The organism is Eubacteriaceae bacterium Marseille-Q4139 (assembly GCA_018223415.1).
Lineage (GTDB): Bacteria > Bacillota > Clostridia > Lachnospirales > Lachnospiraceae > CABSIM01.
This window is the reverse complement of the sequence record JAGTTQ010000001.1, coordinates 1,516,745-1,631,292: the sequence shown is the minus strand read 5'-3', so window position 1 is coordinate 1,631,292 and position 114,548 is coordinate 1,516,745. Positions and strand designations below refer to the sequence as shown.

The 114,548-nt window shown below is 49.6% G+C and carries 122 protein-coding genes, 2 pseudogenes and 1 other annotated feature (2 of these 125 running past the window's edge); of the genes and pseudogenes, 100 read left to right on the top strand and 24 right to left on the bottom strand.

Translation table 11 applies throughout. From position 1 onward, the window contains the following. The 32 genes from KE531_07920 to KE531_07765 all read left to right on the top strand — a co-directional run. Positions 1–594, top strand: partial view of an antirestriction protein ArdA gene (locus KE531_07920; protein MBR9953553.1) — the 3' portion only. 111 nt of this gene lie to the left of the window's left edge; only the last 594 of its 705 coding nucleotides appear in the window; its start codon lies beyond the left edge, outside the window; the stop codon is at positions 592–594. A 136-nt stretch (positions 595–730) separates the two neighbouring features. Further along, positions 731–1,129 (top strand): PcfB family protein, encoded by a 399-nt coding sequence (locus KE531_07915; GenBank protein MBR9953552.1) that lies wholly within the window; start codon positions 731–733, stop codon positions 1,127–1,129. After that, entirely contained in the window at positions 1,116–2,969 is a 1,854-nt protein-coding gene (locus KE531_07910; GenBank protein ID MBR9953551.1) for a type IV secretory system conjugative DNA transfer family protein, read from the top strand. The genes KE531_07915 and KE531_07910 overlap by 14 nt, the downstream gene beginning before the upstream one ends. A gap of 96 nt (positions 2,970–3,065) precedes the next feature. Further along, positions 3,066–3,206 carry a hypothetical protein gene (locus KE531_07905; protein MBR9953550.1) on the top strand — a complete coding sequence of 47 codons (141 nt, stop codon included), beginning with the start codon at positions 3,066–3,068 and terminating at the stop codon, positions 3,204–3,206. A 274-nt stretch (positions 3,207–3,480) separates the two neighbouring features. Next, complete coding sequence (locus tag KE531_07900; GenBank protein ID MBR9953549.1) at positions 3,481–3,888, top strand: helix-turn-helix transcriptional regulator; 408 nt, start codon at positions 3,481–3,483, stop codon at positions 3,886–3,888. Between the two features lie 12 nt (positions 3,889–3,900). Then, on the top strand, positions 3,901–4,224 hold the full coding sequence (locus KE531_07895) for a hypothetical protein (GenBank protein ID MBR9953548.1): 324 nt from the start codon (positions 3,901–3,903) through the stop codon (positions 4,222–4,224). A 222-nt stretch (positions 4,225–4,446) separates the two neighbouring features. Next, positions 4,447–4,893 (top strand): sigma-70 family RNA polymerase sigma factor, encoded by a 447-nt coding sequence (locus KE531_07890; GenBank protein ID MBR9953547.1) that lies wholly within the window; start codon positions 4,447–4,449, stop codon positions 4,891–4,893. After that, a complete protein-coding gene (locus tag KE531_07885) occupies positions 4,883–5,086 on the top strand; it encodes a helix-turn-helix domain-containing protein (protein ID MBR9953546.1) in 204 nt (67 codons plus the stop codon). The genes KE531_07890 and KE531_07885 overlap by 11 nt, the downstream gene beginning before the upstream one ends. Before the next feature lie 79 nt (positions 5,087–5,165). Beyond that, positions 5,166–5,690: a hypothetical protein gene (locus KE531_07880; GenBank protein MBR9953545.1), complete on the top strand. Its 525-nt coding sequence runs from the start codon at positions 5,166–5,168 to the stop codon at positions 5,688–5,690. Positions 5,691–5,744: 54 nt separating this feature from the next. After that, complete coding sequence (locus tag KE531_07875; protein ID MBR9953544.1) at positions 5,745–6,239, top strand: GNAT family N-acetyltransferase; 495 nt, start codon at positions 5,745–5,747, stop codon at positions 6,237–6,239. 743 nt (positions 6,240–6,982) lie between these two features. Next, positions 6,983–7,381, top strand: coding sequence for a plasmid mobilization relaxosome protein MobC (gene mobC / locus KE531_07870; GenBank protein MBR9953543.1), 399 nt, complete (start codon positions 6,983–6,985; stop codon positions 7,379–7,381). Next, positions 7,353–8,978, top strand: a complete 1,626-nt coding sequence (locus KE531_07865; GenBank protein ID MBR9953542.1) for a relaxase/mobilization nuclease domain-containing protein — start codon at positions 7,353–7,355, stop codon at positions 8,976–8,978. The genes mobC (KE531_07870) and KE531_07865 overlap by 29 nt, the downstream gene beginning before the upstream one ends. A 232-nt stretch (positions 8,979–9,210) precedes the next feature. Beyond that, a complete protein-coding gene (locus KE531_07860; protein MBR9953541.1) occupies positions 9,211–10,101 on the top strand; it encodes a replication initiator protein A in 891 nt (296 codons plus the stop codon). Beyond that, a complete protein-coding gene (locus KE531_07855) occupies positions 10,098–10,940 on the top strand; it encodes an ATP-binding protein (protein MBR9953540.1) in 843 nt (280 codons plus the stop codon). Before KE531_07860 ends, KE531_07855 begins: the two co-directional genes overlap by 4 nt. Further along, positions 10,937–11,116, top strand: a complete 180-nt coding sequence (locus tag KE531_07850) for a transposon-encoded TnpW family protein (protein ID MBR9953539.1) — start codon at positions 10,937–10,939, stop codon at positions 11,114–11,116. Before KE531_07855 ends, KE531_07850 begins: the two co-directional genes overlap by 4 nt. A 111-nt stretch (positions 11,117–11,227) precedes the next feature. Then, the gene (locus KE531_07845) at positions 11,228–12,856 is read left to right on the top strand and encodes a recombinase family protein (protein MBR9953538.1); all 1,629 of its coding nucleotides are present in this window, start codon (positions 11,228–11,230) and stop codon (positions 12,854–12,856) included. Between the two features lie 21 nt (positions 12,857–12,877). Then, positions 12,878–13,036 carry a hypothetical protein gene (locus tag KE531_07840; protein ID MBR9953537.1) on the top strand — a complete coding sequence of 53 codons (159 nt, stop codon included), beginning with the start codon at positions 12,878–12,880 and terminating at the stop codon, positions 13,034–13,036. Between the two features lie 11 nt (positions 13,037–13,047). After that, on the top strand, positions 13,048–13,914 hold the full coding sequence (locus tag KE531_07835) for a hypothetical protein (protein MBR9953536.1): 867 nt from the start codon (positions 13,048–13,050) through the stop codon (positions 13,912–13,914). Positions 13,915–13,931: 17 nt separating this feature from the next. Next, positions 13,932–14,495, top strand: a complete 564-nt coding sequence (locus KE531_07830) for a septation protein SpoVG family protein (protein MBR9953535.1) — start codon at positions 13,932–13,934, stop codon at positions 14,493–14,495. Beyond that, positions 14,485–15,279 carry a site-specific DNA-methyltransferase gene (locus tag KE531_07825; GenBank protein ID MBR9953534.1) on the top strand — a complete coding sequence of 265 codons (795 nt, stop codon included), beginning with the start codon at positions 14,485–14,487 and terminating at the stop codon, positions 15,277–15,279. Before KE531_07830 ends, KE531_07825 begins: the two co-directional genes overlap by 11 nt. Next, the gene (locus KE531_07820; protein ID MBR9953533.1) at positions 15,276–15,872 is read left to right on the top strand and encodes a DNA methyltransferase; all 597 of its coding nucleotides are present in this window, start codon (positions 15,276–15,278) and stop codon (positions 15,870–15,872) included. The genes KE531_07825 and KE531_07820 overlap by 4 nt, the downstream gene beginning before the upstream one ends. Further along, positions 15,860–16,255 carry a PrgI family protein gene (locus KE531_07815; protein MBR9953532.1) on the top strand — a complete coding sequence of 132 codons (396 nt, stop codon included), beginning with the start codon at positions 15,860–15,862 and terminating at the stop codon, positions 16,253–16,255. The genes KE531_07820 and KE531_07815 overlap by 13 nt, the downstream gene beginning before the upstream one ends. After that, positions 16,209–18,575, top strand: coding sequence for a DUF87 domain-containing protein (locus KE531_07810; protein ID MBR9953531.1), 2,367 nt, complete (start codon positions 16,209–16,211; stop codon positions 18,573–18,575). Before KE531_07815 ends, KE531_07810 begins: the two co-directional genes overlap by 47 nt. Then, positions 18,556–20,217 carry a C40 family peptidase gene (locus KE531_07805; protein ID MBR9953530.1) on the top strand — a complete coding sequence of 554 codons (1,662 nt, stop codon included), beginning with the start codon at positions 18,556–18,558 and terminating at the stop codon, positions 20,215–20,217. Before KE531_07810 ends, KE531_07805 begins: the two co-directional genes overlap by 20 nt. 13 nt (positions 20,218–20,230) lie before the next feature. After that, complete coding sequence (locus tag KE531_07800) at positions 20,231–20,485, top strand: DUF4315 family protein (GenBank protein MBR9953529.1); 255 nt, start codon at positions 20,231–20,233, stop codon at positions 20,483–20,485. Between the two features lie 2 nt (positions 20,486–20,487). Continuing rightward, positions 20,488–21,276, top strand: coding sequence for a DUF4366 domain-containing protein (locus KE531_07795; GenBank protein MBR9953528.1), 789 nt, complete (start codon positions 20,488–20,490; stop codon positions 21,274–21,276). Positions 21,277–21,453: 177 nt separating this feature from the next. Continuing rightward, positions 21,454–21,822: a cysteine-rich VLP domain-containing protein gene (locus KE531_07790; GenBank protein ID MBR9953527.1), complete on the top strand. Its 369-nt coding sequence runs from the start codon at positions 21,454–21,456 to the stop codon at positions 21,820–21,822. Between the two features lie 164 nt (positions 21,823–21,986). Beyond that, positions 21,987–22,595, top strand: a complete 609-nt coding sequence (locus KE531_07785; protein MBR9953526.1) for a hypothetical protein — start codon at positions 21,987–21,989, stop codon at positions 22,593–22,595. Between the two features lie 12 nt (positions 22,596–22,607). Beyond that, positions 22,608–22,772: a hypothetical protein gene (locus KE531_07780; GenBank protein MBR9953525.1), complete on the top strand. Its 165-nt coding sequence runs from the start codon at positions 22,608–22,610 to the stop codon at positions 22,770–22,772. After that, complete coding sequence (gene mobC / locus KE531_07775; GenBank protein MBR9953524.1) at positions 22,769–23,116, top strand: plasmid mobilization relaxosome protein MobC; 348 nt, start codon at positions 22,769–22,771, stop codon at positions 23,114–23,116. The genes KE531_07780 and mobC (KE531_07775) overlap by 4 nt, the downstream gene beginning before the upstream one ends. 155 nt (positions 23,117–23,271) lie before the next feature. Next, positions 23,272–24,198, top strand: coding sequence for a hypothetical protein (locus KE531_07770; protein ID MBR9953523.1), 927 nt, complete (start codon positions 23,272–23,274; stop codon positions 24,196–24,198). Positions 24,199–24,352: 154 nt separating this feature from the next. Beyond that, positions 24,353–25,699: a relaxase/mobilization nuclease domain-containing protein gene (locus KE531_07765; GenBank protein MBR9953522.1), complete on the top strand. Its 1,347-nt coding sequence runs from the start codon at positions 24,353–24,355 to the stop codon at positions 25,697–25,699. Positions 25,700–25,900: 201 nt separating this feature from the next. On the opposite strand, the gene KE531_07760 is transcribed toward KE531_07765, so the two are convergent. Beyond that, entirely contained in the window at positions 25,901–26,260 is a 360-nt protein-coding gene (locus KE531_07760) for a helix-turn-helix transcriptional regulator (GenBank protein ID MBR9953521.1), read from the bottom strand. 461 nt (positions 26,261–26,721) lie between these two features. On the opposite strand from KE531_07760, the gene KE531_07755 reads away from it, so the two are divergent. The 7 genes and pseudogenes from KE531_07755 to KE531_07725 all read left to right on the top strand — a co-directional run bounded on the left by KE531_07755 (position 26,722) and on the right by KE531_07725 (position 32,508). Beyond that, on the top strand, positions 26,722–28,101 hold the full coding sequence (locus KE531_07755) for an MATE family efflux transporter (protein MBR9953520.1): 1,380 nt from the start codon (positions 26,722–26,724) through the stop codon (positions 28,099–28,101). Further along, the gene (locus KE531_07750) at positions 28,101–28,298 is read left to right on the top strand and encodes a cysteine-rich KTR domain-containing protein (protein MBR9953519.1); all 198 of its coding nucleotides are present in this window, start codon (positions 28,101–28,103) and stop codon (positions 28,296–28,298) included. The genes KE531_07755 and KE531_07750 overlap by 1 nt, the downstream gene beginning before the upstream one ends. Next, positions 28,295–28,921, top strand: coding sequence for a CatB-related O-acetyltransferase (locus KE531_07745; GenBank protein ID MBR9953518.1), 627 nt, complete (start codon positions 28,295–28,297; stop codon positions 28,919–28,921). Before KE531_07750 ends, KE531_07745 begins: the two co-directional genes overlap by 4 nt. A gap of 443 nt (positions 28,922–29,364) precedes the next feature. Continuing rightward, positions 29,365–29,775 carry a sigma-70 family RNA polymerase sigma factor gene (locus KE531_07740; protein MBR9953517.1) on the top strand — a complete coding sequence of 137 codons (411 nt, stop codon included), beginning with the start codon at positions 29,365–29,367 and terminating at the stop codon, positions 29,773–29,775. Between the two features lie 345 nt (positions 29,776–30,120). Next, positions 30,121–30,321 carry a hypothetical protein gene (locus KE531_07735; GenBank protein MBR9953516.1) on the top strand — a complete coding sequence of 67 codons (201 nt, stop codon included), beginning with the start codon at positions 30,121–30,123 and terminating at the stop codon, positions 30,319–30,321. 125 nt (positions 30,322–30,446) lie between these two features. After that, positions 30,447–30,713 (top strand): hypothetical protein, encoded by a 267-nt coding sequence (locus KE531_07730; protein MBR9953515.1) that lies wholly within the window; start codon positions 30,447–30,449, stop codon positions 30,711–30,713. A 115-nt stretch (positions 30,714–30,828) separates the two neighbouring features. Beyond that, positions 30,829–32,508, top strand: a pseudogene (locus KE531_07725) (recombinase family protein). Between the two features lie 487 nt (positions 32,509–32,995). Here KE531_07725 and KE531_07720 read toward each other — a convergent pair. Both KE531_07720 and KE531_07715 read right to left on the bottom strand, forming a co-directional pair. Further along, a complete protein-coding gene (locus KE531_07720) occupies positions 32,996–33,787 on the bottom strand; it encodes a hypothetical protein (protein MBR9953514.1) in 792 nt (263 codons plus the stop codon). A gap of 83 nt (positions 33,788–33,870) precedes the next feature. Continuing rightward, positions 33,871–34,119, bottom strand: coding sequence for a helix-turn-helix transcriptional regulator (locus tag KE531_07715; GenBank protein ID MBR9953513.1), 249 nt, complete (start codon positions 34,117–34,119; stop codon positions 33,871–33,873). A 118-nt stretch (positions 34,120–34,237) separates the two neighbouring features. Here KE531_07715 and KE531_07710 point away from each other — a divergent pair, with 118 nt between their 5' ends. Continuing rightward, complete coding sequence (locus KE531_07710) at positions 34,238–34,522, top strand: hypothetical protein (protein ID MBR9953512.1); 285 nt, start codon at positions 34,238–34,240, stop codon at positions 34,520–34,522. A gap of 252 nt (positions 34,523–34,774) precedes the next feature. Here the strand turns inward: KE531_07710 and KE531_07705 are convergent, their stop codons facing one another. Continuing rightward, entirely contained in the window at positions 34,775–35,116 is a 342-nt protein-coding gene (locus KE531_07705) for a helix-turn-helix transcriptional regulator (GenBank protein MBR9953511.1), read from the bottom strand. A 238-nt stretch (positions 35,117–35,354) separates the two neighbouring features. Here KE531_07705 and KE531_07700 point away from each other — a divergent pair, with 238 nt between their 5' ends. Then, the gene (locus tag KE531_07700; protein ID MBR9953510.1) at positions 35,355–36,509 is read left to right on the top strand and encodes a DUF4428 domain-containing protein; all 1,155 of its coding nucleotides are present in this window, start codon (positions 35,355–35,357) and stop codon (positions 36,507–36,509) included. Between the two features lie 173 nt (positions 36,510–36,682). On the opposite strand, the gene KE531_07695 is transcribed toward KE531_07700, so the two are convergent. After that, positions 36,683–37,873 (bottom strand): IS256 family transposase, encoded by a 1,191-nt coding sequence (locus KE531_07695; GenBank protein MBR9953509.1) that lies wholly within the window; start codon positions 37,871–37,873, stop codon positions 36,683–36,685. A gap of 248 nt (positions 37,874–38,121) precedes the next feature. On the opposite strand from KE531_07695, the gene KE531_07690 reads away from it, so the two are divergent. The 4 genes from KE531_07690 to KE531_07675 all read left to right on the top strand — a co-directional run bounded on the left by KE531_07690 (position 38,122) and on the right by KE531_07675 (position 41,352). After that, complete coding sequence (locus tag KE531_07690) at positions 38,122–39,168, top strand: hypothetical protein (GenBank protein ID MBR9953508.1); 1,047 nt, start codon at positions 38,122–38,124, stop codon at positions 39,166–39,168. A gap of 29 nt (positions 39,169–39,197) precedes the next feature. Next, on the top strand, positions 39,198–39,617 hold the full coding sequence (locus KE531_07685) for a hypothetical protein (GenBank protein ID MBR9953507.1): 420 nt from the start codon (positions 39,198–39,200) through the stop codon (positions 39,615–39,617). A gap of 164 nt (positions 39,618–39,781) precedes the next feature. Next, positions 39,782–40,453, top strand: coding sequence for a transposase (locus tag KE531_07680; GenBank protein MBR9953506.1), 672 nt, complete (start codon positions 39,782–39,784; stop codon positions 40,451–40,453). Beyond that, complete coding sequence (locus KE531_07675; protein ID MBR9953505.1) at positions 40,423–41,352, top strand: IS3 family transposase; 930 nt, start codon at positions 40,423–40,425, stop codon at positions 41,350–41,352. The genes KE531_07680 and KE531_07675 overlap by 31 nt, the downstream gene beginning before the upstream one ends. A 96-nt stretch (positions 41,353–41,448) precedes the next feature. Here KE531_07675 and KE531_07670 read toward each other — a convergent pair whose 3' ends face one another. Beyond that, the gene (locus tag KE531_07670) at positions 41,449–41,625 is read right to left on the bottom strand and encodes a helix-turn-helix domain-containing protein (GenBank protein MBR9953504.1); all 177 of its coding nucleotides are present in this window, start codon (positions 41,623–41,625) and stop codon (positions 41,449–41,451) included. A 306-nt stretch (positions 41,626–41,931) separates the two neighbouring features. Between KE531_07670 and KE531_07665 the strand changes: the two genes are divergently transcribed. From KE531_07665 to KE531_07610, 12 genes are all read left to right on the top strand, one after another. Beyond that, positions 41,932–42,417, top strand: a complete 486-nt coding sequence (locus KE531_07665) for a DUF932 domain-containing protein (protein ID MBR9953503.1) — start codon at positions 41,932–41,934, stop codon at positions 42,415–42,417. Between the two features lie 125 nt (positions 42,418–42,542). Continuing rightward, positions 42,543–43,838 (top strand): IS30 family transposase, encoded by a 1,296-nt coding sequence (locus KE531_07660; protein ID MBR9953502.1) that lies wholly within the window; start codon positions 42,543–42,545, stop codon positions 43,836–43,838. Further along, on the top strand, positions 43,781–44,548 hold the full coding sequence (locus KE531_07655) for a hypothetical protein (protein MBR9953501.1): 768 nt from the start codon (positions 43,781–43,783) through the stop codon (positions 44,546–44,548). The genes KE531_07660 and KE531_07655 overlap by 58 nt, the downstream gene beginning before the upstream one ends. Beyond that, positions 44,545–45,036, top strand: a complete 492-nt coding sequence (locus KE531_07650) for a DUF932 domain-containing protein (GenBank protein MBR9953500.1) — start codon at positions 44,545–44,547, stop codon at positions 45,034–45,036. Before KE531_07655 ends, KE531_07650 begins: the two co-directional genes overlap by 4 nt. A gap of 74 nt (positions 45,037–45,110) precedes the next feature. Next, positions 45,111–45,563, top strand: coding sequence for a hypothetical protein (locus KE531_07645; GenBank protein ID MBR9953499.1), 453 nt, complete (start codon positions 45,111–45,113; stop codon positions 45,561–45,563). A gap of 147 nt (positions 45,564–45,710) precedes the next feature. Next, positions 45,711–46,637 (top strand): YqaJ viral recombinase family protein, encoded by a 927-nt coding sequence (locus KE531_07640; protein MBR9953498.1) that lies wholly within the window; start codon positions 45,711–45,713, stop codon positions 46,635–46,637. Positions 46,638–46,678: 41 nt separating this feature from the next. Then, positions 46,679–47,380 (top strand): hypothetical protein, encoded by a 702-nt coding sequence (locus KE531_07635; protein MBR9953497.1) that lies wholly within the window; start codon positions 46,679–46,681, stop codon positions 47,378–47,380. 36 nt (positions 47,381–47,416) lie between these two features. After that, positions 47,417–48,139, top strand: a complete 723-nt coding sequence (locus KE531_07630; protein ID MBR9953496.1) for a hypothetical protein — start codon at positions 47,417–47,419, stop codon at positions 48,137–48,139. A 179-nt stretch (positions 48,140–48,318) separates the two neighbouring features. Then, a complete protein-coding gene (locus KE531_07625) occupies positions 48,319–48,645 on the top strand; it encodes a nucleotidyltransferase domain-containing protein (protein MBR9953495.1) in 327 nt (108 codons plus the stop codon). Beyond that, positions 48,630–48,968, top strand: a complete 339-nt coding sequence (locus tag KE531_07620) for a HEPN domain-containing protein (protein MBR9953494.1) — start codon at positions 48,630–48,632, stop codon at positions 48,966–48,968. The genes KE531_07625 and KE531_07620 overlap by 16 nt, the downstream gene beginning before the upstream one ends. 239 nt (positions 48,969–49,207) lie before the next feature. Beyond that, entirely contained in the window at positions 49,208–49,459 is a 252-nt protein-coding gene (locus KE531_07615; protein ID MBR9953493.1) for a TnpV protein, read from the top strand. Between the two features lie 86 nt (positions 49,460–49,545). Continuing rightward, a complete protein-coding gene (locus tag KE531_07610; protein ID MBR9953492.1) occupies positions 49,546–51,150 on the top strand; it encodes an IS1182 family transposase in 1,605 nt (534 codons plus the stop codon). Between the two features lie 159 nt (positions 51,151–51,309). Here KE531_07610 and KE531_07605 read toward each other — a convergent pair whose 3' ends face one another. After that, positions 51,310–51,576, bottom strand: coding sequence for a hypothetical protein (locus KE531_07605; protein ID MBR9953491.1), 267 nt, complete (start codon positions 51,574–51,576; stop codon positions 51,310–51,312). 209 nt (positions 51,577–51,785) lie between these two features. On the opposite strand from KE531_07605, the pseudogene KE531_07600 reads away from it, so the two are divergent. The 11 genes and pseudogenes from KE531_07600 to cysK all read left to right on the top strand — a co-directional run bounded on the left by KE531_07600 (position 51,786) and on the right by cysK (position 65,052). Continuing rightward, positions 51,786–52,862, top strand: a pseudogene (locus KE531_07600) (hypothetical protein). Between the two features lie 537 nt (positions 52,863–53,399). After that, positions 53,400–54,371 (top strand): uroporphyrinogen III decarboxylase, encoded by a 972-nt coding sequence (locus KE531_07595; GenBank protein MBR9953490.1) that lies wholly within the window; start codon positions 53,400–53,402, stop codon positions 54,369–54,371. 82 nt (positions 54,372–54,453) lie between these two features. Next, complete coding sequence (gene yyaC / locus KE531_07590) at positions 54,454–55,059, top strand: spore protease YyaC (protein MBR9953489.1); 606 nt, start codon at positions 54,454–54,456, stop codon at positions 55,057–55,059. A gap of 89 nt (positions 55,060–55,148) precedes the next feature. After that, positions 55,149–56,531: a LysM peptidoglycan-binding domain-containing protein gene (locus KE531_07585; GenBank protein MBR9953488.1), complete on the top strand. Its 1,383-nt coding sequence runs from the start codon at positions 55,149–55,151 to the stop codon at positions 56,529–56,531. Positions 56,532–56,642: 111 nt separating this feature from the next. Then, positions 56,643–57,965, top strand: a complete 1,323-nt coding sequence (locus tag KE531_07580; GenBank protein MBR9953487.1) for a hypothetical protein — start codon at positions 56,643–56,645, stop codon at positions 57,963–57,965. Between the two features lie 41 nt (positions 57,966–58,006). Beyond that, positions 58,007–59,986: a transketolase gene (tkt, locus tag KE531_07575; GenBank protein MBR9953486.1), complete on the top strand. Its 1,980-nt coding sequence runs from the start codon at positions 58,007–58,009 to the stop codon at positions 59,984–59,986. A 27-nt stretch (positions 59,987–60,013) separates the two neighbouring features. Next, positions 60,014–60,961, top strand: coding sequence for an ROK family glucokinase (locus KE531_07570; protein ID MBR9953485.1), 948 nt, complete (start codon positions 60,014–60,016; stop codon positions 60,959–60,961). A gap of 276 nt (positions 60,962–61,237) precedes the next feature. Beyond that, entirely contained in the window at positions 61,238–62,911 is a 1,674-nt protein-coding gene (locus KE531_07565; protein MBR9953484.1) for a putative manganese-dependent inorganic diphosphatase, read from the top strand. A 99-nt stretch (positions 62,912–63,010) separates the two neighbouring features. Beyond that, positions 63,011–63,589 (top strand): flavin reductase family protein, encoded by a 579-nt coding sequence (locus tag KE531_07560; GenBank protein MBR9953483.1) that lies wholly within the window; start codon positions 63,011–63,013, stop codon positions 63,587–63,589. Positions 63,590–63,600: 11 nt separating this feature from the next. After that, entirely contained in the window at positions 63,601–64,113 is a 513-nt protein-coding gene (locus KE531_07555; protein MBR9953482.1) for a shikimate kinase, read from the top strand. Positions 64,114–64,119: 6 nt separating this feature from the next. Next, on the top strand, positions 64,120–65,052 hold the full coding sequence (gene cysK / locus KE531_07550) for a cysteine synthase A (GenBank protein ID MBR9953481.1): 933 nt from the start codon (positions 64,120–64,122) through the stop codon (positions 65,050–65,052). A gap of 281 nt (positions 65,053–65,333) precedes the next feature. On the opposite strand, the gene KE531_07545 is transcribed toward cysK, so the two are convergent. Continuing rightward, the gene (locus KE531_07545) at positions 65,334–66,695 is read right to left on the bottom strand and encodes an amidohydrolase (GenBank protein ID MBR9953480.1); all 1,362 of its coding nucleotides are present in this window, start codon (positions 66,693–66,695) and stop codon (positions 65,334–65,336) included. 446 nt (positions 66,696–67,141) lie between these two features. Beyond that, on the bottom strand, positions 67,142–68,776 hold the full coding sequence (locus tag KE531_07540; protein MBR9953479.1) for a polysaccharide biosynthesis protein: 1,635 nt from the start codon (positions 68,774–68,776) through the stop codon (positions 67,142–67,144). A gap of 253 nt (positions 68,777–69,029) precedes the next feature. On the opposite strand from KE531_07540, the gene KE531_07535 reads away from it, so the two are divergent. The 7 genes from KE531_07535 to KE531_07505 all read left to right on the top strand — a co-directional run bounded on the left by KE531_07535 (position 69,030) and on the right by KE531_07505 (position 78,426). Continuing rightward, the gene (locus KE531_07535) at positions 69,030–70,223 is read left to right on the top strand and encodes an amidohydrolase (protein MBR9953478.1); all 1,194 of its coding nucleotides are present in this window, start codon (positions 69,030–69,032) and stop codon (positions 70,221–70,223) included. A 99-nt stretch (positions 70,224–70,322) separates the two neighbouring features. Further along, a complete protein-coding gene (locus KE531_07530; GenBank protein MBR9953477.1) occupies positions 70,323–71,603 on the top strand; it encodes a DUF1576 domain-containing protein in 1,281 nt (426 codons plus the stop codon). A 359-nt stretch (positions 71,604–71,962) separates the two neighbouring features. Further along, positions 71,963–72,219: a binding site (T-box leader), on the top strand. 230 nt (positions 72,220–72,449) lie between these two features. Then, positions 72,450–74,165: a carbon starvation protein A gene (locus tag KE531_07525; GenBank protein ID MBR9953476.1), complete on the top strand. Its 1,716-nt coding sequence runs from the start codon at positions 72,450–72,452 to the stop codon at positions 74,163–74,165. Between the two features lie 198 nt (positions 74,166–74,363). Then, the gene (locus KE531_07520; GenBank protein MBR9953475.1) at positions 74,364–75,572 is read left to right on the top strand and encodes a glucose-1-phosphate adenylyltransferase; all 1,209 of its coding nucleotides are present in this window, start codon (positions 74,364–74,366) and stop codon (positions 75,570–75,572) included. Further along, complete coding sequence (gene glgD / locus KE531_07515; GenBank protein MBR9953474.1) at positions 75,566–76,708, top strand: glucose-1-phosphate adenylyltransferase subunit GlgD; 1,143 nt, start codon at positions 75,566–75,568, stop codon at positions 76,706–76,708. The genes KE531_07520 and glgD overlap by 7 nt, the downstream gene beginning before the upstream one ends. Before the next feature lie 147 nt (positions 76,709–76,855). Next, complete coding sequence (locus KE531_07510; protein ID MBR9953473.1) at positions 76,856–77,500, top strand: transposase; 645 nt, start codon at positions 76,856–76,858, stop codon at positions 77,498–77,500. Positions 77,501–77,523: 23 nt separating this feature from the next. Continuing rightward, positions 77,524–78,426, top strand: a complete 903-nt coding sequence (locus KE531_07505; GenBank protein ID MBR9953472.1) for an IS3 family transposase — start codon at positions 77,524–77,526, stop codon at positions 78,424–78,426. A 119-nt stretch (positions 78,427–78,545) separates the two neighbouring features. Here the strand turns inward: KE531_07505 and KE531_07500 are convergent, their stop codons facing one another. Next, positions 78,546–79,427: a LysR family transcriptional regulator gene (locus KE531_07500; protein MBR9953471.1), complete on the bottom strand. Its 882-nt coding sequence runs from the start codon at positions 79,425–79,427 to the stop codon at positions 78,546–78,548. A 147-nt stretch (positions 79,428–79,574) separates the two neighbouring features. Between KE531_07500 and KE531_07495 the strand changes: the two genes are divergently transcribed. After that, on the top strand, positions 79,575–80,603 hold the full coding sequence (locus KE531_07495) for a YeiH family putative sulfate export transporter (protein ID MBR9953470.1): 1,029 nt from the start codon (positions 79,575–79,577) through the stop codon (positions 80,601–80,603). A gap of 72 nt (positions 80,604–80,675) precedes the next feature. Next, a complete protein-coding gene (locus tag KE531_07490; GenBank protein MBR9953469.1) occupies positions 80,676–81,155 on the top strand; it encodes a VanZ family protein in 480 nt (159 codons plus the stop codon). A gap of 67 nt (positions 81,156–81,222) precedes the next feature. Here the strand turns inward: KE531_07490 and hcp are convergent, their stop codons facing one another. Further along, complete coding sequence (gene hcp / locus KE531_07485; protein ID MBR9953468.1) at positions 81,223–82,821, bottom strand: hydroxylamine reductase; 1,599 nt, start codon at positions 82,819–82,821, stop codon at positions 81,223–81,225. A 17-nt stretch (positions 82,822–82,838) separates the two neighbouring features. Next, positions 82,839–83,549: a 4Fe-4S dicluster domain-containing protein gene (locus tag KE531_07480; GenBank protein MBR9953467.1), complete on the bottom strand. Its 711-nt coding sequence runs from the start codon at positions 83,547–83,549 to the stop codon at positions 82,839–82,841. 90 nt (positions 83,550–83,639) lie between these two features. Here KE531_07480 and KE531_07475 point away from each other — a divergent pair, with 90 nt between their 5' ends. Beyond that, entirely contained in the window at positions 83,640–84,311 is a 672-nt protein-coding gene (locus KE531_07475) for a Crp/Fnr family transcriptional regulator (protein ID MBR9953466.1), read from the top strand. Positions 84,312–84,701: 390 nt separating this feature from the next. On the opposite strand, the gene KE531_07470 is transcribed toward KE531_07475, so the two are convergent. After that, complete coding sequence (locus KE531_07470) at positions 84,702–85,367, bottom strand: helix-turn-helix transcriptional regulator (GenBank protein ID MBR9953465.1); 666 nt, start codon at positions 85,365–85,367, stop codon at positions 84,702–84,704. A gap of 132 nt (positions 85,368–85,499) precedes the next feature. Here KE531_07470 and KE531_07465 point away from each other — a divergent pair, with 132 nt between their 5' ends. From KE531_07465 to KE531_07435, 7 genes are all read left to right on the top strand, one after another. Next, positions 85,500–85,688: a hypothetical protein gene (locus KE531_07465; GenBank protein MBR9953464.1), complete on the top strand. Its 189-nt coding sequence runs from the start codon at positions 85,500–85,502 to the stop codon at positions 85,686–85,688. Further along, positions 85,685–86,251, top strand: a complete 567-nt coding sequence (locus KE531_07460; protein MBR9953463.1) for a hypothetical protein — start codon at positions 85,685–85,687, stop codon at positions 86,249–86,251. Before KE531_07465 ends, KE531_07460 begins: the two co-directional genes overlap by 4 nt. Then, positions 86,239–87,714: a DNA primase gene (locus KE531_07455; GenBank protein ID MBR9953462.1), complete on the top strand. Its 1,476-nt coding sequence runs from the start codon at positions 86,239–86,241 to the stop codon at positions 87,712–87,714. Before KE531_07460 ends, KE531_07455 begins: the two co-directional genes overlap by 13 nt. Positions 87,715–87,920: 206 nt before the next feature. Then, positions 87,921–88,157 (top strand): hypothetical protein, encoded by a 237-nt coding sequence (locus tag KE531_07450; GenBank protein MBR9953461.1) that lies wholly within the window; start codon positions 87,921–87,923, stop codon positions 88,155–88,157. Further along, positions 88,154–88,681, top strand: coding sequence for an ERCC4 domain-containing protein (locus KE531_07445; GenBank protein MBR9953460.1), 528 nt, complete (start codon positions 88,154–88,156; stop codon positions 88,679–88,681). Before KE531_07450 ends, KE531_07445 begins: the two co-directional genes overlap by 4 nt. A gap of 88 nt (positions 88,682–88,769) precedes the next feature. Further along, positions 88,770–89,114 carry a hypothetical protein gene (locus KE531_07440; protein MBR9953459.1) on the top strand — a complete coding sequence of 115 codons (345 nt, stop codon included), beginning with the start codon at positions 88,770–88,772 and terminating at the stop codon, positions 89,112–89,114. Positions 89,115–89,554: 440 nt separating this feature from the next. Next, the gene (locus KE531_07435; GenBank protein ID MBR9953458.1) at positions 89,555–89,860 is read left to right on the top strand and encodes a hypothetical protein; all 306 of its coding nucleotides are present in this window, start codon (positions 89,555–89,557) and stop codon (positions 89,858–89,860) included. Between the two features lie 905 nt (positions 89,861–90,765). Here KE531_07435 and KE531_07430 read toward each other — a convergent pair. Beyond that, positions 90,766–90,978 (bottom strand): helix-turn-helix transcriptional regulator, encoded by a 213-nt coding sequence (locus KE531_07430; protein ID MBR9953457.1) that lies wholly within the window; start codon positions 90,976–90,978, stop codon positions 90,766–90,768. Positions 90,979–91,353: 375 nt separating this feature from the next. Between KE531_07430 and KE531_07425 the strand changes: the two genes are divergently transcribed. The 13 genes from KE531_07425 to KE531_07365 all read left to right on the top strand — a co-directional run bounded on the left by KE531_07425 (position 91,354) and on the right by KE531_07365 (position 104,050). Then, complete coding sequence (locus KE531_07425) at positions 91,354–91,686, top strand: hypothetical protein (GenBank protein ID MBR9953456.1); 333 nt, start codon at positions 91,354–91,356, stop codon at positions 91,684–91,686. Between the two features lie 152 nt (positions 91,687–91,838). Next, entirely contained in the window at positions 91,839–92,186 is a 348-nt protein-coding gene (locus KE531_07420; GenBank protein ID MBR9953455.1) for a hypothetical protein, read from the top strand. Further along, positions 92,176–92,613, top strand: coding sequence for a hypothetical protein (locus KE531_07415; GenBank protein ID MBR9953454.1), 438 nt, complete (start codon positions 92,176–92,178; stop codon positions 92,611–92,613). The genes KE531_07420 and KE531_07415 overlap by 11 nt, the downstream gene beginning before the upstream one ends. 220 nt (positions 92,614–92,833) lie before the next feature. Next, positions 92,834–93,019, top strand: a complete 186-nt coding sequence (locus KE531_07410) for a conjugal transfer protein (GenBank protein MBR9953453.1) — start codon at positions 92,834–92,836, stop codon at positions 93,017–93,019. A 14-nt stretch (positions 93,020–93,033) separates the two neighbouring features. Beyond that, positions 93,034–94,152 carry a site-specific integrase gene (locus tag KE531_07405; GenBank protein ID MBR9953452.1) on the top strand — a complete coding sequence of 373 codons (1,119 nt, stop codon included), beginning with the start codon at positions 93,034–93,036 and terminating at the stop codon, positions 94,150–94,152. Positions 94,153–94,378: 226 nt separating this feature from the next. After that, complete coding sequence (locus KE531_07400) at positions 94,379–94,891, top strand: QueT transporter family protein (GenBank protein ID MBR9953451.1); 513 nt, start codon at positions 94,379–94,381, stop codon at positions 94,889–94,891. 174 nt (positions 94,892–95,065) lie between these two features. Beyond that, complete coding sequence (locus tag KE531_07395; protein ID MBR9953450.1) at positions 95,066–96,031, top strand: LysR family transcriptional regulator; 966 nt, start codon at positions 95,066–95,068, stop codon at positions 96,029–96,031. A gap of 188 nt (positions 96,032–96,219) precedes the next feature. Next, complete coding sequence (locus KE531_07390; protein MBR9953449.1) at positions 96,220–97,617, top strand: YfcC family protein; 1,398 nt, start codon at positions 96,220–96,222, stop codon at positions 97,615–97,617. 12 nt (positions 97,618–97,629) lie between these two features. Then, complete coding sequence (locus tag KE531_07385; GenBank protein MBR9953448.1) at positions 97,630–98,829, top strand: amidohydrolase; 1,200 nt, start codon at positions 97,630–97,632, stop codon at positions 98,827–98,829. Positions 98,830–98,962: 133 nt separating this feature from the next. Next, complete coding sequence (locus tag KE531_07380) at positions 98,963–100,345, top strand: UDP-N-acetylmuramate--L-alanine ligase (GenBank protein ID MBR9953447.1); 1,383 nt, start codon at positions 98,963–98,965, stop codon at positions 100,343–100,345. 272 nt (positions 100,346–100,617) lie between these two features. Continuing rightward, positions 100,618–101,763, top strand: coding sequence for a DnaD domain protein (locus KE531_07375; GenBank protein MBR9953446.1), 1,146 nt, complete (start codon positions 100,618–100,620; stop codon positions 101,761–101,763). Continuing rightward, positions 101,750–102,745 carry an ATP-binding protein gene (locus KE531_07370; GenBank protein MBR9953445.1) on the top strand — a complete coding sequence of 332 codons (996 nt, stop codon included), beginning with the start codon at positions 101,750–101,752 and terminating at the stop codon, positions 102,743–102,745. The genes KE531_07375 and KE531_07370 overlap by 14 nt, the downstream gene beginning before the upstream one ends. Before the next feature lie 126 nt (positions 102,746–102,871). Next, on the top strand, positions 102,872–104,050 hold the full coding sequence (locus KE531_07365) for a ribose-phosphate pyrophosphokinase (GenBank protein MBR9953444.1): 1,179 nt from the start codon (positions 102,872–102,874) through the stop codon (positions 104,048–104,050). 82 nt (positions 104,051–104,132) lie between these two features. Here the strand turns inward: KE531_07365 and KE531_07360 are convergent, their stop codons facing one another. From KE531_07360 to KE531_07335, 6 genes are all read right to left on the bottom strand, one after another. Next, complete coding sequence (locus KE531_07360) at positions 104,133–104,348, bottom strand: DUF3791 domain-containing protein (GenBank protein ID MBR9953443.1); 216 nt, start codon at positions 104,346–104,348, stop codon at positions 104,133–104,135. Beyond that, positions 104,345–104,818 carry a DUF3990 domain-containing protein gene (locus KE531_07355; protein ID MBR9953442.1) on the bottom strand — a complete coding sequence of 158 codons (474 nt, stop codon included), beginning with the start codon at positions 104,816–104,818 and terminating at the stop codon, positions 104,345–104,347. The genes KE531_07360 and KE531_07355 overlap by 4 nt, the downstream gene beginning before the upstream one ends. Further along, positions 104,815–105,051, bottom strand: coding sequence for a DUF3791 domain-containing protein (locus tag KE531_07350; GenBank protein ID MBR9953441.1), 237 nt, complete (start codon positions 105,049–105,051; stop codon positions 104,815–104,817). Before KE531_07350 ends, KE531_07355 begins: the two co-directional genes overlap by 4 nt. Before the next feature lie 117 nt (positions 105,052–105,168). Continuing rightward, on the bottom strand, positions 105,169–106,335 hold the full coding sequence (locus tag KE531_07345) for a hypothetical protein (GenBank protein ID MBR9953440.1): 1,167 nt from the start codon (positions 106,333–106,335) through the stop codon (positions 105,169–105,171). 15 nt (positions 106,336–106,350) lie between these two features. Next, positions 106,351–107,850 carry an MBOAT family protein gene (locus KE531_07340; GenBank protein MBR9953439.1) on the bottom strand — a complete coding sequence of 500 codons (1,500 nt, stop codon included), beginning with the start codon at positions 107,848–107,850 and terminating at the stop codon, positions 106,351–106,353. A 2-nt stretch (positions 107,851–107,852) separates the two neighbouring features. Continuing rightward, positions 107,853–108,503 carry a DUF4358 domain-containing protein gene (locus tag KE531_07335; GenBank protein MBR9953438.1) on the bottom strand — a complete coding sequence of 217 codons (651 nt, stop codon included), beginning with the start codon at positions 108,501–108,503 and terminating at the stop codon, positions 107,853–107,855. Between the two features lie 119 nt (positions 108,504–108,622). On the opposite strand from KE531_07335, the gene KE531_07330 reads away from it, so the two are divergent. Further along, the gene (locus KE531_07330; GenBank protein MBR9953437.1) at positions 108,623–109,654 is read left to right on the top strand and encodes a 3-deoxy-7-phosphoheptulonate synthase; all 1,032 of its coding nucleotides are present in this window, start codon (positions 108,623–108,625) and stop codon (positions 109,652–109,654) included. A 66-nt stretch (positions 109,655–109,720) separates the two neighbouring features. On the opposite strand, the gene KE531_07325 is transcribed toward KE531_07330, so the two are convergent. After that, on the bottom strand, positions 109,721–110,218 hold the full coding sequence (locus tag KE531_07325; GenBank protein ID MBR9953436.1) for a nitroreductase family protein: 498 nt from the start codon (positions 110,216–110,218) through the stop codon (positions 109,721–109,723). Between the two features lie 16 nt (positions 110,219–110,234). Next, the gene (locus KE531_07320; GenBank protein ID MBR9953435.1) at positions 110,235–110,873 is read right to left on the bottom strand and encodes a YcxB family protein; all 639 of its coding nucleotides are present in this window, start codon (positions 110,871–110,873) and stop codon (positions 110,235–110,237) included. Between the two features lie 393 nt (positions 110,874–111,266). Between KE531_07320 and KE531_07315 the strand changes: the two genes are divergently transcribed. After that, positions 111,267–112,796 (top strand): ABC-F family ATP-binding cassette domain-containing protein, encoded by a 1,530-nt coding sequence (locus KE531_07315; protein ID MBR9953434.1) that lies wholly within the window; start codon positions 111,267–111,269, stop codon positions 112,794–112,796. Here KE531_07315 and KE531_07310 read toward each other — a convergent pair. Beyond that, positions 112,793–114,205 carry a HAMP domain-containing histidine kinase gene (locus KE531_07310; GenBank protein ID MBR9953433.1) on the bottom strand — a complete coding sequence of 471 codons (1,413 nt, stop codon included), beginning with the start codon at positions 114,203–114,205 and terminating at the stop codon, positions 112,793–112,795. The two genes, KE531_07315 and KE531_07310, sit on opposite strands and share 4 nt — an antisense overlap. Further along, positions 114,202–114,548 carry the 3' end of a response regulator transcription factor gene (locus KE531_07305; GenBank protein ID MBR9953432.1) on the bottom strand. Its footprint extends 370 nt past the window's final position, so only the last 347 of its 717 coding nucleotides appear in the window; the start codon falls outside the window, past its right edge; it ends in the stop codon at positions 114,202–114,204. Before KE531_07305 ends, KE531_07310 begins: the two co-directional genes overlap by 4 nt.

Genomic DNA, 114,548 nt, shown 5'->3' with positions numbered 1-114,548 from the left:
CTAAAGCGCATCGGCGTGGACGGGGTGCGGTATGAGGAGTTTTTCATTACCAGCTTTGATGGCGATGTGCTGGGGCTCTATGACTATCTGACGGAATACGAAAATCTGGACGAGCTCAACCATCTTGCCTGCCTGCTCTCCGAACTGGATCAGAGCGACTTGGAAAAATTCGAGGCTGTGATTGACTGTGGCAGTCATACTTCCAGCGTGGCAGACCTGATCAACCTTACGCAAAATCTGGACTGCTACGAGTTTTATCCCGATATTGAAAACGAGGAGGATTTGGGCCGCTATTTTTCGGAGGACTTGCCGATCCCGGACGAGCTGAAAGATTATTTTGATTATGAGGCATACGGGCGGGATATTTCCATCAACAAGAGCGGCCACTTTGCCCCCGGCGGCTATATTGTCCAGACCAGCGGGGACTTTAAGGAGTTTTACCGCGATACGAAGGACATTCCCGCCGAACACCGGGTTTTCTCCTATCCGAAACTTTCCATCCGGGAGCAGATGGCGGCCTACAAAGAGATTATTGACGGCTCCTCCCTGGAGGGCTATCGGAAACTTTCTAATAAGGAGCGTGAGGAACGATAGGCGGCACTTCGAGACACTTTGTCCCGAGGTAGCCGCCGGAAAGGAGGCGGTGTAACTGATTGATGAAGATGTTTCCCGGCGCACGATTGCCGTATCTGTCCGCGCCAGCAAGCTGACGGCCCGGGGCCTTGCCTATGTGGTGGGAGCTGTGGGCCGGAAGATCCGAAAGGCCCACCGGGAGCACCAGACGCCCCACGGCAGGCAGAGCGTGAAAAAGCTCATGGCCCACGGCGCGGCCACAAACAGCATTGAGCTATCCGGGGACACGAAGGCGTTTGACCGGGTGGCCCGGAAGTGGAATGTGGACTATGCCTTTTATAAAACCGGGCCGGACAAATATCTGTTGTTTTTCAAGGCTGGGCAGGCGGATGCGATTACCGCCTGCTTTTCTGAATACTCGCGGAAGGTGCTGAATAAATCCAAGTCCCGCCGTGTTCCCATCCGGGAACAGCTTAAACAGGCGGCGGATCAGCTTGCGAAGGAGAAACCGCGCAAGCGGGAACGGGTAAAGGAGGCGGTTCGTGAGGACAGATAAAATCAAGAAATATGTACTTCCCAATATCCCCTATCTGTTCGTGCTGTGGGCCTGCCTAAAGCTGGGGACGGCCTACCGGCTGGCCGGGGGCGCGGATTTGCCCCATAAGCTCATGGGCCTGGGCCAGACCATCAGCCCGGCCTTTGCCGACTTTGCGCCGGGGCTTAATCCCCTTGACTGGCTCATCGGCATCGTGGGCGCGGCGGGCTTTCGGCTCTTGATTTACTTCAAAAGCAAGAACGCCAAAAAATACAGACGGGATGAAGAATACGGATCGGCGCGGTGGGGCGGCCCCAAAGACATCGCCCCTTTCGTCGATCCAAAGTTTGAAAACAACATCATTCTGACCGGGACGGAGTTCCTTACCATGAACACCCGCCCCAAAAATCCAGCCAACGCCCGCAACCTAAACGCCTGCGTCATCGGTTCGTCCGGCTCGGGAAAAACCCGCTTTTGGCTTACTCCCCAGCTGCTCCAGGCCAGCGCGGACAAAAAGGACGGGTGCAGCTTTGTCTGTGTCGATCCGAAAGGCGGGGTGCTCTCCCAGGTGGGAGCTTTCCTGCAACGGCGTGGGTATCGGATTAAGGTTTTCAATTCCATTGATTTCTCAAAATCCATGCACTACAATCCGCTGGCCTATATCAAGAATGAGGCGGACATCCTCAAATTTGTGGATGCGCTGATTTCCAACACCAAAGGCGAGGGCAAGGAGGGCGATCCGTTCTGGACAAAGGCGGAGACGCTCTTATACTGCGCTCTGATTGCCTATATCATTTTTGAGGGGCCCGCCGAGGATCGAAACATAAACACGCTGGTCGATATGATTTCCGGCATGGAGGTAAAGGAGGACGATGAAAATTTCCTAAACGCTGTGGACTATATGTTCAAGGGGCTGGAGAAACGCAAGCCGGACTGCTTTGCGGTCAAGCAATACCGCAAATATAAGTTAAGTAGCGGCAAAACTGCCAAGTCGATCTTGATTTCCTGCGGTGCGCGTCTGGCCCCCTTTGACATCCCCCAACTCCGGGAGATTATGAGCTATGACGAGATGGAGCTTGACCGCATCGGGGATCGGAAAACGGCGGTGTTCTTTATCATTTCGGACACCACGCAGACCTATAACTTTCTTGTGGCCCTGGCCTTTTCGCAGATGTTCAATCTGCTGTGCGAAAGGGCCGACAATGTTCACGGGGGCCGCCTGCCCCACCATGTACGGGTGCTGTGGGACGAGGCGGCAAACACGGGACAAGTGCCCCAGCTCGAAAAAATCTGCGCCGTGATCCGCTCCCGCGAGGTATCGCTGACACTCTTTTACCAGCAGTTGGCGCAGTGCAAGGCCATTTACGATAAACACGCGGAGACAATCCTCGGAAATATGGACAGCGTGGTATTCCTGGGAGGCCGCGAGGCCAGCACCATCAAGGAAATATCGGAAAACTGGCTGGGGAAGGCAACCATCTATATGCAGACCGATGGCCGTTCGAAGGGGCAGTCGGAAAGCTACAATCTGAACACCCAGCGGCTGGGCCGGGAGCTGATGACGCCCAGCGAGCTGGCAACCATGCCCGGGGACAAGTGCATTTTACAGCTTAGGGGCCTGCCCCCGTTCTACTCCCCGAAGTATGACCTAAAAAAGCACCCGAATTATAAATACACGGCTGAGGCCGACAAAATCAAAAACGCTTTTGACCTCGATAAGCTCATTAACCGCCGCAGGCGGCCCGGGCTTAACGAGGCGTGTGAGATGTATGAGGTGGCTGTGCCGGACGATGCGCTCACGGAAGAGGACGAGGACATCCTCAACTATGACGACATCGACGATCCAGACGCCTTTGCATAAATGGACTTTGGGACAAAGTGTCCCGAAGTTGTAACCTGCCGCCAGTAATGGCGGCTTTTTTCATGGCCGGGGAACACCCGGAGAAATGGAGGCTCTATGCAGTTCTTTTCTTCCGCTATTGATACTTTACAGACCCTTGTTGTGGCTCTCGGCGCTGGCCTGGGCGTGTGGGGCGTAGTCAATCTCCTGGAGGGCTACGGATCGGACAACCCTGGCTCCAATGCTCATGTGCCATAAAGTAACATAAAAAATTAAAAGATAGACAACCCACTATTCCAAAATACAAAAACAACAATAGATAAAACCGTATCTTTAATGTATAATAAATAGCAAATTCGCTGATATCGTTAATGGTAAATACTTCCTAAATGTATATGGGGTGTTCCACCTTTAACTACTATATATTGTATGTAAAAGAATTTTGACAAGAATATTTAGTTGATGTAAAGCAATTTTGATAGACAATCAATTCAAAAAATGTGATAGTGTTTACGAAAGGAGGAAAAGTGTTATGGAGATAGGCGTCAAGCTAAAACAGGCAAGAGTAAAGGCGGGATTAACTCAAGAGTGTGTGGCGGAGAAAATACAAGTTTCCCGTCAAACCATATCAAACTGGGAAAACGAAAAATCATTTCCTGATATTGTGAGTGTAATCAAACTGAGTAACTTGTATGATATTAGCCTTGACAGACTTTTGAAGGAGGATACAGAAATGATAGAACATTTGGAGAAAAGCACAAACACTGTAAAGAGTAATCAAAAACTGATTTTAGCAATCGCCATAAATATTTTGATTCTCATTTTGTTTACATTGTTTAATGGACTAATAGTAAAAAATAACTATTTGATTATGGGAGGTTCATCTCTCAGTATTATCTCGACTTGTATGGTATTTTATCAGATAATAAAAAAACTTTAGGAGGAATTAGTAATGATAGTTTTAGCAACTACTTTTGTATTTATGGTTTTATTAGGTGCATTTACTTTTATTTATCAACTTTTCAGATTAGTAGCTCTTGATGCAGAAAGCAGAGGATTGAAACACCCTAATTTTTGGGGCATTTTTTCACTTAGTGGAAATGGCGGTGGTGGTCTTTTATTATACCTAATCGGTAGAAATAAGTATCCCTCTAATATGACGGATAGTTCAAGAAGAGAATTTGACTCTCGAAAAAAAAGAGTCGGTTTGGCGTTAAGTTTCATTGCCATAGGAACAATCGGATTGATTTATATTTCCCTATTTGGTAATCTTTAAAATCAAATTGCGCGGAAAAGATTAGTGAATATTATATAGCAAAGCCAGCCGAGCCAGCCAACGGTCAAGATGAACGCCGCGTACCGCGCCGCCGTTGACAGCCCCGCCCGTCTTTGCAGGAGGGTAATCAAGGGGCGACAGCAAAGAGTGCTGCCGCCCCCTGTTTATCATAAATGCAGCCCGTCAACCATGCACAAGCCTTTGAGGAAAGGGGGAATTTCCATGACCTGTACGGAAGAATACAAAGAGCATATCGAGTACACGTTCCACGCTTTTTGTAAAGTCGTTATCCGCAACGCTATGTGTACTGCTGTCAGAACAAGGAACCGCAAATACAAAAGAGAAATATCCCTTGAATACCTCACAGAAGAAAAATATCACCCTTTAGGCACGAACGATAAATGTTTTCAAGCCCCGGAGCCGGACGAGGAATACATACTGAACCTTTGCGGCGATACGGTTATCTTGAACAACGGCCTGCTGGTACAAGCTCTCTCCCGTCTGCCGGTAGAAGAACAGGAAATGCTTTACCTATCCTTTTACCGCCGCATTTCACAGGAGAAAATCGGCAAGCTGTACGGGCGCAGCCGCAGCGCGACCGGCCGCCATATCCGCAAGTCCATACGGCGGCTTTATGAGGAAATGGAGGGAATGGCGCATGAGGAATAACCGACTTCTCCCATACGAAATAATCATCAAAGCCACCAGCGGCGAGCCGGAGGCGGTCAACACTGTTTTACAGCATTACCGGGGACTTATCTGTTATTACTCTCTTGTTGATGGACGGGTAGACCAGGACACAGAGGACTACATCACAGAAAAGCTATTGACCGCAATTTTTAAATATGAGTTTGGCAGATAACGCCGCATACAGCTATACTTATGTGACGAAATAGAGTATAATAAAGCCAGTGACAAATTGGAAGTTGTGGAGGAAATATATGAATACTTTAATTATATATGGCAGTCAGTATGGCACAACAAAGCGATATGCAGAAAAATTTGCAGAAATGACGGATTTTCCAGTTATCAGCTATGAGGATATAAAAACCTTAACTGATTATGAGCGAATAATCTATTTTGGTGGTTTATATGCAGGTGGCATTAAAGGGTTAAAGAATACAGTTAAAAAATTATCTTCAAATACAAAGCTGGTTATCGTGACAGTTGGATTAGCAGATGTGTGTGATAAGGCAAATATAAGCAATATCAGAAATTCCATAAGAAAACAAGTGCCAGAGCATTTATTAAAAGATTCATCTGTTTTTCATTTAAGAGGTGGGATTGATTACCAAAAGTTGACTTTTAAGCATAAAACAATGATGACACTTTTATATAACAAGGCAAAAAAATTGCCAGAAGAAAAGAAAACTGCTGAGATTAAAGCTATGATAGAAACTTTTAACTCAAAAGTTGACTTTGTTGATTTCAATTCCTTAAACCATATAGCAGAAATTATCTCATAAAATCCCAGTTTATAGAGCTGAAAAAATTAGCAGTCAAGTTAGAGGAACAAATTTATGATACGACCTTTAGCAGAGAAAGATTATAATATAGCGATTGATATAGTGAATACAAATTGGAAAAAGACATATTCAGATTATGTAAATCCACTTTTGCTAAATGAAGATGGTTGTAAAAAACGCGCAGAGGAACTAAGGCATGACTTCCAATCAAGACGGCTATTGGAATATGTTTGGGAAGAACAAGGCCAGATATTAGCGCTATTATCAATAGGCGATACAGCAGATATGGATAAAAAAGGAGCTTTTGAGATTTGGCGTATTTATGTAAGACCGGAAGCACAAGGACATAATATCGGCAGCCAATGTATTTCTTTTTCTGAACGAGAAGCTAAAAAGCGAGGTTATCAAGAAATCGTTATATGGGCATTTCAGGAAAATACGGCCGCTATATCGTTTTATCAAAAGAATGGCTATGTAATTGAAGAAAACGAATATTTGGGTGAGCCGTATTTAACCATTGGAACACGTTTAACAAAAACCCTGGTTTAACTTTTACATTATCAAGAAATGAGCGCAACAGAAAAAATCAACAAATCCCAGTTTGTAAAACTAATTGAATAATCTACCGCCACCGGCGGCAGCGAAAAGCAGTAAGTCTGAAAAGATTTGCTGCTTTTTTTGTCGTCCATTTGGCATTTTGAAAAGTTGTCCGTCTTTAGGTACAAAGAGAAAAATTTTATGAAATCTCCGTCATTTTCCCTTTTTCATGGTTTGTAGGGAATAGGGAGAACTTTTCATTCCATTTGGCATTTTTCATCTTTTTTGGGGAGTTGGGATTGAGCGGAGGAAATCTGCCCCACCTTTGGCATTTCCCACGCCGCCGGAACTATAAGAAACGAGAGAAAATTTGTAAAAATTCCCGAACAGCGGGCAGAAAAGCCCTCTCCAAGTGTATCTTTAGCGGAAAGGAAGAACAGCGGGTAAAAACCGCCGTCCCATTCGCTTTATGAGCGGCAAAAGGAAACGGCACACCGCAGCCCCATCCCCGCCGCAACTGGATATTTCCCGCCGGTATCAGCTTTCCCCACCCCCGCGCCGGGGGCTATGTGCCGGATAGGGGGAAGTCTGCGGCTTACTAAGAGCAAGTTTCTACCACAGTACCAAAATTCGCTTACCGCTCATTTTGCCCCTGCGGGAAACTTGTTGGGGAGTGCCTTCCCCAAACCCTGCTATGGCGGCTTGCGCCGCTTATCCCCGCCGCGCTCATGCGGCAAAGAAAGGAGGTCACGACCATGCGAAAGAAATACAACACGCCCCACCGCAGCCGCGTTGTGAAAACCCGGCTGTCCGAGGAAGAATACGCCGACTTCACAGAGCGGCTTGCCCCTTACGGTATCAGCCAGTCCGAATTTCTCCGGCAGGCCATACGGCGGGCAACCATACGCCCCGTTGTCCATGTGTCGGCGGTCAATGATGAATTGCTGGCCGCTGTCGGGAAGTTAGCCGCCGAGTACGGGCGGATCGGCGGCAACCTAAACCAGATAGCCCGGTATCTCAACGAGTACGGCGCACCCTACAACGCCCTGTCCGGCGAGGTACGCGCCGCCGTTTCCGACCTTGCCGCCCTCAAATACGAGGTCTTACAGAAAGTAGGTGACGCTGTTGGCAACACTCAAGCATATCAACTCTAAAAACGCCGACTACGGAGCCGCCGAGCGTTACCTCATGTTCGAGCATGACGAGTTTACCATGAAACCCGTCCTTGATGAAAACGGGCGGCTCATTCCCCGCGAGGGCTACCGGCTGTCTACATTGAACTGCGGCGGCGAGGATTTTGCCGTTGCCTGTATGCGTTCCAATCTCCGCTATGGGAAAAACCAGCGGCGGGAGGACGTAAAGAGCCACCACTATATCATCAGCTTTGACCCCCGCGACGCGCCGGACAACGGCTTGACCGCAGACCGGGCGCAGGAATTAGGGGAACAGTTTTGCCGGGAACATTTCCCCGGACACCAAGCCCTTGTATGCACCCACCCGGACGGGCATAACCACAGCGGCAACATTCATGTGCATATCGTCATTAACAGTCTGCGAGTTGAGGAAGTACCGTTCCTGCCCTACATGGACAGACCGGCGGACACAAAGGACGGCTGTAAGCACCGCTGTACCGACGCTGCTATGCGCTACTTCAAAGCCGAAGTCATGGAGATGTGTCACCGGGAGGGGCTTTACCAGATAGACCTTTTGAACGGCAGCAAAAACCGCGTCACAGACCGGGAATACTGGGCGCGGAAGAAAGGGCAGCTTGCCCTTGATAAGAAGAACGCGCCCATGATTGCGGACGGTATCACGCCCCGGCAGACCAAGTTTGAAACGGACAAGGACAAGCTGCGGCAGACCATAGGGAAAGCCCTTGCCACCGCCACCAGCTATGACGAATTTTCCGCGCTGCTTTTGCGGGAGGGCGTGACCGTCAAGGAGAGCCGGGGGCGGCTTAGCTACCTCACGCCGGACAGGGCAAAGCCCATTACCGCCCGGAAGTTAGGCGACGGTTTTGACCGCGCCGCCGTCCTTGCGAAATTAGAGCAGAACGCCGTCAGAGCCGCAGAAAAGACCGCCGCCATGTCCGAATATCCCCGGCAGGAGAAAACCAGCGTACAGCGCGAAAAAGCCACGCAGACCGCCCCGAAACAGGACGGCGTACAGCGGCTTATCGACATTCAAAAGAAACTGTCCGAGGGCAAGGGGCGCGGATATGAGAAATGGGCGACCATGCACAACCTCAAACAAATGGCGGCGACGCTGAACGCCTACCAGGAGTACGGCTTTACTTCCCCGGAAGAACTGGAAACTGCCCTTGCCGCCGCCCATGAGGGATTGCGCCAGACCACCGGCGAGCTGAAAGCACTGGAAAAGAAGCTGTCCGGGAAAAAGGAATTGCAGCGGCAGGTACTTGCCTACGCCAAGACCAAGCCTGTCCGGGACGGGCTGAAAGCCCAGAAGTCCGAGAAAGCCCGCGCAGCTTACCGGCAGGCGCACGAAAGCGAGTTTATTATAGCCGACGCAGCCGCCCACTATTTCCGGGAGCATGGTATTTCCAAGCTGCCCGCCCGGAAAGCGTTGCAGGCCGAGATTGAGGAACTTATCGTCCAGAAAGACGGGCTGTATCACGACTACCGGGAGCAGAAAGAGCGCGTCCGTCACCTTCAGACCGTCAAGGGCAATATCGACCAGATGTTACGCCGGAATGAGCCGCAGCGCGGCAGGCGGCAAGATTTAGACCGATAAAAACCGCCCCGGACTGATACCGAGAACCTACAAAACAGACTGCCGGTACTTCCCCTATCCGCAATACCATCCGGATTTTTCAAGGGGCGTACAGGGCAGAAAAACCTTGAAAATGACACCGAAACGATACACAAAACGCCGCCTATCCCATTATCCCGATAGGAACGGCAGAAAGGAGCCGCTATGCCGAGAATGAGTAAGAAACGCAAGCAGGAATGGGCGTTTTTCCTCAATGAGCGCAACTGTATCACATACAATCCCCTTTGCCGCAAGTGCCGCCGCACCTGTAAGCAGAGTTTCCGGGCGACCATTATCGACTGTCCGCCTTTTGTTTCCAAGAGGGCAAAGCCGCCCGCCGGGAAAGGAGGCGACCCTTATCGCTGAATATATCACAGCCGAAACAAAGCTGCCGCCCTACCTGCCTTATCCCCGTTTCCTGCTGAAAATGGACATCTCCCAGACCGCCAAGCTGCTGTATGCGCTGCTGTTAGACCGTTCCACCCTGTCGCAGAAGAACGGCTGGCAGGACGACGAGGGCAGGATTTATGTGTTCTATCCCGTAGCAGAGATAGCGGAAATGCTGGACAAGGGCTGTACCGCTGTCAAAGGGGCATTGAACGAACTGGACGCTGCGGGGCTTTTAGAACGGGAACGGAGGGGATTTTCCGCGCCCAACCGGATTTATGTAAAAGTGCCGCCTATCCCAGTAGTACAGTTTTCCGACCCTATGACGGTCGGAAAAGCGACCCTCATAAGTACGGAAAAGCGACCTTATGACGGTCGGAAACCCGACCCTATGATGGTCGGAAATCCGACCCCTAACAAAACTAATATAAACAACCTTACAGAGAGCCAAACAATGGGAGTGAGTGGGGAGCCGCCCGCCCCCGCCTATGGCCGCTATGGAAATATCTATCTGTCAGAAACCGAGTACGCCGAGTTGCAGGCCGACTTCCCGGACAGGCTGGAGCGGCTTATCGAGGAAATGAGCCGCTACCTTGCCGCCAATGGGAAAACCTATCAGAACTACGCCGCCGCCCTGCGGATATGGGCGGACAATGACAAAAAGGGAGCCGAAACCGGCCTGCCGGACTACTCATGCGAGGAAGGAGAGAGCCTATGAACACCATGTTTTCAAATATGACCGCCGCCCCGGAGCCGGAGGACTACACCGGCGAGGACGGTTTACTGTACTGCGGCAAGTGCCGCAAGCCCAAAGAATCCTATTTCCCGGAGGGAAAGACGCTGTTCGGGCGTGACCGCCACCCGGCAGAGTGCGACTGCCAGCGGAAAATCCGGGAGGAACGGCAGGCCGCCGAGGAACGCCGCCGCCACCTTGACGCCGTAGAGGAATTAAAACGCCGGGGCTTTCCCGACCAGACCATGCGGGGCTGGACATTCGAGAATGACAACGGCCAGAACCCGCAGACTGCCACCGCCCGCCGCTATGTGGAGGAATGGGAACAGGAATACGCGGAAAATCTGGGCTGTCTGTTCTGGGGGAGCGTCGGCACCGGCAAAAGCTACCTTGCGGGCTGTATCGCCAACGCCCTCATGGAGAAAGAAATCCCCGTCTACATGACGAACTTTGCCGCTATCCTAAACGACCTTGCCGCCAGCTTTGAGGGCAGGAACGAGTACATTTCCCGCCTTTGCCGCTATCCCCTGCTTATCATTGACGATTTTGGCATGGAGCGCGGGACGGAATACGGCTTAGAGCAGGTTTACAACGTCATAGACAGCCGCTACCGCAGCGGCAAGCCCCTAATCGTTACCACCAATTTGACCTTGCAGGAATTACAGCACCCAAAGGACACCGCCCACGCCCGGATTTATGACCGGCTGATTGAGATGTGTCCGCCCGTCCGCTTTACCGGCGGGAACTTCCGCAAGGGGAAAGCGCAGAGCAAGCTGGAACGATTGAAAACGCTGTTAGCCGGAGGAAAGGAGAACTGCCTATGATAGAACGAAAAGCAGACCGCGCCGCCCGCCGCCCGGACTGCGTGACGGAAATCCGCATGGGGAACACCGTCCTTGTTGTGTCCGGCTTTTTCAAGGAGAGCAGCACCGAAACCGCCGCCGACAAAATGGAAAAAGTGCTGAAAGCCGAAACCGCTACACAACAACCGTCAATTTGACAAATCATAAAGAATCAACTTTGACGATTTTACCGCTATACAGACAGCCCTGTTCCGTGGTACAATCAAGCTACGGAATAGTGGGGCTGGCTGTCGGAAACGGAGGAATTTATGTTAAGACGAGCCACCCAAAACCTCATCACCGCCCTTTATCCGAGATTGTCCCATGAGGACGAGTTGCAAGGCGAGAGCAATTCCATATCCAACCAAAAGCGGATTTTGGAAACCTACGCCAAGCAGAACGGCTTTACAAACCTGCGCTGGTACACCGACGACGGCTTTTCCGGCGCGAACTTTGACCGCCCCGGTTTTCAGTCCATGCTTGCGGACATAGAGGCCGGGAAAGTCGGCACCGTCATCGTCAAGGACATGAGCCGGTTAGGGCGAAACTACTTGCAAGTGGGATTTTATACGGAAATGCTGTTCCCCCAAAAGGGCGTGCGGTTTATCGCTGTCAATGACAACGTGGACAGCGAAAACGGCGGCATGGACAACGATTTTACCCCGCTGCGAAATCTGTTCAATGAATGGCTGGTGAGAGATACGAGCAAGAAAATCAAGGCTGTCAAAAGAGCCAAAGGCATGAGCGGAAAGCCCATTACCAGTAAGCCGGTATATGGCTACCTCATGGACGAGGACGAGAATTACATCATGGACGAGGAAACCGCCCCGGTCGTACAGAAGATTTACCAGCTTTGCCTTGCGGGGAACGGCCCGACCAAGATTGCCCGTATGCTTACGGAGCAGCAAATCCCCACGCCGGGAACACTGGAATACCGCAGGACGGGCAGCACCCGCCGCTACCACCCCGGCTATGAATGTAAGTGGGCGACCAATACCGTCGTGCATATCCTTGAAAACCGGGAGTACACCGGCTGTCTGGTAAACTTCAAGACGGAAAAGCCCTCTTACAAGACCAAGCACAGCGTAGAGAACCCCATTGAAAAGCAGGCGATTTTCCCCGGCCACCATGAGCCGATTATCGACGCGGAAACATGGGAGCGTGTGCAGGAGTTACGCAAGCAGCGCAAACGCCCTAACCGCTATGATGAAGTGGGCTTGTTCTCCGGTATGCTGTTCTGCGCCGACTGCGGCAGCGTCCTCTATCAGCAGAGATACCAGACGGAAAAGCGGAAACAGGACTGCTACATCTGCGGCAGCTACAAAAAGCGCACCCGCGACTGTACGGCGCACTTTATCCGCACCGACCTTTTGACCGCCGGTGTCCTCTCCAATCTCCGGCAAGTGACGGAATACGCCGCCAAGCATGAGAGCCGCTTTGTCAAGCTGCTTATCCAGCAGAACGAAATCGGCGGCAAGAGAAAGACCGCCGCAGCCACCAAGCAGCTTGAACAGGTACAGGAGCGCATTTCCGAAATCAGCCGCATTATCAAGCGTCTGTATGAGGACAACGTAAGCGGGAAAATCAGCGACGAGCGTTTCATGGAACTGTCCGCAGACTACGAGCAGGAACAGCGGGAACTGAAAGACCGCGCCGCCGGTTTGCAGGAAGAACTGGACAAGTCGCAGGCCGCCACCGTCAACGCGGAGAAATTCATGGGGATTGTGAGAAAACACCTTGCCTTTGAGGAACTTACCCCCACCCTCTTGCGGGAAATGATTGAGAAAATCGTTGTCCATGAATCGGAATCCCTTGACGGGAAACGTCGGGGAAAACTCCGCAGACAGGAAATCGAAATCTATTATTCTTTTGTCGGCAAGATTGACTTGCCGGAATAACCGCCCGACCTATCCGACGTAATCGCGAAACGCCGGATAGGAACGGCAAAATTTTTTACACTTCTATTACTTCTTTATCGCACATCAGCAAAAAGCCAGGGCATGAAACAGCTCATGGCGGGCGGCGGCATCATCCTGCTCGGCACTACGCTGATCCCTCTGCTGTCCGGCCTGTTTTAAGGTAGCGGCTTATGGGATTTCTCACCGACTGGCTGACCGACTGGCTCAAAAGCCTGCTCATTGAAGGCATTTTAGGCAATCTGAGCGGCCTGTTTGATACGGTAAATGCCCGAGTCGGGGAGATTGCGGGGGAGGTGGGAACAACTCCGGCGGCGTGGAACGCCGGAGTTTTCTCCCTCATCCGCCAGATTTCCGAGACGGTAATTTTACCGATTGCCGGGTTAGTCCTAACCTATGTGGCAGTCTATGAGCTCATTCAAATGCTGATAGACCGCAACAACTTACATGACATCGACACCTGGATGTTTTTCAAGTGGATTTTCAAGACGGCGGCGGCCATCCTCATCCTCTCCAACACCTTCAATATCGTCAATGCGATTTTTGATGTGTCGCAGAGCGTGATTGCAAGCTCGGCGGGGGTGATCCAGGGCTCCACGGACATATCGCCGGATATGCTGGCGGATTTGGAGGCCACGCTGGAGACAATGGGGCTTGGCTCCCTTTTGGGCCTGTGGCTCCAGTCTATCTTTATCGGCTTTACCATGACCGCGCTGAATATCGTGATTTTCGTTCTGATCTATGGCCGTATGCTGGAAATTTATATGCTGACCAGTTTAGCGCCCATCCCGGTGGCTACTTTGTCCAACCGGGAAATGGGGAGCATGGGGCAGAATTATCTGAAGTCCTTGTTCGCCATCGGTTTCCAGGGGCTGTTGATCCTGCTGTGCGTGGGCATCTATGCGGTGCTCATTCAAGAGATCGCCACAAGCGGCGATCCCATCGGCGCGATATGGGGAGCCGTGGGCTATACGGTTTTGCTCTGCTTTATGCTGTTCAAGACCGGGACGATTGCAAAAAGTATCTTTGGCGCGCATTGAGAAAGAGAGGTTGAACTATGGCGAAAACGCAGGAGGCGGCGGGCCGGGGAGCCCCCGCTGTGGATATGGCGCAGGAGGATTTCCGGCGCTTATTGTTTGAGGCTCCGATTGCGGAGCTGGCAGAAAACCAGGGCATCAGCATTGATGAGGCGGTAAGGCTCCGGGTAGAGCAGGCGGTGGCGGAGGCCACTACGCCCCAGGTAACGGTGCGGCCCATTGAACCCCAGGGCAAGCTGATCGGCTTTGCCAGCGTAAACATCGGGGGCGTGGTGGTGGATGATTTTAAGGTGGTGGACGGGAAAAACGGGGTATTCCTGGGCGCTCCCAGCAAGCCCGATCCCACCAGCAGGACGGGCTACCGCACTACGGCGCGGGTAACAAACCGCGACTTGCAGGCCCAGCTTGACCGGGCGGCGGCCCAGGGCTACAACCAGGCGGTGGAAAAGCTGCTGGCCCGGGCCGAGGCGGTACGGCCCGCGTCAATCCGGGAACAGATGGCGCAGGCCGCAAAGGAGGCCGGAAAGGAAAACGCCGCCCGGTCCGCCCCGGCAAAGGGCAAGGAGGCAAGGGATGACCGATAAGGCGGCTTTGGGACAAAGTGTCCCGAAGTTGCAGGAACCTATGGAGGGGCTGTTTTTATTGGATGGCATCGAGGGCCTGCGCTCCCTCCCCCGTCATTCGGTGGATATGCTCCTTACCGATCCGCCCTATGGCACTACCCGGAACTTTTGGGATGTGCCCCTGCCGCTCCCCGAGCTGTGGGAGGCTGTGAAATGGGCCGTCAAGCCGGAGGGCGCGGTGCTGTTCTTTGCACAGTGCCCCTATGACAAGGTGCTGGGGGCCTCCAACCTTTCCATGCTCCGCTATGAGTGGATCTGGTACAAGGAGCGCGGGACGGGATTTCTCAACGCAAACCGGGCCCCACTGAAAAAATCCGAGAATATCTTGGTATTTTATCAGAAGGCCCCCATCTACAATCCGCAGTTTACTTACGGCAAGCCGTACAGCCGCGTCCATGCCCGCAGCGGAACCAGCCCGAACTATGGGAAATTTGAGCGGCAGAGCTCCCAGTCCAGCGATGGGCGGCGCTATCCGGGGAATGTGCTCTTTGTCCCCACAGTAACGGGCGGCATCCATCCCACGCAAAAGCCCGTGGAGCTGTGCGAGTATTTCATCAAGACCTACACCTGGCCCGGCGAGCTGGTAGCGGACATCTGCGCGGGCTCCGGCACAACCGCCGTTGCCGCCCTCAATGCGGGCCGCCGCTTTATCTGCTTTGAAACAGCCCCGGCCTTTTACGCCCCGGCCACGGAGCGCATCCGTATGGCGCGGGCGGCGGTGGAGGCCGGGGAGAAAGGAGTCTGACTATCGGAGATTATTCTATTATTTACGCCGATCCGCCCTGGCGCTACGCGCAGAAGGGCCTGCAAGGGGCGGCGGAGCATCATTATCCCACAATGGGAATAGACGAGTTATGTGCGCTCCCGGTGGCGGAACTGGCCGCCCCGGACAGCGCGCTTTTTTTATGGGCGACTTTCCCCCAGCTCCCCGAGGCCCTGCGGCTCATTAAGGCGTGGGGCTTTCAGTATAAGTCCGTGGCTTTTGTCTGGCTGAAGAAAAATCGAAAAGCTGATAGCTGGTTTTATGGCCTGGGCTTTTGGACGAGGGGAAATGCGGAGGTCTGCCTGCTGGCGACCAGGGGACACCCCAAACGGCAGGCGGCGAATGTCCACCAGTTTATCATTTCCCCCATTGAGGCCCACAGCAAAAAGCCGGACGAGACCCGGGAAAAGATCGTTGCCCTTATGGGCGATCTTCCACGGGTGGAGCTGTTTGCAAGGCAGACGCCGCCCGGCTGGGATGTGTGGGGAAACGAGGTGGAAAGCACCGTCCCGGACTTTGGGACAAATTGTCCCGAAGTCAAAGGGCCGAAAGGAGGTTTTTCATGCCCTATGTGAATGTCCCGAACGACTTATCCAAAATCAAAACAAAGATGGCCTTTAACCTTACAAAACGCCAGCTTATCTGCTTTGGCGGCGCGGCGGCCATCGGTATCCCGTCCTATCTGCTGGCCCGGGAGCCCCTGGGAAATACCGGGGCCATGTTCCTTATGCTGGCGGTCATGCTCCCGGCGTTCCTGCTGGCGATGTATGAAAAAGACGGGCTCCCCTTTGAAAAGGTGGTAAAAAATATCCTCCGGGCCAAGTTCCTGCGGCCCGGGGTACGGCACTATCAGACGGAAAACTTGTATGCCCCGTTTACCGGGCGGGGCGCTGTGAGAAAGGAGGATGCGATTGCGAAAGGCAAACAAGAAAAGCAAAAACGGCCCCGGAAGGGCTAACAGCCGGGCGGCCCTGTCCGTCCAGCAGACGATCCCCTATCTGGCGATGCACCCGGACGGGGTGTGCAAGCTCCCCGGCGGGCTCTACACGAAAACCGTGGAATACGAGGACATCAATTATTCCGTGGCAAGCACCGAGGATCAGACGGCGATTTTCGGCGGCTGGAGCTCATTCCTCAATTACTTTGACAGCTCCCTGCCGTTCCAGCTTTCCTTTATCAACCGCCGCTCCCATTCCCGGAGCCGCTACAAGGTCAACATCCCCCAGGCGGACGATGCCTTTAACAGCGTCCGGGAGGAATTTACCGGGATGCTGAAAAATCAGATTGCCAAAAGCAACAACGGCATTGAGCGTTCAAAATACATCACTTTCGGCATACCCGCCGAGGGGATCGCGGAGGCCCGTCCCCGCCTGGAGCGTGTGGAGGCCGATGTGATGGGAAACTTCAAGCGGCTGGGCGTTCCCTCCGAGCCGATGGACGGGCGGGCGCGGCTGGCCCTGCTCTATGGGCAGATGCACCCGGGGAGCCGGGATCCGTTCCGCTTTTCGTGGAAGGACATCCCGCAGACGGGTCTGGGGACGAAGGACTTTATCGCCCCGGACAGCTTTGACTTCCGGCAGTCCCGCTCTTTCCGTATCGGCCAGTATTGGGGCGCGGTGTCCTACTTACAGATTTTAGCGTCCGAGCTCTCGGATAAGCTCCTTGCGGAGATTTTGGAGCTGGATGCGGAAATGACGGTCACGCTCCATATTCAGACGGTGGATCAGCTAAAGGCCATCAAGACCATTAAGGGGAAAATCTCCGACATTGGGAAAATGAAGGTGGAGGAACAGCGAAAAGCTGTCCGGGCCGGGTACGATCCCGACATCCTCCCGCCTGACCTCATTACATTCAGCAAGGACGCGGCGGAGCTTTTGGCTGACCTGCAGTCCCGCAACGAGCGGATGTTTCTTCTCACTTTCACGGTGGTAAACCTTGCCCCTACCCGCCAGCGGCTGGAAAACGATGTATTCACGGTGGGCGGTATCGCGCAGAAATACAACTGCTCCTTAAAGCGGCTGGACTGGCAACAGGAACAGGGCTTTGTGTCCTCGCTGGCCCTCGGCTACAACGAAGTGGAAATTCAGCGCGGCATGACAACCAGCTCCACGGCGATTTTCATTCCCTTTATGACCAGGGAGCTGCGGATGGGCGGGCAGGCCCTCTACTACGGGATGAACGCCCTTTCCCACAATGTCATCATGGCTGACCGCAAAAAGCTGAAGTCGGCCAACGGCTTGTATCTTGGCTCTACGGGCTCCGGAAAATCCTTTGCGGCGAAACGGGAGCTCTTAAATGTATTCCTTGCCACGAATGACCGCATTGTGATTGTCGATCCGATGGGCGAATATGTCCCACTGGCCCGCAGGCTGGGCGACCAGGCCCAGGTGATCGAAATTTCCCCGGACAGCCCCCATCACTTAAACCCGATGGATGTGGAGCTCAATATGGCCGCCGGGGAGAGCCCGCTTTCCATGAAGGCGGATTTTTTGTTGTCCCTGTGCGAGCTGGTGGTGGGCGGCAAGGAGGGCTTACAGCCCATTGAAAAAACCGTCATTGACCGCTGTGTGCGGCTGGTCTACCGGGAGCAGGCCCTGGGGATTGCCACGGAACGGACGCCGCTTTTACAGGATTTGTACGAGGAGCTTTTGCACCAGCCGGAGCCGGAGGCCCGCCGTGTGGCAACGGCCCTGGAGCTCTACTGTACCGGCTCCCTCAATCTCTTTAACCATCCGACCAATGTGAAAACCGACAAGCGGGTGGTGTGCATCGTGTTAAAGAACATGGGAGAAAATCTCCGCAAGATTGCCATGCACATCACAAACGAGTTTGTCTCCCAGGCGGTGGATGCCAACTTCCGGGAGGGCGTGGCGACCTGGTGCTACTTTGATGAGTTCCATGTCCTGCTCCGCGATCCGCTGACGGCCAGCTACTTTGTGGCGGTCTGGAAGATGCTCCGCAAAAAAGGCTGTGTCCCCAGCGCACTTACGCAGAATGTGAAAGACCTCTTGGCCAGCCGGGAGATTGAGAACATTCTGGACAACACGGACTTTATGATCCTTTTGTCCCAGGCCCAGAGTGACCGGACGATTTTGGCGAAACAGCTCGGCATATCCGAGCATCAGCTTTCCTACATTACCCACTCTAATTCCGGCGAGGGCCTGCTGTTCTATGGGAATGTGACCATCCCCTTTGTGGATCGGTTCCCTCGCGGGGAGATCTATGACCTGCTGACTACCCGCCCGGAGGATATGAAAAATGAAACGAAAACCGAATAACGGCGCGGGAAACGCCGGGGGCACTTCGGGACAAAGTGTCCCAAAGTCCCCGAAATCAAAATTCCGGCAGAAAAGCCAGCAGGAACAGGCGGCGGCGTCCAAGCTCCGCATGGAAAAGCGCGGGGAAAAGCTGGAGGCCGCCAAAGAAAAGCTGGCGAAACAGAAACCGCCGAAAAAGCCGGGCCCGGTCAAGCGTGTGGGCCGGGTGGCCAGCGGCTCCGTCCACGGCTTTGTGCATGGCAAGATTTATGAAAACGAGCACGAAAATGTGGGTATCGAAGGGGCCCACCGCTCCGAGCTTGTGGGCGAGGCCGTCCTGCGGCATGGCTCCCGGTATGTGAGACGAAAAATCCGGGAGCACCCGGCAAAGGCTGTCCGGCGGGCCGAGTCCAAATATATCAAGGCCACGGCGGACTATCACTTCCACACCGCCGCCCAGGAGCACCCGGAGCTTTCTAAAAACGCCCTGTCCCGCTACTGGCAGAAACGGCGGCTCCGCAGGCGGTATCAAAAGCAGGCAAAGGAGGCCGCCAAACAAGGGGCGCGGGCCGCTGAAAAAACGGCTGTTACCACGGAAAAGCTGGCGGCCCGGGCGGTGGGCTTTGTGAAACGCCATCCCGTGGGCTGTCTGCTGGCTCTGGCCTGCGTCCTGCTTGTGCTGGTGATGCAGTCCTGCTCGTCCTCCCTTGTCACACTGGGGAACAGCACCATCGGCGCGGTGGGGGCCAGCACCTACCCTTGCGAGGATGGGGATATGCTGGGGGCGGAGGCCGCCTACTGTGACTTGGAGGCGGAGCTTTCCGGCTATCTGGACAGCTACGAAAGCACCCACGATTATGACGAGTACCATTTTGACCTGGACGAGATTGAACACGATCCCTATGTGCTGCTGTCCCTTTTGTGTTCGCTCCATGAGGGACAGTGGACGCTTGACCAGGTGGAGGGCTCCCTGCAAATGCTCTTTGACCGCCAGTACATTCTGACCGAGGATGTGGTGGTGGAGGTACGCTACCGGACGGAAACCCGCACCGACAGCGAGGGCAACGATTACGATGTGGAAGTCCCCTACAATTACTACATCTGCTATGTGACGCTGGAAAACAAAAACCTGTCCCATCTGCCCGTCTATGTGTTGAGCGAGGATCAGATGTCCCGGTACGCCATCTACATGGCAACGCTGGGAAACCGCCCCGACCTGTTCCCCGGCTCTGAGTATGTGGGAAAGTACACCGAAACGCCGGACGGCTACGAAGTGCCCGGGGAATATCTGGACGATGAAACCTTTGCCGCCATGCTCTCCGAGGCGCAGAAATACATCGGCTATCCCTATGTGTGGGGCGGCTCCAGCCCGTCCACTTCCTTTGACTGCTCCGGCTATGTGTCCTGGGTGATCAATCACTCCGGCTGGAATGTGGGCCGCCTGGGGGCCCAGGGGCTCTATAACATCTGTACGCCGACCAGCAGTCCGAAACCCGGCGATCTGGTCTTTTTCAAAGGCACTTATGACACGCCGGGCGTGAGCCACTGTGGGATTTATGTGGGGGACGGACGGATGCTCCACTGCGGAGATCCCATCGGCTACGCAAATCTAAATACAAGCTACTGGCAGTCTCATTTCTACGCCTACGGGCGTTTACCATGATTGGAGGTTATCTATGGCAACGGCAAAAAGCGCGAAAATCCAGGCTGAGATTGATAAGGTCAAGGCCAAAATCAGCGAACAGCAGGCCCGGCTCAAGGAGCTGGAGCAGAAAAAGCTGGAGGCGGAAAACAGCGAGATCGTGGATATTGTGCGGGGCATGAGCATCCCCCTGGCAGAGCTCCCGCTCCTGTTTGAAAAGCTGAAAGGCGATGGGACTTTGGGACAAATTGTCCCGAAGTCCGGGGACGATAAAAAGGAGGAAAACTGAATATGAGACGATGGAGGTCTATGGCGGCGGCGCTTTGTGCCGCCGTTCTTTTATGCGGCTTTTCGGCTGTTCCGGCTTTTGCTTATGCGGACGGCGGCGAGGGCGAGAACTACGGCGATCCCACTATGACCGAGGAAACCACGGCCCCGGAGCCGGAGCCCACTATCGAACCGGGCGAGGGCTTTTCGGAGGAAGGCAACCTTGTTACCCGCGATCTGCTCTATGACGAGCACACCAACAAGCAGTTTATCACGGTGCAGACCAGCGGCGGGAACACCTTTTATATCGTCATTGACTATGACAAACCCGTGGACGAGGAAGGCGAACAGTATGAAACCTACTTTCTGAATATGGTGGACGAGGCAGATCTGTTGGCGGCTGCCGAGGCCGCCGGGGTGGAGCTGGCCGCCTGCTCCTGCGCGGAAAAATGCGCGGCGGGGGCTGTCAATACGGATTGCCCGATCTGCGCGGTCAATATGACCGAGTGCGCGGGTGCGGAGCCGGAGCCTGCGGAAACGGAGGAAACCGGGGAGCCCGCCCCGGAGGAGGAAAAGCCGGAAACGGGCGGCAATCCGGGGATGCTCCTTTTGGTGCTGGCCGTGGCGGTGATCGGCGGCGGGGCTGGCTGGTACTTTAAGATTTACCGCCCGAAACATGAAAAGGCCGCCGAGCCCGAGGAGGACTACGGCGGGGAGCTCCAGGACTATGACGGGCCGGAGGTCTACGGAGACGAGGAGGACGGGCCGCCCTGGGACGAGGAGGACGATGACGGAGAGGGGGCGGACGAATGAACTTTACCAACAGTCCCTTTGAGAAAATGATGAAACGGCCCCCGCGCCCGCAGTCCCCCTCCGCCGCAAAACCGCCCAGGGGCTCCCGGTGCTCCGGGTGTCCCTACTGGCGGGGCATCGGCTGTGTCTCCTGCTACCGGGAACTTCTGAAGGCCCCGGCTGGCGGGAGGTGAGGCCATGTCCCGCGAGCTTACCCGGGAGGAAAAGGCGGCCATCCGCGCCCTGGTGGTAAAGTGGTGCGCCAACTATGACCGGGAGTGCGGGTGTCTGCCGCTGGACGGTGAGTGCTATATGTTCGGGAAATGTTATACAGGTGCGTTCTGCCGCTACTTCCGTGAGGCCGTCCTGCCCCTTGCCCCGGCGCTGGAGGCGTCCCTTTTAACCGAGGGGCCCAGGCCGGATTTCAAGTCTTGCCCCATCTGCGGCGGCCCCGTTCCCCCAGATCGGCGGCAGGCGTACTGTTCGGCGGCCTGTGCAAAGAAGGCCCACCGCCGCCAGCAGAGGGAATATATGCGGAAAAAGCGGGGCTGGTCTGTTGACAATTAGGCTCCTAAAAACCCGCTTGTAGCAAGGCTTTCCGGGGCCCGTTTGGGGGTGGGCCGTATCAGACTATGGCCTGCCCCGTTTTGGCCCGGATGCTGTCAACATTTACGCTGTGGGACTTTGGGACAATTTGTCCCGAAGTACCCGCTTTTTAAGGAGGTGCTGTTTTGGAAGAAAATCAAGGCTATGTGATCCGGCAGTCCGTTTTGTTTGACAATGGCCGGGGCTTTGCGATGGGGGAAAACTTCAAGGCCCCTAATCCCTTTGTGACCTGGCAGTTTACCCAGGAGGACGGGAAACGGGACTACTACTGGGGCCATTACTTCAATGAGGAATGTGAGGCCATCGGGGACTACAACCGCCGTGTGTTCAGCCATGAAAAGCAGTATGGCGTTTCCCGGCTGGAGACTTCCGGCCCGGATTTTTTCAAGTATTACTCTACCCAGCGGCCCGTGGATATAGCCACCTATCCCCGCCCGAAGGACAACCTGCCTGTGGCCCATCTCAACTACAACGCCCGCCAGCCGGTGGAGGGCGAGTCATTCCGGGCATGGGGCGAGCTGTGGTATCTCCACCCGCTGACGGAAAAACAGATGGCTGATTATGAGTTAAAGCCCGCCCATGACAATCCCGTGGGCCGTGAGCCTGTGCCGGAGCGGGGCGCGGCAAAGAAACCGCCGATTGCCCGGCAGATGAAAGAGGCTGGACGCAAGGCCCGGGAACACCGGGCCCCGGATGCGCCGGATAAGAAAAGCCCCAGCCGGGGCGACAGATAGGAGGACTGCGCGATGGAGAAAAAACGGGAACAGGAACTTGCTGACCAGGAGGCCCTGCGGCTGTACCGGGAATTTCACGCCCCGATCCCGAAAAGGCCCCCGGAACGGGAAAAGCCGGTGGACAAGGTAAAGGAGCCGCCCCGGGCCAGCCGGAGCCTGGAACGGGAGGAACGATGACAAAGAAACGCCGCCGTCCCGTCCATCTTCATGTGATGGTATCGGAGGAGGAGCAGGCGCTCATACGGGAGCGCATGGCCGAGGCGGGCATCCGCAACATGGGAGCCTATATGCGAAAAATGGCCCTAAACGGCTATGTGCTCCATGTTGACCTGTCCCCCGTCCGGGAACTGGTATCGCTCCAGCGGCGGTGCTCCAACAACCTAAATCAAGTGGCAATCCAGGCCAACACCTACGGCGGCATTTATCCCGAGGAGATCAAAGGGCTGCAACGGGACTATGAAAAGCTGTGGGGGCCCTTGTCCGATCTTTTGAAAAAGCTGTCTGCGATTGTGGAGTGTTAGCCCTGCCGGGGAGCGGTTTAGCCGTTCCCCGGCTTTCACTACTTCGGGACAATTTGTCCCGAGGTGCCAGTAGACTGTTGCGGATTAATTATGATATACTTTATATTATGTAACTAATCTGAGAGCTGATTGCTAATTTGAAAGAAGGGAATTTTATGGATAGCTTTAACGACAATGAATATACAATTTTAATAGGGAATTTGTTACATGATACTCAATACATTGAAGTATCTAATATGGGGAAAATGGCTGGACTTAGGAAACACGCAGAAGTGATGGTTAGAAAAATTTTGAACATTGGCAGTAGTAAACCGTTAATGTTAGGGCAAATAAAAAAACAATCTAATAATCCTGCTGTAAAAAGTGGAATGGATTGTTTGGGAGATGAGTTAAGCGATAGATTGATTAGTATAGTAGGCAAAATCAATCCTCCAGGTAGAGATGGAACTCATACTCAGCATACGGATGATTTTTCTGATGCAGAAGTAGAATATGTTCAGGATGCCATATTTGACTTGTATGCCCTTATTTTTATTAAGTATTTTTTAGATATTCAAGTGAGTATATATTCCGCTCCACAAATATTGCGTGAATTTTCAATTTTACCACCGATTATTAGATATAAGACATGGAAGTTCCTATACGAAAAAGATAAAAATAATATACAAGTAGTGGATAGATTGTGTTTGTCTATAATAAAATTATTTGACAAACCAACCGCTTATAAATGGCTGGAAGATAATCGTATAGCAATTAAAAACATACCATACCCAACAAAAAGTGAAGTGGAAAAATATGATCGGATTAATACTGTTGAGGTAGCACCTGGCAAATATGGAGTAATTGTGACGTTGAATTTTGATCAATATAGTAATATGTATGATTTGCTGTATAGTAAGATCAACGATGACAGAACATCAATTAACGAGTCTGGAAAAATGTACAGGAGTTTTGAAGATGCTATTGTACACTATAGAAAGTATAAAAGTAGTATAGCTCAAAATGGTTCAGAAGAAATAGAGAAACTTCACTCTTTAATGGATTTCGTATATTTGGGAAGAAAGTCAAAAAACGAAATATAAAAATTATAACTTCAATAAATAATCTGAAAATTATAAGTAAAATGGCGGAGGGTAATTTCCCTTCCGCCATTTTTCTTGAAAAGGAGGTGCGGACACGGCTACAACTTACATCCGGCCCTACAAGGTGGCGGCGGGAAAAAACGCCGTTCAGACGATGGAGGAGCGGTTTGCCTATGGGCTCAATCCGAAAAAGCTGGGGGCCGTGTCCGCCTATCTCTGCGATCCGGCATCGGCCCCCGCCGAGTTTCTTCTGACAAAAAGCCAGTACCAGGCGGAGACGGGCCGAGCCGTGGAGCGCGGGGCCCTGTTCTTTCAGATCCGGCAGGCGTTTCCGCCCGGTGAGGTCACGCCGGAGGAGGCAAACAAAATCGGCTATGAAACGGCCATGCGCTGGACAAAGGGAAAGTACCAGTTCTTCGTCTGTACCCACATTGACAAGGGCCATCTGCATAACCATATTTATTTCAATTCCACGGCCTTTGACTGCTCCCGGAAGTTTCATAACTTTATCGGCTCGTCCTTTGCTCTGCGGCGGCTCTCTGACCGGGTGTGCATTGAGCATGATCTATCGGTTATTCAAAATCCGAAACAGCACAGCAAGGGCCGTTTCCTCCACTATGGCCAGTGGATCGGGGAAAAACCACTATCCGCGCAACAGCGGGTACGGCTGGCCGTAGTGGAGGCTCTGGAAAAAAAGCCCGCTGACTTTGCGGCCTTTCTGCGGCTCATGGAGGAGGCTGGCTTTGCGGTAAAGCATGGGCGCGGCGGTGCTCTCTCGTTCCTGGCTCCGGGGCAGGATAAGTACACCCGCCTGCGGGCATCCACCCTGGGGGCCGGCTTTGATCCCGAGGACATCCGGGCGGTAATCGCCGGGGAGCGGCCCATCCCGGAGCTCCCGGAGGACAGTCCGGCCCCGCCCCGGCGCGTCAATCTGATGATTGATATTCAACAGCGCATGGCCCAGGGCAAAGGCCCGGCCTATGAGCGGTGGGCGAAGATTTACAATCTGAAACAAATGGCCGCCGCGCTCCAGTATCTCCAGGAGCATAACCTTACGGACTATGACGAGCTGGCGGCAAGTACCGAGGCGGCGGTGGATCGTTTTCATACTTTGGCCGGGGAGCTGCGGGACACGGAGGCGGCGCTCTCACAGACTGCCCGGCTCATGGGGGCTACGGTGGACTATGCAAAGACGCGGCCGGTATTTAACGGCTACAAGGCGGCCCGGTACAGCAAAAAGTATTTAGCGGAACACGAGGCGGAGCTGGCTACCTACCGGGCGGCAAAGGCGGCGATGAATGAGATATTAGGCGGGGCAAAACTCCCGAAAATGGACGCGCTGAAAAAGGAGCGCCGGGAGCTCTCCGAAAAGAAAACGGCCCTTTATGCTGAGTACCGCAAGGCCCAGGCGGATATGCGGCAGGCTGTGGCGGTCAAGGCGAACATTGACTATCTGCTCGGCCACACGGACGGGCGGGAAAATAAGGCCCAGGAGCGTTAGCCCGGGCCGTAGGCAACAGGCGCATCGCGCCGGGACTTTGGGACAATTTGTCCCGAAGTCCAGCGGGTTTGGGGAGCTCCCCAACAAGCATTTTTGCGGGCCTTGTGCCTGCAAAAATTTCGGAGTGTGGCCACACCCGAATTGCTTGCCGAAACCGCGCAACCCGCAACATGGCGCAAAAAAACGAAGGCCGCGCTTTTCTTACGCATCCTCCGTTTCTTTGGCCTGTTTCATCGCTTGGATGGTGGCCTCCACGATTTTCAATTCTTTTTCGTCCAGGGAGCCCAGCATGGCGTCAATTCGTTTCCTGCACTCGCTCCCTCCATTTTGGGACGGATAGAAATACTGATCCACCGATATATCGAACATCGTAACCATCTGATAAAAGGTGTTGAGGCTCGGGTGCTGGCCGTCATTCTCGTTATACATGATGGTGCGCGGAGAACGGTCAACAATATAGGCCAGTTGCTCCTGCGTCATCCCGCTGGCCTCTCTTGCCCGCTTGATGGCGAGCCCTATATCGTGAAAATCAAATCGTCTTTCATCTCGCTCAAACTTCATAACATCACCCAATGTCATTTTACATTTCGGGTATTAGTATTTGAACGATTGTATATTTCATTCCACTGACTATTTATTTTCGCGTTCCGCGCAATTTCAAACGGTTTTGCTGACTTGACAACAGAGGAAAAACTGATTACAATGAACTTAATATGACTATGCAAGAGGTGAGTACGATGTTGTTCGGAAAATTTTGTATTGACTTCGGCTCCACACAAGTTTATACCACGAAACATTGTGCGGAGCCTTTTCGGAAAGTTGATCTATAAAGTGGAAAGGCCAAGGCAGAAATAGGACTGTCTTTGGTTTTTATACCCTTTTTATCAGATCAACGATAGATAATTGACTGTTTAGGCCACAGACAATGTTTTGTTTGTGGCCTTTTGTTATGCTAATTGTTAAGTGACTATGCAAAGGGCGCACGATGTAGTGTGCCCTTTTTCTTTTTGGAGGAAATAGATATGAGTGAAGAACATAGTTTGTTGACCGGAAATGTGCCGAAAAAACTGGCTATTTTCGCTTTCCCGTTGCTTTTAGCAAATATACTGCAATCGTTTTACAATGTAGTAGATATGCTTGTAGTCGGCCAAATTGTAGGCGATACGGGACTTGCGGCCATTGGTAACGCTTCTAAATTGTGCTATATCATCAATTCGATTTGTATTGGTATGACGATGGGCGGAGCCGTGTTGATTGCTCAATATAAGGGGGCTGACAATAAAAAGGGGCAGGCGGAGTCTTTTCAAATGCTGGCCTTGCTTTCGCTGGTATCTTCTATGCTTGTGACTATTGTGAGTCTGGCGACCTACCAGCCGTTATTCAAGATGTTAAATGTTCCAGCAGACGCATATCAAGATGCCTGCGACTATATGAAAATTATTTGTTGTGGAACTGTGTTCGTCTTTGGATATAATGCTGTTTGCTCTGTGCTCAAGGGGCTGGGGGATTCTAAATCTCCCCTCTATTTTGTGGGAATTGCTACCGTCATCAATGTCATTTTAGATATTATCTTGGTGGGCCCATTAGGAATGGGAACGGCAGGGGCGGCTTACGCAACGATTACCGCGCAGGGAATTTCCTTTGTGATTTCTCTATTCTATTTGAAGAGGCACAAAATATTTTTCTCTATGCAAAATCACAAAAAGTTTACACCTCAATGGGATAAGCTGGCCGCTATCGTAAAAGTCGGACTGCCCACGGCGATCCAAATGGTAGTAGTCAACACGGCCTATCTGCTCGTGGCGGGGATGCTCAATCAGTTTGGTACTGCTGTATCTGCTGCCTCGAATGTGGGTTTGCAAATCAACACCTTTGCTGGTATGCCCTGCTGGGCTATTGGACAGGCAGTGACAGCGATGGTCGGCCAGTGCATGGGAGCTGGACAAATTGAGCGTGCCCGGAAAGTAGTAAAAATCAGTTTAGTGATGAATGTTGCTGTAACACTCGTTGTCGTAATTGGAGTACAGCTTTTTGCCGAACCGTTGATTTTGCTTTTTGGTAGCACCAACCCGGAAGTAGTCAACGATGGAGTTTACTATCTGCGTGTCTGTTGCAGTATAAATAGTTTGATTTATGCCGTTATGTACACTTTGGATTCCTTTGCTATTGGTGTCGGTGCGGCAAATCTCGCTATGATTAACGCTTTATTGGACGCAGTTATTGTGCGTTTGCCTATGAGCTGGCTCTTGGCCTTTATACTTAGTATGGGCTTTTCCGGAATTTATTACGGCCAGGCGCTTTCTCCAGTCCTACCTGCTATTGTAGGCTTACTCTATTTCACAAGTAGAAAATGGGAACACAAGACGCTTATTCAATCAAGTCACAAGGGGGAAAGTCTATGATGGATCGAATGGTATGGCTTTTATGCCCCGTATGTGGGAACAAGACCAGACTTAAAGTGCGTCAAGATACAGAACTTATCAATTTTCCACTGTATTGCCCGAAATGCAAACAGGAAACTTTGGTAAATGTCAAAAAATCAAAACTATCTGTCATCCGTATGGCTGACTTGATTTCTAAGGAGGATAACAAATTATGATGGACAAACAAAAAATTTATCCCCGGTCAAAAGATCGGGAAACTATATATTTAAAAAATGTCGCTACTGATCCCAGCATCATTGTGGGCGACTACACCATGTATAACGACTTTGTAAATGATCCTGTTGATTTTCAAAAGAATAATGTTCTTTATCATTATCCAATTAACCATGACAAGCTGATTATCGGCAAATTTTGCTCTATCGCCTGTGGCGCTCGTTTTTTGTTCAACAGTGCCAACCACAGCATGACTTCACTTGCGACCTATCCATTTCCTATCTTCTTCGAGGAATGGGGGCTTGATGTTAGCCACATAATCGAGGCATGGGACAACAAAGGCGATATTGTTATTGGGAGTGATGTTTGGATTGGGTATGAGGCCGTGATCTTCGCTGGAGTTACCATAGGGGATGGTGCCATTATTGGCACCAGGGCTGTTGTAACAAAAGATGTCCCGCCTTATACCATTGTGGGTGGTGTTCCGGCTAAAACTATCCGAAAACGCTTTTCTGATGAAACTATTTCGGCGTTGTTGACAGAAAGGTGGTGGGATTGGCCAGAGGAAAGAATTGCTCGTAATCTTGCGGCAATTCAATCGGGCCGTGTCGATCAATTTGAGTAAATATTGAAAAGAGCCAGACGCACAGACGCAGAGCCATCACAACGAAACCGTTGTTGAATGGCCTGCGGTGCAAGAAAAACGGCGGTTTTGAGTCTATCAAGCCGCCGTTTCTTTATGATCATATAATCTAACGGAGTGCGGCGGTCGCCTTGGAGGTGTCGCTGTGCTCTCGCTCATTTTTCATCCCCCTAACCTGTTGTCAAAAAAAGCCCACCCGCCCAGCAGGATCAGTCCGGCGGTGGATGCGAAATTTGGCAGTACATAGATGAATTTGTAATTTCATGCGCTTGCGTGGCTTTATGCTGTGCAGGCGCTTTTCTTTTATCCCGGCCCCACTTCGAGACAAAGTGTCCCGAGGTACGGAGCGGCTCCCCAGGATGCCGCTCCCCGCCGGGCCCCGTTTCGGTCACTCATCCACCCAACACCGAAACGGAGGTTTATTTATGACTACGATCAATCTGAAAGATTTTTATTATTGGTACACCCAGGATCAGCTCATCGAGGTTTCCGACGAAGTGGCGGAGGTCTTTCTTGCGGATGCCCGTTATGAAATGGCCTATCAGCGGCGGCTCTCCCGGCACAAGGCGCAGTATTCTCTGGACTGCGAGGACGGGATCGAATACTCGGCCTGCCTGCATGAGCCCACGCCCCAGGAGCTCTTGGAACGCATGGAGCTCTTTATCCGTCTTTGGAACGCGCTCAACTCTCTGCCGGAAATCCAGGGCCGGAGGATTGACGCGCACATCATTCTTGGCAAAAGCATAAAAGCGATTGCCGAGGCCGAAGGCGTACATGAGGAGTCTGTCCGCCAGTCCATCAAAAGAGGGCTGGAACGCATGAAAAAAATCTTTTAATTTTTCCGTTTCCCCCACTTGGAAATGATGAAAAAATGTCTCGGTTTATGAGAGGAGGTTTTCTTTTCTCCGCAGACGAACAAGGGCGGCCCCGAGCATGATCCGGGGAGCCGGGCGGCGGGTGCGCGGTGACTTCCCCTAAACGGGAATGAGCGAACAACACCAACGCCGCAAGTGGGACGGGCCATCTCACGGCCACGATCCGGCAGTGGACAGGCTGGCCGCCTGCCCCTCCGGGCCGCCCTCTCGCCTGCGAGGGAGCGTCGCGCCGAGTATAGTTGTCTTTGGACAGGTCAAGGAAATAGGCGCGGCGTTCCCTAAATTTTATCAAAGGGGGAATGAAAAATGAAGTACGATCCTGCATTGGCCGCTATGCTGGCCGAGCCGTGGAGCAATAACGCCTGCCGGGGATATGTGATGTATGCGATGGAAAACTGCGGTTTTTCCCCCGAGGACATCCGGCGCGTTGTTCGGGAGCTCCATTATGTGTTTGACTTCAAGTCTTTAGACGAGGCCCAGCGTCATTACGAAAACGGGCCGTATTAACTTCGAGACATTGTATCCCGATGTGAGGACAGGCCAAAGGGCGGCACTTTTGCGGTGCCGCTTTTTTGCGTTTCCCCACAGGACAGCGGGAGGCGTTTAACAATTTGAAAGAAGGAGGTTTTACCGTGAGATTATCCGCAAAGGAACTGGAACAAATGAAAAGCGTTGACATTGGCGCAGTTGCCCCCGAGACTCTACCCGATGTGAGCGGTATGACCTTTGACAACGCCCTTTCCCGCAAAGAGCGCATAACAAGGTTTTTACAGATTGCCAAAAATCCGTACTGCTTTTGCATCGGTGGCATCGGCGTTCAAATCGAATTTTCAGAGAACGGGCCGTCCCTCCAGGACACTTTAACGGACTATTTGATCCGACAGAAAAGCGGGCTGTAACTTAGGCTGCGGCCCGTCCTACTTCGAGACAAAGTGTCCCGAGGCGGAGCCATCCTTGTTGTCCCTATGGGACAGAGTTATAATATAAGTGTAATGTGATAGGGAAGGAGGAACAATGTCACGAACAAAAAACAGAGGGTTTCAGCAGAGTTTCTCTCCCTCTTATACAATTCGGCGCTGGCGGCTGGGGAAATATATCCGGCTATCCAAAGAGGACTTGAAAAAGGGCAAGGACGATAGCAACAGCGTAAAAAACCAGCGCGATCTGCTCAATGATTTTTACCACAAGCACATAGACGAATTTGAGAGCACTTCCGAATATGTGGACGATGGACATACGGGAACGGATGCCAACCGCGAAAATTTCCAGCGGCTCCTGGCCGATGTAATGAGCGGAAAAATCAACTGTGTTGTGGTAAAAGACCTTTCCCGTTTCGCCCGGAATTACAGCGATGCGGGAAGTCTGATTGATAACCTGTTTGTGCAGATGGGCGTCCGTTTTATCAGCCTTGCGGAAAATGTGGACAGCTTTGCAAACCCAGACAGCGTTTCCAGCATTATCGTCCCCATTACGAATGTAATGAACGATCAATACTGCTATCAGACTTCAAAGAAAATCCGGCAGGTATTTGATTACAAACGGCGCAACGGATAGTACATTGGCTCTTTTGCCCCCTACGGCTATATAAAAGATCCGAAAGACAAGCACCAGTTGATTGTTGATCCCGAGGCCGCCGAGATTGTAAAGCTCATTTATAACATGACTTTGCAAGGGGAAACAAGACGGGCCATCGTCTACCACTTGAATGACCACGGCATCCCCAGCCCGACAACCTACCGGAAAAACAAAGGTCTGCCGTATTCCTGCTCTGTATCTGACAATCCCATGTGGGGAGATCGGGTGCTGAAAAACATTCTCACAAATCCCATTTATACCGGGGATTTAGTCCAGGGCCGCCGCCGTGTAAAAAGCTACAAGGTACATGAGATTGAGGCGGTGCCGGAGGAAGAATGGGTGCGGGTGGCTGATACCCACGAGGCAATCATAGACCAGAAAACCTTTGATAAGGTGCAGGCCCTTTTGAAACGGGACACCCGGACGGCCCCACGGAAAAAGGAGCTCCATCTGTTCAGCGGCTTTCTCCGCTGTGCGGATTGCGGAAAATCCATAACACGGAGCCAGAGCGGGAAAAATGTATATTATGCCTGCTCTACTTACAAATACCGCTCCCGAGCCGCCTGCTCCATGCACTCAATCAAGCATGAGCGGCTGGAAACCGCCGTCCTATTCGGTATTCAGTACCAAGTGCATTTGGCCGTTTCCTATTCCGAGGCGATTGCCCGTATCAATTCGGCCCCTATCAAAAAAAGCCAGTCTTTCCGACTGGACGATCTGATTACCGCAAAGGAGCGGGAACTGGCAAAAATTACCCGTTATAAACAGTCCCTTTATCAAGACTGGAAAGACGGGGAAATTACCCAGCAGGACTACCGGGACATGAAAGCCGACTATGAACGGCAGGCCGCCGCCCTTTCCGATGTGCTGGAGCGGCTGACAACGGAACGGGCAGAACTGGCAAACGGTGTTGACAATGAACATCCCGCGCTGGTGGCATTTATGAAATATCAGAACATCGAAACACTCAACCGGGAAATCCTCATTGAGCTTGTGGATCACATAAAGGTCTACGAAAACGGCAATATCAAGATTAAATTCAAGTTTGCTGACGAGCTCCGCAAAATTGCCGAATACATTGAAATTAATACTTCTGAAATTCCCGCCGTGGCGGGCTGACGCTCGCCACATCCTTTCTGGCAGTGTGTTTTCCTAATATGAAACATTCATATGCTTGCTACGGAACTTTTCACAAAAGAATGGAAGGAAAAAGATAATCTGAACAGGTTGCAACTTGCTTTGAAATGTTACGCAGTTAAAGAGCGTTTTTGAGAGAAAAGATATAAACAGATTACCCTATCAGTTTTAGTGCTTGTAATGCCTTTCCTATAAGGATTATTAAAACTCTAATGCGTAACATAAAAGTGTAAAACGATGTTGTCCTAAATTGCCTTTGTAGGTACGATAACATCACCTTATGCTTCTGTGTATCGCCTTATTTGTGGTGCTAAAATGGTGCCCAACTCTACAAAACCAACTTATACGGCGATATGAGAAGATACAAGCAAAAATGGGGAAAACGTTGATAATACAGGCTTTTTCCTCGATTCAATAAACACTTGCAAGAAGTCATAATACGATTTCTGTCTATAAAATTAATAAAAAATTATTTGCCATTATAAATAGCCCATCTACCACGGGATTTAGGAACGATAGATGTGGCGTCTATGGTTTGTTCAGTAATATCAACTGGAGTATCGAGAACATCCATATGATTTTTCAGTAGACATCTTAAGAGTCTGGAAGCTATTTGAATCTCTTCGTATATAGAGTCCTCTATTTCGCTATAACTTTTCTGATTAGATTCCTGATCCTCATCTTGCTTATTGTTATCTTTATTATTAGGTTGCGCTGAGAGAAGATAGTCTATCTGTTCAGATAAGTCTGGAATATTATTTTCGGTGGGGTATGATTTCTCATAATACTTTTTAATTCCAGCGGTGAGAGACTTGTATTGAAAGGCGTCACCAGTTTCGCTATTTCCTTTCTTTTTCTTACGAAGAGGAAGTATGTTGTTTAGATAGTCCGTCCATACAGGATCACTTATAGATTTATCATATAGACATATAATGATTTTTGCTTCTTTTAATGTGAATTTTTTTGCTCGCGTATCACTAAATAGACGATTAAAATTTTTGAGGCCAAACCTGTTTAAGAATTTTTTCCATTCACGTTTAAATGCACTCATTGAATCTTTGAAGTCATCGTTAATGGAAGGACAATCATCAGAATTGTCATGATAGAATACTTTATCTTTGTCCTCTATTTCTTCATCCACTGTCCACTTCTTATAGGTATCTTCATATTCAAATCTGCTCCAATACACGTTTTTCGTTGTTAGTTTTAGGTATGTAAATAGTATGAAACCTAAAGAATATTTTTCCACAGCCATCTCCATTCCGCCACCTTTCAGCTGGAGGCACAAATAATAATGAAAGTCTTTTAACTTCTATATGGGAACAATAATTTCTTTCAAATCTTCTAATTATCTAGCAATGTCTCATAAGATACACCTAACACTCTTGAGATTACCTTTAATTCGATATCCGTTACAAACCTTTCACCGCTCTCGATACGTTGGACAGCATTTTTATCCAAATCGAGTCCTGCGAGCTGAAGCATATCTGCTAGTTGGCGTTGAGATGTCCTAGTAGGCATACTAGTACGGAGTTCTTTTAACTTGCTTCCACAAATATTATTCCGATTGTCACTTGCTTTATTTTTATACATGTTCTTCAACTCCCTGAACTGTTTGACATTTACTGATTGTCATTTTGGCTATTATATGATATATTTTTATAGGATATGACAATCAGTAAATGTCAAATGGGGTGAAGGAAAAAAACATATGAGGAATATTATTGAAAAATTATATGAGGGAGATATCCGGCCGATAGAGGAATATTGGTCGATTCAAGAAATGGATGAAAATCATAGACTCCGCATTGCCGAATGTGACCAGTTCACAAAAGACTTGAATGAAATTGACGCTGATTTAATGCGACGTTTTACGGCTTGTATGGATCATCAGGCCGAGCGATTGTCAGCGGAACCAGCGGCTGCTTTTTCTTATGGCTTTCGTTTAGGGGCGAAAATGATGCTGGAAATTTTGTATGACGAGAAAGAGAAATAGAACAAGTGGCCGGGTTCCTCCGAAATAGAGGGAGTCAGCCACATTTTCTGTTGTCAATTCTTCTGTAAAAAAATGTGCCAATGTGCCAGCGACTATGTATATTCTTTTACAATTATCTGTGCATAATTTTGTTATGATATGAAAAGATAGCTATAAAAAAATAGTTATAATATAGGTAAAAAGGTTACAAACCTACTGGCACATTGGCACATAGTGTAGATGGTTATTAAAGTTTTATGTAAAACCATAGTTTTATCTATGCTCACTTGTATTAAAGTGCAATGTACTGACAAGCTCAATTACTAAGGCCTGGCTTTTAGCAGGCAATGATCGGAATTGCTGGATAAGAAGGCTTTCGCTAGGAGATAATTGTCTTTCTGTAATCAAATCTGCCTTTTCAGGCGTATCAGAATTCCCAACCAAATAGTCGATAGAGACATTGAAGTAATTTGCCAGACGCGTTAATGTGGAAATATCTGGCTCAGTAATTCCGTTCTCGTATTTCCAAATAGACTGCTGGCTGGTATGAAATTCTTCTGCTAATTTTTGTTGACTAAGATTACGGGACTGTCGTAATTTTTTGAGCTGCTCCATGATGAATGCCCTCCTGTAACTAATAATAACAGCAAAGAAAAAACATATAAAAAACTGAAAAGTAGTTGATAATAACACTTAAAAGGTTTATGATGGAAATAAATAAAATATGAGAAAAAGATAAACTCGTTGCTTTATAAGAAAACCAATTGGATGCTTGAGATCGGAGCAAAGCAAAGATTAAAAGCTTATTGAAATTTTTCTTATATCGGAAACTACGGGATAATGGGGAGATACTATGTCACAGATTTGCGCTAAATGTGGGAAAAAGGTAAATATGTTTACAGGATTTAAGTGTAAAGATGGTAATTTCTGTAATGATTGCGTTAGTAGCTTAAGTCCATTTATTTTAGGGAATCTAACATATTTTGCTAAAGCCGAAATTTTAGATTTGTTATATTTAAAAGAGAGAGACGATGATCTGGTTAAAGACGATACGCTGGAAAAACTTTTAGGGAAAAAAATTTATTGGGAGAAAGAAGTAAATCAATCGAAGAAAGATTGGGATGAAAATGAGAGATATCGTGAAACGGAGAGAAAGAAAGAACTGAGGTATAAAGAAAAATCTTTAAAAGAATTAGATAGAAAAGCTGGTTCACAGAGCCTTTTCAGGCAAGGGATCATAGAAACATATAATGCAAACATTGCGGATATTGAATCAGTGTATCAGGCCAATAAGGCTGACCTAACAGAATTGTATGATGAAGCTAAGTCGGGGATCGAAGAGGCCACAAATAATTTCAATGACTTCTTAACCTTAATAGCAAATCGAGCCCAAGAATTACGAGGGATTGAAAAACAGGTAAAGGATGATGCTGAAGCTGCGATTCAAGGGGAATTAGAAGATATAAAAAAGAAAGCGCAGGAAAAAGCGTTAACGGAAGCCAGAGAGAAAGCAAAAATAGAAGCAGAGCGTTTGGCACAAAAAGAAGCGGAAGAATGTATCAGACGGGAAAAGGAAGAACGTGCTCAAATTGAATTGGAACGAAAAAAGGCGCAGCAAGAAATTGAGCGTAGAGCCCATGAAGAAGCAAAAGAAAAATTAAAGGGGGAATTAGAGGAGATACGAGTAGAAGCGGAAAGAAAAGCTTTGGACGAAGCAAGAGAAAAAGCCATGCGTCATGAAAAAGAAAAAATTGCAAAAGATTTACAAAGAGAAGAGCGGAAGAAAAATCCAACGCACTTGGCAATTATAAGTCTTGTTTGTTCGATTTTGTCATGGGTTACTGTTATGACGGTTTTACCGCCGTTTATATTGGCAGTTATTGGCTTAATTACAGGAATAAAAGCATTAAAATCGTCAAGAAGAAAAATGGCGATAGCAGGCATTATTGTTAGTGCCGCTCTCATTATTTTTATAGCGGTGATCGGTTTCTTGGTAGCTTTAGAATAGAAATGTATTACAAGGAGAGGACAGGATAAGATGAATATTTTTATTATTATACTTTTTATTATTTCTCTGATAATAACAAGCAAAATATGCAAGATTATTTTTAGAAATACAATTGGAACGGTAGTGTCAAGTATTTTTCGCAAAATGGTTTGCAGGGTCTGGCATGAGTGAAGTCAGCCAGCAATGGAGGCATCTTCAAGGGCTGCCTCCAGGTGCTTCATGTTCATGTACTTCTTGTTGCCCCACTGGGTGCCGGCCACATGGCGCAGCCGGGCACAGACCAGCATAAGGGCGGAATTGCCGTCCGGGAAACTGCCCACCACACGGGTACGGCGGCGGATCTCCCGGTTGAGTCGTTCAATAACGTTATTGGTACGGATGCGAGTCCAGTGCTCGCTGGGAAAATCGCAGTAGGTCAGCGTCTCCTCAATGCCATCCTCTACCTTCTTGGCCGCCTCTTTCAGTTTCATGGAGCGCAGTTCTTCCACCACAGCTTTGGCCTTTTCCCGGGCTGCTTTCTTGCTTTCCTGGGCGTGGACCGCCTTGAGCATCTTTGCCACCAGCTTCACCTTGGAGCGAGGCGTGACCGAGAATACATTGCGGTAAAAGTGGACGGTACAGCGCTGGTACTTGGCTTCGGGGAATACTTCTCCCACGGCCTCCAGCATACCAAGGCACTTGTCTCCAACAATGAGTTTCACACCGTCCAGACCTCGGCCACGCAGCCACTGGAAGAAGCTGACCCAGCTGGACTTGTCCTCCTTCATGCCCTCGGCGGCACCCAGAACCTCACGGTATCCGTCCTCATTGACCGCAATTGCCACAAGAATGGCTACGTTTTCAAATTCGCCGCCCCAGTTACGGCGCAGATAGATCCCATCCACATAGACATACGGATATCGTCCGCCTTGCAGAGGACGGTTCCGCCAATCCTCGATGTGGACATACGCTTTCTTGTTTAACTCACTTATAGTGGAGGGAGAGACTTTGCTACCCCAGAGGGCCTCGGTAATATCCTCCACACGCCGAACGGATACGCCTGCCAGGTACATCTCAATGAGGGCTTCTTCCACGCTGCTCTCCCGGCGGCGATACCGCTCAATGATGGCGGTTTCAAAAGAGATTCCCTTGAGTTTGGGAACCTTGAGAGTGACGTCCCCGGAAGTGGTGGTGAGGTTACGGTTGTAGTGGCCGCTGCGATAGCCCTGACGCTGCTCATTGCGCTCGTACCGGGCCGCCTGGGTCAGCTTCTCCGCCTCGGCCTCCAGCAGTTCGTTGAGGGTTTCCTCTACGCTGCCTCGTACCAGTTCTTTGATTTGACCCTTGATTACTTCCTCGTTAAGCTGTACAATCTTTTCGGACATGGTTTGTTGTCTCCTTTCAGAATGGTGTGTCGTGACTTCATTCTACCAGAGGGCTGCAAACCATGTCTCTTTTTAACTACTTTTCAATTTGCGAAACTTATTGTACCTTATCATTGGAACAGGCATGGCGTACATGACAAGGGCATTTATTGTTTGGATGTTTGTTATGGGAATATTAGCGGCTATATGTAATTCTGTTGGAATTATTTAATCATGAAGCAGATCAGGAGCTTGAAGGGGGAAACGAAATGTTACGAAACGGAATGGGATTACTTTATATACTTATAGGAATTCTGCTTTTTCCCAATATTTCATATGCGGAAAGCAGCAATAATGGATATGAATACATAGGATCGTCCTACACAATTCAAACTTTTCCATATCAGTATAAAAAGAGTACAAAAATATTGGATGTATATGAGGAAATGCAAGGTCTTGATGAATCTGATTTGATTGTATTAAAAGAAGAATCAAAAATGTTTAGCTCGCAAAAGTATTTGATTAAAACGGTCGATTGGATTTTGGATAGATTTTATTATTATGGAGATATCAAGGACGGGAGACCGAATGGGAAGGGTGTTTTACTGAAATTGTATGGAGAGGAGTATGCTCCTATATATATTGGTGAATTTTCAAATGGATATCGATCAGGACACGGCATTGAATATCAGTATGCACGTGAGTTAGATGAGCCAGAGCCATTTTATCAGGTTATTTATGAAGGCGAGTTTAAAGATGGCATGAGAAACGGAGAGGGATGCGAATACTACACAGTAGAAAATGCAATGAATAGAATACTTGATAGAGCCTTTGTTTTTGGATTGTATCAGGAAGATGTAACTGAATATGTAGAGAACTTAACTGAAACAACGAATATGGTAGGGAAAGCAAATTCGGTATATGTTGGCAACTTAAATAGAAGTAATTATTTTTCGCAGTACCCTTTGGTTTATATTTCAAAAAAAATGGAGGGAGAGTGGAAAAAAGGAAAATTGGAAGGGAAAGCGACAGAGTATGAGGTCGGCAATTATGTTTATGTAGAGGGAAAATATAAAGCGGGAGCACCAAATGGAGAAATTAAATTATATTATCCCTATTCAAATCAAGTTCAGTATGAAGGAAAGGCTCAAAAAGGTGAATATAGCGGAAAGGGAACTTCATATTATATAACTGGGCAGGTACAATACAAAGGGAGCTTTAAGAATGGAGAATACTCAGGGAGCGGTACGTTATATGAAAAGGATGGAACCATCATACATAAAGGAAAATTTAAAAATGGAGATGTGGCGTCGTAAATTGAAGGAATGATTTCAGATGATAATATATGGAAGAGCACAATGAATATTCCGCAGAAGAGGCCTCGCCTGAAGAAATAGAAGGGGAAGGAAGTTCATTGGATGACGAAACATACAGCAGAGTTCTGGCAGAAGACATACTAAATACGGAATGGGCTATGACTCCCGATGAGGAATATTCTTTTCAAGTGACAGGGACTGAAGACCGTATGGAATTTGTATTATTTGAATCAGGGAATCCAGAAAATGTCTGTTATAGAGGATATTCTAAAATAATCAGTGCCACGGAAACGTGCGATTTATATATTACGTTTGGGGGTGGAGAGGCGGAAGAAGTTGCAGTTATTTGGTATAGTCGGGAAGCTATTGATTATCCATCGCTTGAAGCAATCAATTCTGTATTTGAGGAATATGCCGGTGATTACCATTTTTCAAAGAACGTAAATTAAATAAAGGAGAATTATGTAGTGCATTAAAGGGAGATGTCGTATCACAAACGACATCTCTCTTGTATTTTTCCCCTGCAATTAACCCCTCTTTTGGGTATGATATGCTCCCTTCTAGGTAGACAGTTGAAATAATAAAACTGTTTATCAAGGAGGGAGCATTTCTTATGCGTAAATATTCTGCTGAAGATAAATTACGAATGGTAAAGCTTATTTTGGAAGCTAAACATAGTATTACATCTGTATCAACAGGCGAAGGAATTCATCCTACTACTTTAGAAGAATGGATTCGTAATTATCAGTCTATGGGTTCAGAAACCTTTTACAACAAAGGATGGACCAAAAGAACTTCTGCCGAGAAAGAGATTGCCGTACAAGAGTATCTTTCTGGTCTTGGTTCACTACGTGATATTTGTAAAAAATATAAAATTTCCAGTACTCGTACACTCAGGCAATGGATTGCGCTGTATAATGGTCATAAGGAACTGAAGGCTTCCAGAACAGGAGGATGTAGTCTTATGACCAAAGGAAGAAAAACAACGTTTGAAGAAAGAGTGGAAATTGCATCCTACTGCATTTCCCATGGCCATAACTATGCTGAAACATCAGAAAACTTTAAGGTGTCCTATCAGCAGGCACGAAATTACACTATCAAATACGAAACAGGCGGAGTTCCTGCATTACAGGATAACCGCGGCAAAAGAAAATCGGAAGATTCTCTTACAGAGGTGGAAAAGCTTCAAGCGGAGTTGAAACTGGAAAAAGCCAAACGGCAACGTGCAGAAATGGAGTTATCATTCTTAAAAAAATTAGAGGAAATCGAAAGGAGGCGGGGCTGAGCCTGATCCGCCACGAGCATATCTATCAGGCTGTCAAAGAAGAACAGAAAGAACACGATTATCCGATACAGGCGCTTTGTAAGATTGGCGGTGTTTCAAGGGCGGCTTATTACAAATGGCTGAACCATGAAATGTCAGAGAATGAACAGGAAAACCGAAAAATTGCGGAACTGATAGAAAAAATCCACATAGAATCACCTGATAAGGGTTATCGCAGAATCCGTGATGAGTTGGAGCGTTACCATGACATTGATGTAAATGATAAACGTGTTTTGCGCATCTGCCGGAAACTTGGTATCAAATCCACCATTAAATATGCAAACGATAGCTGTACAAGACAGGCTGCAAATCCACAGTACATAGCCGAAAATATCCTGAATCGTGAATTTACGGCAGAAGCTCCGAATGAAAAGTGGTTGACCGATGTAACGGAATTTCATTACTATATCGGAAATGAAAAGCACAAGGTATATTTAAGTGCAATTCTTGACCTGTATGACCGAAGAATCGTATCCTACCGTATTGGAGACAGTAATAGTAATGCATTAGTGTTTGATACCTTTGATGATGCAGTCAAAGATAATCCTGATGCACATCCGATGTTTCACAGTGACAGAGGCTTTCAATACACCAATAGAGCCTTTCATGCAAAACTTGAAGCAGCAGGGATGATGCAGAGCATGTCCAGAGTAGCAAAGTGTATCGATAATGGACCAATGGAAGGATTCTGGGGAATTCTAAAACGGGAGCGTTATTATGGTAAACGATTTATGGACAGAGAATCACTGGTGGTCATGATAGAGAAATATATCAATTACTATAACAACAGACGTTTGCAGAGGAAGCTTGGTATAGTAACACCAATGGAGAAACACGAAAAATATTTACAGGCAGCGTAAAAATCTGCCAGCAGGTGATACCTACTGGCAGAAAAAAATTATATTTTTTTGATTGTCTACTTGACGGGAAGCAGTTCAGTACTGTCTAATAGGGTGTCAATATTTATTCCGAATAAACTCCAATACCACCTCTTTAGGAATCTTCCACCGATTCCCAATCTTAAATGCATCGAGCTCTCCTTGATGAATTAAATTGAGCAATGTATTTTTCCCAACTTTTAATAGATTTTGGCATTCTTTAAAGGTCAAAATATCTGGTATGTATTCAAACATAGAAATCTCCTCTCTTTCAAAATTAGTTCTGTATGGTTTTTTATAGATTATATTATTGTTTTCAGGTTTAGGCGGGAAGCTCGGCGTATTTTTATGGCTTTCTATTATATATTATTCTTCTATAAATTAAAAAGGAGAGTGATATAGATGCAGAAAGGGCTAAAAATGGTGAAGCTTCTTGTGCGAATAGCAGGAGCGGCAGCGGTATATGTACTTGGCTGTCTGGAAATTCGTTGGAAGAAGTAATCTTGAAGCAGCAATGGAGCATAGAAGTTATGTTCCTACATCAGAAAAGGAGGACAGAGTATGTCAGCAAATAGTGAGAATATGTTTTACGCCAGGAGGGCTCCGTGGTATGGACTGGGAACCAGTGTTGAGGAGGCCATGAGCTCCAGGGAGGCATTGGATGCCGCTGGATTAAACTGGAAAGTGCTCCAGAAGGAGTTGATAACAGAAGACGGGCGGCTTGTGAGAGGCTTTAAGGCGAATATCCGGGAGACTGACGGGCAGATCCTGGGAGTGGTGACAAAACGCTATAAAGTCGTGCAGAATGAAGAGGCCTTCGCCTTCACGGATGAATTATTAGGTGAAGGGGTAACATATGAAACAGCGGGTTCCATACAGAATGGCAGGCGTACATGGATTCTGGCCCGACTCCCACAGAGGTATATTATAAGTGGGGATGAGATCATGCCGTATTTAGTTTTTATAAACAGCCATGATGGTACAGGCGCTATTAAAGCCCTTAATTGTAATCCGAGATTCCATACCCTCTATCTCGGATGGGTGTAAAAAGTGAATTATTATTGATGTAAAAGAAAGGTATGGATTTTCTTTTACAAACAGAAGGAGACGGACTGGATCGTTGGTCTCTTTTCTGTTATGCTTTGATTTCTGGCGGCGGGAAAGGAGCCACCATGTCAAAGTTTTTATCCTATGAAGATCGGATCATCCTTGCACAGCGCCTTCAGGAGAATGCCTCCTTTGGTGCAATCGGAAAAGAACTGGGTAAGGACCGTACAACGATTGCCAAGGAGATTAAAAAGTATTCCCATGACAAGAAAAGCGGACGGCCCGGATATCCTTATAATCCTTGTAAATTCCGCATTTCATGCAAAGCAAAAAAACTGTGCGGAACGAGCTGTACGCATCCATCCGCATACAAATGCAGTTTATGCCCGGAGTGCACGCTTCACTGTCCGGATTTTATAGAGGACGTTTGTTCTGTCAAAAATAAACCGCCTTATGTTTGTAATGGATGCGGTCAGCTTCCGAAATGCACGCTGCTGAAGCGTATTTATGATCCGGCAGATGCACATGAAAGGGCTCATCATGCAATCTCGGAAGCCCGGACAGGAATTCTATCCAATGAAGGGGATATCGCCAGGATCAATCGGATCATCAGTCCTCTGGTCAAAAACGGGCAGTCACTCCATCAGATCTATCTGGATCACGTTGATGAACTGATGTGCAGCGAGAAGACCTTGTATAACTATGTGGATGCCCAGCTTTTTGACATCAGGAACATTGATCTGCCACGTAAAGTTAAATATCGTCCCCGTTATAAGCAGCCCGAATTCAAAGTGGACAGGGGCTGCCGCATCGGGCGTAGTTATACGGATTTCCAGAAGTTTCTGGAGAATAATCCGGAAACTGCCATTGTGCAGATGGACACGGTGATCGGCCGTGCCGGAGGCAAATGTCTGCTTACCATACACTTTGTTGAAACCAGCTTGATGCTGGCGTTTCTGCGGGATGCGAATACGTCTGCCTCTGTGATACGGATTATAAAGCTGTTGGATAAAGTTCTCGGCCCAGAGCTGTTCAGCCGTTTGTTTCCGGTTATCCTGACAGACAACGGGAGTGAGTTCTCAAATCCAAAAGAAATGGAGCGGCGTGACACTGTTCCCTGTAACCGAACGAACGGATTTTATTGTGATCCCAGTGCGCCATATCAAAAAGGGGCCTGTGAAGTAAACCACGAACTGATACGGCGTATTCTGCCCAAGGGAAGCAGTTTCGATGATCTGACACAGTCCGATATTTACCGGATGATGGATCATATCAATTCGTACAAAAGAAAAAAGCTGAACAACCGCAGCCCATACGAAACGTTCAGCTTTTATTACGGAGAAGATGTGCTCAAGAAACTTGGATGTTCACCGGTTGCCGCCGAGAATATCATCCTGAAGCCCAAACTTCTCAAAAAGTAACAAATAAATTTGCGAAAGAGCCGCCAGAAAAGAACAATCATATCCAGCTAAAGCAGGGATGGATTCTCCGAATACAAAAATTTCGAGAGGGGATTGATCTCTGGTTGTTGTGCGCAAATTTACTGCTGAATGTATTATACCATATCTATGTGCGAATGAAAATCCGGGAATCTCGCTTACAAAACGGGAGTTTCATTTACAAAATGGGAATCTCACTTACAAAACAGGATTTTAAATTACAAAAAGAGACTCTTGGATTACAAACGGGACTCTCAGATTGCTATTTACCCATACGAAACGTTCAGCTTTTATTACGGAGAAGATGTGCTCAAGAAACTTGGATGTTCACCGGTTGCCGCCGAGAATATCATCCTGAAGCCCAAACTTCTCAAAAAGTAACAAATAAATTTGCGAAAGAGCCGCCAGAAAAGAACAATCATATCCAGCTAAAGCAGGGATGGATTCTCCGAATACAAAAATTTCGAGAGGGGATTGATCTCTGGTTGTTGTGCGCAAATTTACTGCTGAATGTATTATACCATATCTATGTGCGAATGAAAATCCGGGAATCTCGCTTACAAAACGGGAGTTTCATTTACAAAATGGGAATCTCACTTACAAAACAGGATTTTAAATTACAAAAAGAGACTCTTGGATTACAAACGGGACTCTCAGATTGCTATTTACCGGCGCTATTAAAGCAGCCATGACACCGATAAGAGTTGTATGCCAGAATACCCTGAATCTGGCATTATCAGCGGCTAAAAGAAGCTGGTCAGCAAACCATGTGGGTGATATTCAAGGGAAACTGGAGGATGCAAGGAGGACTCTTTTCTTTGCAGAAAATTATATGACGGAATTAGGGAAAACGATTGATGTATTAAATCACAAAAAGCTTTCAGACCAGCAGATATATGCATATACGGATACATTGTTTCCTATGGCGGAGAATGCTACGCCGCAGCAGAGAAAGAACATTCTTCGGCTAAGGGAAGAAGTAAAATCCCGTTATTTTGAAGCACCAGATTTAAAGGGGATTGGAAGGAATGGGTACCGCTTCATCAATGCAGTATCGGATTTCGCCACTCATGCAAAGCCTTTAAAGGAGCGATCAAATTACAGAGAGAGTCTCTTTGCCAAAACAGTAGAGGGAAACCTGTTAATCGATCAGGCCTATCAGCTCGTTCAGGCAGCGTAATGCCTGCGGCACAAGAAGTATGGTTGAGACCTGCAGAAATGTGGGTCTCTTTTATTATGCAGGAGGAATAAAAGATGGGAATCAGAGAGTATCTGCTTATGGAAATTTTAGAGTGCAGCCGGTCAGACCTCGCTATAATAGATGGGTTCAATTACGACCTCGGAGAGATTGTTGATGATTTGAAGAGAAATGGGGTAGAAATCACCCTATATACAATTACCGACAAAGTCTTTCTAATGGTGCAGTCAGAATTAAGAGATGTTATAAAAGATGCCATCAAAGAGAGGGAAGAAAGAAAACACGAAACAGATACTACGGAAGAAGGAGAAAAAGAACGCTGCAAAATTCAAAAAGAAATTGATGAATTGAGGCGTCTTAATCCGTTAGAGGATATGAAATGGGTATGCGACTATACGGATATATCATGCCGGCTTTCAGATTGCGATGGTATTTACCGGAAGTATCTGGCGGTAGATATCGAGAATCTTGAGAGTGATATGGGATTTAAATTTAATGAGGCGCGATAAGTTTTGGCAGAACCGCCCTCGATAGGACGGGACGGAAATCTCTTACATCAACGGGAATTTGATGCCGCTGTGCAGCGGGGAATGAAAGAAGAAAGCTATGAAAAAGATGAAAGTGGAGAAAAGTCAAGATGAAGGAGGAAATGCAGAATGATTCGGATATCAACAAAGGGAATGTCCAGAGAAGAATGGCTTAAGCTTCGGAAAACAGGCATAGGTGGATCTGATGCTGGGGCGATCTGCGGTTTAAATCCTTACAGCAGTCCAATGAAAGTTTATCAGGAAAAGACGACGGAAGAGGACGAAGACTTGGATTGCGAAGCCATGCGGCAGGGAAGAGATCTGGAAGAGTATGTGGCAAGACGTTTTACAGAAACGACCGGCTTAAAAGTACGTCGGTCGGGCCAGTTGTATCGAAATGATGAATTTCCGTTTATGCTGGCTAATGTAGATCGTCTGATTGTGGGACAGGATGCCGGGTTGGAATGCAAGACTGCCAGTGTATATAATGCAGATAAATGGGAGGATGGGCAGATTCCATCCCATTACCTTATCCAGTGCCTTCATTATATGGCAGTAACCGGCAAACGGACATGGTATCTTGCGGTAGTAATTTTGGGAAAAGATTTCCAATATCGCAAAATCACATGGGACGAGGAAATCATACAAAAACTGATCGCTGTGGAGCAGGCATTCTGGACGCAGTATGTGCTCCCTAGAATCATACCGGAACCAGATGGCTCTAAAGCCTGCGATGAGGTTTTAACAAACTATTATCACACAGCAAATAGAGGAAGCGAAATCCGGCTGGTGGGCTTTGATGGAAAGCTTGATCGGAGAGAGGATTTGATCCGGCAGATTGATGTGCTCAAGCAGGAGCAGATGCAGATTGAGCAGGAAATAAAATTATACCTGAAAGATAATGAGAAAGCAGTCAGCGAACGGTACCAAGTAACCTGGAAAAATGTGGAGAAGACTATGTTGGATACAAAACGAATCCAGGAGGTACTGCCGGGGCTATACCAGAAATTTACGAAAGAGTCTCATTACAGACAATTTAGAGTTCGCGCGGCATAGGAGAGGCTTATTATAGACTGATAAGATGGGAGGGAATACAGTTGAATTTCAAAATAAGACTTCTGCGCACGGAGGAGATTGAGTGCCGTGCTGGAGCAGTTAATGAAAAAGGCATGAGCATCCTGCTGTTTAAGGATGCAAGAGTAGACCAGAAAATCCTGGATGAGGTACTTACCCCTTTTGGCTGGAAAAGGAGCCATCAGATTTTAGATGGAAACCTGTATTGTACCGTAGAAATTTGGGATCCGGAAAAACAGCAATGGGTAGCAAAGCAGGATGTAGGAACTATGAGCTATGCCGAAAAGGAGAAAGGGCAGGCATCAGACAGCTTTAAACGTGCCTGTTTTAATTGGGGAATTGGAAGGGAGCTTTACACAGCTCCCTTCATTTGGATTCCAGCAGAAAAAGCGAAAATTAGACAGAAAGGAGGCAAATGGTACAGCGAGGAGCGATTTCAGGTACAGAACATCGGATACAATGAGGATCGCATAATTGACCGGCTTTGTATTGCAAATGGTGTGGGGCAGACCGTTTATCAATGGGAGCTGAAAAGACGGATGGCGGTTGTACCGGCGGACAGTTTTCAAATGGGGGCCCTGGAACAGGAGATGGAAAGAACAGGTGTCAGCCTTGAACGGATATTGAACCGGTATCAAATATCTTCCTTAGAAGAAATGACAGATTCTATTTATTCCTGCGTTATGAGGGATTTAAGAAAATCGAAGGACAGAAAAAGCGCGTGAAAAAGAATGTATTAAGTAAGTACAAAGGAGGCAGCTATGAAAAATTTATCAGAAAAAATATATAGGATGCTGGAAGAAGGTAAGGTTGATAAAAGCAGAATTGTCTATCACATAGAAGGAATTGGGGGAAATCAGGATTTGTTGGAGAAAAGTGTAAAAAAGTCTGTCTGGGGGAACCTGACTGCTGTATTGGCTTTGGACTTATCAGATGATTCTCCTCAGAAAGAACAGGTAGAAATGAGGCTTACTAAAGATTGGCTGCGGTGGATGAAAATAAAGGAGGAGGAGTTCTGGAAACTGGCTGATCAAAATACGCCGCGATGCCGGCCGGCAGTTCTGCGGCCACTGGAATTAGTTTTAAGAGAAATGATCGGGAAGATGGCAGTAGCAAGCGGTAATGAAGAATTGAAAAAAGAGATTCTTGCTGATAGCATGATGCATCATAGAGGCTACATAATGTATGTTTTAACTAATCGGTCGGGTGTTCATGGCGCTGCTGCGGTACTGTATCCAGGTATTTTGAAGCTTGCCGCAGAGCGGATTGGCGGTGATCTGTTAGTCCTTCCTTCTAGTGTTCATGAGGTAATTCTCTTGAAATGGGAAGAGGAAATCCAGCTAAGAAGGGCTGCGGAACTGGTGAGATCTATCAATCGAACAATTATGCAGCAAAAAGATGTATTGGCAGATTCTGCATATATCTATCGGAGAGCCAGCGAGAGGATTGAAGGCATGAATGCAGATGGAGAGATGATATTCTGATGTAATGAGGAGTGGCTTTAAAACAGCCACTTCTTTTTTTCTTAAAGTAACTCTAGTATATGGAGAAAACAATCAAAAAAGAAAATGTCTGAAAAAAATTATCGCATATGATGAAAATGTCCGGGATATCGTGTATAATAATTAAAAGAGACAGGAATCACCGTGAAGGAGGTGCCGGAATGGAACAGACTGCCTTAAAGGAATTTGTAGATGGTGTTGTGCCGATGATGGGAGAAAAGCTGGAGCAAATTATTTTATATGGCTCTGTGGCCCGTGGAACCAGCACGGAGGAATCTGATGTGGATATTGCGTTGCTGATTCATGGAACAATAGATGAGAATCTGGAAGATCATCTTTTGGATTTTATTGTAGATATGAACTTGAAGTACAATCGAGTGTTTTCTGTCATTGATATTGATTATGAAACCTTCCGGAAGTGGGAAAATGTACTTCCATTTTACAGCAATGTACGGAGAGAGGGTGTGACATTATGGAAGGCGGCATAAATAGAGACCTGTCAAAGTACAGATATGAAAAAGCAATGGAAGATTTGGAGATGGCTCAGGTTATGCTTGAAAAGGGTGGATATAAAGCGTCTGTCAATCGCTCCTATTATGCCATTTTTCATGGATTAAGAGCCGTTACAATTATGAGTGCATTCGATTCATCAAAGCATTCTGGAGTGATCGCTTTTTTTAACCAGCATTATGTAAAAGAGGGGATTTTTGATCGGGAAGTATCAAAGATTATAACGTTGGCTTACAGGCTGAGAGAAAAAGCGGACTATGAGGATTTCGCCATTGTTTCTAAAAGGGAAGCAGAAGAGTAGTATGAGAAGGCGGAGATGGTTCTGGAAAAGATAAGGGAATATCTCAGCAGTAAGTGGTGATATATGCTCTAAGTGACTTTTTAATCATGGCTTTTGTCATGGTTAGTGAAGGGAACACTTAGGGCATTTTCATTTCAGGAGATACAGCCATGAGAAACGAAAAAATCACCCCTCTGTACGAGTGTTTGATCCGCGATGATGAATTGCAGGGCGAGAGTAACAGTATATAGTACCGTAAAATCCTCTACAACAACTATGTGCTGGAGGGAACTCTGTTCAAGTATCTGTTCGAGATCGACCAAGCCTGTAACAAGCGCATGGAAATCATCGTTCCCGCTATGGCAAAGCAGGAGGGCGGAACCGAAGCACTCAAAGCGGCTGACCAAATAGAATGGGTGCGCCGCATGAACAGTATCCGCAACCGTGCGGAGGAAATTATTCGAACTTGTATATACTTAAACGAAAGGAGCCGTTGCAAAATAGATGAGTAATCATCTATGGAGCAGCGGCTCCTTTTTTATGCCCTGAAAACAGAAAACGGACCCTGAAGAGCCCGTAATCCATGGTATAATAAGATATGACCAGTAAATTAAAATACCATAAAAATTATACCGAATTCGGTGAGCCTTATCAACTGGTTTTGCCATTAAATTTGGAAGGTTTGGTTCCTGATGATGATTCTGTTCGACTGCTGAGCCACGAATTGGAGGATTTAGATTACAGCTTGCTGTATCAGGCTTACTCTGCCAAAGGCAGAAATCCGGCAGTGGACCCAAAGACCATGTTCAAGATCCTGACTTATGCCTATTCCCAGAACATCTATTCATCCAGAAAAATTGAAACCGCATGCAGACGCGACATCAACTTTATGTGGCTGCTTGCCGGACAAAAAGCACCGGATCACAGCACCATTGCCCGTTTCCGAACCGGTTTTCTGGCAGATGCCTGTGAAAATCTGTTCTACCAGATGGTCTGCCGCCTGGAAGCAAGCGGAGAATTATCAAAAGAAACCGTATTTATTGATGGGACAAAACTGGAAGCCTGTGCCAATAAATATACCTTCGTCTGGAAGAAATCGGTGGGGAAATGGGAAGCAAAGATGTACGAACGGATTCAGGAGGCAGTCTGTCTTCTGAACCAGGATTATATCTGCGGGTTCCATGTGGGAGAGGAAAGCCGTACCCAGGATCTTCAGGAAATCTGCCGGTTTCTGGAAGAACGGTGCCGTCTGGATGGGACGGTTTTGGTACATGGAAGAGGAAAACGCAAAAGCCGGAATCAAAAATATCTGGAACTGTTCCGCCGGTTTCTGGAACGCCAGACGATCTATGACTGGCATACAGCTAGTTTCCAGGGCCGGAATAACTACTGCAAGACGGATCCGGATGCCACTTTTATGCACATGAAGGATGATCATATGAGGAATGCCCAGCTGAAACCTGGATATAACGTCCAGATCGCAGTGGACAGCGAATACATTGTGGCAGCTGGGATTTTTCAGGATCGGAATGATGTATGGACACTGGTGCCGTTTCTGAAAAACATGGAAGTGAACCTGGGATTTCGATATCCCAGTGTGACTGCGGATTCGGGGTATGAAAGCGAAGAGGCTTATGAATATCTGAAAAGCCAGGGTCAGATCCCTTACATCAAACCGCAGACCTACGAAAAATGGAAAAAGAGAAGTTTTAAGAAAGACATCAGTAAACGGGAAAATATGGCGTATAAGGAAGAGACAGACACCTACACCTGTCATGCAGGAAAAACACTGAGAGAAGTGTTTAAAAAGAAGCAGAAAAGCAAAAGCGGCTATCAGTCCGAGGTAACAGTATATGAATGTGAGGATTGCGGCGGATGTCCGTATAAGAAAAAATGTACGAGGGCAAAGGGAAATAAGAGGCTGTATCTTTCCAAAAACTTTTTGAAAAAGCGTCGGGAATCTTATGAGAACATCATAAGCGAAAAAGGGATCCAGTATCGGACAAACCGTTCGATTCAAGTAGAAGGAGCCTTTGGGGTGTTGAAAAACGATTATGAATTCCAGAGATTTCTGCTGAGAGGGAAAACGAAGGTAAAACTGGAGATCCTACTGCTGTGCCTGGGGTATAATCTGAATAAATTGCATGCTAAGATCCAAAATGGCCGGACAGGAAGCCATCTGTTTGAAGTAAAAACTGCATAGAAAAATCATAAAACCGAAAGGTTTTATTAAAGTACGGCAAAAATCCGGCGATCTGCTCTGAAACCATAGGGAGCGCCGGATTTTTTGCTGTAACAAGCAGAAGTGCCGCTCAATCATCTATTTTGATGATTTTGCGACACTCCCTTTTCTCAGGTGGATTTACTCTTCGAGAACCTGGATTTCCAGGTAATCGAAATCTATGGTTTCAATAAAGCTGTCATTTGTAAAGCGCGTTTTGGACCGGAGCTGGAAGTCTTTGATGTTGGGTTCCAGCCAGATCGGACGCTCTAAATCGAACGTATGGCAGATCTCATCCAAAGTCTGAAATACCATCTGGGTTCTGGACATTGTGTAGTCGCCGCAGCAGGCAACGGTGTCTTTTACCAGATGATTGTCTTTCCATAATTTTCCCCACATTCGGAACATTGAGCCTCTCCTTTTCCTTAAAAGTCTTGCGGTTCTCACATTCTCATTTCCCGCATGTTCTTCGCTTATGCGGCTATTATAAGATAAAACCAGGGATTGCGAAAGGTTTTTTTGAGAATTCTCCCTTGTGTGCATGAAAAAAGTGTAGTAATCTATTAGTAGATATTTTTGACTGGTACAGACAATTTCATGATCCAGGAGGACGAAAGATGGCACAGGCGATTACCAACTATACGGCTTTTTTCACCGGTGCAAAAGAGGCGGTAAAGAAGCTGGAGGAATTAAGGCAGAAGGAACGCGAACTGGAGGACAAGGAAAAAAAGCTGGAACGGTCGCTGAAAACAGAACAAAAGATGGCGGCGGATGCGGTGGCCGCAACAGTAAAACAGAGGGAAGAGGAAATTACAGGCAGCTATGATGCCGAGATTGACAAAGCACGTGAGCGGCTGAAAAAAGTCCGCCAGAAAAGGGAAAAGGCGAAAAGTCAGGGGATCAAAGAGCGGATTGAAGAGGACACGTCAAGCCTGGTACGGGAAAATAAGGAAATAAAGGGGCAGATGAAGACGCTTTTTCAGGCAAACCATGTGCCGGGATATTGCAGAAGCGGCTTTTACTATGCGCTGTACTTTACCCGCGGGCTGCGGGAGGCCGGCGTACTGATGCTGATGCTTTTAGTCTGCTTTCTGGCAGTTCCCTGCGGCGTATATTTTCTGATACCGAACCGGAACTCCTTTTATCTGTTTGGAATTTATCTGGCTGCGATTCTTCTGTTCGGAGGAATTTATGTGATGATCGGAAACCGGACGAAGATGCACCATATGGAGGTTTTGAAGGAAGGGCGGGTTCTTCGGAACCGTATCCGGGAAAATGAGAGGAAAATCCGGGCGATTGCCAGAACGATTCGGAAGGACAAAAACGAGTCCAGCTATAATCTGGAAAAGTTTGATGATGAGATTGCACATTTGGATCAGGATATTTCCCAGATTGTCAGGAAGAAAAACGAAGCACTGAATACCTTTGAGACTGTCACCAAGTCCATCATTTCCGATGAAATTTTTGGGAACCGGAAAAAAGAACTGGATCGTCTGGCGGAGGAATTGGAAAGTACGGGAAGTGAGCTGAAGCTGGTTCAGGGCCAGATCAAAGAGCAGTCCCTGACAGCAGCCGACGAATATGGAATTTACGTTGGGAAAGATTTTCTGACGGTGGAACGGCTGGAAGCCCTGGAAAAGCTCATAGCAGGCGGCAATGCGGCTAACATCAGTGAGGCAATTACGGTTTACAAAAGCAGGACATACCAACGGGCGGAAGGAATGGGCGGCACAGGCGCCATCGAAGGCCCGGCGCAGGACGCTCCTATGGAACGGGGGCCCGGCGGAGAAATTTAAAAACAGGAAGACAGCATCCAGAAGGCATATTGCCGGGCGGGTGCTGTTTTTGTTTTGTAGAAAGTCGAACCATAGAGTTTTTGCAGCTGTATGTCTGTTCGGAGGCGTATCGGGCATACACTTTTGGCTGTGAGTGCACAAATGAAGATAGATGTGGACCATCTGCTTGAAAAGAAATGAATCGGGATTCTTTTGGGCTGATGCAATGTTTAACAGAATGAATTTGAGGTGCAATATTCCGAAGAATGATCAAATTAGCATATGTTTTGTAATAAGTGTTAAAAAATATAGGAAATATTTGTATAAAAAGCGAATGGATGAACTTGCTTTTTCGTGTTAAACTTTTAATTAGATATCTTTTAGGATTCTATGCAAAATGTTTTTGGATATCTTTTGCATCAAAAGCGAAACCCATAGAACGGAAAGGAGATTATTATGACGAAGAAAGAACGTGTAATGTATGCAATAAAAGGGCTTGAACCAGATGCAGTTCCTGTGAGTTTTTCCATACATTTTCCGCGAGAAAAAAGGAACGGAGAAGATATGGTAAAAGAACATCTGCGTTTCTTCAGAGAGACAGATACAGATATCTTGAAGCTAATGAATGAGAATCTCGTTCCGGATATGGGGCCGATTCAGACACCAGAGGACTGGAAACAGGTACGGTGCATGACGATGGAAGATGAATTTATGCGAGATCAAATGGAACTGACAAAACGAGTTTTGGATAAAAGTGACCCAGATGCATTTCGGATAGGGACGCTCCATGGAATTTGCGCTTCTACGATTCATCCGATTGAACACAGATATGGATATACAGAGGTGCGTCAGATGCTTTGCAGCCATTTGCGCCAGAACAAAGCACCAGTGTTGGATGCAATGAAAAAAGTTGCTGAAGTACAGTGTAATCTTGCAAGAGCTTATGTGGAGGCAGGGATGGACGGTGTTTACTATGCGTCTCTCGGCGGAGAAAAGAGATTTTTTACGGATGAAGAATTCGCGGAGTACATAGAGCCTTTCGACAAACAGATCATGACAGAGATCAGAGCGGCCGGTGGAATTGTGATTCTCCATATATGTAAGGATGGGTTGAACATGAAACGCTATGAATCCTATGGGCCATATGCAGATGTAGTGAACTGGGGTGTATATGAGGGACCGTATTCATTGGAGAAGGGAAAAGCATTATTTAAAAATTGTGCAGTTTTAGGTGGACTGGCTCATGACAGGAACAGTGTGGTTTATAAAGGAACACAGGAAGAAATATGGAAGGCGGTGAAAAAACTGATAGAAGAAAATGGGAAAAAGAAGTTTCTGATTGGAGCTGACTGCACGATGCCAGGAGACATTTCTTACGAAAAGCTTCGCATGGTTGCGGAAGCAGCGAGAGATGTGAGCGGAAATTGACGTTCTCTTGCCCGCCCCTGCATAAATCCCCCCGCATCTGCCTATAATAGCATATAGAATTCTAGGGAAAATGGAGGCAGGGATGAAATTCTGGGAGAAAACATCCGGGCTTTATAAGCGGGAAATTTATTATTATGACACAAGACCGGAGTTTGAATCAGAAAAATTTGCCGGCCGCCTGCTTCTTTTGATGATGGAGGAGATGAAGGCGCGCGGGAAATCGGAGGTCGTTTTTTTATGCATCGGGACAGACCGTTCCACAGGCGACAGCCTTGGGCCGTTGATCGGATATAAGCTAAGGGAGCGCAGGGTGAAGAATGCGATGGTTCTCGGCACACTGGACAACCCGGTTCATGCAATGAATCTCGAGGAATGTATCGTGGGACTTAAGAAAAAATTCCCTCACGCGCTGGTGGTGGCTGTCGATGCCTCCGTCGGGAACGCAGAGCATGTGGGTTGCGTGACGCTTGGGCGCGGGCCATTAAAGCCGGGGCTCGGTGTGAAAAAGGAGCTGGAGGCCGTGGGGGATATTTTTATCACCGGGATTGTCGGCAGCTCCAGAAGCGGAGACCCGCTGATGCTTCAGAGTATCCGTCTGTCAGTTGTCATGCGGCTGGCGGACTGCATCAGCCGCAGCATCTGTTTGGGGATGAACCTGATCGGAGGCCGTGTCGAAACATTTTCCTGAAAGCTGTCCCTGTTTTGACAGGTTTTGCAGGAGCACCGTGCTATACTGCTTGCTGAATGAAAGGCGAAGAAATATAGCGAGGTGAAAGCATGGGAGAATTGTATAATCCTTTTCCAAAACTGCCAAAAAATGTACGCCAGATTGGAGAAGGCGACACGGTGGTCAGGCTGTATCTGGAGGACTATGTCAACACATATCTGAAGCGGCTTTATCCGGTTGGAAAACAGACGCTGCGGGTGGGGCTTCTTTTAGGCAGTACGGAACAGCATGATGGGACGCCGTATATTTTCGTGGACGGCGCCATAGAGATGGAAGATGTGGAAACAGACGGAGAGAAGCTGATTTTTTCGGAAAGCTCCTGGAAAAAGGCGTATCAGGGGATAGAAGAGTCGTTTCCGAAGCGAACCATCCAGGGGTGGTTCCTCTGCGCCGGACCGGGAAGCCAGTTAAGCCCTTTGAACTACTGGAAACAGCACAATCAGTATTTTGCAGGCAAAAACCAGGTCATGTACCTGAATCAGGGGCTGGATGGAGACGAATCCATTTACATAACTTCGGAAGACGGCTTTTACCGGCTGCGCGGCCATTACATTTATTATGAAAGAAACCAGATGATGCAGGATTATATGATTACCCGGAAGGACGTTAGGAGAATCGAGACGGGAAGTCATGAACAGGTCATCCGGGATTTCAGGCAGAGAATGGTAAGCCGCAAGGAACAGGCAAATCTCAATAAAGGGACAGCGAACGCCCTGGGCATGCTGTGCGGTGTCCTTTCCGTCGCCGTGCTGGCCGGCGGCGTTGTGCTGCTCAACAATTACCACAAAATGCAGCAGATGGAGAGTGTGCTGGCATCGGTGCTGCCGGCCGGCGTGGCAGACTGGGACGAGTACCAGAAACAGCAGGCGGAGGAACCGGATTTTATCATAGAAGAAATGCCGGGAGACGTGTATCCGACGGAGACCATGTCAGGCGAGACCGGCGAATTTTTTGAGGCCGGCTCGGGGAATGCATCGGATGAAACAGAAAGCACAGACGGGACTGCCGCAGCAGAGACAGAAACGGCCGGACAGGAGGCGGAATCGGCAAATGCCGGCGGTGAACATGCGGTGCCAGAGACGGAAACGGGCGGCCAGGGTGACGCTGCCGAAGAGGTGGAGGAAGCCGTTCCTATGACGGGAAGCGGCAGTGCGGGCACGTCTGAAATCATGGAACAGCAGCGGCTCGTAGGTATGGGAAAGACTGGCGGGGAAGGCGACGAGGGCCTTGAAGAAGACGCAGCCCTGCCCATCGACTACGAGGCGGCAGAAGCAAACGGATACGAGATTTATGAAATTGGGGAAGGCGAAACGCTTTATGGAATCTGCTGGAAGGTCTATGGGGATCTGAGCCGCCTGTCAGAAATTTGCAGGCTGAACCATCTGACCGATGAAAACCGGATTTTAGCCGGACAGAAGCTGATTCTTCCATAAAAAAACAGTCATACCGCAGACGGCAGCAAAAAAGAAAAATAATATAATGCGAATCTCCCGGAAATGGTGTATAATTAAACATATATCGGCCTTTTCCGGGAGATTTTGTTTATGAGTGATATGCGCTATATGGACAGAGAAAACAAAAAAAGACAGCTGCGGAACAATATCGTCCAGCTTCCAAAGCCGGAACAGAACTGGCAGGAGAACGACGAGGACAGCGAGGAGATTGTTCGGCAGGTACATAATAAAAGAAGAAACCGCAGGTTTTTAATTTTTGCAGTGACAGCGCTGTTTCTTGCTGCCTTGGGCTATTGCTGGTACCGGTACCAGCAGGAGTACCAATATACGGAGTACACGGTGAACTGGGAGAAGTCCATGCGGTATGCCGACGGGGCCGGCACGTCTGGTGAAGACGGGGAAACGGCTGTCAGCGAAAGCAGCTTTGTAAATTTTGAGCTGTTCGGCGACAACATGATAAAATATACGAAAGACGGCGCGTCCTATATTGACGCCAGCGGGAAAACCGTATGGACCCAGGGCTATGAAATGAAGACGCCGATTATCAGCATCAACGGAAGCTGCGCGGCCATCGCCGACCAGCAGGGGAACGATATCTACATCTTTAATAAAGAAGGAACCACCGGAATTGCAAAGACGCAGCTTCCAATCTCCAAAGTGGCGGTCTCCGGCCATGGGGTGACGGCTGCAATCGTCGAGGACAGCACGGCGGCTTACGTCATGTACTACAAAAAAGACGGCTCCGACCTTCAGATCAGCATAAAAATGCTGCTCCAGGGCGACGGCTATCCGGTCGATCTGGCGCTGTCTCCCGATGGAAGGCAGATTGTCATGTCCGTCATGTATCTGGAAAACGGCGTCATGAAAAACAAAGTCGTGTTTTATGACTTCTCGGAAATCGGGAAAAACGTGGACAACCGTTTTATCGGAGGCTTCGAGGATGAATTTGAGGATAAAATGGCAGCCCGGGTGCGCTATCTCAACGACGAAACGGTCTGCGTGTTTACGGATAAGGGGATTTCGTTTATTTCAGTAAAAAATGTGATCCCGGATCCTGAAATTGTCACGGTAAACGTGGAAGAGGAAATCGAAAGCATCTGCTATTCCGACCGCTATGCCGGCGTGATCGTGGACAGCACCTCAGGGAACCCGTACCGTCTGGATATTTACAGAACGGACGGCACAAAAGCAGGGAGTGCGGAATTTGATTACTCTTACAGCGGCGTAAAAATTGACGGCGACCTGGTTATCCTGTATAATGATGAATCATGCATGGCATTTAATGTTTCCGGGGACAAAAAGTTCGAGGGACAGTTTGACTTCCCGGTGGCCTGCGTGAGAAAAGGGAAAAATCGCATGACCTCCCTGATTGTGGCCGGGAGTGAAGTGATGAAGGAAATAAAACTAAAGTAACACAACCGACGAAGAGACAAAAAGAAAAGGGAGGCGCTAGTATGAAACCTATTGACACACTGTCCATCAACTCCATACGAATTCTGTCTGCGGACGCTATCCAGAAGGCAAATTCGGGGCATCCGGGACTTCCGCTGGGCTGCGCGCCGATGGCGTATGAGCTTTGGAGCCATCACATGAACCACAACCCGGCAAATCCGGACTGGGCGAACCGCGACCGGTTTATTTTATCCGGCGGACACGGCTCCATGCTGCTGTATTCGCTGCTCCACCTGTTTGGCTACGGCCTGACAAAGGAAGACCTGATGAATTTCCGTCAGGTTGGTTCCCTGACGCCGGGTCATCCGGAGTATGGCCACACCGTAGGCGTGGAGGCGACGACAGGGCCGCTCGGCGCCGGCATGGCAATGGCAGTCGGCATGGCGATGGCAGAAAAGCATCTGGCGTCTGTGTTTAACAGGGAAAATTACCCTGTTGTCGATCATTATACTTATGTGCTCGGCGGCGACGGCTGCATGATGGAGGGAATCTCTTCCGAGGCCTTTTCCCTTGCGGGAACCCTTGGCCTTGGGAAGCTGATTGTGCTTTATGATTCCAACCGTATTTCGATTGAGGGCAGCACTGACATTGCATTCCGCGAGAATGTGGAAGAGCGCATGAAAGCGTTCGGCTTCCAGACGATCACCGTGGAAGACGGAACAAACATTGACGCCATCGGAATGGCAATCCAGGCGGCGAAGATGGATACGGCACGTCCGTCCTTTATCACCATCAAGACGGAAATCGGCTATGGCTGTCCGGCAAAACAGGGCAAGGCAAGTGCCCACGGCGAGCCCCTGGGCGCAGAAAATGTGAAGGCCATGAGAGAAAACCTCGGCTGGCCGTATGAGGAGCCGTTTTTTGTGCCGGAGGAGGTGTACAGCCATTTTGCCGCCATGGCAGAGGAAAAGGCTGAGACGGAAGCCGCATGGAATGTGATGTTTACCGCATACTGCGGGGAATATCCGGAGATGGAGGCGCTCTGGGATACCTACCATAAAGAAATTGACGCGGAGTCTGTGATCGGAAACGAGGCTTTCTGGCTTCCGAAGGAAAAAGCAGAGGCGACACGTTCCCTGTCCGGAAAGATGATTAACCTGTTTAAAGATGAATTCCCGAACATGGTCGGCGGTTCCGCAGACCTGGCGCCTTCCAATAAGACGGAAATGAAAGGCGCAGGCGACTTTTCGGCCGAGAACCCGGCAGGCAGAAACCTGCATTTCGGAGTCCGGGAGCTGGCGATGGCCGCCATCGGAAACGGCATTATGCTTCATGGCGGACTGCGCGCTTATGTTGCGACCTTCTTCGTGTTCAGCGATTATGTGAAGCCGATGGCCAGACTGTCGGCGCTGATGGGCGTGCCGCTCACCTATGTCCTGACCCATGACAGCATTGGTGTCGGCGAGGATGGGCCGACCCACGAGCCGATTGAACAGCTTGCCATGCTGCGGGCAATGCCTAACTTCCATGTATTCCGGCCCTGTGATGCCGTGGAGACATCGGCAGCATGGATCAGCGCAGTTACTTCCAAAAAGACGCCGACGGCGCTGGTACTTTCCCGTCAGAACCTGGAGCCGGTTGCCGGAAGCAGCAGAGAGGCATTAAAAGGCGGCTATATTCTTGATGACTGTGAAGGCACGCCGGAGGCAATCCTGATTGCCAGCGGTTCCGAAGTGGAGCTGGCGGTTAAGGCAAAGGCCGTGCTTGCAGAGGAGGGCAGAAAAATCCGCGTGGTTTCCATGCCTTCTATGGATGTCTTTGAAGAACAGAGCGCAGAATATAAAGAATCCGTGCTTCCGCGCCAGGTCAGAAAGAGAGTGGCCATCGAGGCGCTTTCTGATTTCGGATGGAGCAGATATGTGGGACTCGACGGAGCCTGTGTGACGATGAAGGGCTTCGGTGCCAGCGGCCCGGCGGCAAAATTATTTGAGAAATTTGGATTTACCGTGGAGAACGTGGTAAATACTGTAAAAGCGCTGTAAGCGGAAAACAGAGAAGAGGAAATGGAAATGAGCCGAAAATGCATCGGAATTGATATTGGCGGAACTTCCGTGAAAATGGGAATTTTCGAGACAGACGGGACACTTCTGGAAAAGTGGGAGATTCCCACACGGAAAGAGGAGAACGGCGCTCACATCCTGGAGGATGTGGCTGCTTCCATAAAGAAAAAGGCAGCAGGAATGAGAATTTCCATGGAGGACTTTGCCGGAGCAGGCCTGGGACTTCCCGGCCCTGTCCTGGCAGACGGCCATGTGGAGTTCTGTGTGAATCTTGGATGGAAAAAAGCTTCTAATCCGCAGAAAATTCTTAGCGGCCTTTTGGGCGGCTTACCAGTAAAAAGCGGAAATGACGCCAATGTGGCAGCCCTTGGGGAAATGTGGCAGGGCGGCGGCAGAGGTTACAGGAATCTTGTCATGATTACACTGGGAACCGGTGTCGGCGGCGGCATTATCCTGGATGGAAAAATCCTTACGGGAACCCAGGGCGTCGGCGGTGAAATTGGCCATATCCATGTCCGGGACGGAGAACCGGAGGCGTGCAACTGCGGCGGCCATGGCTGCCTGGAACAGGTGGCTTCGGCTACGGGAATCGCCAGGGAAGCCGGACGGATCTTAACAAAGAGCGATAAACCATCTGTCCTTCGGAAAAAAACAGGGCGCCTGACGGCGAAAGATGTGCTGGATGCAGCAAAAGCAGGGGACGAGTTGGCGCTGGAGGCCGTGGATACGGCCTGCCATTATCTGAGCCTTGTGCTTGGACAGCTTACCATGATCCTGGATCCGCAGATTTACGTGGTCGGCGGAGGTGTTTCCAGGGCAGGAACCTTCCTGACGGAAAAGCTTCAGAAGTATCATGACGAGCTGACGCCGTTTGCGCGGAAGAAGGCGAAAATTGTCCTGGCAGAGCTTGGGAACGATGCCGGGATTTATGGGGCGGCCAGAATGATTCTGGAATAAAAAGGGGGACTGTGCCGGGATATGAAATTCCGGCACGGTCCTTTGTGGCGTAAAGCAGATGGACAGATGCCGGAAAAGCCCTGTAACATGAGGAGACCCCAGTCATTACAACTGGGGTAATTATGAAAAAATCTATGTGCAATTTGTCCAATTAGGAAACGGTACAAATGGTTTTTCTGTAAAAATAGTATAAAAAACCTTTGTGAATAAAATATGAATAATATGTAAACAAAGCATGAAAGATTGAGAAAAAATAAACAAAGAGAGGAGATGTCTATGATCAATCAGGAGAAGCAGAATACGCTGGTTATCGGCCACAGGAATCCGGATACCGATTCCATTTGTTCTGCAATCTGTTACTCGAGATTAAAGCACCAGCTTACGGGAAGGGGATATGAACCGTGCCGTGCCGGAAATGTGAACTCGGAAACGCAGTTTGTGCTGGATTATTTTAAGGCACCGGCGCCGAGGCTGGTGGAGAGCGTCAAAACGCAGGTAAAGGATATCGAAATCCGCCATACCAAGGGAGTGAACCGGGGAATTTCTCTCAAATGTGCGTGGAGCCTGATGCAGGAGGACAACGTGGTGACGCTTCCATGCGTGACGGAGGACGGTGTCCTGGAAGGCGTCATTACCATCGGGGACATCACCATGTCCTACATGAATCTTTATGACAGCAGCATCATCTCCAAGGCTCACACAAAGTATGCCAACATCCTTGACACCCTGGAAGGCACAATGGTGATCGGTGACCCGGAAGAGTATTTCTCCCAGGGAAAGGTCCTGATTGCGGCGGCTAACCCGGATCTGATGGAGAACTATATTGAAAAGCATGATCTGGTGATCCTTGGGAACCGGTATGAGTCGCAGCTCTGCGCCATCGAGATGGAGGCCGGCTGTATTATCGTCTGCGAGGGCGCCGGCGTTTCGCTCACGATCCGGAAGCTGGCGCAGGAACGGGGATGCACCGTGATTACGACGCCGTACGACACCTACACGACGGCGCGTCTGATTAACCAGTCCATGCCCATCAGCTATTTCATGAAAACGGAAAATATCATTGCGTTTTCCGATGAAGATTATCTGGACGATATCCGGGACATTATGGCAAGCAAGAGGCACCGGGATTTCCCGATTCTCGATGGGGACGGAAAATATATCGGCATGATATCCAGACGGAATCTTCTCGGCGCCAAGGGAAAGCGGCTCATTCTCGTGGATCACAATGAGAAAACACAGGCCGTAGAGGGCATGGAAAATGCGGATATCCAGGAAATTATCGACCATCACCGTCTGGGAACGGTAGAAACCATGTCGCCGGTCTTCTTCAGGAACCAGCCTCTTGGCTGTACGGCAACGATTATTTACCAGATTTACCAGGAGAATGGGATCGAGATTGATACCCAGACGGCAGGGCTTTTGTGCAGCGCCATCATCTCCGATACGCTGCTGTTCCGTTCGCCGACCTGCACGTCCGTGGATAAAAGGGCAGCTCTGGAGCTGGCGGAAATTGCAGGCATTGACGCTGAGGAATATGCGAAAAAAATGTTTGCCGCCGGAAGCAACCTGAAGGGAAAATCCGACGAAGATATTTTCTATCAGGACTTTAAGCGGTTTACCGTCGGCAGTGCAGTGTTCGGAATCGGCCAGATCACGTCCCTCAACGCAGAGGAGTTGGAGGAACTGAAGCCGCGGATGTTAAGATACGCGGAAAAAGCGAGAGAACATCACAATGTGGATATGATGTTTTTCATGCTTACCAATATTCTGACAGAATCCACGGATCTGATCTGCATCGGCCAGGGGGCGGAACAGCTTGTCTCCGGCGCTTTCCACATTCATGACGAGGATGGGGAAATGGAGATTCTGGACGGCATCGTCAATCTGCCGGGCGTGGTTTCCAGAAAGAAACAGCTTGCTCCGGTGATTATGATGGCCTTGCAGCAGTAGACGGCAGGCGAAACAGAGAGAAGGAAGGTGGCGTGTATCGGAAACGAGAATGCAAAGAGCCGGACGGTTCATAAAAAGACAGCGTTTAAGCCGGGAAATATGCTGTATCCGGTTCCGGCGGTCATGGTGACTGTGGCTGACCGTGAGGGAAATTCCAATATTCTGACGATTGCCTGGGCTGGAACCATTTGTTCCAGTCCTCCGATGGTATCCATCAGCGTAAGGCCGGAACGGTATTCCTATGAAATGATAAAGGAAACCGGAGAGTTCGTCATCAACCTGACGACAGAAAAGCTGGCCTGGGCAACGGATTTCTGCGGAGTCCGTTCCGGGAGGGATACGGATAAATGGAAGGAGACGGGTTTGACGCCGGAGAAAGCGCAGGCCGTTTCCGTTCCGCTCATCAAGGAGAGCCCCGTAAACCTGGAATGCCGGGTGATAAAAGCAGAGCAGCTCGGGAGCCATGACATGTTTCTGGCAGAGGTGGTGGCAGTGGATGTGGACGAGGCGTATATGAATGAGGCGGGTACCTTCCTGCTTTCGTCTGCAAAACCGCTGGCCTACTCCCACGGGAGGTATTATGGCCTTGGAGAATGCCTCGGCACCTTTGGATACAGTGTTCGGAAAAAGAAGGAAACCGGAGGCAGAAAAAGGAGAGCAGGACAAAAACGGAAATAGAGGGCACAGACATGGACAGCAGAAAAACAAACATTGTTTTGATCGGCATGCCGAGCGCCGGAAAGAGTACGGTAGGGGTTCTTCTGGCGAAACGGCTTGGGTATTCTTTTGTGGATGTGGATCTCGTAATTCAAGAGCAGGAGGGAAAGCTTTTGAAGGAGATCATAGCAGAGCGGGGAATGGAAGGGTTCCTTCAGATTGAAGATCAGGTAAATGCAGGGCTCGACAGAGAAAAGACGGTAATTGCTCCAGGCGGGAGCGTTATTTATGGAAAAAACGCCATGAACCATTTAAAATCTATCGGAACTGTGATATACTTAAAGCTAGGATACGAAGAGATAGAAAAACGTCTGGGCAATTTGACGGACAGAGGTGTTGCCCTCAGAGATGGAATGACGTTAAGGGACCTTTATGAGGAACGTACCCCTTATTATGAGAGGTATGCGGACATTACACTGGATGGCTCCGGAAAAGATTTCGGAGAAGTTGTTGACGAACTGCGTTCTTACTTTGAAGGGAGATGAAGAACAATGGGAAGAATTTGCGGCAATGCAGAAGAATTGATCGGCAATACTCCTCTTGTGGAACTGAAAGGAATGGAAGACCAGCATGAAATCAATGCACGGCTGTTTGCCAAGCTGGAGTATCTAAATCCGTTTGGAAGCTCCAAGGACCGTGTAGCGAAAAAAATGCTGGATACGGCAGAAGAGCAGGGGATGGTTAAGCGCGGTGTTACTACGATAATCGAGCCTACCAGCGGAAACACAGGGGTTGCCCTTGCTGCACTTGGAGAGCACCGCGGTTACAGGACGATGCTCGTTATGCCGGAAGATGTCAGCGAGGAGCGCCGGCTGCTTCTCAGAGCCCGTGGAGCAGAGATTGTTCTGACCGAAGCGGAAAAAGGAATAAAAGGTGCTGCTGAAAAGGCTCAGGAGCTGGCAAAGGAAGAAGGAAACACATGGATGCCCGGCGAGTTTACAAATCCGGCAGGCGTACAGGCTCATTATGAGACGACTGGCCCTGAAATCTGGGAGGCCATGGACGGCAAAGTGGACATTTTTGTATGTGCTGTCGGCACCGGCGGGATGATTACCGGAGTTGGCCGGTATCTGAAAGAGAAAAATCCCAATATCCGGGTTGTCGCGGTAGAGCCCAGCAAGAGTGCGGTACTGTCCGGCGGTGAACCTGGAAAGCATGAAATCCAGGGCATCGGGCCGGGGTTCGTTCCTGAAATTTTGGACCGCTCCGTATATGATGAAGTGCTTACGGTTGCTGCTGAAGAATGCTATATGATGTGCCATGATCTTGCCGGAAGGGAAGGTATTTTGGCTGGAATTTCTTCCGGAGCCGTTTTGGAGGCGGCAGTTACCGTTGCGGAGAGGCCGGAATCCCAGGGCAAGAATATCGTAGTGGTTCTTCCGGACGGAGGGGACTGGTATCTGACGACGCCGCTGTTCGCCTAGGAATACCATACAACAATATTTAAAGCAGAACCTGGGCTGCGGGCAAGAAGCAACAGCTTTGGTTTGGTGACCGGCTCCGGAAACGGATCTCTCAGGATGAGAATCTGATATTGGAACCGGTTGTGGAAAAGGTATTGACAGAGAGGAAGGCTGCCTGCTGGAAAACAGCCTTCAGACAAAAGAACGGATGAGATAAGGGGAAGCGAACAGGCTTCCGGCGAAGGGATGAAAATATTCGCCGGAAGCCTGTTCTGCGTTCCGGAAATGGTCAGACGCACACTTTATTTGCAGTAATCCAGCGTGATACTTCCATCTTCATTATAAATGACAGCATCCTTATCCATGCATAACTTATCAATAGCGGCAAGGAATTCCTCCTTGGAGCCAAAGCGGGGATGCGCTTCTGCGATAACTTTTTTGGCGGCAGCAGCATCGTCGCGCAGAAGGAGATCTGCCGCGACAGCCAGGCACTGAGCCGGTACGAGGCATGCCAGTTTTTTATCAGCGATATAGTAATCGCAGCCGTGGCCGGTTCCGATGGTGCCGCTTGCATGCGGATGAATGGCTGGCATGATTGCAGACACATCTCCCATATCAGTGCTTCCGCAGCCCCAATGGTCGTTTACGGCAACGCTTCCGGGGCCGGACACAGCCTCCATGGCTTCCGCAAAGATGGCGGTCAGGTTTTCGTCATTGTTGAGCGGGAAGTAGCCGGGGTGGTCATCCAGCTCTACGTTGCAGCCGATACATGCGGCGGCACCTGCCAGAGCGCGGTTTACTTTTTTATTGTATTCATAAATGCTGTCGAAGGAAGCGCCGCGGACGTAGCTTTCGATCACAGCCGTTTCCGGGATGGCGTTGACGGCCATGCCGGCCTGGGTAATGATTGGATGGAAACGAATGTGCTCGTTGTCGAGGAACGTCTCACGAAGGGCGTTTACGGCGTTCAGGCCGCAGGTGGCAGCATAGAGTGCATTTTTTCCCTTGTCCGGAGAACCGCCGGCATGAGAGGAAACTCCTTTATAGATGATATTCTTTGTAAGGCAGCCGTTGCTTCCTTTTCCGATGGATAAAGTCTGGCCTTCAGGCAGCTTGCCGGAGTGGATCATCATGGCCATATCGACTCCGTCGAAATATCCTCTTGCAATAAACTCGGTTTTTCCGCCGAAATAACGGATAATTCCTTTTTTCCGAAGACTTTCGCGGTATGCGAGCTCAATCAGTTCCTCGGCAGGAACGGAAATGAAGCGGATGGAGCCGCACATACCGTCCAGGGCACCCGGTTCTTTAAATGCGGCGGCAACGCCGATCAGATTGGCGCACTGTGCATTATGGCCGCAGGCATGAACCGCAGACGTTTTCGGATCTGCGTCCGGGTGGTTTCCTACGATCAGGGAGTCAAGCTCCCCGAGGATTGCGATTTTAGGGCCAGGTCTTCCAGTATCCAGATCTGTATAGAAACCAGGGATATTGCCGGCCTTTACCAGGGTATAGCCAAGTTTTTCAAACTGCTGTTCCATATAAGCGGAAGTGTTCCACTCGCGGTAGCCGGTCTCCGGATGTTTCCAGATATAGTCGGCGGTCTCGTAAATAAGGTCTTCGTGCTTTGCCGTCATTGCGATCAGTTGTTCTGCTCTTGTCATTCCATGTAACCCCTTTCATGAAATAAATAATTATGTAGCGGTAAGCGGACAGCAATTTCTGCCTGTCCTGCGGCGTCTATATCATGTCAGCTTTCCGGATATGAGCCTTCCGCGGATTTCAGTGCGGTTTCCGCGGTATTATGAGGAAAACGGAATGTGCCATGACATGATAATCACGCTGCGATGATTATATCATAAAACATTTCCGAAAAAAAGATATTGCAGAAAATATTGCGGATAATCACAGAAAATATTTCTAAATTTTTCTGGTTTTAGCGGATAGTAAAGATAAGTTGTCGAGTTTAAAAGAATTGCAAGATTCGTATGAGCCAAGTGTAGCATAAAAAAAAGAGAAAGTCAAGAACATATGTTCTAAAAATGTTCTTGACTTTCCGAATGAGATGCTCTATAATAAAACCACAAAAGAACACACGTTCTAAAAAAACTTAGATTAGTTTCATCTTCCTGCCAGCCTTAAAAATAGTCCGTCCCATAGGCATTTCTTTCAGTTCCTCTTCACTGACGACCCGCAGCCTTAAAATCAGCAGCCCGTAAATACAGACGGCTCCTAAGACAGCCGCCGCAACACAGACCGTATTGGAGGCGATTGCCAGATGAATTCCATAATATATGAGGGCGGCGAATACCGCCATCACGGCAGAACATAAAATAGGAAGCAGAAAAGTTGTTTTTACCTCCTGCCTGTAATTCAGATACCGTCCGATTGCACGCCAGTTCAGGATGCAGACAACGAGGGCGAAGGTGACATTTCCGATTACAAGGCCATATACGCCCCATTCCAGCAGGCTGAGCATGAGCCAGACAAGAACGGCATGGAGCAGGAGCGATATGGCGGAATGCGTCACGGATTTCCGCATCAGGTCAATACCCTGAAGGACCGAGTTCGTTACGGTGGAAAGCGAAAAGAAGATGACAGAGCTGGATCCCAGCATCAGGAGCTCTTTTGTCAGTTCTCTTCCGTCTCCGAAGACAAGGCGCATAATAGGAGAAGCCAGCGCAAACATGCCGAAAGCGCAGGGGATTGCTAAAAGCATATTGAATTTTATAGTAATGTAAATTTTATGCTTGACCTCTTCTTTGCGGCCGGCGCCCCGGGAGACAACGATGCTTGGAATCATGGAAGCGCCCAGGGAAGATGCAATGGCAACGGGGACATTTGTCAGGAGCCTGTATTTGCCGCCGTATATACCGAGAAGGGACAGCCGCTCTTTCTCTGTAAAGCCTTTTCCGTCCATGATAACACCGAACAGGGCGTTGTCCACAGTACCGCTGAGCTGATACACAAACTGGCTTAAAATAATGGGAGTAAAGGTCAGAAGCAGGAGCTTCATGATCTGAGCGTCAGTGGAAACCTCCTCCTGGCTGCGGGAAAGGGCGTGGCCATCCGTCTGCCGTTTTTGACGGAGCATCATAACAGACAGAACGAAGAAGGCGGCCAGGGCGCCGACCAGGGTGCCGAGAGTACCGCCGGCGGCCCCGTAAGATACCGGATTGTCCCGGTCTGCGAACCGCCTTAAAAAATCATAGGAAGCCCAGATGCTTATGAGCGCGTGGACAACCTGCTCAATAATCTGAGAGATTGAAGTTGGAACCATATTGCCGTGTCCCTGGAAAAAACCGCGGAACACGCCCATGACGGCAAAAACAAGGATCGTCGGCGCCATGACGCGAAGCGGCAGGGCACTGCCGGAGCTTTTAAAAATCACGGAAGCGATGAAGTCGGAACCGCAGAGGAGCAGGACGGTCATCAGGCCGCCTGTGAATACGCCAAGGGCAATTCCGCAGCGGAAAACCTTCCTGGAGTCTTCATACCGCTTTTTCACCTGTTTCTGGGCAATCAGCTTGGAAACAGCGAGCGGAAGGCTGTACGAGGAGAGGATCAGGCCGATATTATAGATCTCATAGGCCGTATTGTAATAACCGATCCCCTCATCGCCGAGAATGCGTGTCATGGGTATTTTATAAAGGAGTCCGATCAGGCGGACAATGATGCCGGCGGCCGCCAGGATCGTCCCCTGCATCAGGAAATTGGATTCATAAGCTTTCTTCTTCTGTGGCATGGCAAGATCCCTCCGATCATCTGCCTGTCCAAACAGGCAGAAACTAGCTCTATTTTACTATATATTTCAGCATTGGTATATATTTATTTTTCATTCTGGGAAAATCTGCCGGAAGGAAAAGGGAAAGCAGAGAAGATTTTATAGAAATATTATAAAAAAACACTTTGCCAATTTAAATTGACGTTGTAAAATGGGAACAGAAACAAAACAGACGGCGGAAAGAGCCGCCAATCAGGAAGAGAGGAAAAGTCTAATGGGAAAACAGGAGATTCAGGCGATTGCAGACAAGTGGGAAGAGAAGCTGAAGGAGATCCGGCATTATCTTCATGAAAATCCGGAACTGTCCTTTGAAGAATACAAAACGGCGGAGTATATCCGGGAACACCTGAAAAAATCCGGAGTCAAAATTTTAGAGGGATTTGAAGGGACAAGCACAGTCGCTGTCTTAGAGGGAAGCGAGCCGGGGCCGTGCATCGCTTTCCGTGCAGATATTGATGCGCTTCCGGTGACAGAGGAAAATGATTTGCCGTACCGCTCCAAAGTGCCGGGCGTCATGCATGCCTGCGGACATGACACGCACACGGCATGCCTTCTCTGTCTTGCAGATATTTTTGCGGAACATCCGGAGTTTATAAAAGGAAAGATCAAATTTATTTTCCAGGCAGCGGAGGAAAAGCTTCCGGGCGGTGCCATTGGGCTCTGTGAGGCGGGAGTTATGGATGACGTTGATATGATATTCGGTTTCCACTGTACGTCGGCGGCGCCTGTGGGGACGGTGACGGTTTCGCCGGGCGCAGATTCCGCGGCCATTGGCATTTATGAAGTAAAGGTAAAGGGCTATGGCGGACATGGAAGTGCGCCGCATAAAGCGAAAAATCCGGTTCCGGCAGCCTGTATGGTAGCTTCGGCGCTGAATCAGATTCTGGCAGAGAAAAAGGATCCGACGGCGTGCGGTGTCTTTACCGTATCCTATATTAACGGAGGAAAGTATCCGAATATTATCCCGGAAGAGGTGACTTTGGGGGGCAATATCAGGACCCTTGACAATGAGCTGATCCTGAAAATTTTTGACCATGTGAAATCTATCAGCAAGGGAATCTGCGAGGGGATGGAATGTACCTGTGAGGTGTCCACCAGTGTGGGCTATCAGGCTACGATCAATGTGCCGGAATACGTGGACATTGTGAAAGAGGCCATTGGGGAAATGGGATATAAGCATGAGGAGAAGCCAGTCAGCCTTGGCGGAGAGGATTTCAGCTATTACCTGCTTAAGAAGCCAGGTGCATATTTCCATGTGGGAATGGCGGATCCCGAGAATCCTGTGACGTTTTCGCCTCATCACAATGGCTGTTTCCTGTTGGATGAGCGCGGGTTGAGGATTGGGCTGGAACTGGAGCTTGCCGTTTACCAGAAGGCGGTTGAGCGGTTTGCGCATGCTGACAAATAAGCTCAGATGTGACAGCATCCATAATTTTTTCTTCCGCAAAGATGATTTTTCATGTATAATAGAAAAAAATCTTTGCGGAAGGAAGGAAACGGAGATTACATGGCCAGGAAATATTCTTTGACCAGAAAGCAAAAGTTCGGACTTTTGTGTTTAATACCGGTATATTTTATCATTGCAGGGCTTTGCCTTCAGCCGATCCGGGAAATCGGGCCGGGCCTTATGGCGATCATAAGGGAACCAGACTTTTTGATTACAGACTACATGATTATTGGAGGGATCGGGGCGGCTCTCGTAAACGCAGGTCTTTTAGGACTTGTGGCACTGGGGATTCCCTACTTCCTGGATATGGAAATGGACGGACATACGATCACATCTTTCTGTCTGATGTTCGGGTTTTCATTGTTCGGAAAAAATCTTTTAAATATCTGGACGATCCTGTTTGGTATTTTTCTTTATGCCAAATACCATAAAATGCCGTTATCCAAATATGTCTACATAGGACTTTATGGAACCAGTCTGTCTCCGATCATTACGCAGATCATGTACATTGCAGATCTGAATTTTTTCAGCCGGCTGATATTAAGCTGTTTTACGGGAATGGCAATCGGATTTGTGCTCCCGCCGCTTTCGACGCATGTTCACTATGCCCATAAGGGATATTCTCTTTACAATGTGGGGTTTGCTTCGGGAATTATTGCGACGGTTATCGTTTCACTTCTGAAATCCTTTGGTGTCACGACGGAGTCACGTCTGATCTGGTCGACCGGAAACAATATCCTGTTTTCCCGTCTTCTCTGCGGGTTGTTTGCTGCGATGGCAGTCGGCGCGTTCCTGTGGGGAGGCAAAGATGTGCTGGCCGCATATAAGCGGATTCTGAAGACGGATGGAATCTCCGGTACGGATTATCTGCGTGACGAGGGCGGTGCAGCCACGGTTCTCAACATGGCAGTAAACGGGATTTTTGCGACGGTTTTCGTTTTTGCGGTTGGCGGCGACATCAATGGGCCGACTATCGGCGGCATTTTTACGATAGTAGGGTTCAGCTCTACGGGAAAACATATCAGGAATATTGCACCGATTATGCTCGGCGTCTGCCTTGGAAGTTTGACAAAGGACTGGAATATCTATGAGCCGTCGCCGATGCTGGCTCTGTTATTTTCCACGACGCTGGCTCCTGTGGCCGGAAAATTCGGTGTCCTGGTAGGCTTGCTGGCAGGATACCTGCATTCTTCAGTGGCACTGAATGTAGGGCTTTTGTACGGCGGAATGAATCTTTACAACAATGGTTTTGCCGGCGGTATTGTGGCAATCTTCATGGTGCCGGTGATCCAGTCTGTCATGGACAGGAGAGCGAGAGCGAGAGGCGAGCTGTCCCTGTAAGGGACAGGGCGGCGTCCGCTTCGGAGGGCAGAGCCTGCCTGGCGTCCGCTGGCGTTCTTGCATGGAACCTGATGCCTCCTGCCTGCCCGGAGCCTACTCGCTCCGTTTGTCCGGCGTTTGCCTGGCCTGTCGGCCCGTCGGTTCTCTTGCTTGAAGCCTGCGGCACACTTCTGTCCTGTTGGCCCAGCGCCTGCTCGTCCCATCTGTACCCGGCGCTTCCGTCTCGCCATAGGTACACCGCCCGGCTGGTATCAAACGGCTGTCAGCGGTTTGGCTGCGGTTGTTAATTATCCGCAAAGAAAATGAAAAACTGTTGACAAATCGAAAATAGTGACTAGAATATGTTATTAAATTAACATTCAAATGTGATGAACAGGACAGGACTTCCCGACAGGGAGCACTTTCAGAGAGCCGCCGTTTGGTGTGAGGCGGCAGTGCGGGAGGGAAGCCATCCCCTGCCAGCAGTCCGTGCGAAAGGAATTTTGAGTAGTGCGGGCCGGAGGCCCACCGTTACAGGGGCGCGCATTCATCTCCATATCCGGGGAGATGCGGCAGAGGGGCCGGAGCAATCCGGCAAGAGGAGTGGCAACGCGGAGAAATATCTTTCGTCTTCTCGCAGATAGTTCTGCATGGGGACGGAGGATTTTTATTTTTGCGAAAAACTTTTCTCTGATAAAACATAAATGCTTTGCCGCATCAGCAGAATGATAGTTTCCCGATGAGGGCCAGCTTCTTTTGGTGCCAGGAGTTTCTCAGCTCTGGCCGGAATGGAAAGAACGCGGCTTTTACCGGCAGGGAATATCGCCTGGTTCGCTGCATTTGAGGAAAGTAAAGGAGCAAAAAAGTATGAACACTCTTGTTATCGTTTTAATCGCGGCCGTGTGCCTGTTTGCAGGCTATACGTTTTATGGCCGCTGGCTTGCAAATAAGTGGGGAATTGACCCGAAGGCCAAAACGCCTGCCCAGATGAAAGAGGACGGCCAGGATTATGTGCCGACAGAGGGCTGGATTGTGTTTTCTCACCAGTTTTCTTCCATCGCAGGCGCCGGCCCTGTGACGGGCGCCATCCAGGCGGCTGCTTTCGGCTGGCTGCCGGTCTTCCTTTGGATTCTTGTCGGCGGCATTTTCTTTGGAGCCGTCACGGATTTCGGCGCGCTCTATGCCAGCGTGAAAAACGAGGGAAAATCCATGGGGCTTTTGATCGAGAAATACATAGGAAAGACCGGACGGAAGCTGTTTCTCCTGTTCTGTTGGCTGTTTACGCTTCTTGTAATCGCGGCATTCGCAGACATGGTTGCAGGTACCTTTAACGCTTATACGGTTGTGGACGGCGCCAGCGTGCTTGCCGATGCGGCAAAAGTCAACGGCGCTGCCGGTACGATTTCCGTACTCTTTATTGTCCTGGCGATGGTGTTTGGGCTGATTCAGAAAAAATTTGGCCTGACAGGCTGGAAAGAGGCCGCGGCCGGCCTTGCCTGCACCTTTGCGGCGCTGGCTGCCGGCATGGCGTACCCGCTGATCGGCGGAAAAGACGCGTGGATTTTCTTCACGTTCGGCTACATTTTCCTTGCCTCCGTCCTTCCGATGTGGCTTTTAAAGCAGCCGCGTGACTATATGACGACGTTTATGTTTGCAGGAATGATCGTTGGGGCGGTTGTCGGCATTGTGGTGGCCCATCCGGCCATGAATCTTCCGGCGTTTACCGGCTTCCACAACGATGGGCTTGGAGATCTGTTCCCGATCCTGTTCGTGACGGTGGCCTGCGGAGCTGTTTCCGGTTTCCACAGCCTGGTTTCCTCCGGAACCTCATCTAAGACGGTTTCCAATGAAAAAGATATGCTGAAGGTCGGCTACGGCGCCATGGTACTGGAGAGCCTGCTGGCAGTCCTTGCACTCTGCATCGCGGGTGCAGCCGCCGCTTCTGACGGCACTGCCGCAGTGGGAACGCCGTTCCAGATTTTCTCCACCGGCGTAGCAGGGCTTTTAGAGATGTTCGGAATCCCGGTCTATGTGGCCCAGTGTTTCATGACCATGTGCGTATCGGCTCTGGCGCTCACGAGCCTGGACGCCGTTGCAAGAATCGGCCGCATGTCCTTCCAGGAGCTGTTCAGTGTGGATGACATGGAGAGCGCCGAGGGCTGGAGAAAAGTCTTCTGCAACAAGTATTTTGCAACTATCATTACCCTGGCCGTCGGATATATTCTCACGAGAATCGGATATTCCAATATCTGGCCGCTGTTTGGAAGTGCGAACCAGCTTTTAAGCGCCCTCGTCCTGATTACGCTCTGCGTATTCCTTAAGGTGACGGGACGTGAGAACAGGACGCTGTTCCCGCCGCTTGCCATCATGCTTTGCGTTACGTTTACAGCCCTTGTCCAGAGAACCATCGGACTTGTAAAGGCCTTTGGAGCCGGCACTGCCGTGTTTATGGCGGAAGGGCTTCAGCTCATCATCGCCATTCTCCTGATGGTGCTTGGAGTGATTATTGTGGTAAATTCCGGCAGGAGGCTGGTTAAGAATAAAGCCGGCGCAGAAGGGAAATCCCATCCGGTGCATGCATAAGAATTCAGGAATCCCGCAGTTCGGATCCCGCCTTTTCCCGGCCGGAGAGACAGGCATCGCCGCCGTGTTTCCCCGGCCTTTTTCTGCCCCTTTATTCTTACGGAATTATGAATATTTTTTGAAGGAAATGCTACCAGTTTTCGACGTTTTATGATACAATCGACCTATCAGTATTTATACGAATCAGGGGGAAAACTTATGGCAAAAGAAATGGTAGCAATGCTTCTTGCCGGCGGTCAGGGCTCGCGTCTGTATGCGCTGACCCAAAGCCTGGCGAAGCCCGCAGTTCCTTTTGGCGGAAAGTACAGGATCATCGACTTTCCGCTGTCAAACTGTGTTAATTCCGGCATTGATACGGTGGGGATCCTGACGCAGTATCAGCCTTTGGTGCTGAATGAATACATCGGCAACGGCCAGCCGTGGGATCTGGACCGGCTGCACGGCGGCGTACATATCCTGCCTCCGTACCAGCAGGCCAGCGGCTCCGACTGGTATAAGGGGACGGCAAACGCAATTTATCAGAATATTTCATTCATTGAGCGGTACAGCCCGCAGTATGTCATCATTCTTTCGGGTGATCAGATCTGCAAGCAGGATTACAGCGACTTCCTGAAGTTCCATAAGGAAAAGGGTGCGGAGTTCAGCGTCGCTGTCATGGAGGTGCCGTGGGAGGAGGCGTCCCGGTTTGGCCTCATGGTGGCTGACGGAGATGACAGGATCACGGAATTCCAGGAGAAGCCGAAGAATCCGAAGTCGAACCTGGCTTCCATGGGTATTTACATTTTCAACTGGGATATCCTCAGACAGTACCTGATTGAGGACGAGGCAGACCCGAATTCGGAGAATGATTTCGGAAACAACATCATTCCGAACCTTTTAAGAGACGGAAGAAAGATGTATGCATACCATTTCAACGGCTACTGGAAGGATGTGGGAACGATTTCGTCCCTCTGGGAGGCCAATATGGAGGTTCTGGATCCGGAGCACAGCGGGATCAACCTGTTTGATGAGAACTGGAAGATTTACAGCCGGAACAGCTACATGACCGGTCATAAAATCAGCAGCACGGCGACGGTGGAGAACTCCATGATTACCGATGGATGCCGCGTGGATGGCAGCGTGAAGCATTCCATCCTGTTTGCAGGCGTGAAGGTTGAGCCGGGCGCCAAGGTCGAGGACGCCGTCGTTATGGGCGGTACGGTGATTAAGGCGGGTGCAGTCGTGAAGCACTGCATCGTGGCTGAAAACGTGGTAATCGGTGAAAAGGCAGTTGTCGGCGCCATGCCGGCGAAGGGCGAGCAGGGAGTTGCGACAGTCGGCTCCGGCGTGGTGATCGGAAAGAACGCGAAGATCGGCCCCAATGCCATGGTAAGAGAAAATGTAAAGGACGGTGAAGAACAATGGTAAATTCCAACGCAGATGCACTGGGCATCATTTTCCCAAACAGCTATGACAGCCTGGTTCCCGAGCTGGTAGGCGAGCGGCTCATGGCATCCATCCCGTTTGCCAGCCGTTACCGCATGGTAGACTTCATTCTGTCCAGCATGGCGAACTGCGGCATCGACAATATTTCCCTCATTGTCCGCAAGAATTATCATTCCCTGATGGATCATCTCGGATCCGGCCGTGAATGGGATCTTGTCCGCAAAAACGGCGGCCTGAACATTGTCCCGCCTTTTGCAGAGAAAACCGTCAAGCTTTACACCGGCCGCGTGGAAGCGCTTGCCAGCATCCTGCCGTTCCTTCGTTCCCAGAAGGAGAAGTACGTGGTGATGTCGGATCCCAACATTGCAGTCAATTTTGACTTCAATGCCCTGATTGATGCACACGTGGAGAGCGGCGCCGATGTGACCATCGTGTATGCGGAAGAAGAACTTCCGAAGAGTCTGACGGAGTCCAACATCGTGAGCGAGGATCTTTACTATACGCTGAAGGTGGAAGACGGCCGCGTAAAGAAGATCTACATGAATTCCAAGGAAGAGGGTATCCAGAACTTCTCCATGAATATCTATATTCTGGAGAGAGAGCTTTTAATCGACCTGATTAACACGGCTTATGTCCGCGGATATCTGTATTTTGAGCGGGATATCCTGGCGCCGCAGCTCGATAAGCTGAATGTGCAGGCGTACCGGTACGACGGATACAAGGCGCGCATCAGCGACATCCGCAGCTATTTTGAGGAGAACATGAAGCTTCTTGAAGATGAGAACCTGGATGCACTGTTTTCCGGAAGCTCGATTTACACCAAGATCCGTGACGATAACCCCACCAGATACATTAAAGGCGCGAAGGTGAAAAACATTATGGCTGCCGATGGCTGTGTCCTGGAAGGGCAGGTCGAGGACAGCGTCCTGTTCCGCGGCGTCAAGGTTGCAAAGGGCGCCAAGGTGAAGAACTGCGTGCTGATGCAGGGAACGGTTATCGAAGAAGGCGCCAGAGTGGAAAATGTCATCACGGATAAAAACGTGACGATTACGGTCGGGAAAGAAGTAAAGGGAACGGACACCTTCCCGGTCTACGTGGCAAAAAATCAGACGGTGTAATTGAGACAGATTTTTGCCGCACATATGGGGCAGGCGATAGCCAGACAACCGAATAGAAACAGCAAAATCCCCGGACATGATGATATGCTCCCTTCTAGGTAGACAGTTGAAATAATAAAACTGTTTATCAAGGAGGGAGCATTTCTTATGCGTAAATATTCTGCTGAAGATAAATTACGAATGGTAAAGCTTATTTTGGAAGCTAAACATAGTATTACATCTGTATCAACAGGCGAAGGAATTCATCCTACTACTTTAGAAGAATGGATTCGTAATTATCAGTCTATGGGTTCAGAAACCTTTTACAACAAAGGATGGACCAAAAGAACTTCTGCCGAGAAAGAGATTGCCGTACAAGAGTATCTTTCTGGTCTTGGTTCACTACGTGATATTTGTAAAAAATATAAAATTTCCAGTACTCGTACACTCAGGCAATGGATTGCGCTGTATAATGGTCATAAGGAACTGAAGGCTTCCAGAACAGGAGGATGTAGTCTTATGACCAAAGGAAGAAAAACAACGTTTGAAGAAAGAGTGGAAATTGCATCCTACTGCATTTCCCATGGCCATAACTATGCTGAAACATCAGAAAACTTTAAGGTGTCCTATCAGCAGGCACGAAATTACACTATCAAATACGAAACAGGCGGAGTTCCTGCATTACAGGATAACCGCGGCAAAAGAAAATCGGAAGATTCTCTTACAGAGGAGGAGAAGCTTAAAGCGGAGTTGAAACTGGAAAAAGCCAAACGGCAAGGTGCAGAATTGGTGTTATCATTCTTAAAAAAATAAGAAGAAATCAAAAGGAGGCGGGGATGAGCCTGATCCGCCACGAGCATATCTATCAGGCTGTCAAAGAAGAACAGAAAGAACACGATTATCCGATACAGGCGCTTTGTAAGATTGGCGGTGTTTCAAGGGCGGCTTATTACAAATGGCTGAACCATGAAATGTCAGAGAATGAACAGGAAAACCGAAAAATTGCGGAACTGATAGAAAAAATCCACATAGAATCACCTGATAAGGGTTATCGCAGAATCCGTGATGAGTTGGAGCGTTACCATGACATTGATGTAAATGATAAACGTGTTTTGCGCATCTGCCGGAAACTTGGTATCAAATCCACCATTAAATATGCAAACGATAGCTGTACAAGACAGGCTGCAAATCCACAGTACATAGCCGAAAATATCCTGAATCGTGAATTTACGGCAGAAGCTCCGAATGAAAAGTGGTTGACCGATGTAACGGAATTTCATTACTATATCGGAAATGAAAAGCACAAGGTATATTTAAGTGCAATTCTTGACCTGTATGACCGAAGAATCGTATCCTACCGTATTGGAGACAGTAATAGTAATGCATTAGTGTTTGATACCTTTGATGATGCAGTCAAAGATAATCCTGATGCACATCCGATGTTTCACAGTGACAGAGGCTTTCAATACACCAATAGAGCCTTTCATGCAAAACTTGAAGCAGCAGGGATGATGCAGAGCATGTCCAGAGTAGCAAAGTGTATCGATAATGGACCAATGGAAGGATTCTGGGGAATTCTAAAACGGGAGCGTTATTATGGTAAACGATTTATGGACAGAGAATCACTGGTGGTCATGATAGAGAAATATATCAATTACTATAACAACAGACGTTTGCAGAGGAAGCTTGGTATAGTAACACCAATGGAGAAACACGAAAAATATTTACAGGCAGCGTAAAAATCTGCCAGCAGGTGATACCTACTGGCAGAAAAAAATTATATTTTTTTGATTGTCTACTTGACGGGAAGCAGTTCAGATGCTCGGGGATTTTTTGCATGCCTGAAAGTGTCAGCCCGTCATGCCTCAGGGCTCAGGAGACGGAAAATTTCTTCATAGTAGGGGCCGAATACGCTTCCTTTCCGCCATAAAAACGTAAAATCATGGGTCAGAGAACAGTCGGACAGAGGGATTTCCCGGAGCGTCCCGGCGGCCAGTTCTGCCTGAACCACAGGTTCGTAAAAAAAGGAAATCCCCAATCCGGCCAGGACAAGGGCTTTGATGGCATTCAGGCTTCCGAGTTCCGTAATAGCCATAAAATCGCTGACGGCCAGGTTCCGCTCCTCCAGGGCCCGCTCGAGAACCTCCCTCGTTCCGGAGCCGGGTTCACGGATGAGGAGTCGCTCGCCTAACAGGTCTTCCAGGACGGAAACCGGCTGGCGGAAGGAATAGTTTCCGGCGCAGACCGGGAGGTACCGCTCGCGGCGGTAAATGCGGCTTTCGTAGGCCTGTTTGGAGAAAAAGCCCTCGACAATGGCAAAGTCAATTTCCCCGGCATCCAGAAGGCGCAGGAGCTCGGCCGTGTTGGCCGCCTGCATCCGGATCTGCGCCTCGGGCTCTTTCCTTAGAAGCTTCGTGAGCGGTTTTGGCATGATGTATTCGCCAACCGTGAGGGTGGTACCGAAATCCAGGCGCCGGCTGGACTTCAGACGTCTGATGCTGTCGTAAAGGTGCACGGCGTCGTGGCGCATGGTGACGGCGCTCTGAAAAAACAGGCGGCCGGCCTCGGTGAGGGAAAGCTGTTTGCCCTCGTACCGGAAGAGCTTTGCCCCGCACTGATGCTCGAGGGCATGGATATGCTGGGAGACAGCCGGCTGCGTAATATGGAGAAGTTCTGCGGCTTTTGTATAGTTCATGGTCTGGCATACGGCCAGGAAGGTTTCCACACGGAAATCCAGCATCGGAATCACCTCGCTTGGCTTGGATACTAAGTATCATAACATAATTTTATCATAAAATAAAGAATGATAATTTTACACAATGGAATGGCGGGGGTATAATGGCAGTAACGGAAAATTCTGCATAAGATGCGAGGAGGAGCTTTGAATATGGAAAAAGCGAAGAAACTGGCGCCGGGCGTCCTGTTATGTCTGGCGATTGCGGTGCCATGCTGGTTTTTGGGAAAGGCATTCCCGATTATCGGCGGGCCGGTTTTTGCGATTCTGGCCGGCATGGTCATTACGCTGTTTTACCAGGAAAAAGGAGCGGCGAAAGCCGGGATCACTTACACATCGAAAAAAATTCTTCAGTATGCCGTGATTCTTCTCGGCTTTGGACTGAACCTTTCGGAGATTGCCAGGGTGGGTACGACCTCCCTTCCGATCATTGTGTCGACGATCTCCACGTCGCTCATCGTATCGTTTGTCCTGCACCGGCTCATGCACATGCCGGGAAATATTTCGACGTTAGTTGGCGTCGGTTCCTCCATCTGCGGCGGCTCGGCCATCGCGGCCACGGCGCCGGTCATCGGGGCGGACGACGAAGAAATTGCCCAGGCGATTTCTGTTATCTTCCTGTTTAATGTGATTGCAGCCCTGATTTTCCCGACGCTTGGCGGCATTCTTGGGCTTTCCAACGAGGGCTTCGGCCTGTTTGCAGGAACGGCGGTCAACGATACGTCGTCCGTGACGGCCACGGCGGCCGCCTGGGACGGCATGCATCCGGGCGCCAATACGCTGGACGCCGCGACCATCGTCAAGCTGACCCGCACGCTGGCGATCATCCCGATTACGCTGGCACTGGCTTTCTGGCGGACGGCTCAGGCGAAAAAGGCGGGCGGGAGCCAGAAAAATGAATTCAGCTTAAAGAAGGTGTTCCCGTTTTTCATTGTGTTTTTCGTCCTGGCATCGGTGATTACGACGGCGGCCACGACGGCCGGAGCCAGCTCGGCTGTTTTCGCGCCGTTTAAGGATCTGTCGAAATTTTTTATCATCATGGCGATGGCGGCCATCGGCCTCAACACCAACCTGGTGCAGCTTGTGAAGACTGGCGGGAAGCCGATTTTCATGGGACTCTGCTGCTGGGTGTCCATCGCAGCCGTGAGCCTTCTGATGCAGCAGGTCATGGGAATTTTATAGAGCTTGAACTTTCGGCGCCGGCATGCTAAAATACGGGCATTGAAGTTTCTTATGGAAATGAGGTGGATCCCGATGGAACATGGCAGAAAGCAGTTCCTTGTGTGGCTTCCGGCGCTTTTAATCGCCTGTCTGATTTTTTATTTTTCGGCGCAGCCGGCGGATATTTCCACGGAAATGAGCGATGGCGTCAGCCGTCTGCTTCTTTCCATCGGCCGCCTGTTCGGCTTTTTTGAGGGGCCGGAAGAGAATTATTATGAAATCATCGAGCGCATGAGCTTCCCGGTGAGGAAAGGGGCTCATGTGACCGAATACCTTTGCCTGTATTTTGCGGTTCTATTTGCGCTGCACCGATGGGATGTGCGGGGAAAGCGGCTTTTCTGGACGGCGTTTGCCATGACAATGGCGTATGCCTGCACCGATGAGTTCCATCAGCTTTTCGTGCCGGGGCGTTCCGGCCAGTTCACCGATGTGCTGGTGGACAGCAGCGGGGCCTTTGTCATGTCGGTTTTCGCTTCCTGGCGGCAGCGGGCGAAAAAAATTGCCGGCGTCTGAATTCAGACGGCCGGCTTTTTCTTTTGGCCAAACCCGGGAAACGGCGTTTTGACGGGTACGGGACGGATCAGCCGCCAAGCAGCTCCTTTAAGTCTGCTTCCGGTGTCGTAACCGGTGCGATCCCGTAAGTCTCAGCCAGAAGCTTTAATACATTCGGCGACAGGAACGCCGGGAGCGTCGGGCCAAGGCGGATGTTTTTGATGCCGAGGGAGAGCAGCGTCAAAAGGATGCAGACGGCTTTCTGTTCATACCAGGAGAGCACCATGGAAAGCGGGAGTTCATTTACGCCGCAGCCGAAGGCGTCAGCCAGAGCCTGGGCGATGCGGATGGCACTGTAAGCGTCGTTGCACTGGCCTATGTCCATGAGCCGCGGGAGACCGCCTATGGTTCCTAGATCCAGGTCGTTGAAACGGTATTTTCCGCAGGCCAGAGTCAGGATTACGGTGTCCTTCGGCGCCTGCTTAACAAATTCCGTAAAATAATTGCGTCCCGGCCTGGCGCCGTCGCAGCCGCCCACCAGGAAGAAATGGCGGATGGCGCCGGACTTTACGGCGTCGATGACCTTGTCAGAGACACGGAGGACGGCGTCATGGCCGAAGCCGGTCATGACAGTTTTGCCGCCGTTGATACCGGAAAAGTCCTGATTTTCGCCGTAGCCGCCCAGCTCCAGGGCCTTTTCGATGACTGGCGTGAAATCTTTTTCCGGGCCGATGTGCGGCGTTTCCGGGAAAGAGACCATGTTTGTGGTGAAGACCCGGTCGGCATAGCCCGGTTTTGGCGGCATCAGGCAGTTGGTGGTAAAGAGGACAGGCGCCGGGAGACCGTCGAACTCCTTTTGCTGGTTCTGCCATGCGGTGCCGAAATTGCCCTTTAGGTGGCTGTATTTTTTGAGCTCCGGATAGGCATGGGCCGGCAGCATTTCGCCGTGGGTGTAGATATGGATGCCTTTTCCTTCGGTCTGCTTAAGAAGGAGCTTTAAATCATGGAGATCATGGCCGGTGACGACGATGAAGGGGCCTTTTTCCATGGCAAGGGAAACGGCGGTGGGCTCGGGCGAGCCGTAGGTTTCCGTGTTGGCGCGGTCTAAAAGCTCCATGCATGCAAGGTTATACCTGCCGGTTTCCATGACGATGGGAAGAAGCTCGTCCATGCCCCAGTCCTCGCCCAGGGCGAAGAGTGCCTTGCAGAAGAAGCGGCCAAGCTCCGGATCCGTATAACCCAAAACCATGGCATGCCATGCGTAGGCGGCCATGCCGCGGATGCCGAAGAGGATCAGGGATTTTAAGGAACGGATGTCTTCCGGGGCATTCCAGAGCTGTTCCATGTCGTAATCGGCATTGTGGCCGCAGGGGCTTGCGCAGAACTGGCAGTCGGGAACCAGCCTGTTTTTCTCGTCATGCACCCGGCTGATCAGCCCGCGAAGCCGGTCATCGTCGAAGCTTACGTTGGTGACGGCCGCAAAAAGGCTTTCTAAAATCAGGCTGTCCATGGAAGGCGTGTAGTCAGGATTCTGGTCGGCGGCACGGGCCAGGCCGATCAGGGCGCCGGTCAGCTCATCCTGGAGCTTTGCGGTGCCGGCAGTTTTCCCGCAGACACCGGCCTTTCCGACGCAGCCGGTGCACCCGGCCGTCTGTTCACACTGGAAGCAGAACATTTCATGATTCATATCGGCTTATTCCCTTTCTATTCTAAGATTCTCCCGTCAGTGGAAATGGTGACGACCTGCCACGGGATCATTTTTTTGCTGTTTTGCAGGGCTGTTTTTACGGCATGCTCTAAGCCGCCGCAGCATGGCACCTCCATGCGGACGATGAGGACGCTTTTGATGTCGTTGGCTTTTAAAATTTCCGTCAGTTTTTCCGAATAGTCGACGGTGTCGAGTTTTGGACAGCCTACCAGGGTGATGCGCCCTTTGATGAAATCTTCGTGGAAGGCGGCGTAGGCGTAGGCCGTGCAGTCGGCGGCCACCAGAAGCTTTGCGCCGTCAAAGTACGGGGCATGGATCGGCGCCAGCTTGATCTGCACCGGCCACTGGGAAAGACGGCTTATTACGTTATCGGCCGTACCGGACGGGGCATTTGGGGTCTGGGCGCTCCCGGCGGCAGGTTCCCTGCGGACAATGGATCTCGACTGGGAGCCGGGGCAGCCGCAGGCAAGGGGTGCCTTTTTCGCCTGGACAGCCTGTTCGTCGTAGGGAGCGGCCTCCCGCTCTAAGATGGAAATGGCGCCGGTGGGACATGCCGGCAGACAGTCGCCGAGGCCGTCGCAGTAATCGTCGCGGATCAGGTAAGCTTTCCCGTCCCGCATTTCGATGGCGCCTTCATGGCAGGCGTCTGCACATGCGCCGCAGCCGTTGCATTTTTCTTCGTCGATGGACACAATTTTCCGTTTCATCAGAATCAACCTCTCTCTTGTTTTTCTGAGGAGATTGTACTATGATAAATTCGATATGTCTGTTGAAAATTCAACGAATGGAGAGAAGAGATGAAAGATTTTATCCATACAGCGCGCGGGTCGCTGCTGTTTTTGGGCATTGCGGAGACGGAAATCCGGGAAATGCTCGGCTGTCTCGACGCGAAGGTGAGGGAATTTCGCCGGGAGGAGTTTATTTTCCGGGAGGGAGACGCGACGGAGTCGATGGGGCTCCTGCTTTCCGGGAAGGCGTTTGTGATCCAGGAGGACTTCTGGGGGAACCGGAACATTGTATCCACGGTCACGGAGGGACAGACGTTTGCGGAGACGTTCGCCTGCGCACCGGGGGCGGTTATGACAGTGAGCGTCATGGCGGAGGAGGACTGTACCGTGCTGTTTTTGAATGTGAAACGGATTCTCACCACATGTTCTTCGGCCTGCGCCCACCACAGCCGGATCATCCGGAACCTTCTCTCAGATCTGGCTGCAAAGAATCTGGCTTATAATGAAAAACTGACGCATATCACGCAGCGGACGACAAGGGCCAAGCTGCTTTCCTATTTTTCCGCCGCCGCCAGGAAGAGCGGGAGCGTGGAATTTGACATCCCTTTTTCCCGCCAGCAGATGGCCGACTACCTTTCCGTGGAGCGAAGCGGGCTTTCGCTGGAGCTTTCCAGGATGCGGAAAGAGGGGCTGATTGACTTCCATAAAAACCATTTTGTGCTGAAGAGAGACAGGATGTGAGGCCATTTTCAAATAGCTCTTGCTATTTGAGAATGAAGATGCTATACTGAGACGGTTAAAACGCCGCCGGAGCGGGGACGTCAATGGGAAACGGCGTCCAGCCTGGCCGCGGTAAAAACAAAAATAAGGTCAGAAATCTCCTGTAAATGCAGGGAATTTCGCATCTATGACCGGTGTGTTCGAGACCTTCCACACCTAAAACAAAACTTTGAAAGCAGTACATTTACCATAGTTTATCATAGTTTAAGAAAGCCCGGAAACATCGCGTTTCTAGGCTTTTCTTTTTATCGTGGTTTAATATTGTTTATGCAAAGTGGTACTAAAGTGGTACTGTCTTAAAAGGTATTCACTCGGCTCTGCTACAACATAAGCATTAATACTTATTTGGTATTAACTATGTTTGTACCTAGAGCGGATTTCTGCCCTTTCTTTTTCGTACATATCTTCTACAATTTCTACAAAATGTTTTTGGGCGTCCCATAAAGCTAAAGGCTGGGAAGTATCTAACTCCTTTACTAATGCTCGCTCAAGGGAACAAATTAAATCATAGCGTTCCTTATCCTTTTCCGTATAATTCTTATAATTTGTATGAAAGTCTGCCATTTCTAGATCTATCCTGTTTAATATTTTTATGCAATGAAGCAAACTTTTTCTATATTTTTTTATTCTATCAATAGTTTCGTATTCAAATTCTTTAGAGCAAAGGAGGCGATCTATAATTTCTAAATCTTCACTATGACGTTTGAATTTTTTTAGATTATTTATCGCTGCTTCTGATAGCCCTGTTACTTCTGCTATGTCTGCATTAAGCCTTGTTTTATAATCATACTCACAAAGAAGATAACCAAGATCACACTGAAACGGAACGCAGAGGGTGCATAGTACATCAAGTGGTGGCATTTCTTCTCCCTTTTCCCATTTAGCAATAGTTTGTCTTTTTATTCCTCTATAATTATGCTCCCTAATATAGTCGCTTAATGCGTCCATGCTCTTAAAGCCGGCTAGTTTTCTTTCTTTTTTCAGACGGTTTCCAATCGCTTTAATATTGTACCTCAAAATTAACAAAAATCCTCCATTAAAATTGTTTTGATTAAATTATGGTGGCATACAATATCATTTTAACATGATACCATTTAAACATCAAGGGAACACAATAAATTACAACAAACAAATGAAGGGAGAATTTTAATGCTGGAAAATAACAAAACAAGGCTTGTAGATTTAGCGGCGTGGATGGCATACACAGGGTTGGGAAGAAATACGGCGATGAAATTCGGAGAAAGTCTTGGCTGCCGAGTACGAATTGGACGCCGGGTGCTGTATGACCTTGCTGTCGCAGATAGAGAGATTGATAAGTTGCATGAGGCCAGACAATGAGCGAGATTTTCAAGGCAGTAAATGAAAGCCTGTCAATGGTAGATGTGGCCCGCCATTTTGGATATGCGCCGAACAGAGCCGGGTTTATCAAGTCACCCTTCAAGGAGGAACGAACAGCCTCTTGCAAACTCTATCCCCGGTCATTCTATGATTTTTCATCGGGCATGGGCGGCGATATTATCCGTTTTGCCTCTGCCGTTCTGGGTTTGAACAACTGGGAGGCTTGCCGTTATCTTATCGAAGCGTTTTCCCTTCCCTTCTCTTTATCAGGTTCAGCAGATAACAGAGAGCAGATACAGCGGAGGCAGCGGGAACGGCAGAAGCAACAGGAGAAAGAACAGAGATTTAGAACGGCGTGGGTGGCAGAGGTGGACAGGCTTAAGACCTGGGAGAGCATTTACCAGCGGGCCATTGAAGGAAAGATATTCCCGCCTTTGTCCGATCTGCAGGCGTTCACGGTCGGAGAACTGCAGAAGGTGTCTTATAAGCTGGATGTGCTTTGTATATATGGCGGCAGGCGGGAGCAGGAAGAACTTTTGACGGAAAGCGGGTGGACATTATAAAGCGCAGGGTATCAAGTGACCTGATAGAGAAAGCGGCTAAATTGCAGCCGGAGCAGTACGAATTGAGCGACAAAGGAAACGCCCGCCTTTTCGCTGATATGTACCGGGATTGTTTGCGGTATAACTCAACCGCCAGAGAATGGTTTTATTACAACGGGCAAAGGTGGCAGCAGGACGCAGGGGGAATGATTGCGGAAAATAAAGCGAAAGAGTTATCGGACATTCTATGCGCTTATGTGAACCGGATTGAAGATGAAGCGGTCAGAACAGGCTATATGAAGCACATAGCGAAGCTGGGGAGCCGCCGGGTGCGTAAAACTATGATAGATGATAGCAGGGACTTGAATTTCATTACAAATGCCGATATGGACAAGGACTTGTATTTGCTTAACTGTCAAAATGGTGTTCTGGATTTGAGAACATTTGAATTTAAACCCCACTCCCCGGATTTTCTTATGGCGAAAATGGCACAGGTGACATACAACCCTGCTGCCGATAGCGTAGAATGGGAGAAATTCATCAATGCAGTTTTGCAGGATAATAAGCCCAAAATACGCTATGTGCAAAAATTATTCGGATATTCATTGACAGGCGGAACGAATGAGGAATGCTGTTATCTGTTTTATGGGGCCAGTACCAGAAACGGGAAAAGTACCGCCGTGGAAACTTATGCCTATATGTTGGGGAATACAGACGGCTATGCCTTGAATATGAGGCCGGAGACGCTTGCACAGAAGCAGAATACAGACAGTCGGCAGGCGTCCGGGGATATTGCAAGGCTGGACGGGTGCCGTTTCTTAAATGCCAGTGAGCCGCCAAAAAGAATGATTTTCGATGTGGCATTATTGAAAACCCTGCTAGGCCGGGACAGCATAACAGCCAGACATTTACATCAATCGGAATTTCAATTTGTGCCAGTCTTTAAACTGTTTATCAATACGAATTATTTGCCCCTGATAACGGATGATACTCTATTCACTTCCGGGCGGCTGAATGTGATTACTTTTGACAGACATTTCAAGCCGGAGGAGCAGGACAAGGGCCTGAAAGACAGACTGAAAGAGCCGGATAATTTAAGTGGCCTGCTGAACTGGTGCATTGAGGGGCTGAAAGCGTACTATGCAGAGGGAGCAATACCCCCGGAATGCGTGACTGCTGCCACGGCTGAATATCGGGCAAACAGTGACAAGATAGGGAATTTCATTGCTGAATGTCTGGAAGAATCGACAGAGAACAGCACAATAAAAGAGGTCTATGAGGAATACATAACATGGTGTAAAGACAATGGATTTGGATCAGAAAATAAGAGCAATTTTATGGCAGAGATGAAAGGCAAGGGATTATATGCGGCCAGGGGGACAGTAAGAGGAACTACATGCAGAAATATTGTCTTGAGGCATACTGTAGCAGCACATGACTTTGAACCGGTTGGGAAGCAGGATAAAGAACTCCCATTCAGATAGCTAGACGGAGGAAATGTGCATTTTGTGCATTTTTTATGTAAGCCTCTTATAGAAGTGTTTTTTAAGAAGTCTCATAAATTTTACACATTTTGCACATTACCTCAAAGAAAGCCAGTAAAATCACGGGTTTCAGGGAATATGAATTTTCCTTCTTATCAGGTCTATCAAGAAATTTCAGGAGCCAAAACAGAAAGGAAGGTGCGGAGGTGGCGGCAACAAATAAGGAGATGTCCACGGAGTTTCAGTATTTCGGGGATGTCTGGACATTCTTCAAGAAATATTATCATGTGCGCCCGGATGATGATTATTGGGAGGCGGTCGTGGAAGAAAGCAGCGCCATTGTGCAGAAATACAATAATTTGCCATTGTGTAAAGATTTGGTTCTGGCGGTCATTGGCGAGTTAGAGCGTAAGGAAAAGGCTATGAGGGGGCAGAGGACGTGAAGCGGTACAGATTTTCGGTTGAGGACATAAAGAAGCTGCTGAAAAGTATGGTTGTACTGGTAGACAGCCGGGAAAAGAAGAACGGCCATATTCTGGAGTATTTCGCAAAGCAGGGCATAGCCTATCAGGAAACGAAGCTGGACTATGGAGATTACAGCTTTTATATTCCGGCAGAGGCAGCAGGCGAGGACATATATTTTCATCGGGATATTGTGATAGAGCGAAAGGGCAGTTTGGAAGAATTATCCGGCAATCTGGCGCAGGAGCGGGAGCGGTTTGAAAAGGAATTTTTAAAGGCCGGGAATGACGGTTGCAAGGTTTATCTGCTCATAGAGGCCCCCGGCGGCTACTCTGATATTATCGGGCATAGATACCACACAGAGATGAAGCCTGCTGCCTTTGCGGCCTCTTTGAAAACATGGGAACATCGTTTCGGGGCGAATGTGCAGTTTATTGATAGGCAGTATAGCGGCTACCTCATAGCCTCTACATTTCAGTATTACGCACGAGAAACATTAAAATAGCCCCTCTGCCGGGAGCAGGCGAACTCAACAGCAGCAGGGGCGGCGATCTGGCCTATTTCGATTATACGGGATAGGAGAACGGGACGCAATGCAGGAAATCATATTGGAGCATAGAAAATATGCAAAGGGGAAATATCTGCGGATTGAATTTGTCACGGTGGAATGGGACAGGGGGCGCAGGGCCTTTTCTGCTATGGTTATGTTTCATCGGACACGGGATAGACAGGACAATAAGCCGCTGGGAAGTATCTTATATGCGAATAATGCGGAAACGCTGGCGAAAATGCTTCAGGAATATAATTTGCTCTATCCCGTCCGGGAAGAAACGGTGATAGGAATACCAGAGCCAGGGGAGGAAATAAGGTGCATTTCACATACTGGTTATGCTCATGCCCGTGTGGAGGACTTACGGAAACCTACGGATTGCCCCTAAATATCCCTAAAGCAGCAGGAAACGGGCCGGGGGAACCTGAAAAAACCTAAGATATTTCCGGGGTAGAACGTGGAAAAACGGGGGAATTTGGATATATAGAACCTGTCAAAACCTGCCTTTTCTGGGTATGAGAACCTTACAAAACCTTACATATTCTGCAAATAGGCCGGGAACTTAGTAAAACTTAGATGTTTAGTAAAATTTAGTACGGGGTTAGTGGCAAATAGTTGCAATGGCGGCAAGATAGGCCCTTTACAGCATGGCTTCTTCTATCAGGTAGGTCCTTTATTGCAGCAGGAAACGGAGCGGATCAGGAGTTTATGGACACGATACGCGCGGGAGAAAATGCGCAGAATTGCACACAAAAACGAATTAGTTTACACGATACGGGCGCAGGGAATGAACCCGGAGCGAACGCCGAGAAAAAGGAGATTTTGAGCATGGGAAAATATCATCAATCAAAGTATGAACAGGAAGTAACCATAGGCTTTAATGCGGCAGAGGGTACAGCGGAGATTTACACGGCAGACCCTGTATGGATTCGTAAAATGGACAAGCTGGTGCAGCAGAACCCGGAGCAATTCAGGCCGGGGAAGGTGGAAACCTATCAAGGGGAGATTGTGGCGAAGCGGTACACATTCCCTAAAAGGCTTATCTCTATCAGGTCAAAGGAAAGACGGTTGACGGAGGAACAGCGGGCAGAACTGGCGGCAAGGTTCAATAGAGGGGAGCGGGACGGCGTTTAAGCTGAAAAATCCCCTGTGGAATGGGGAGCGGAGACATTGAAAATAATTCAATGGAGAATTTATAGGACAGAGGGATAAAAGCGGTATTTGCCAGCACAGACAGGGAAAACAGAATAATGTGATTGAGAAGCCGGAAAGAGTGTGCTATACTGGCAATACGGAAAGTCAGAGCACATAAAGGCGGCCTACCCTCCCATTTCGGAGGGGCTAACCCTCCAGACGAAAGAAAGGAGGGCAAGCCAATGTATGTTACATATCAGGACTTGGTTCAGATTGGAATATTCATTGTAGCCCTTGTAAGTCTGCTTTATCAGATATTCAAGGGAAGAAAATAGCCGCCCACTACTCGCAATAGTGAACGGCTGTGAAAAACAGTTGTCGTAATTATTTGAGGGTAGGCCGTGTGTCTCTGGCTTTCCCCTTTTCTATTATCAATATAGCACATCTGGCGGCGGGGTGCAAGAGAAAAGCCCGATTTTGAGACACCAATATGAAATTTTGAACAGTCAGGCCCCGCCTCTGTCCTCTCCTACCTGATAAGGGACACCCACACTGGATAATCCGATATTGGACAGCCCGGCGGCTCGTCATGCGGGAGAGTTCGCCATGTGTGGCGAGTAACCACAGCAGCAGGACATATTTTCCCATATCTGGAAAGAACTTTCCCAACAAGTGGGGAATATATGACGCTTTTCCGGGGTGCTATTCCTTATTAGGTTATCCCTTGGTTATGGTTTGGTTATCCTTTGGTTTCCAGAAAAAGCAATAGGTTATTGGATAAAGCAAAATAAGCAAATGGTTTCTGTTTGTCGCTTGCCTGTCACCTGATAGAGAGGAAAGGGCGGGAAAGCCGCTTAATTGCTGGCGTTGCACTGTGTCGCTCCTGTGTCGATTGAGTGCCGGGGTTATTCCTTATCAGGTATATACTCCATTAAGTCTCCCGGCTGGCAGTTTAGATATTCGCACAAATTACTGATTGTACGTGTGTCAATAATTCCATAGCCTTGTTGCAACTTTTTTATGGTTTCAGTGCCTACAATTTTATCTTTTCGCAGACTATAAAAAGTTTTCCCCCGTTCTGTGAGCAGATTTTCTAATTTATGGAAACTAATTCCCATTTACACACCTTCTTTCTTTTGGATAATGGGGGCGGCTCAATAAAGAGTCTCCTTCTCCACCTTACACTGATATTATAGCATTTGTCACGTACTAAGTCTAGTGTGATTATGCACAAAGATAGTGCGTCACATACGTACTAACTTTAGTGAAATAGTCAATAGACACGTACTAGAGTTAGTGCTATAATATAATCACAAGGTAAGGGAAAACAAAATAAAACAGCGAAGGTGGACGGGAGTACCGAAAGGGAAAGCAAGAGTACCACATAACACAGGGAAACAGGATAAGAGAGATTGAGATGCCGCAGAAGCCGCTAGATGTTTAAAGCCTGCCTGGGCTGTTGAGAACCCTACCGGGAAAGGAGTTTAAGAAGCATGAAGTACAATTTGAGCAAAATCATGTTGAGAGCATGGAAGATTTACCGGGAGAGCAAGGAACTTTCTTTCGGGGAGTGCTTACATCGGGCATGGCTTTCCGCAAAGGCAGAGGAAGTCAACGCAAAGAGGATTGAGGCGGCAAAGGCCACGGCGGGGGTTGAGGAAGAAACCAATACATGGAGCGGTTGGAAGAAGCTGGGCTATGAGGTTATCCACGGGAGCAAGGCCCTGTTTGGTGCTGATCTGATATGGGGCAGCCGGGGAGACGGAGCCATTTATAAGGCCCGGTTCTTTGGACGGTCACAGGTTCAGGAGTTGGCAACGGCATAAAGAAAAGGCCCTTACAGAGCGGCAACTCTGACAGGGGCCAGTAACCCGACAACCTAGCAAATTGGGGGTATGAGGCTAGTATAGCATGGCCTCTGCCCCTTGTAAAGAAAGAGGTAAATAAATTGCATAGTCAAATAGAACTTCATGGAGCCATGAGAGAGGCTATCCGTTTAGGAGAGTATGCTAATTATGAGGAATACACGTTCTGCCGAAGAATGGCTGATGTTTACGGCTGCATTCCGTTGCAAACAAACGGAGATAATCTGTATAAATTTCTTTCAACGCTTTACCATTATGGCAAAGTGCAGGGAATACGACAGGAGCGGGCCAGAAAACAAAGACGGCAGAAGGTGAACCATGAAGTTGAAGAAATAGCCTGGGAGCTGGCGGGCAATCCTCTGCTTTATCAGGTCATGAAAACAGCGGCAGGGCTTAATTCTGTGGAACCGCTGATACAGGCGGCGAACTTCTTGAAAGGGGCAAAGAAGAATGAAGATTGACGATATTAAGATTTTTTCATGCTTTGAGGCACACCCGCCGAAGCAGGAGAAAATGGAGAGCAAGGAGCAGTATTTCAGGGAAACGGGATGTTTACAGTCTGAAATCATTTTGGACGGGGCCGGGAACCTGATAGACGGATATACAAGCTATTTACTGGCAAAGGCCCACGGGCTGGTTTCTGTCCCTGTCAGGTATGGCCGCAGGCAGATTATAAGGGCTTCTCACAGGAGAGGCGGCAAGATGTACGCCTGGGAGTTACCGGGGCTTCTGGTGGGCCGTGTGAGTGTCGGGGAAAAGCTGATTGTAGGGACTTCCAGAGGGCTTAGAACGGTTACAGTGGCAGCGGTTGAAGAATATGCCGGACAGGAGCCGGAACCGCTTAGAATGGCGATTAGAAAGCCCAGAGCCAGAAGGGAGGCGGCATAATGGCAGCGGGAGGCAGACACGGGAGCCTTGCAACGGACTGTATAGCAGAGGCCGGACGGGAAATAAGACAGCTTAGAAAGCTGCTATTCCTGTCACTGGTGGTAAATGTGGCCCTGTCCGGGGCGGTAATTGTGGCAATCGTGTTGAGGTAGAGTAAAGACGGCGGCGGCCCTTATGGGACTGCTGCCTGCTCCCATACATGGAAAAGGCGGTAAAGATGATTGATAAGAACGGCTTTATAATATGCCCTATATGTAAGGGCAAAACGAGGCAGAAGGCCACACAAGAAACGTATCTGAAGAATTTCCCGCTGTTCTGCCCGAAGTGCAAGTGCCAGAGCATAATAGACCTGATAGAAGGAGAAGTCACGGTCAAGGAAACAGCATATAGGCAGACAAAGGAATAGAAAGGCGTGATTTTATGGCGATAGATAAGCGAGGAAGAAAACTCCCCAAAGGAATACAACAGCGGTATGATAAGTTTGAGGGGCGCTTTCAGTATCAAGGGAAAAGGTATCTCGTACATGGCGATACGGTCACGGAAACCCAAAAGGCCATGAATGAACTGCGGTACAAGCTGGAACACGGCGCATTTGTGGAAAAGAAAAAGGTGGTTCTGTCTGAATGGTTCACAACTTGGATGGAGCAATATAAGAAAAACAGGGTAAAGGCCGGGACATACTACAATTACAAGAAGTATTTCGACAGCATGATAAAGGGACGGCTGGGAGATAAAAAAGTTTCGGATATACGAGGCGAACATATTCAGCGGTTTTACAATGATTTGGAGAAGGAAGGCTATGCGCTTTCTAGTATCAAAATTGTATCCGCTATCCTTAATGGGTGTATGCAGCAGGCCGTTAGAAATGGGCTGATTGAACGGAACCCGGTCAAGCTGGCGGAACTGCCGAGGCAGAAAGAGAAAGGAGCAAGGCAGGCTATGACGAAAGAACAGCAGGCGCTTTTCATGGAATATGCAAAGGACAGCTATTTGTACAATCTGTTTGCTGTTATGCTGCGAACCGGCATGAGAAACGGGGAAATAAGAGGCTTAAAGTATTCGGACGTAGACAAGAAAAAGAATGTGATTCATGTACAACGCACACTGAAATACATAGAGGGCCGGGGATATTTTGAGGATACTCCTAAAACTCGAACATCCAAAAGGGATATACCATTGACTGCTGACTTGGTGGCGCTACTGGACGCACAGCGCAATTACTGGGGCTTTAAAGTGGAACGGCTAGACCGTTACCTATTTTGTAACGAGAAGGGGGAACCTTTAAGCCGGGACAGGCTACAGGCAGAAATAAACCGGATTGTGAAGCGCATTCAGGCAGAGGGACACGACTTCCCACGGATTACGCCCCACATCTTCCGGCACACATTCGCCACACGGGCCATAGAGGCAGGAATGCCGCCCCAGGTATTAAAAACAATCCTAGGCCATAGCTCCCTTGCTATGACGATGGACTTATACAGTCATGTACTGCCAGACACGAAAGCGGCAGAAATGGAGAAGATTGCAGGAGCATTTTAAGAGGGGCGGCGGCCTCTCTTTTTTGCGCTCTGATACCTGATAAATGGCAAAGTGGTACTTTTCTGGTACTTGCTTGACAATTTACCTTTCCCATGCTATTCTATGCCATGTTGAAAAGCCCGCTAAAAATAAGGTCTATAGGGCTTGCCGCCGATTCCCGGCGTAAAATGAATCGAGTGTTCGAGACCTTCCACTCGTAAAACAAAACTAAAGGAGACAACGAAACATGAAAACCAACAAGTCAGACAGAAACCCACTGTACCTGATGGTATATGGTGCTGCCATTGCAGCCATTTATATCATCCTGTTTATGCTCTTTGAGCCAATCGGCTCCGGCGTCATCCAGTTTCGGATTTCCGAGCTGCTCTGCGTCATGCCGTACTTCACGCCGGCGGCGATTCCGGGCCTGTTTATCGGATGCCTGATCTCTAACCTGCTTGGCGGCGGCGTTCCGATGGATATCATTGGAGGAAGCCTTGCGACGTTAATCGGTGCCGTCGGTTCGTATCTGTTAAGGAAGAACCGCTATCTCGTATCGGTGCCGCCGATTGTGTCCAACATGCTGATTATTCCGTGGGTGTTAAAATACGGCTACGGAAGCGATGCGATGATCTGGTTTTCCACGATCACCATCGGAATCGGGGAATTCCTTGCTATCGGCGTTCTGGGGCAGATTCTTCTCGGTGTCCTTGAAAAATATAAGGGCGTTCTTTTCGACAGCCGGGTGCTGGCAAGATAAAACATATATGCGGACGGGAAACCTGCAAAAAAGCGGGTGCCCGTTCGTTTTTTATGTGTTTGAGTCTGTTCCCGGAAAAAATATTCCGGGATAGACAAATATTATATTCCATCAGAAATTTCTTCCCTCACACACCTTCTTCTATTATAATAGAAAGGACTGGGAGGAAGAAAAGTGAATCTTGAAAGCTATAAATATTTCATTGCAGCAGCGGAAGAATTAAATTTTACGAAAGCCGCGAAACGTCTTTACATGACGCAGCAGGCCTTAAGCAAACAGATCGACAAATTGGAGAAATGTTACAATGCCCGTCTGTTTAACCGGGAGCCACCCATGAGTCTGACTCCAGCGGGAGAGTGCCTATACCGTCACATGTGCCGGATTTTGGATGATGAAAGGCAGATGCGGAGCGAACTAGACAGTATCTTAAAAATCAGCCGCCTTCGGCTTATCATTGGCGTTTCCTACTACCGAAGCAGCGTTCTGCTCCCAGAACTTTTGGCGGAATATCATCAACAGTGGCCGGAGGTAATGGTGGAGATCCGGGAGAATAGCCTATCAAAAACTGTGGAGGCATTAAAGCTTGGAAAAGTGGATCTGATGTTTGGCTATGAAGAGCCAGAGGATCCGACGCTTGTATCGATACCGGTTCTAAAAGAGTCGGTGGTGTTTGTGCTGCCGAAGGTTCTGGCGTCCCAGTACTTTTCCGGAAATGAGCTGGATGAAATGAAGAATCGTGAATCTGTATCTTTAAAACAGTTTGCAAAATGTCCATTTGTGCGGCTGGTTTCTAATTCCTGGCTTGGAATGCTGTTTGATAAATGCTGTGAAGAGGAGGGCATTGCGCCCCACATCGTTCTGGATTCCAGCAGTATTTTTACAATGCTTTCCTGTTGTGTCCAGGGCATCGGCGCTGCGCTTGTACCGAGGCTATATTTAAAAAATTTGACGGAGGAACAGAGAAAGAGCGTCCATGTATTCCGTTGGGATTATCCGGCTGCCAGCAGCAGTGGGGCTATTTTATATTTAAAGAGCAGCTATCTTTCAGATGCGGCCAGGGAATTCGTCGAGACAGCCAGAAAAGCATGTCAGACTATGAGCCGGCCGGCAGAGGATTGCGGAAAAAAGAATATTGTATAAAATGCATGAAAAAACGGTTGTACGGTGCGATAAAAATGTTGTTTGTGCCTGTAAAAGATTGCATGTATAGTTATATAGGAAGATTTCATGGCAGTTCTGACCGGACGGCCATGAAATACAGAATACGCCCCGGCAGTCGGGAATGGGCGTTCCTTTGCCGGAGGCAAGCAGTCTAAAGGAGAAAAGAAATGAAGGAAGAAACAGCAAAAAAGAAAAAAGCACCGATGAGCATGTGGAAAATTATTCTTATTGTCATCGCTGCCGTCTACATCATGTCGTTTTTGATCCCCTCCGGTTCCTATGAACGTGATGGAACTATGGCGATTCCCGGTACTTACCAGCAGACAGACAAAATATACTTAAACCCGGCCGAAGTCATCCTGGCTGTCGGAGATTTGACCTACACCACTTTTGGCAAGTTATTTGTAACTCTCATCATCATGGGAGGCATGATGGGAATTGTAAATTCCACGGGTGTTCTTGATCGTGCCCTTGGGAATATGATTCATCGACTGCGGGATAAAGCTCTCGTTATTATTCCGATTTACATTTTTGCAACGGCGCTCTTGGGCTGTGTCGGTTCTATGATTTCGACGGTTGTTTTGTTTGTGCCTTTAGGAATCACCATTGCAAGGCAGTTAAAAGCCGACCGTATTTTTGCCGTCGGGCTTGTCATTCTGGGTTCTTTTACTGGTTTCATGACGTCACCGATTAACCCGTTAACAGGCGTCCTTGGTCAGGAAATCGCAGGCCTCGCGCCATATTCAGGAGCAGGTCTCCGCACGATTGTAACCATTGTAAATCTTGCCGTTGTCTCCGCATACCTGATCTTCTGGGTAAAGCGCTGCCAGAAAAATCCTGATGTTTATGAGAAGAACTTCGGAGACGGCAGCGATGCAGCAGAGGAAGCCGCTGTTCCAGGCGCAGAAAACTACCGTCCTATGACGGCCCGTGAGATTGCCATCCTTGTAATTTTCTTTGGTGCCTTCATCTTTTTCGCGGCAGGCGGCCCGACTCTGGGACTCGGAATGACCGAGCTTGGCTCCATCATGCTGCCAGTAGCATTCATCGAGGGAATCCTGGCCCATTATGATATCGACGAAACCATGAAACGGTTCGTCCGTGGAACGCAGGACATGTGCGGCGTGATGGTATTCATGGTATTAGCGTGTGTGATGAGTGTCATTCTGAATAATTCCGGGATTCTTGACACGATTGTTTACTATATTTCCATACCGCTGGGCCATTTAAGCAGCTCCTTTGCGGCAGTCGGCATGTTTATTGCCAATGCGCTCATTAACTTTTTCATCAACTCCGGTTCCGGTCAAACGGCGGTCATGATGCCGATCATGGCTCCACTGTCCGATGTTATCGGTGTAACACGTCAGATGGCAGTACTGACACTTCAGTATGGCGACGGATTTACAAACCTGTTTGCGCCGACGAGCGTAAACCTGATGGCCTGCCTTGCCATGGCAAAGGTAGACTTAAAGAGTTGGTACAAATTCCTCACGCCTTGTTATGCAATTTTGTTCGTTATCATGGTGATTTCAATTTTTGCCGGTACGGCAATCGGATTCCACTAGGAGGTAATGACTATGAACATTTCACAAAAGGTCCGGCTTCTGTCGGACGAGCTGGAGCAGCACACCTTGTCGCTCCGGCACGAGATCCACGAAAACCCGGAGCTCTCTTTCCACGAGTTCAAAACGAGTGCCCTCGTGAAGCGAGAGCTGGAGCGCATCGGCGTTCCCTATGAGGAAAGCCCCGTAAAGCCCGGGATCATTGCAACCATTGACAGCGGAAAGCCCGGGAAATTCCTGCTTCTCCGTGCGGACATGGACGCTCTGCCGATTCAGGAGAACACAGGCCTTTCTTTTGAATCGAAAGTTCCAAACGTCATGCATGCCTGCGGCCATGACATCCACACGTCCAATCTGCTGGCTGTGGCGGAGATTTTAAACCGCACGAAGGACGAATGGAGCGGTAAGGTGCGCCTCGTCTTCCAGCCGGCGGAAGAAAACGGCGGAGGCGGCCGCGAAATGATAAAGGCCGGGCTCATGGACGAGCTGCCGGACGCCTGCTTTGCGCTTCATGTGGAAAACGGCGCAGCCGGAAAACTCATGGTGGGAAAGCGTTATCTGACGGCGTATTCCGATGGCTATACCATCACCGTACATGGAAAAGCGGCCCATTCCTCGACACCGGAGGAAGGCGTGGATGCCGTGTACATTGCGGCATCTATCGTGACAGCGCTCCATGGGCTTGTTTCCCGGAACTTGTCCCCGATGGCGCGGGCAACCTTAAACATCGGCGTCATTCACGGCGGGACAGCCCCCAATATCATCGCGGACGAGGTGACGCTTAAACTTATGATGCGGAACCTTTCCAAGGAGTCCAGGGAGGCCATGATTGAAAAGATCGAGAAAATTTCCGTGGGAACCGCAGAAGCCCTGGGCGGAAGCTGCGACCTGGAGTTCCATGCCGGCTATTCGGCTGTCTATAATGACGAGAATTTTTCGGATTTCGTGGCCGATACCTTCCGGAAATATTCCGATGGCATTTACGAGGAGCTTGGCGGCGGCCGTCCGGAGGACTGGCTCGTGACAGGCGAGAACCCGCTTCTCGGGGCCGAGGACTTCGGATTTTATTCGGAGAAAGCGCCGTCCTGTTTAATCTGGGTCGGTGTGGGCGGAGACGCGCCGAAGCACAGCCCATGTTTCCATGTGGATGAGCGGTACATCAAGCTTTGCACGCGCGCCATGGCCACAGTGGCATTGGAATACCTGACAAGATAGGGAACGCCCCAAAAGCAGAGAATCTATGGATTTTCTGCTTTTTTTGTGTTATCATTAACAGGAAATCCAAAGGCATTTTGACTGCTTGCAGGCGGGAAACGAAGGTTTTCTGCCCCTATGAGAGGAGAACAGTATGTATCATATAGATTTTAATAAGCCGTGCCGCGTTCATTTTATCGGTATCGGCGGCATCAGTATGAGCGGGCTTGCGGAAGTCCTGCTGGAGCGGGGATTTTCTGTCAGCGGTTCGGACGCGAAGGCGTCGGAGCTTACGGAAATGTTAAAGGAGCACGGGGCAGAAATTTTCATCGGACAGCGGGCGGAAAACATTGGAAGCGGTATCGACGCTGTTGTCTACACGGCCGCCGTCCATGCCGACAACCCGGAGTTTGCCGAGGCAGAGCGTCAGGGGCTCCCGATTTTAACGCGGGCAGAGCTTCTCGGCCAGATCATGAAAAATTACAGGACGGCCATCGCAGTTTCCGGAACCCACGGAAAGACGACGACCACGTCCATGCTGACGGAAATCCTCCTGGATGCCGGAATGGATCCGACGATTTCCGTGGGCGGGATTTTAGACTCCATCGGCGGCAACATCCGCGTGGGCGGCCAGGAGCTTTTCGTGACGGAGGCCTGCGAGTACACAAACAGCTTTCTTTCGTTTTACCCGACCATGGGGATTATTTTAAACGTGGAGGCCGACCATCTCGATTTCTTTAAGGACATCGACGACATCCGGCACTCGTTTTGCCGTTTTGCCGGCCTGCTCCCGGAAGACGGAACGCTAATCATAAACAGCGACATCAAAGACTATGAAAAGCTCTGCGAAGGCCTGTCCTGCAAGGTGATTACCGTGGGCCAGGATCCGGAAAAGAGCCGGTACAGCGCAGACGAAATCACCTTCGACGAACATGCCTGCGTCTCCTACCGTCTTTTAGAAAACGGCGTTCCCCAGGGTGAAGTGGCGCTTGGCGTCCCCGGCATGCATAATGTGTACAATTCCCTGGCGGCCATCGCCGCCGCAAGGGAGCTTGGCGTTTCCATGGAAGCCATAAAGCGCGGCCTTCTTAAATTTTCCGGCCCCCACAGGCGGTTCGAGAAAAAGGGCGAGATCGGCGGCGTGACGGTTATCGACGACTATGCCCACCATCCGCAGGAAATCTCAGCCACGCTTTCTGCGGCCGGGCATTACCCCCACCGGGAGCTGTGGTGCGTGTTCCAGCCCCACACTTACACGAGGACGAAGGCGCTCATGGATGAATTTGTGCAGGCGCTCTCTGCGGCCGACCATGTGGTTCTGGCGGAGATTTATGCGGCCAGGGAGACGGACACTCTGGGAATCAGCTCCGAAAATCTGGCGGAAAAGCTGCGCGCCATGGGAACGGATGCCCATTGCTTCCCGACTTTTGACGATATCGAAACATTTCTTTTAAAAAATTGTGTCAACGGCGATTTGTTGATAACTATGGGTGCCGGAGACATAGTAAAAGTGGGCGAAAGACTGCTTGGACAATAAGTTATCCACATTATCCACATAGTTTTCAACAATCTGTCGCGGAAAGCTATGTGGATTTTTTGATTTACATAACAGAAACCGGCATGTATGCCAAAACGCTGGAAAAATAAGGGTTTCGACATAATTTGCGTTTTTTCCCGCTGTTATGTCACATAGTTATCCACATTATCCACCATGTCCACAATCGAAATTGTGGATTATTCCGGCTATTTCCTTTTCGCGGAACCTGTGTTATGATGGAAGCGGAAGGAAATACAGAGGGTGAAACAGAGATGGGCTTAGGGCTTAAAAACGGCCTTGCCGTACATGTGACGGCGGTGCCGGATGAATTTATAGATGAATATATGGCGGCGGCAAACGGGGAGTATGTGAAGGTGTATCTGTATCTTCTGCGCCATGGTGCGGAAGAACTTGAGATCTCCCGGATTGCAGATGCCTTGAACCACACGGAAGCCGATGTGAGGCGGGCCCTGGCTTACTGGCAGCGGGCCGGTGTTTTGGCGGCGGATGACGGCGGCGGAAAGAGAAACGCGGAAGCCGAAAACGGGCTTCCGGCAAAGGACAGGGCATCGGAAGATGTCCGGTGGGCCGGCAGCGCGGATAAGGCAGATGCGGCAGCGGCGGAGAGCGCGGCGGCGGACTTTGGCGCACCGCTTTCCGATATGCCCCAGATCCCGGCTGTGCCGGCAGACCAGGCCAAGCGGCTGGAGCGGCTTTCCGGGGATGAAGAGTTTTCCACGCTTTTATACGTGGCGCAGCAGTATCTCGGGAAAATGTTTACACCGGTGGAATGTGAGAAGTTTGCATATTTTTATGATATATTAAAGCTTCCTGCCGAACTTCTGGAATATCTGGCGGAATACTGTGCCCAGAACGGCCATACCAGCATCCGCTATATTGAGAAAGTGGCCTTAAACTGGTACCAGACCGGCATCCGCACCAGGCAGGCGGCCGAGGACTACACCACGCGGTTTTCCAGGGACATCTCCTCAGTCATGAAGGCGTTCGGCTTAAGCAGCAGGAACCCGGGCACAATGGAAAAGGATATCATGAAAAAATGGTTTTACACCTACGGCTTCGACCGGCCGCTTGTGCTTGAGGCCTGCAACCGCACCATCAAGGCGACCCAGACGCCGAGCTTCCAGTACGCGGACAAGATACTCACCGGCTGGAAGGAGAATGGCGTCAGAACCATGGGCGACGTGGAAGAGCTTGACAAAAAGCGTCAGCTTTCCAGGACAGCGGACAGGGAAAAGGCCGCCGGGAAGGCATCCGGCGCGAGGACACAGACGGCGCGTCCGGCGTCCGGCAACCGGTTCCACAATTTTGAGGGGCGCAATTATAATTACGATGAAGCAATCTGGGCCGATATAAGAAAGCGGCATAAGAAAGGAGAGCCGGGCGATGGCACTGAGTAATTCGCAGTACAATGCAGTCATGAGAATTTATAACCAGCGCCAGTTCTTAAACAAGCGGGAACAGGACGCCAGGCTTTCGGAGGTTTACGGGAAAATCCCGCAGATCGAGGCCCTGACCGATGAGATTGCTGCGGATATGGCGGAGGCCGGGCGCTGCCTGATAAAGGGCGACCGGGCCGGCGCAGAGCGGCTTAAAAATGAGGCTGCGAGGTTAAAAGAGCAGAAGCTTCTCTATCTGAGGCGAAACGGCTACCCGGACGACTACCTGGACATGCACTACCGCTGCCCGGACTGCCGGGATACCGGCTACGCTGACGGGAAAAAGTGCCATTGTTTCCGCAAAATGGAAATTGACATTCTCTACGACCAGTCCAATATCCGGGAGGTTTTGGAGCGTGAGAATTTTGATACTCTGACCATGGAATACTATGACAGGGAGCGGATTGACGAAAAGACGGGCATGACAGTCTACGATTACATGTCCGAGGTGATCCGGGAGTGCAGGGAGTATGTGGAGCGGTTTTCCGAAGAAAAAGGCAGCATCCTGTTTACCGGGGATACGGGCTGCGGGAAGACTTTTTTAAGCAACTGCATTGCCAGGGAGCTGATTCTGCGGTGTTTTTCCGTTGTCTACCTGACTGCCACGGATCTTTTCGATATTCTTTCGGAAAGCCGGTTTTCCAGGCGGGAGGAGCAGGAAAGCTCTGACCGGGCCGCATACATCCTGGAATGTGACCTGCTTATTATTGACGATTTGGGGACAGAGCTGATCAATACGTTCACGTCGTCCCAGTTATTTTACTGTATCAATGAAAGGCTGAACCGGAAAAAGGGGACGATTATTTCCACAAATCTGACGCCGGGCCGCCTCCAGGATGAATTTACGGAGCGTGTGGCGTCGAGAATTTTAAACCAGTATAAGATCCTGCCTCTTCTGGGGGATGATGTGAGAGCCTTGCGCCGCGGATATCGTTTAGGTTGACATATTCCGGCGTTGGTGATATAAATATTCCTGCCGCAAGGGGCGAAGGCGCCTCGGGGGGAATGGCAGGGCGGCGGCGCTGTCCTGTATGTAGCGAATGTGTGACACAAGATGGAGGAAACAAGGATGCTGTACGAAGAAAAACAGATCGAGACGATCCCGGTGGGGCCTTTGGGGCTGATCCCATTAAAGAGCTGTGAATCGCTGGGAAAGAAAGTGGACGCCTATCTGGCGGAATGGAGGAAGGAGCGGGAAAGCGAGCATAAAGCAACCATCGCTTTTGCCGGCTACCAGAGAGATTCTTACATCATCGGAGTGAAAACCCCGCGGTTTGGTTCCGGCGAGGCAAAGGGAGAGCTTTTGGAGTCTGTCCGCGGCGATGACCTTTATCTGATGGTGGATGTGTGCAATTACAGCCTGACCTATTCCCTCTGCGGGATGCAGAACCACATGTCCCCCGACGACCATTTCCAGGATTTAAAGAGAGTGATTGCGGCTGCGGGCGGCAAGGCGAAGAGAATTAACGTCATCATGCCGTTCTTATATGAGAGCCGCCAGCATAAGAGAACCGGCCGTGAGTCCCTGGACTGTGCATGGGCGCTCCGCGAGCTGGTGGACATGGGAGTTGAAAACATCATCACCTTTGATGCCCATGACCCGCGTGTGCAGAACGCGATTCCGTTAAAAGGCTTTGAGACCGTACAGCCGATTTATCAGTTTATCAAACATCTTTTAAAGCATGAGAAGGAACTTCAGATTGACAGCGAGCACATGATGGTAATCAGCCCCGATGAAGGCGGCATGAACCGTGCCGTGTTCTTTGCCAACGTCCTGGGGCTTGACCTGGGCATGTTCTATAAGCGCCGTGACTACACGAAAATCGTCAATGGCCGCAACCCGATTGTGGCCCATGAATTTTTGGGAACGAGCGTTGAGGGGAAGGATGTCATCATCGTGGACGACATGATTTCCTCCGGCGAGAGCCTTCTGGATGTGGCGAAGGAGTTAAAGAGAAGAAAGGCGAGAAAGGTCTTCGCATGTGCGACCTTCGGCCTGTTTACGAACGGGCTGGATAAGTTCGATGAGTATTATGAAAACGGCCTGATCGACCGCGTCCTGACCACCAACCTGGTGTACCAGACGCCGGAGCTTCTCTCCCGTCCGTACTACATCGACGTGGACATGAGCAAGTACATCGCCCTGATTATCGACAACCTGAATCATGATTCTTCCTTAAGTGAGCTTTTAAACCCGACCAAGAGGATCAACCGCCTGCTGGATCGGTATCGCGCAGGGGAGAGGTAGGAAATAGAAGAATGTTTGTAAGAAAAGGCGCCATGGCAGTGTTTTAGCTGCCGGGGCGCCTTTTTATGAAGCTTGTTTACACCTAGCTGAATTTTTCCCTGTATTCAAGAATCAGTTCCTCGGCAAGATATGCATCGCTCATACAATGCATATCGGCTACCCCTTCACGGATCAAAACATATACTTCAGACCGGTAGAAGAAGTCAAGTGCTGCGGATAGGGACAAATGTTGTTTTTCTGCAAACAATTCGATAATTCGAGTATATTTTTTCTGCAAAAGGATCGGATTGGCAGTCATAGCTGTTCACTCCCCTCGTAACGAAGATAGCGTTCCAAAGCGATTGGCGTTCGAAAACAGATTTGTAAATTTGGTTTTTCATAACGCAGACGATGGATGGCTTCTGATTTATCAATTAGATTATCGAAGTAAAGCTCAACCGTATTAAAAACTTTATCGTTAGCGACGCCGCCAATTACAATATCATAATCGGTGGTATCGTTGTTTCTCCTGCAATTCAGAATAAAATCAAGCCATTCTTCCGAGTAGGAAGCGAGATTGAGAATTTTCAGCTCCTGGTATGCCCTCTCATCAAACTCATACCGGGAAATAATGGCATCTTTACCGCGGCGTTTGAACTTTTGACACCACTTTTTTGCCTGTTCATAAAGTGGAGTCGTATAGAAGCCGCGTCCGAAATCCACATTTGCGCGGGAATGCAGAAGATCAGGCTTTGGAATTTCCTGATAGGAGCCGTGATAAACGATCATAATTCAACCCCTCTCTCCGTCATTAGGTCAAGAATGTCTTCAACAATATAGTCTTTACTCTGTGTATGAAGTGTTTCATATTCTGGAATGATGTAGCCGTTTAAAATATCACTTTGTTCGGTGAGCGCCTTGTAGACCTGTTCGGCGTTCTTACCGAGTTTGATTGCCACATTCTCAATACAGAAAACGGCAAATTCCAATTCATCCTTGTTTCTAATGTTTTCAGTAACCAATAGAGACACCTCCAGTTCCCTGTAAAAAGGAATGATCCGATCAAATTTCTTTTATTTTAACGCCGTGACGCAGCACTGTCAAATACAGAGAGAATGAAATGATATTTGGACGTTTTCCTACCGCGCAATCCTCACCGCCGTCTCTTCCGCCAGGAATCCGGGAATCTGGTAGAGGACGAGTGCATCCGTGATGGCCTGCTCTTCCATGAAATCGCTGATTTTTCCATTGTAATAGCGCAGGTCGACCATGTAAACCTCCTCGAAATGCAGGGAGGCAAAGGGCGCAAAGGAATGGGCATAGGAATCCTTGATGATAAGGAGCCGCCTGCCCTCGGGCGCCGTGCGGTTCACGATTTTTGTCAGGCCGTGGTTGCCGTCAAGGAAGACGCGGTATTTGTCCTTGGTTTTTAAGGCTTCCGGGGAGTAAAGGCTGTGGGACGGCTCTGTGCTGCCGTCGTAAAAGACCTCATATTCCTGCGCATTCTTTGGGAGATAAAGCTCAATGGAGTCCGGCGAGGCGGCCAGGTTAAGCCGGGAGTGGATAGTTCCGAAAAAATCCGTGTCCACGGTCTGAACCTCAAAATCCTCCGGACGGTACGGTAAAAGCCCCATGGAAGCGGCCCATGCCTGATAAGCCGTGTAAGCACCATAGGACGTCCAATGATGATCGGTTTTATAGTAGAGCTCTTTCCCGCTTTTTTCGGAATAGGCCTGTATGAAGGCGTCTTTGACAGGAACCAGAAGAGTCACGTCCGGAAGGCGGGATAACAAATCGTCAGTGATGGTGCTCTCGCCAAAGGGCGCTGCGGAGGACGGAAGGCGGTCGGTAAAGATCTGGCTGGCAGAGGGTGCGAGAAGAATCCGCACATGCTCTTCTCCGAGAGATCCGCTGGCCGCTTTAGCGAATGCAGACAGAGCGTCAAGATTTTTCTCTAAGAGCGTCCGGTTGATGTCCTCGGGATAGAGGGCGTTCATGAGAAAACCGTCTTTTCCCACGAAGACGCCGCCGATTTCCCTCTTAAACTGAGCAAGCTCCGCCGCAGTCTTCATGCGGATCCAGCCGTCCCGGAAGGGGAACTGGTCACTTAAATACTCCTCATACTGCCTTCCGAAGCGCCCGTCCGTCAGGGTATCCAGGCGGAAGTCCGGCTTCTGCGCCAGGTAACGGTTTTCCGTATCGGAAAAGACGGTTTTTGGCAGAAGCAGGGAGAGAAGGAAAAAGACCCCGATCATGGCGCAGAACGCCGCAGTAATCAGAATGGAAGAAATATTATCATTTTTCATAGCGCTCATCTCCTGTCAGAACCGGAAGTACAGAAACGGGTTATAGGTGGCGTCTACCAGGTAAGCCGTCGCTAACAGGAACAGGACGGCCAGAAAGAGAAGTTCCAGGACGGCAGGAAGCAGCCGCAGCGCGCCGGAGACACCGCCGGCGCAGGCGGAAACCGTCTGTTGGCCGGCGGTTTTCGCGCATTCCGGAGAAGACGTGTCTCCAGCAAGCTTCCGAAACAGCCTGGAGGCCGCGGCTGCCGGAAGCGGCGTCGAGCCGATCAGGCAGGCGGCCAGAAGGACAGCGTTTCCCTTAAAAAGAAATACTGTCCGGGAATTGGAGAGGGAAAGCCCTGCCTGCCCGGTCATTTGAGCCAGATAGGCCGCGCCCTCGCCCATGTCTTCAAAGACGAATAAAACCCATCCGAACAGCACCAGAAGGAAGGTGACGGCCTGACGGAATGTCCTGGGAAGCCGTTTGGTGAAGCTGTCGGGCAGAAATTTCTCGATTAAAAGTAAGAAGCCAAAGTACATGCCCCAGAAGAGGAAATTTAAGCTGGCGCCGTGCCAGATTCCCGTCAGGAGCCAGACAATCAGGATATTCCGCACAGAAGCGGCGCGGCCTCTCCGGCTTCCGCCGAGAGGAATGTAAACATACTCCTTAAACCAGGTGCCGAGGGAAATATGCCAGCGGCGCCAGAATTCCGTGATGCTTTTGGAAATATAAGGGTAGTTAAAATTTTCCGGAAAGGAAAAGCCGAGCATGTGTCCCATGCCGACGGCCATGTCGGAATAGCCGGAAAAATCAAAATAAATCTGGAAGGCAAAGGCCAAAATCCCCATCCATGCCATTCCCACGCTCCGCTCGTCTGGCAAAATGCCGCAGATTTCCGTCCAGAGGGCGCCGGCCTGGTTGGCGAGAAGGACTTTTTTGGAAAGCCCGATGAGAAAGCGGCGCACGCCGAGGGCAAAACGATCTATGGTTTCCGTCCGGCAGGTCAGCTCCGCCGCAATGGTCTGGTAGCGGACGATAGGCCCGGCGATGAGCTGCGGGAACATGGACACATAGGCGCCGAAGGCGATCAAATCCTTCTGAACCGGCGCCTGGCCGCGGTACACGTCGATGGTGTAGGACATGGTCTGAAACGTGTAAAAGGAAATCCCGATGGGCAGGGCAAGGCCAAGAAGGGGAAGTTCACTTCCCATGAGGCCGCCCAAGGTACGGATAAAAAAGTCCGTGTACTTAAACAGGGTCAAAAGCCCCAGATTTATGACAGCAGAAGAAACCACGGCGCATTTCGCGGCGCGGTTTCTGCCTTCCTCTTTAAAACGTCCGACAAGCCGCCCGTGGAAAAAGTCCACGAGGGTGGAAAATAAAAGAAGCGAGATATAGACCGGTTCGCCCCACCCGTAAAAAATCAGGCTTGCGAAAAACAGAACCGCGTTGCGGTACCGTTTCGGCGCCAAAAAATAGGCGGCCAGAAAGAGCGGGAGGAACCGGAATAAAAATAACAGGCTGCTGAAAACCATGGCTATTCAAAGTTGGCGTTGATGATGTCGATGGCGATCTGGTTGTTTTCCACTGCGGATTCCAGGGCTGCCTCGTCGCCTTCCTCAAGGGATGCGTCGTCAGGGGCACCGAGCATGACAAAGAACACAAAGTTGTCGTGGCGGACGACCTGGGAAGCCTGGATTTTCGGCAGGTTCATCGGATACTGGAGGGAATTTTCCAAAAGCCCGTCGCGGTAAGCGTTTAAAGCCGTCTCCACGTCGTCGGCCGCGCCGTCTGCGGCCTCGATGCCGATGAAGGTTTCCACAAAGGTGCTGATTAAGGGCATTTCGGCCGCATAGCCTAGATACTGGTCAGGCGTGATGCCGGTGATGTCTTTAAGCATCTGAGGATCCAGCTCCATGTTCGGCATATAGGTTTCGCCGTAGGCTTCCTTGATTTCGCCTAAAATCGTGTCAATGGTTTCCGAGGAGACGGCGCTTTCTGTTTCAGAGGCAGGCTCCGATTCCTGGGAGCTGCTTTCCTCCATGCTTTCTGTTTCCGGCACCGTGGCTTCCTGCGTGGTTTGGCTTTCAGCGACCGTGGTTTCTTTATTTTCAGCGGAACAGCCGGATACCGAGGAGGTGATCAGGGCCGCTGTTAATCCGAGTGCAATAAGATTTCTTTTCATCATGATGTCATTCTCCTTGTCTTAAACTATTGAAGTCTCGATGTTTCTATATTATAATGGACAGCAGTGCGAAAAGCAATTTACGAAACCTTAATGATAATTTACGATTTTGGAGGAACACCATGGCATTTGAGTTCAAGAGCCTTCTGCCGAGCCCGGAGGAAATCAAGGCAGAATTTCCGCTGGCGCCGGAGGCAGTCAGACTGAAGGCTGAGAAAGATAAAGAGATTGCAAAGGTATTTACCGGCGAAAGCGATAAGTTTCTCGTCATCATCGGGCCGTGTTCGGCAGACAGGGAGGACGCTGTCTGTGAGTATGTGACGCGTCTCGCAAAAGTACAGGAGAAGGTAAAGGACCGCCTGATTTTAATTCCGCGCGTCTACACCAATAAGCCGAGGACGACGGGCGGCGGCTACAAGGGCATGCTGCATCAGCCGGATCCGGAGAAGAAGCCCAACATGTACGAGGGACTTGTGGCAATCCGGCGCCTTCATATGAAGGTGATTCAGGAGACAGGCTTTACAACGGCTGATGAAATGCTGTACCCGGAGAACCTCAGCTATCTGTCCGATGTGCTGTCTTACATTGCCATCGGCGCCCGTTCGGTGGAGAATCAGCAGCACCGTCTGGCCTCCAGCGGCGTCGATGTGCCGGTCGGCATGAAAAACCCGACCAGCGGCGCGTTGAACGTCATGCTGAATGCGGTTTATGCGGCGCAGCATGGCCATGATTTCATTTTCCGTACCTGGGAAGTACAGACGACAGGAAACCCGCTGACCCACTGTATCCTGCGGGGCGCCGTCAACAAGCATGACCAGTGCATCCCGAATTACCACTATGAGGATCTGGAGCTGCTATTCCGGCTGTATTCCGAGCGGGATCTGAAGAATCCGGCTTGCATCGTGGATGCCAACCACTCCAACTCCAACAAGCGGTATGAGGAACAGGTGCGGATTGTGAAAGAAGTGCTTCACAGCCGCCGCCACTCCGCGGATATCCGGAATTTTGTCAAGGGCGTCATGGTGGAGAGCTATCTGGAGCCGGGAAGCCAGAAGATTGGCGAGCACATTTATGGGAAGTCGATCACGGATCCGTGTCTTGGATGGGACGAGTCAGAGCAGTTAATTTATGATATTGCGGAAAGTGTAATATAGAAGCGTTGGAGCGATACAGGGGAACGGCAGAAATGCGGCTGTTCCCCTGTTTGCGGCCGCAGATTTTTATGGTTTAAAATAATGGATACGGCTCTCGTCGAAGCGGTCGGCGGGCGTCTTTTCCTCGGCCGGATAGCCGCAGGCGATGACCGCAAAGGCCCGCAGGGAGTCCGGAAGCTTTAAAATCGTTCCGACGCGCTCCATGCGGCCGGCTTCCGGCGCGATCCCGAGCCATACGGCGCCAAGCCCTAAGGCAGAGGCCTCAAGAAGCAGATTTTCCACGGCGGCGCTCATATCGATGTCGGCATAGGCAGGCGCCGGAAGCTCGCGCCTGGCGCAGGGAATGATGGCGAGAGGCGCATGCTTTACACAGCCGGCATATGGGCTGCACTCGGAAAGCTTTGCCAAAGTTTCTTTGTCGTCTGCAATGAAAAACTCCCAGGGCTGCTGGTTGCAGGCGGAGGGAGCCGCCATGGCGGCCTGTAACAGCAGACGGATTTTTTCCGGCTCCACGGGCCGGGCTTCGTAGGAGCGGATGCTGGTGCGAAGGAAAATGGGATTCATGGTCAGGTCTCCTTTCTTATGATTCGATCACTTCATACGGCCAGATATTTTCTGCCAGAAAGGCGCAGAATTCTTTGATATCTCCCGACATCAGGTCAGATTTCTGGAGCAGGGCGGCGCTTCCGCTGTAAACGAGAAGAAGCAGGTCGGCAGTCTCCACAGCGCACTCGAAACGGTCATAAGGTACGCAGTCACCGTCGGTACCGCCGGAAGAGATTGTCATTCCGGCCTCGGAAAAGGTCACGGTGATCGGCGAATCGGCCGGCATGGAATCTTTGCCCTTTAAAAGCAGGCCTGCGGATTTTTCAAAGCGTTTTGACGCCAGTCTGCTGGTTCGGTAAAGGCCGCCGATGCCAGATACGGCAGAGACGGCGCCGATGATCATGGAAATGGACGGTTCGCCGGAAGAAGAGAGTCCTGAAACCACGAGAAAAGCGCCAAGCGCCAGCAGGGCAATGCTCGTGACCCTGGTGCGGAGCGTGCTCTGCGTCTTTCCTCCCGATGCGGCGCGGCAGGCGTCCGTAACCCTCCATAAGCCGGGAAGGCGCTTTCTGGAAACGAGCTCCGTCCGTTTTTCAAGCGCCCTTCCGGCCTGGGGAATCAGTGCATTTATGTCATAGGAATGAAGTTCAAACAGGTAATCCTTGCCGTTCATTGGTACACCTCCGTTGTCTGATTGTTCTATCATACAATATTTGGAGGCGGGGTGCAAGAGATGCCTGTTTTCAGATCTTGACAACCTCTCCCCCCTCTGCTATGATAAATCCCGGACAGACCAAGAAAAATACGGAGGTATGGAATGATTATTACAATTTCTTGCTAACAAAAACCAGGCATGTTGATGGAAGCGGCGGGGGAATCCCCGGTTCTTTTGACGTGCCGGCCAGCAGGAAATTGTGTCATCTTTGCCCATGCCAGAATAAGATACCGCCGCGTGCCGGTGCCGTACCGCGCCGCATGCATGACGGGCGTATCGAGAGGCCGCAGGAGAACGCATTCCTGCGGCCTTTTAGTATGAAAAAGATACCCTGTCAAAGGAGGTATGAGCATGTCTTTTATCAATGTTGCAGATCTTACATTTGCCTATGAAGGCAGCTATGACAATATTTTTGAGCATGTGTCGTTCCGGCTGGATACGGACTGGCGGCTCGGCTTTACCGGGCGGAATGGGCGCGGGAAAACCACGTTCCTGCGGCTTCTCATGGATTTGAACCGGAAGGAACGGCAGTACGAATACACCGGGAGCATCACGGCGCCGGTGGAATTTGAATATTTTCCCTATGAAGCGGCGGATCCCTCGGCCATGGGGATTGAAAACGCGGAAAAGATTCTTCCGGGCTGTACGGAGCCGGGGGAAATCTGGCGGCTTTTTAAGGAGCTTTCCCTCATGGACATGGAGCCGGAAATTTTGTACCGGCCCTTTGAGACCTTAAGCCAGGGGGAACAGACGAAGCTTTTGCTGGCCCTTTTGTTCCTGAGGGAAAACAGCTTTCTCTTAATCGACGAGCCCACGAACCACCTGGATGCCGAGGCCAGGGAGCTTCTTGGGCAGTATTTGAAAAAGAAGTCCGGCTTTCTTTTAGTCTCCCATGACCGGCATCTTCTCGATCTTTGTACCGATCATACGCTTGCCATAAACAGGACGGGAATCGACATCCAGAAGGGGAATTTTTCTTCCTGGTGGGAAAATAAAAGACGGCAGGATATGCATGAAACGGCAGAAAATGAGAGGCTGAAAAAGGATATTTCAAGGCTTAAGGCCGCGGCGGGACAGACGAAGGCCTGGGCCGATACGGTGGAGGCCGGGAAAATCGGCCACCGACGCGAGGTGAAAGAGGCCACCATAAAGGATGTGGCAAACCGGGATTACATCGGGGAGAAGTCGAGGCGGATGCAGATGAGGCGAAAGAACCTGGAACGGCGTCAGGAGCGTGCCATTGAGGAAAAATCCGGACTCCTTAAAAACATCGAGGAGGCAGAGGAACTGAAGCTCTATCCGATGGAGTACCGCGCGGAGCGGCTTCTGGCCTTTGACCGTGTCTCGGCAGCCTACGGCGGGAAGACCGTGTTTGAAAACCTGAGCTTTGAGCTTTGCCGCGGCGACCGGGCAGCCCTTTCAGGGAAAAACGGCAGCGGAAAGAGCAGTGTGATCCGGCTCATCCTTGGGGAAGAGGAAATTTCCCACACAGGGACGATTCACATGGGAAGCGGTCTGGTGATTTCCCATGTGCCCCAGAGTGCAGACTTCCTCTCCGGCAGTCTTTCCGATTACGCCAGGGAGCGGGGGCTGGATGCAGGGCTTCTTATGACGCTTTTGAGAAAACTGGATTTTTCCAGGACACAGCTTGAAAAGCCGATGGAGGATTACAGCGAGGGGCAGAAAAAGAAGGTGCTTTTGGCGGCAAGCCTGATTACAAAGGCCCATCTCTATATCTGGGATGAGCCCTTAAACTACATTGACGTGTTTTCCAGGATGCAGATCGAAGACCTGATCTTAAAATACCGTCCGGCGCTTCTGTTTGTCGAGCATGACCGGGCGTTTGCAGAGCGGATTGCCACGAAGACTATCGCCCTTTAATCCGGCTGGCTTACGGCCTTCGGCAGCGTGAAGATGAATTCCGAACCGACACCTACGGTGCTGACAACGTCGATGTTTTCGCCGTGGGCCTGGATGATTTCCTTTACGATGGCGAGGCCGAGGCCCGTCCCCTTTTTGTCCTTTCCGCGGGAGGTGTCGGATTTATAGAAACGATCCCAGATTTTTTTGATATTGGCTTTCGGGATGCCGACGCCGGTGTCCTTGACGGAGACGAAGACCTTTTCATAGCGGGAGAGAGTCTGGATGTAGATGACCGAGTCCTCATGGCTGAATTTGATGGCGTTGTCGATCAGGTTGTAGAGCACCTGCTGGATTTTCCCGAGATCGGCGTAAACCATCTGGCTGTCGTCGGTGAAGGTCAGATCGAGAACGATGTCTTTGGCGTTGCAGATGCCCTCGAAGGCAGCGGCCGTGTCCTTGATAACCCGGTTGATGTCGAAGTTGCTCCTGTTTAGAAAGCCCTTGCTGTCCAGGGAGTTTAAGGTCAGCATGCCCTGGGTCAGCTTGTTGAGCCGCTCCGTCTCGGAAATGACGATGTTGAAGTATTTTTCGTGGAGTTCCGGCGGGATCGTGCCGTCTAAGATGGCTTCCAGGTACCCTTTTATGGAGGTTAAGGGCGAGCGGAAGTCATGGGAGACGTTGGCGATGAAGGATTTCTGGTATTCCTCCATTTTGTTAAGCTCGCTGGACATGTAATTTAACGTGTTGGCAAGGTAGCCCATCTCGTCGGTGGTGTCCACTTTGATGGCATGGGTCAGGTTCCCGGCGGCGTACTCGTTGGCGCCGGCCGTGATTTTTTTCAGAGGAAAGTAGACGGTTTTGGTGAAGACGAGAAGAATAATCAGCGAGAGCAGAAAAATGAATGCAGCCGTCACGTAGACGATGTTTAAAAACTGGTTTTTTCCCTGTTCGGCCAGGCGGATGGGCATGTGGATTGCCACGTAGCCGTAGGTGTTGAAATTGCCGGTAATGGGCGCGATGACCGACAGCATGTTTTCGTCAAAGGTACCGAAAAAGTCTCCGATCACATAGGAGTGGTTGCCGGCGGCCGTGGGGTCAAAGCCTTCGATGGAGCTTCCCACATGGGAGGCCGGCGAGGTTTCCGCCACGACGGCGCCTGTGCGGTCGAGAACGAAAACCTGGGCGCGCAGAAACGTGGCCACCGCCTCAAGCTGAGGGTTGGCCGTGGAGAGGTCGATATTTTTTCCCTGATAGATATCGCTGTATGCATCGGCCAGGAGGTTGGCTTCATCGTACAGGGCGTCGGCCTTTTCGCCCACAAGGTACCGGTAGGTGAGCTGTGAGGAAAAGGTGGCGATGAGGATGAAGCCAAGGAGGCCGAACAGGAGATAGCCCAGGATAAATTTGGTGTAAAGGGAATGGGTCATCGTTTTACCTCAAACTTATAGCCGATGCCCCACACAGTTGTGAGGGCCCAGTTCTCGTGATCTTTGATTTTTTCGCGCAGCCGCTTGATGTGGACGTCCACGGTTCTCGTGTCGCCCACATATTCATAGCCCCAGATGTGATCCAAAAGCTGTTCCCTTGTAAACACCTGGTTGGGAGAGGACGCCAGGAAGTAGAGGAGTTCCAGCTCCTTCGGCGGCATCTCCACCGAATGTCCCTTATAGAGGACGGAATAATTCGTCAGGTTCACAACGAGATCAGGATATTCCACATATTCGCCCTGCTGCTTTTCGGCGGCAGCCGCAGCGGCTGCGGCGGGGCCGG

Excerpts from the sequence above, each read along its gene's own strand:
- KE531_07905 (MBR9953550.1), top strand. The coding sequence starts at position 3,066 with ATGCAGTTCTTTTCTTCCGCTATTGATACTTTACAGACCCTTGTTGTG.
- KE531_07900 (MBR9953549.1), top strand. The coding sequence starts at position 3,481 with ATGGAGATAGGCGTCAAGCTAAAACAGGCAAGAGTAAAGGCGGGATTA.
- KE531_07895 (MBR9953548.1), top strand. The coding sequence starts at position 3,901 with ATGATAGTTTTAGCAACTACTTTTGTATTTATGGTTTTATTAGGTGCA.
- KE531_07890 (MBR9953547.1), top strand. The coding sequence starts at position 4,447 with ATGACCTGTACGGAAGAATACAAAGAGCATATCGAGTACACGTTCCAC.
- KE531_07885 (MBR9953546.1), top strand. The coding sequence starts at position 4,883 with ATGAGGAATAACCGACTTCTCCCATACGAAATAATCATCAAAGCCACC.
- KE531_07880 (MBR9953545.1), top strand. The coding sequence starts at position 5,166 with ATGAATACTTTAATTATATATGGCAGTCAGTATGGCACAACAAAGCGA.
- KE531_07875 (MBR9953544.1), top strand. The coding sequence starts at position 5,745 with ATGATACGACCTTTAGCAGAGAAAGATTATAATATAGCGATTGATATA.
- mobC (MBR9953543.1), top strand. The coding sequence starts at position 6,983 with ATGCGAAAGAAATACAACACGCCCCACCGCAGCCGCGTTGTGAAAACC.
- KE531_07860 (MBR9953541.1), top strand. The coding sequence starts at position 9,211 with ATGAGCGCAACTGTATCACATACAATCCCCTTTGCCGCAAGTGCCGCC.
- KE531_07855 (MBR9953540.1), top strand. The coding sequence starts at position 10,098 with ATGAACACCATGTTTTCAAATATGACCGCCGCCCCGGAGCCGGAGGAC.
- KE531_07850 (MBR9953539.1), top strand. The coding sequence starts at position 10,937 with ATGATAGAACGAAAAGCAGACCGCGCCGCCCGCCGCCCGGACTGCGTG.
- KE531_07845 (MBR9953538.1), top strand. The coding sequence starts at position 11,228 with ATGTTAAGACGAGCCACCCAAAACCTCATCACCGCCCTTTATCCGAGA.
- KE531_07835 (MBR9953536.1), top strand. The coding sequence starts at position 13,048 with ATGGGATTTCTCACCGACTGGCTGACCGACTGGCTCAAAAGCCTGCTC.
- KE531_07830 (MBR9953535.1), top strand. The coding sequence starts at position 13,932 with ATGGCGAAAACGCAGGAGGCGGCGGGCCGGGGAGCCCCCGCTGTGGAT.
- KE531_07825 (MBR9953534.1), top strand. The coding sequence starts at position 14,485 with ATGACCGATAAGGCGGCTTTGGGACAAAGTGTCCCGAAGTTGCAGGAA.
- KE531_07815 (MBR9953532.1), top strand. The coding sequence starts at position 15,860 with ATGCCCTATGTGAATGTCCCGAACGACTTATCCAAAATCAAAACAAAG.
- KE531_07805 (MBR9953530.1), top strand. The coding sequence starts at position 18,556 with ATGAAACGAAAACCGAATAACGGCGCGGGAAACGCCGGGGGCACTTCG.
- KE531_07800 (MBR9953529.1), top strand. The coding sequence starts at position 20,231 with ATGGCAACGGCAAAAAGCGCGAAAATCCAGGCTGAGATTGATAAGGTC.
- KE531_07795 (MBR9953528.1), top strand. The coding sequence starts at position 20,488 with ATGAGACGATGGAGGTCTATGGCGGCGGCGCTTTGTGCCGCCGTTCTT.
- KE531_07790 (MBR9953527.1), top strand. The coding sequence starts at position 21,454 with ATGTCCCGCGAGCTTACCCGGGAGGAAAAGGCGGCCATCCGCGCCCTG.
- KE531_07780 (MBR9953525.1), top strand. The coding sequence starts at position 22,608 with ATGGAGAAAAAACGGGAACAGGAACTTGCTGACCAGGAGGCCCTGCGG.
- mobC (MBR9953524.1), top strand. The coding sequence starts at position 22,769 with ATGACAAAGAAACGCCGCCGTCCCGTCCATCTTCATGTGATGGTATCG.
- KE531_07770 (MBR9953523.1), top strand. The coding sequence starts at position 23,272 with ATGGATAGCTTTAACGACAATGAATATACAATTTTAATAGGGAATTTG.
- KE531_07765 (MBR9953522.1), top strand. The coding sequence starts at position 24,353 with ATGGAGGAGCGGTTTGCCTATGGGCTCAATCCGAAAAAGCTGGGGGCC.
- KE531_07760 (MBR9953521.1), bottom strand. The coding sequence starts at position 26,260 with ATGAAGTTTGAGCGAGATGAAAGACGATTTGATTTTCACGATATAGGG.
- KE531_07755 (MBR9953520.1), top strand. The coding sequence starts at position 26,722 with ATGAGTGAAGAACATAGTTTGTTGACCGGAAATGTGCCGAAAAAACTG.
- KE531_07750 (MBR9953519.1), top strand. The coding sequence starts at position 28,101 with ATGGATCGAATGGTATGGCTTTTATGCCCCGTATGTGGGAACAAGACC.
- KE531_07745 (MBR9953518.1), top strand. The coding sequence starts at position 28,295 with ATGATGGACAAACAAAAAATTTATCCCCGGTCAAAAGATCGGGAAACT.
- KE531_07740 (MBR9953517.1), top strand. The coding sequence starts at position 29,365 with ATGACTACGATCAATCTGAAAGATTTTTATTATTGGTACACCCAGGAT.
- KE531_07735 (MBR9953516.1), top strand. The coding sequence starts at position 30,121 with ATGAAGTACGATCCTGCATTGGCCGCTATGCTGGCCGAGCCGTGGAGC.
- KE531_07720 (MBR9953514.1), bottom strand. The coding sequence starts at position 33,787 with ATGGAGATGGCTGTGGAAAAATATTCTTTAGGTTTCATACTATTTACA.
- KE531_07715 (MBR9953513.1), bottom strand. The coding sequence starts at position 34,119 with ATGTATAAAAATAAAGCAAGTGACAATCGGAATAATATTTGTGGAAGC.
- KE531_07710 (MBR9953512.1), top strand. The coding sequence starts at position 34,238 with ATGAGGAATATTATTGAAAAATTATATGAGGGAGATATCCGGCCGATA.
- KE531_07705 (MBR9953511.1), bottom strand. The coding sequence starts at position 35,116 with ATGGAGCAGCTCAAAAAATTACGACAGTCCCGTAATCTTAGTCAACAA.
- KE531_07700 (MBR9953510.1), top strand. The coding sequence starts at position 35,355 with ATGTCACAGATTTGCGCTAAATGTGGGAAAAAGGTAAATATGTTTACA.
- KE531_07695 (MBR9953509.1), bottom strand. The coding sequence starts at position 37,873 with ATGTCCGAAAAGATTGTACAGCTTAACGAGGAAGTAATCAAGGGTCAA.
- KE531_07690 (MBR9953508.1), top strand. The coding sequence starts at position 38,122 with ATGTTACGAAACGGAATGGGATTACTTTATATACTTATAGGAATTCTG.
- KE531_07685 (MBR9953507.1), top strand. The coding sequence starts at position 39,198 with ATGGAAGAGCACAATGAATATTCCGCAGAAGAGGCCTCGCCTGAAGAA.
- KE531_07680 (MBR9953506.1), top strand. The coding sequence starts at position 39,782 with ATGCGTAAATATTCTGCTGAAGATAAATTACGAATGGTAAAGCTTATT.
- KE531_07670 (MBR9953504.1), bottom strand. The coding sequence starts at position 41,625 with ATGTTTGAATACATACCAGATATTTTGACCTTTAAAGAATGCCAAAAT.
- KE531_07665 (MBR9953503.1), top strand. The coding sequence starts at position 41,932 with ATGTCAGCAAATAGTGAGAATATGTTTTACGCCAGGAGGGCTCCGTGG.
- KE531_07660 (MBR9953502.1), top strand. The coding sequence starts at position 42,543 with ATGTCAAAGTTTTTATCCTATGAAGATCGGATCATCCTTGCACAGCGC.
- KE531_07655 (MBR9953501.1), top strand. The coding sequence starts at position 43,781 with ATGTTCACCGGTTGCCGCCGAGAATATCATCCTGAAGCCCAAACTTCT.
- KE531_07650 (MBR9953500.1), top strand. The coding sequence starts at position 44,545 with ATGACACCGATAAGAGTTGTATGCCAGAATACCCTGAATCTGGCATTA.
- KE531_07645 (MBR9953499.1), top strand. The coding sequence starts at position 45,111 with ATGGGAATCAGAGAGTATCTGCTTATGGAAATTTTAGAGTGCAGCCGG.
- KE531_07640 (MBR9953498.1), top strand. The coding sequence starts at position 45,711 with ATGATTCGGATATCAACAAAGGGAATGTCCAGAGAAGAATGGCTTAAG.
- KE531_07630 (MBR9953496.1), top strand. The coding sequence starts at position 47,417 with ATGAAAAATTTATCAGAAAAAATATATAGGATGCTGGAAGAAGGTAAG.
- KE531_07625 (MBR9953495.1), top strand. The coding sequence starts at position 48,319 with ATGGAACAGACTGCCTTAAAGGAATTTGTAGATGGTGTTGTGCCGATG.
- KE531_07620 (MBR9953494.1), top strand. The coding sequence starts at position 48,630 with ATGGAAGGCGGCATAAATAGAGACCTGTCAAAGTACAGATATGAAAAA.
- KE531_07610 (MBR9953492.1), top strand. The coding sequence starts at position 49,546 with ATGACCAGTAAATTAAAATACCATAAAAATTATACCGAATTCGGTGAG.
- KE531_07605 (MBR9953491.1), bottom strand. The coding sequence starts at position 51,576 with ATGTTCCGAATGTGGGGAAAATTATGGAAAGACAATCATCTGGTAAAA.
- KE531_07595 (MBR9953490.1), top strand. The coding sequence starts at position 53,400 with ATGACGAAGAAAGAACGTGTAATGTATGCAATAAAAGGGCTTGAACCA.
- yyaC (MBR9953489.1), top strand. The coding sequence starts at position 54,454 with ATGAAATTCTGGGAGAAAACATCCGGGCTTTATAAGCGGGAAATTTAT.
- KE531_07585 (MBR9953488.1), top strand. The coding sequence starts at position 55,149 with ATGGGAGAATTGTATAATCCTTTTCCAAAACTGCCAAAAAATGTACGC.
- KE531_07580 (MBR9953487.1), top strand. The coding sequence starts at position 56,643 with ATGAGTGATATGCGCTATATGGACAGAGAAAACAAAAAAAGACAGCTG.
- tkt (MBR9953486.1), top strand. The coding sequence starts at position 58,007 with ATGAAACCTATTGACACACTGTCCATCAACTCCATACGAATTCTGTCT.
- KE531_07570 (MBR9953485.1), top strand. The coding sequence starts at position 60,014 with ATGAGCCGAAAATGCATCGGAATTGATATTGGCGGAACTTCCGTGAAA.
- KE531_07565 (MBR9953484.1), top strand. The coding sequence starts at position 61,238 with ATGATCAATCAGGAGAAGCAGAATACGCTGGTTATCGGCCACAGGAAT.
- KE531_07560 (MBR9953483.1), top strand. The coding sequence starts at position 63,011 with ATGCTGTATCCGGTTCCGGCGGTCATGGTGACTGTGGCTGACCGTGAG.
- KE531_07555 (MBR9953482.1), top strand. The coding sequence starts at position 63,601 with ATGGACAGCAGAAAAACAAACATTGTTTTGATCGGCATGCCGAGCGCC.
- cysK (MBR9953481.1), top strand. The coding sequence starts at position 64,120 with ATGGGAAGAATTTGCGGCAATGCAGAAGAATTGATCGGCAATACTCCT.
- KE531_07545 (MBR9953480.1), bottom strand. The coding sequence starts at position 66,695 with ATGACAAGAGCAGAACAACTGATCGCAATGACGGCAAAGCACGAAGAC.
- KE531_07540 (MBR9953479.1), bottom strand. The coding sequence starts at position 68,776 with ATGCCACAGAAGAAGAAAGCTTATGAATCCAATTTCCTGATGCAGGGG.
- KE531_07535 (MBR9953478.1), top strand. The coding sequence starts at position 69,030 with ATGGGAAAACAGGAGATTCAGGCGATTGCAGACAAGTGGGAAGAGAAG.
- KE531_07530 (MBR9953477.1), top strand. The coding sequence starts at position 70,323 with ATGGCCAGGAAATATTCTTTGACCAGAAAGCAAAAGTTCGGACTTTTG.
- KE531_07525 (MBR9953476.1), top strand. The coding sequence starts at position 72,450 with ATGAACACTCTTGTTATCGTTTTAATCGCGGCCGTGTGCCTGTTTGCA.
- KE531_07520 (MBR9953475.1), top strand. The coding sequence starts at position 74,364 with ATGGCAAAAGAAATGGTAGCAATGCTTCTTGCCGGCGGTCAGGGCTCG.
- glgD (MBR9953474.1), top strand. The coding sequence starts at position 75,566 with ATGGTAAATTCCAACGCAGATGCACTGGGCATCATTTTCCCAAACAGC.
- KE531_07510 (MBR9953473.1), top strand. The coding sequence starts at position 76,856 with ATGCGTAAATATTCTGCTGAAGATAAATTACGAATGGTAAAGCTTATT.
- KE531_07505 (MBR9953472.1), top strand. The coding sequence starts at position 77,524 with ATGAGCCTGATCCGCCACGAGCATATCTATCAGGCTGTCAAAGAAGAA.
- KE531_07500 (MBR9953471.1), bottom strand. The coding sequence starts at position 79,427 with ATGCTGGATTTCCGTGTGGAAACCTTCCTGGCCGTATGCCAGACCATG.
- KE531_07495 (MBR9953470.1), top strand. The coding sequence starts at position 79,575 with ATGGAAAAAGCGAAGAAACTGGCGCCGGGCGTCCTGTTATGTCTGGCG.
- KE531_07490 (MBR9953469.1), top strand. The coding sequence starts at position 80,676 with ATGGAACATGGCAGAAAGCAGTTCCTTGTGTGGCTTCCGGCGCTTTTA.
- hcp (MBR9953468.1), bottom strand. The coding sequence starts at position 82,821 with ATGAATCATGAAATGTTCTGCTTCCAGTGTGAACAGACGGCCGGGTGC.
- KE531_07480 (MBR9953467.1), bottom strand. The coding sequence starts at position 83,549 with ATGAAACGGAAAATTGTGTCCATCGACGAAGAAAAATGCAACGGCTGC.
- KE531_07475 (MBR9953466.1), top strand. The coding sequence starts at position 83,640 with ATGAAAGATTTTATCCATACAGCGCGCGGGTCGCTGCTGTTTTTGGGC.
- KE531_07465 (MBR9953464.1), top strand. The coding sequence starts at position 85,500 with ATGCTGGAAAATAACAAAACAAGGCTTGTAGATTTAGCGGCGTGGATG.
- KE531_07460 (MBR9953463.1), top strand. The coding sequence starts at position 85,685 with ATGAGCGAGATTTTCAAGGCAGTAAATGAAAGCCTGTCAATGGTAGAT.
- KE531_07440 (MBR9953459.1), top strand. The coding sequence starts at position 88,770 with ATGCAGGAAATCATATTGGAGCATAGAAAATATGCAAAGGGGAAATAT.
- KE531_07435 (MBR9953458.1), top strand. The coding sequence starts at position 89,555 with ATGGGAAAATATCATCAATCAAAGTATGAACAGGAAGTAACCATAGGC.
- KE531_07430 (MBR9953457.1), bottom strand. The coding sequence starts at position 90,978 with ATGGGAATTAGTTTCCATAAATTAGAAAATCTGCTCACAGAACGGGGG.
- KE531_07425 (MBR9953456.1), top strand. The coding sequence starts at position 91,354 with ATGAAGTACAATTTGAGCAAAATCATGTTGAGAGCATGGAAGATTTAC.
- KE531_07420 (MBR9953455.1), top strand. The coding sequence starts at position 91,839 with ATGAGAGAGGCTATCCGTTTAGGAGAGTATGCTAATTATGAGGAATAC.
- KE531_07415 (MBR9953454.1), top strand. The coding sequence starts at position 92,176 with ATGAAGATTGACGATATTAAGATTTTTTCATGCTTTGAGGCACACCCG.
- KE531_07405 (MBR9953452.1), top strand. The coding sequence starts at position 93,034 with ATGGCGATAGATAAGCGAGGAAGAAAACTCCCCAAAGGAATACAACAG.
- KE531_07400 (MBR9953451.1), top strand. The coding sequence starts at position 94,379 with ATGAAAACCAACAAGTCAGACAGAAACCCACTGTACCTGATGGTATAT.
- KE531_07390 (MBR9953449.1), top strand. The coding sequence starts at position 96,220 with ATGAAGGAAGAAACAGCAAAAAAGAAAAAAGCACCGATGAGCATGTGG.
- KE531_07385 (MBR9953448.1), top strand. The coding sequence starts at position 97,630 with ATGAACATTTCACAAAAGGTCCGGCTTCTGTCGGACGAGCTGGAGCAG.
- KE531_07380 (MBR9953447.1), top strand. The coding sequence starts at position 98,963 with ATGTATCATATAGATTTTAATAAGCCGTGCCGCGTTCATTTTATCGGT.
- KE531_07375 (MBR9953446.1), top strand. The coding sequence starts at position 100,618 with ATGGGCTTAGGGCTTAAAAACGGCCTTGCCGTACATGTGACGGCGGTG.
- KE531_07370 (MBR9953445.1), top strand. The coding sequence starts at position 101,750 with ATGGCACTGAGTAATTCGCAGTACAATGCAGTCATGAGAATTTATAAC.
- KE531_07365 (MBR9953444.1), top strand. The coding sequence starts at position 102,872 with ATGCTGTACGAAGAAAAACAGATCGAGACGATCCCGGTGGGGCCTTTG.
- KE531_07360 (MBR9953443.1), bottom strand. The coding sequence starts at position 104,348 with ATGACTGCCAATCCGATCCTTTTGCAGAAAAAATATACTCGAATTATC.
- KE531_07355 (MBR9953442.1), bottom strand. The coding sequence starts at position 104,818 with ATGATCGTTTATCACGGCTCCTATCAGGAAATTCCAAAGCCTGATCTT.
- KE531_07345 (MBR9953440.1), bottom strand. The coding sequence starts at position 106,335 with ATGAAAAATGATAATATTTCTTCCATTCTGATTACTGCGGCGTTCTGC.
- KE531_07340 (MBR9953439.1), bottom strand. The coding sequence starts at position 107,850 with ATGGTTTTCAGCAGCCTGTTATTTTTATTCCGGTTCCTCCCGCTCTTT.
- KE531_07335 (MBR9953438.1), bottom strand. The coding sequence starts at position 108,503 with ATGATGAAAAGAAATCTTATTGCACTCGGATTAACAGCGGCCCTGATC.
- KE531_07330 (MBR9953437.1), top strand. The coding sequence starts at position 108,623 with ATGGCATTTGAGTTCAAGAGCCTTCTGCCGAGCCCGGAGGAAATCAAG.
- KE531_07325 (MBR9953436.1), bottom strand. The coding sequence starts at position 110,218 with ATGAATCCCATTTTCCTTCGCACCAGCATCCGCTCCTACGAAGCCCGG.
- KE531_07320 (MBR9953435.1), bottom strand. The coding sequence starts at position 110,873 with ATGAACGGCAAGGATTACCTGTTTGAACTTCATTCCTATGACATAAAT.
- KE531_07315 (MBR9953434.1), top strand. The coding sequence starts at position 111,267 with ATGTCTTTTATCAATGTTGCAGATCTTACATTTGCCTATGAAGGCAGC.
- KE531_07310 (MBR9953433.1), bottom strand. The coding sequence starts at position 114,205 with ATGACCCATTCCCTTTACACCAAATTTATCCTGGGCTATCTCCTGTTC.